The sequence below is a fragment of the Xanthobacter sp. ZOL 2024 genome (assembly GCF_052932325.1).
Map to the genome: position 1 here is coordinate 2,615,509 of NZ_CM128808.1, position 111,771 is coordinate 2,727,279.

General features: G+C 68.9%; 104 protein-coding genes, 1 tRNA gene and 2 pseudogenes (2 of these 107 cut by a window edge). 50 read left to right on the forward strand and 57 right to left on the reverse strand.

Annotation, left to right across the window (positions count from 1 at the left end):
* A protein-coding gene (locus ACU4E7_RS12015; RefSeq protein ID WP_447018991.1) for a class I SAM-dependent methyltransferase crosses the window boundary here: on the forward strand, positions 1–351 show its final stretch. The gene continues 432 nt to the left of window position 1, outside the view; the window shows 351 of its 783 coding nt (coding positions 433–783); its start codon lies off the left edge, out of view; its stop codon occupies positions 349–351.
* A gap of 3 nt (positions 352–354) precedes the next feature.
* Here the strand turns inward: ACU4E7_RS12015 and ACU4E7_RS12020 are convergent, their stop codons facing one another.
* From ACU4E7_RS12020 to rsmI, 5 genes are all read right to left on the reverse strand, one after another.
* Positions 355–666, reverse strand: coding sequence for a polyhydroxyalkanoic acid system family protein (locus ACU4E7_RS12020; protein ID WP_238119867.1), 312 nt, complete (start codon positions 664–666; stop codon positions 355–357).
* Positions 667–690: 24 nt separating this feature from the next.
* Entirely contained in the window at positions 691–1,176 is a 486-nt protein-coding gene (locus ACU4E7_RS12025) for a PepSY domain-containing protein (RefSeq protein ID WP_447018992.1), read from the reverse strand.
* Positions 1,177–1,187: 11 nt separating this feature from the next.
* On the reverse strand, positions 1,188–2,132 hold the full coding sequence (gshB, locus tag ACU4E7_RS12030) for a glutathione synthase (RefSeq protein WP_238119869.1): 945 nt from the start codon (positions 2,130–2,132) through the stop codon (positions 1,188–1,190).
* A gap of 104 nt (positions 2,133–2,236) precedes the next feature.
* The gene (locus tag ACU4E7_RS12035; RefSeq protein WP_447018993.1) at positions 2,237–2,653 is read right to left on the reverse strand and encodes a YraN family protein; all 417 of its coding nucleotides are present in this window, start codon (positions 2,651–2,653) and stop codon (positions 2,237–2,239) included.
* Positions 2,631–3,599: a 16S rRNA (cytidine(1402)-2'-O)-methyltransferase gene (gene rsmI, locus ACU4E7_RS12040; RefSeq protein ID WP_238119871.1), complete on the reverse strand. Its 969-nt coding sequence runs from the start codon at positions 3,597–3,599 to the stop codon at positions 2,631–2,633. Before rsmI ends, ACU4E7_RS12035 begins: the two co-directional genes overlap by 23 nt.
* 139 nt (positions 3,600–3,738) lie before the next feature.
* Between rsmI and ACU4E7_RS12045 the strand changes: the two genes are divergently transcribed.
* From ACU4E7_RS12045 to hypF, 4 genes are read left to right on the forward strand one after another with little or no spacing between them, the layout of a single operon-like run.
* A complete protein-coding gene (locus tag ACU4E7_RS12045; RefSeq protein WP_447018994.1) occupies positions 3,739–5,124 on the forward strand; it encodes a sensor histidine kinase in 1,386 nt (461 codons plus the stop codon).
* Positions 5,121–6,140 (forward strand): NADH-quinone oxidoreductase subunit B family protein, encoded by a 1,020-nt coding sequence (locus tag ACU4E7_RS12050; protein ID WP_447018995.1) that lies wholly within the window; start codon positions 5,121–5,123, stop codon positions 6,138–6,140. The genes ACU4E7_RS12045 and ACU4E7_RS12050 overlap by 4 nt, the downstream gene beginning before the upstream one ends.
* Positions 6,137–7,585 (forward strand): nickel-dependent hydrogenase large subunit, encoded by a 1,449-nt coding sequence (locus ACU4E7_RS12055; protein WP_238119874.1) that lies wholly within the window; start codon positions 6,137–6,139, stop codon positions 7,583–7,585. The genes ACU4E7_RS12050 and ACU4E7_RS12055 overlap by 4 nt, the downstream gene beginning before the upstream one ends.
* A complete protein-coding gene (gene hypF, locus ACU4E7_RS12060) occupies positions 7,585–10,149 on the forward strand; it encodes a carbamoyltransferase HypF (protein WP_447018996.1) in 2,565 nt (854 codons plus the stop codon). The genes ACU4E7_RS12055 and hypF overlap by 1 nt, the downstream gene beginning before the upstream one ends.
* A gap of 36 nt (positions 10,150–10,185) precedes the next feature.
* Here hypF and ACU4E7_RS12065 read toward each other — a convergent pair whose 3' ends face one another.
* The gene (locus ACU4E7_RS12065; RefSeq protein ID WP_238119876.1) at positions 10,186–11,292 is read right to left on the reverse strand and encodes a hypothetical protein; all 1,107 of its coding nucleotides are present in this window, start codon (positions 11,290–11,292) and stop codon (positions 10,186–10,188) included.
* 130 nt (positions 11,293–11,422) lie between these two features.
* Positions 11,423–12,043 (reverse strand): alpha-ketoglutarate-dependent dioxygenase AlkB, encoded by a 621-nt coding sequence (locus tag ACU4E7_RS12070; RefSeq protein ID WP_447018997.1) that lies wholly within the window; start codon positions 12,041–12,043, stop codon positions 11,423–11,425.
* A 134-nt stretch (positions 12,044–12,177) separates the two neighbouring features.
* Here ACU4E7_RS12070 and ACU4E7_RS12075 point away from each other — a divergent pair, with 134 nt between their 5' ends.
* Complete coding sequence (locus ACU4E7_RS12075) at positions 12,178–12,558, forward strand: VOC family protein (RefSeq protein WP_238119878.1); 381 nt, start codon at positions 12,178–12,180, stop codon at positions 12,556–12,558.
* An 18-nt stretch (positions 12,559–12,576) separates the two neighbouring features.
* Here ACU4E7_RS12075 and pncA read toward each other — a convergent pair whose 3' ends face one another.
* The gene (gene pncA / locus ACU4E7_RS12080) at positions 12,577–13,248 is read right to left on the reverse strand and encodes a bifunctional nicotinamidase/pyrazinamidase (RefSeq protein WP_238119879.1); all 672 of its coding nucleotides are present in this window, start codon (positions 13,246–13,248) and stop codon (positions 12,577–12,579) included.
* Positions 13,249–13,463: 215 nt separating this feature from the next.
* Here pncA and dnaK point away from each other — a divergent pair, with 215 nt between their 5' ends.
* Both dnaK and dnaJ read left to right on the forward strand, forming a co-directional pair.
* Positions 13,464–15,359, forward strand: coding sequence for a molecular chaperone DnaK (gene dnaK / locus ACU4E7_RS12085; RefSeq protein ID WP_238119880.1), 1,896 nt, complete (start codon positions 13,464–13,466; stop codon positions 15,357–15,359).
* Between the two features lie 244 nt (positions 15,360–15,603).
* Entirely contained in the window at positions 15,604–16,746 is a 1,143-nt protein-coding gene (gene dnaJ / locus ACU4E7_RS12090) for a molecular chaperone DnaJ (protein WP_238119881.1), read from the forward strand.
* Positions 16,747–16,808: 62 nt separating this feature from the next.
* Here the strand turns inward: dnaJ and ACU4E7_RS12095 are convergent, their stop codons facing one another.
* Positions 16,809–17,792, reverse strand: coding sequence for an NAD-dependent epimerase/dehydratase family protein (locus ACU4E7_RS12095; protein ID WP_447018998.1), 984 nt, complete (start codon positions 17,790–17,792; stop codon positions 16,809–16,811).
* Between the two features lie 79 nt (positions 17,793–17,871).
* Here ACU4E7_RS12095 and ACU4E7_RS12100 point away from each other — a divergent pair, with 79 nt between their 5' ends.
* The 6 genes from ACU4E7_RS12100 (at position 17,872) to ACU4E7_RS12125 (ending at position 22,193) form a co-directional block, all read left to right on the forward strand.
* The gene (locus ACU4E7_RS12100; RefSeq protein WP_447018999.1) at positions 17,872–18,489 is read left to right on the forward strand and encodes a TetR/AcrR family transcriptional regulator; all 618 of its coding nucleotides are present in this window, start codon (positions 17,872–17,874) and stop codon (positions 18,487–18,489) included.
* Between the two features lie 66 nt (positions 18,490–18,555).
* The gene (locus ACU4E7_RS12105; RefSeq protein ID WP_238119884.1) at positions 18,556–19,158 is read left to right on the forward strand and encodes a class I SAM-dependent methyltransferase; all 603 of its coding nucleotides are present in this window, start codon (positions 18,556–18,558) and stop codon (positions 19,156–19,158) included.
* Between the two features lie 136 nt (positions 19,159–19,294).
* The gene (gene pyrF, locus ACU4E7_RS12110) at positions 19,295–20,020 is read left to right on the forward strand and encodes an orotidine-5'-phosphate decarboxylase (RefSeq protein ID WP_447019000.1); all 726 of its coding nucleotides are present in this window, start codon (positions 19,295–19,297) and stop codon (positions 20,018–20,020) included.
* A gap of 20 nt (positions 20,021–20,040) precedes the next feature.
* Entirely contained in the window at positions 20,041–20,682 is a 642-nt protein-coding gene (locus ACU4E7_RS12115; protein WP_447019001.1) for a DUF1330 domain-containing protein, read from the forward strand.
* 52 nt (positions 20,683–20,734) lie between these two features.
* The gene (gene dapB / locus ACU4E7_RS12120; RefSeq protein WP_238119887.1) at positions 20,735–21,550 is read left to right on the forward strand and encodes a 4-hydroxy-tetrahydrodipicolinate reductase; all 816 of its coding nucleotides are present in this window, start codon (positions 20,735–20,737) and stop codon (positions 21,548–21,550) included.
* A 19-nt stretch (positions 21,551–21,569) separates the two neighbouring features.
* Entirely contained in the window at positions 21,570–22,193 is a 624-nt protein-coding gene (locus tag ACU4E7_RS12125; protein ID WP_238119888.1) for a 2,3-bisphosphoglycerate-dependent phosphoglycerate mutase, read from the forward strand.
* 102 nt (positions 22,194–22,295) lie between these two features.
* Here the strand turns inward: ACU4E7_RS12125 and ACU4E7_RS12130 are convergent, their stop codons facing one another.
* From ACU4E7_RS12130 to ACU4E7_RS12145, 4 genes are all read right to left on the reverse strand, one after another.
* Entirely contained in the window at positions 22,296–22,850 is a 555-nt protein-coding gene (locus ACU4E7_RS12130; RefSeq protein WP_447019002.1) for a lysozyme inhibitor LprI family protein, read from the reverse strand.
* Positions 22,851–22,906: 56 nt separating this feature from the next.
* Positions 22,907–24,091, reverse strand: a complete 1,185-nt coding sequence (locus ACU4E7_RS12135; protein WP_447019003.1) for a pyridoxal phosphate-dependent aminotransferase — start codon at positions 24,089–24,091, stop codon at positions 22,907–22,909.
* Between the two features lie 93 nt (positions 24,092–24,184).
* Positions 24,185–24,607: a SufE family protein gene (locus tag ACU4E7_RS12140; protein WP_238119891.1), complete on the reverse strand. Its 423-nt coding sequence runs from the start codon at positions 24,605–24,607 to the stop codon at positions 24,185–24,187.
* Between the two features lie 192 nt (positions 24,608–24,799).
* Positions 24,800–25,231 (reverse strand): DUF5330 domain-containing protein, encoded by a 432-nt coding sequence (locus ACU4E7_RS12145; RefSeq protein WP_238119892.1) that lies wholly within the window; start codon positions 25,229–25,231, stop codon positions 24,800–24,802.
* Positions 25,232–25,458: 227 nt separating this feature from the next.
* On the opposite strand from ACU4E7_RS12145, the gene ACU4E7_RS12150 reads away from it, so the two are divergent.
* From ACU4E7_RS12150 to ACU4E7_RS12165, 4 genes are all read left to right on the forward strand, one after another.
* Positions 25,459–26,940: a sensor histidine kinase gene (locus ACU4E7_RS12150; protein WP_447019004.1), complete on the forward strand. Its 1,482-nt coding sequence runs from the start codon at positions 25,459–25,461 to the stop codon at positions 26,938–26,940.
* Positions 26,937–27,674, forward strand: coding sequence for a peptidoglycan-binding domain-containing protein (locus tag ACU4E7_RS12155; protein ID WP_447019005.1), 738 nt, complete (start codon positions 26,937–26,939; stop codon positions 27,672–27,674). The genes ACU4E7_RS12150 and ACU4E7_RS12155 overlap by 4 nt, the downstream gene beginning before the upstream one ends.
* A gap of 12 nt (positions 27,675–27,686) precedes the next feature.
* A complete protein-coding gene (locus ACU4E7_RS12160) occupies positions 27,687–28,034 on the forward strand; it encodes a DUF1491 family protein (protein ID WP_447019006.1) in 348 nt (115 codons plus the stop codon).
* A gap of 114 nt (positions 28,035–28,148) precedes the next feature.
* Entirely contained in the window at positions 28,149–28,364 is a 216-nt protein-coding gene (locus ACU4E7_RS12165) for a hypothetical protein (RefSeq protein WP_447019007.1), read from the forward strand.
* Positions 28,365–28,399: 35 nt separating this feature from the next.
* Here the strand turns inward: ACU4E7_RS12165 and ACU4E7_RS12170 are convergent, their stop codons facing one another.
* The 4 genes from ACU4E7_RS12170 to purD form a co-directional block, all read right to left on the reverse strand.
* Positions 28,400–29,050, reverse strand: a complete 651-nt coding sequence (locus ACU4E7_RS12170) for a DUF1254 domain-containing protein (protein WP_447019008.1) — start codon at positions 29,048–29,050, stop codon at positions 28,400–28,402.
* The gene (locus ACU4E7_RS12175) at positions 29,047–29,625 is read right to left on the reverse strand and encodes a DUF1214 domain-containing protein (RefSeq protein WP_238119898.1); all 579 of its coding nucleotides are present in this window, start codon (positions 29,623–29,625) and stop codon (positions 29,047–29,049) included. Before ACU4E7_RS12175 ends, ACU4E7_RS12170 begins: the two co-directional genes overlap by 4 nt.
* 87 nt (positions 29,626–29,712) lie before the next feature.
* On the reverse strand, positions 29,713–30,141 hold the full coding sequence (locus ACU4E7_RS12180; protein WP_238119899.1) for an acyl-CoA thioesterase: 429 nt from the start codon (positions 30,139–30,141) through the stop codon (positions 29,713–29,715).
* Positions 30,142–30,150: 9 nt separating this feature from the next.
* Positions 30,151–31,413 (reverse strand): phosphoribosylamine--glycine ligase, encoded by a 1,263-nt coding sequence (gene purD, locus ACU4E7_RS12185; protein WP_238119900.1) that lies wholly within the window; start codon positions 31,411–31,413, stop codon positions 30,151–30,153.
* Positions 31,414–31,594: 181 nt separating this feature from the next.
* Here purD and xseA point away from each other — a divergent pair, with 181 nt between their 5' ends.
* Positions 31,595–33,190 carry an exodeoxyribonuclease VII large subunit gene (gene xseA / locus ACU4E7_RS12190; protein ID WP_238119901.1) on the forward strand — a complete coding sequence of 532 codons (1,596 nt, stop codon included), beginning with the start codon at positions 31,595–31,597 and terminating at the stop codon, positions 33,188–33,190.
* A gap of 95 nt (positions 33,191–33,285) precedes the next feature.
* The gene (locus ACU4E7_RS12195; RefSeq protein WP_238119902.1) at positions 33,286–33,513 is read left to right on the forward strand and encodes a DUF2093 domain-containing protein; all 228 of its coding nucleotides are present in this window, start codon (positions 33,286–33,288) and stop codon (positions 33,511–33,513) included.
* Positions 33,514–33,588: 75 nt separating this feature from the next.
* On the opposite strand, the gene lpxK is transcribed toward ACU4E7_RS12195, so the two are convergent.
* The 7 genes from lpxK to ACU4E7_RS12230 form a co-directional block, all read right to left on the reverse strand.
* On the reverse strand, positions 33,589–34,623 hold the full coding sequence (lpxK, locus tag ACU4E7_RS12200) for a tetraacyldisaccharide 4'-kinase (protein ID WP_447019009.1): 1,035 nt from the start codon (positions 34,621–34,623) through the stop codon (positions 33,589–33,591).
* The gene (locus tag ACU4E7_RS12205; RefSeq protein ID WP_447019010.1) at positions 34,620–35,918 is read right to left on the reverse strand and encodes a 3-deoxy-D-manno-octulosonic acid transferase; all 1,299 of its coding nucleotides are present in this window, start codon (positions 35,916–35,918) and stop codon (positions 34,620–34,622) included. Before ACU4E7_RS12205 ends, lpxK begins: the two co-directional genes overlap by 4 nt.
* Positions 35,915–36,535 (reverse strand): lysophospholipid acyltransferase family protein, encoded by a 621-nt coding sequence (locus ACU4E7_RS12210; RefSeq protein WP_238119905.1) that lies wholly within the window; start codon positions 36,533–36,535, stop codon positions 35,915–35,917. Before ACU4E7_RS12210 ends, ACU4E7_RS12205 begins: the two co-directional genes overlap by 4 nt.
* A 264-nt stretch (positions 36,536–36,799) precedes the next feature.
* Positions 36,800–37,051, reverse strand: coding sequence for a DUF4170 domain-containing protein (locus tag ACU4E7_RS12215; protein ID WP_238119906.1), 252 nt, complete (start codon positions 37,049–37,051; stop codon positions 36,800–36,802).
* A complete protein-coding gene (locus tag ACU4E7_RS12220; RefSeq protein WP_447019011.1) occupies positions 37,048–37,941 on the reverse strand; it encodes a 3'(2'),5'-bisphosphate nucleotidase CysQ in 894 nt (297 codons plus the stop codon). Before ACU4E7_RS12220 ends, ACU4E7_RS12215 begins: the two co-directional genes overlap by 4 nt.
* A gap of 180 nt (positions 37,942–38,121) precedes the next feature.
* Positions 38,122–39,087 (reverse strand): 4-hydroxybenzoate octaprenyltransferase, encoded by a 966-nt coding sequence (gene ubiA, locus ACU4E7_RS12225; RefSeq protein WP_238119908.1) that lies wholly within the window; start codon positions 39,085–39,087, stop codon positions 38,122–38,124.
* A gap of 8 nt (positions 39,088–39,095) precedes the next feature.
* On the reverse strand, positions 39,096–39,572 hold the full coding sequence (locus tag ACU4E7_RS12230; protein WP_238119909.1) for a hypothetical protein: 477 nt from the start codon (positions 39,570–39,572) through the stop codon (positions 39,096–39,098).
* Positions 39,573–40,115: 543 nt separating this feature from the next.
* Between ACU4E7_RS12230 and ACU4E7_RS12235 the strand changes: the two genes are divergently transcribed.
* The 5 genes from ACU4E7_RS12235 (at position 40,116) to ACU4E7_RS12255 (ending at position 45,016) form a co-directional block, all read left to right on the forward strand.
* Entirely contained in the window at positions 40,116–41,903 is a 1,788-nt protein-coding gene (locus ACU4E7_RS12235) for an acetolactate synthase 3 large subunit (RefSeq protein ID WP_447019012.1), read from the forward strand.
* Positions 41,904–41,996: 93 nt separating this feature from the next.
* Positions 41,997–42,512 (forward strand): acetolactate synthase small subunit, encoded by a 516-nt coding sequence (gene ilvN, locus ACU4E7_RS12240; protein ID WP_238119911.1) that lies wholly within the window; start codon positions 41,997–41,999, stop codon positions 42,510–42,512.
* 145 nt (positions 42,513–42,657) lie between these two features.
* Positions 42,658–43,677 carry a ketol-acid reductoisomerase gene (gene ilvC / locus ACU4E7_RS12245; RefSeq protein ID WP_238119912.1) on the forward strand — a complete coding sequence of 340 codons (1,020 nt, stop codon included), beginning with the start codon at positions 42,658–42,660 and terminating at the stop codon, positions 43,675–43,677.
* Between the two features lie 434 nt (positions 43,678–44,111).
* Positions 44,112–44,594 carry a flavodoxin FldA gene (gene fldA, locus ACU4E7_RS12250; RefSeq protein ID WP_238119913.1) on the forward strand — a complete coding sequence of 161 codons (483 nt, stop codon included), beginning with the start codon at positions 44,112–44,114 and terminating at the stop codon, positions 44,592–44,594.
* A gap of 32 nt (positions 44,595–44,626) precedes the next feature.
* A complete protein-coding gene (locus ACU4E7_RS12255) occupies positions 44,627–45,016 on the forward strand; it encodes a DUF2023 family protein (protein WP_238119914.1) in 390 nt (129 codons plus the stop codon).
* Between the two features lie 33 nt (positions 45,017–45,049).
* On the opposite strand, the gene ACU4E7_RS12260 is transcribed toward ACU4E7_RS12255, so the two are convergent.
* Positions 45,050–45,409 carry a hypothetical protein gene (locus ACU4E7_RS12260; RefSeq protein WP_238119915.1) on the reverse strand — a complete coding sequence of 120 codons (360 nt, stop codon included), beginning with the start codon at positions 45,407–45,409 and terminating at the stop codon, positions 45,050–45,052.
* Between the two features lie 141 nt (positions 45,410–45,550).
* Between ACU4E7_RS12260 and ACU4E7_RS12265 the strand changes: the two genes are divergently transcribed.
* The 3 genes from ACU4E7_RS12265 (at position 45,551) to ACU4E7_RS12275 (ending at position 48,515) form a co-directional block, all read left to right on the forward strand.
* Positions 45,551–46,300: a transaldolase family protein gene (locus ACU4E7_RS12265; protein WP_447019013.1), complete on the forward strand. Its 750-nt coding sequence runs from the start codon at positions 45,551–45,553 to the stop codon at positions 46,298–46,300.
* Between the two features lie 155 nt (positions 46,301–46,455).
* Complete coding sequence (locus ACU4E7_RS12270) at positions 46,456–47,796, forward strand: Ppx/GppA phosphatase family protein (protein WP_238119917.1); 1,341 nt, start codon at positions 46,456–46,458, stop codon at positions 47,794–47,796.
* Positions 47,793–48,515, forward strand: a complete 723-nt coding sequence (locus ACU4E7_RS12275) for an RlmE family RNA methyltransferase (protein ID WP_238119918.1) — start codon at positions 47,793–47,795, stop codon at positions 48,513–48,515. The genes ACU4E7_RS12270 and ACU4E7_RS12275 overlap by 4 nt, the downstream gene beginning before the upstream one ends.
* Positions 48,516–48,522: 7 nt before the next feature.
* On the opposite strand, the gene ACU4E7_RS12280 is transcribed toward ACU4E7_RS12275, so the two are convergent.
* From ACU4E7_RS12280 to uvrC, 6 genes and pseudogenes are all read right to left on the reverse strand, one after another.
* Entirely contained in the window at positions 48,523–49,959 is a 1,437-nt protein-coding gene (locus tag ACU4E7_RS12280; protein ID WP_447019014.1) for an MFS transporter, read from the reverse strand.
* A gap of 198 nt (positions 49,960–50,157) precedes the next feature.
* Positions 50,158–50,703: a hypothetical protein gene (locus tag ACU4E7_RS12285; protein ID WP_238119920.1), complete on the reverse strand. Its 546-nt coding sequence runs from the start codon at positions 50,701–50,703 to the stop codon at positions 50,158–50,160.
* 446 nt (positions 50,704–51,149) lie between these two features.
* Positions 51,150–51,629, reverse strand: a pseudogene (locus ACU4E7_RS12290) (molybdenum cofactor biosynthesis protein MoaE); the annotation flags it as partial.
* Positions 51,630–51,632: 3 nt separating this feature from the next.
* Positions 51,633–51,884: a molybdopterin converting factor subunit 1 gene (gene moaD, locus ACU4E7_RS12295; RefSeq protein WP_238119921.1), complete on the reverse strand. Its 252-nt coding sequence runs from the start codon at positions 51,882–51,884 to the stop codon at positions 51,633–51,635.
* Positions 51,881–52,507: a CDP-diacylglycerol--glycerol-3-phosphate 3-phosphatidyltransferase gene (gene pgsA / locus ACU4E7_RS12300; RefSeq protein WP_238119922.1), complete on the reverse strand. Its 627-nt coding sequence runs from the start codon at positions 52,505–52,507 to the stop codon at positions 51,881–51,883. The genes moaD and pgsA overlap by 4 nt, the downstream gene beginning before the upstream one ends.
* A gap of 94 nt (positions 52,508–52,601) precedes the next feature.
* Positions 52,602–54,776, reverse strand: coding sequence for an excinuclease ABC subunit UvrC (gene uvrC / locus ACU4E7_RS12305; RefSeq protein WP_337927084.1), 2,175 nt, complete (start codon positions 54,774–54,776; stop codon positions 52,602–52,604).
* Positions 54,777–55,485: 709 nt separating this feature from the next.
* On the opposite strand from uvrC, the gene ACU4E7_RS12310 reads away from it, so the two are divergent.
* Both ACU4E7_RS12310 and ACU4E7_RS12315 read left to right on the forward strand, forming a co-directional pair.
* A complete protein-coding gene (locus ACU4E7_RS12310; protein ID WP_238119923.1) occupies positions 55,486–56,178 on the forward strand; it encodes an outer membrane protein in 693 nt (230 codons plus the stop codon).
* Positions 56,179–56,377: 199 nt separating this feature from the next.
* On the forward strand, positions 56,378–57,028 hold the full coding sequence (locus ACU4E7_RS12315) for an outer membrane protein (protein WP_447019015.1): 651 nt from the start codon (positions 56,378–56,380) through the stop codon (positions 57,026–57,028).
* A 63-nt stretch (positions 57,029–57,091) separates the two neighbouring features.
* Here the strand turns inward: ACU4E7_RS12315 and panD are convergent, their stop codons facing one another.
* Positions 57,092–57,547 (reverse strand): aspartate 1-decarboxylase, encoded by a 456-nt coding sequence (gene panD, locus ACU4E7_RS12320; protein WP_447019016.1) that lies wholly within the window; start codon positions 57,545–57,547, stop codon positions 57,092–57,094.
* Between the two features lie 292 nt (positions 57,548–57,839).
* Between panD and ACU4E7_RS12325 the strand changes: the two genes are divergently transcribed.
* The 10 genes from ACU4E7_RS12325 (at position 57,840) to ACU4E7_RS12370 (ending at position 70,994) form a co-directional block, all read left to right on the forward strand.
* Positions 57,840–58,823 (forward strand): Gfo/Idh/MocA family protein, encoded by a 984-nt coding sequence (locus ACU4E7_RS12325; RefSeq protein ID WP_238119926.1) that lies wholly within the window; start codon positions 57,840–57,842, stop codon positions 58,821–58,823.
* A 30-nt stretch (positions 58,824–58,853) separates the two neighbouring features.
* On the forward strand, positions 58,854–60,002 hold the full coding sequence (locus ACU4E7_RS12330; RefSeq protein ID WP_447019017.1) for a DegT/DnrJ/EryC1/StrS family aminotransferase: 1,149 nt from the start codon (positions 58,854–58,856) through the stop codon (positions 60,000–60,002).
* Between the two features lie 125 nt (positions 60,003–60,127).
* The gene (locus ACU4E7_RS12335) at positions 60,128–60,748 is read left to right on the forward strand and encodes a Uma2 family endonuclease (protein WP_447019018.1); all 621 of its coding nucleotides are present in this window, start codon (positions 60,128–60,130) and stop codon (positions 60,746–60,748) included.
* Positions 60,749–60,782: 34 nt separating this feature from the next.
* Entirely contained in the window at positions 60,783–62,354 is a 1,572-nt protein-coding gene (gene murJ / locus ACU4E7_RS12340; RefSeq protein WP_447019019.1) for a murein biosynthesis integral membrane protein MurJ, read from the forward strand.
* A 147-nt stretch (positions 62,355–62,501) separates the two neighbouring features.
* Complete coding sequence (locus tag ACU4E7_RS12345) at positions 62,502–63,740, forward strand: efflux RND transporter periplasmic adaptor subunit (RefSeq protein ID WP_447019020.1); 1,239 nt, start codon at positions 62,502–62,504, stop codon at positions 63,738–63,740.
* A gap of 13 nt (positions 63,741–63,753) precedes the next feature.
* On the forward strand, positions 63,754–66,939 hold the full coding sequence (locus tag ACU4E7_RS12350) for an efflux RND transporter permease subunit (protein ID WP_447019021.1): 3,186 nt from the start codon (positions 63,754–63,756) through the stop codon (positions 66,937–66,939).
* Positions 66,940–67,154: 215 nt separating this feature from the next.
* Entirely contained in the window at positions 67,155–67,886 is a 732-nt protein-coding gene (locus tag ACU4E7_RS12355; protein ID WP_447019022.1) for a TetR/AcrR family transcriptional regulator, read from the forward strand.
* Entirely contained in the window at positions 67,886–68,875 is a 990-nt protein-coding gene (locus tag ACU4E7_RS12360; RefSeq protein WP_447019023.1) for an HlyD family secretion protein, read from the forward strand. The genes ACU4E7_RS12355 and ACU4E7_RS12360 overlap by 1 nt, the downstream gene beginning before the upstream one ends.
* A complete protein-coding gene (locus ACU4E7_RS12365) occupies positions 68,872–69,861 on the forward strand; it encodes an ABC transporter ATP-binding protein (protein WP_238119942.1) in 990 nt (329 codons plus the stop codon). The genes ACU4E7_RS12360 and ACU4E7_RS12365 overlap by 4 nt, the downstream gene beginning before the upstream one ends.
* Positions 69,858–70,994 (forward strand): ABC transporter permease, encoded by a 1,137-nt coding sequence (locus ACU4E7_RS12370; protein WP_447019024.1) that lies wholly within the window; start codon positions 69,858–69,860, stop codon positions 70,992–70,994. The genes ACU4E7_RS12365 and ACU4E7_RS12370 overlap by 4 nt, the downstream gene beginning before the upstream one ends.
* A gap of 14 nt (positions 70,995–71,008) precedes the next feature.
* Here ACU4E7_RS12370 and ACU4E7_RS12375 read toward each other — a convergent pair whose 3' ends face one another.
* Complete coding sequence (locus ACU4E7_RS12375) at positions 71,009–71,554, reverse strand: L,D-transpeptidase family protein (RefSeq protein WP_447019025.1); 546 nt, start codon at positions 71,552–71,554, stop codon at positions 71,009–71,011.
* 113 nt (positions 71,555–71,667) lie between these two features.
* Here ACU4E7_RS12375 and ACU4E7_RS12380 point away from each other — a divergent pair, with 113 nt between their 5' ends.
* On the forward strand, positions 71,668–72,354 hold the full coding sequence (locus ACU4E7_RS12380; protein WP_447019026.1) for a response regulator transcription factor: 687 nt from the start codon (positions 71,668–71,670) through the stop codon (positions 72,352–72,354).
* Between the two features lie 56 nt (positions 72,355–72,410).
* A complete protein-coding gene (locus ACU4E7_RS12385) occupies positions 72,411–72,905 on the forward strand; it encodes a Crp/Fnr family transcriptional regulator (RefSeq protein ID WP_238119955.1) in 495 nt (164 codons plus the stop codon).
* Positions 72,906–72,937: 32 nt separating this feature from the next.
* Here ACU4E7_RS12385 and ACU4E7_RS12390 read toward each other — a convergent pair whose 3' ends face one another.
* Entirely contained in the window at positions 72,938–73,759 is an 822-nt protein-coding gene (locus ACU4E7_RS12390; protein ID WP_447019027.1) for an exodeoxyribonuclease III, read from the reverse strand.
* Positions 73,760–73,948: 189 nt separating this feature from the next.
* Between ACU4E7_RS12390 and ACU4E7_RS12395 the strand changes: the two are divergent.
* A pseudogene (locus ACU4E7_RS12395) lies at positions 73,949–75,505 on the forward strand (helicase HerA domain-containing protein); the annotation flags it as partial.
* A 290-nt stretch (positions 75,506–75,795) separates the two neighbouring features.
* Here the strand turns inward: ACU4E7_RS12395 and ybaK are convergent.
* Positions 75,796–76,269: a Cys-tRNA(Pro) deacylase gene (gene ybaK, locus ACU4E7_RS12400; protein ID WP_447019028.1), complete on the reverse strand. Its 474-nt coding sequence runs from the start codon at positions 76,267–76,269 to the stop codon at positions 75,796–75,798.
* A 146-nt stretch (positions 76,270–76,415) separates the two neighbouring features.
* Between ybaK and ACU4E7_RS12405 the strand changes: the two genes are divergently transcribed.
* The gene (locus ACU4E7_RS12405) at positions 76,416–76,907 is read left to right on the forward strand and encodes a J domain-containing protein (protein WP_447019029.1); all 492 of its coding nucleotides are present in this window, start codon (positions 76,416–76,418) and stop codon (positions 76,905–76,907) included.
* Positions 76,908–76,914: 7 nt separating this feature from the next.
* Here the strand turns inward: ACU4E7_RS12405 and ACU4E7_RS12410 are convergent, their stop codons facing one another.
* The 5 genes from ACU4E7_RS12410 to ACU4E7_RS12430 form a co-directional block, all read right to left on the reverse strand.
* Positions 76,915–77,901, reverse strand: a complete 987-nt coding sequence (locus tag ACU4E7_RS12410; protein ID WP_447019030.1) for an outer-membrane lipoprotein carrier protein LolA — start codon at positions 77,899–77,901, stop codon at positions 76,915–76,917.
* Positions 77,902–78,035: 134 nt separating this feature from the next.
* Positions 78,036–80,486 carry a DNA translocase FtsK gene (locus tag ACU4E7_RS12415; RefSeq protein ID WP_447021624.1) on the reverse strand — a complete coding sequence of 817 codons (2,451 nt, stop codon included), beginning with the start codon at positions 80,484–80,486 and terminating at the stop codon, positions 78,036–78,038.
* 56 nt (positions 80,487–80,542) lie between these two features.
* The gene (locus ACU4E7_RS12420; RefSeq protein WP_447019031.1) at positions 80,543–81,772 is read right to left on the reverse strand and encodes an aminotransferase class I/II-fold pyridoxal phosphate-dependent enzyme; all 1,230 of its coding nucleotides are present in this window, start codon (positions 81,770–81,772) and stop codon (positions 80,543–80,545) included.
* A 100-nt stretch (positions 81,773–81,872) separates the two neighbouring features.
* Entirely contained in the window at positions 81,873–82,832 is a 960-nt protein-coding gene (locus tag ACU4E7_RS12425; protein WP_447019032.1) for a bifunctional riboflavin kinase/FAD synthetase, read from the reverse strand.
* Between the two features lie 148 nt (positions 82,833–82,980).
* A complete protein-coding gene (locus ACU4E7_RS12430; RefSeq protein ID WP_238119990.1) occupies positions 82,981–83,877 on the reverse strand; it encodes a TIGR01459 family HAD-type hydrolase in 897 nt (298 codons plus the stop codon).
* A 194-nt stretch (positions 83,878–84,071) separates the two neighbouring features.
* Between ACU4E7_RS12430 and ACU4E7_RS12435 the strand changes: the two genes are divergently transcribed.
* Positions 84,072–84,146 (forward strand) — tRNA-Gly (locus ACU4E7_RS12435).
* A 106-nt stretch (positions 84,147–84,252) separates the two neighbouring features.
* On the opposite strand, the gene ACU4E7_RS12440 is transcribed toward ACU4E7_RS12435, so the two are convergent.
* From ACU4E7_RS12440 to ACU4E7_RS12485, 10 genes are all read right to left on the reverse strand, one after another.
* Positions 84,253–84,957 (reverse strand): ABC transporter ATP-binding protein, encoded by a 705-nt coding sequence (locus ACU4E7_RS12440; RefSeq protein WP_238119993.1) that lies wholly within the window; start codon positions 84,955–84,957, stop codon positions 84,253–84,255.
* On the reverse strand, positions 84,950–85,747 hold the full coding sequence (locus ACU4E7_RS12445; RefSeq protein ID WP_447019033.1) for an ABC transporter ATP-binding protein: 798 nt from the start codon (positions 85,745–85,747) through the stop codon (positions 84,950–84,952). The genes ACU4E7_RS12440 and ACU4E7_RS12445 overlap by 8 nt, the downstream gene beginning before the upstream one ends.
* The gene (locus ACU4E7_RS12450; protein WP_238119999.1) at positions 85,744–86,784 is read right to left on the reverse strand and encodes a branched-chain amino acid ABC transporter permease; all 1,041 of its coding nucleotides are present in this window, start codon (positions 86,782–86,784) and stop codon (positions 85,744–85,746) included. The genes ACU4E7_RS12445 and ACU4E7_RS12450 overlap by 4 nt, the downstream gene beginning before the upstream one ends.
* Positions 86,781–87,653, reverse strand: coding sequence for a branched-chain amino acid ABC transporter permease (locus ACU4E7_RS12455; protein ID WP_238120002.1), 873 nt, complete (start codon positions 87,651–87,653; stop codon positions 86,781–86,783). The genes ACU4E7_RS12450 and ACU4E7_RS12455 overlap by 4 nt, the downstream gene beginning before the upstream one ends.
* Before the next feature lie 192 nt (positions 87,654–87,845).
* On the reverse strand, positions 87,846–89,000 hold the full coding sequence (locus tag ACU4E7_RS12460) for an ABC transporter substrate-binding protein (protein ID WP_447019034.1): 1,155 nt from the start codon (positions 88,998–89,000) through the stop codon (positions 87,846–87,848).
* A gap of 67 nt (positions 89,001–89,067) precedes the next feature.
* Positions 89,068–90,261, reverse strand: a complete 1,194-nt coding sequence (locus ACU4E7_RS12465; protein ID WP_447019035.1) for a xanthine dehydrogenase family Fe-S subunit — start codon at positions 90,259–90,261, stop codon at positions 89,068–89,070.
* Positions 90,258–91,124 (reverse strand): FAD binding domain-containing protein, encoded by an 867-nt coding sequence (locus ACU4E7_RS12470; protein ID WP_447019036.1) that lies wholly within the window; start codon positions 91,122–91,124, stop codon positions 90,258–90,260. The genes ACU4E7_RS12465 and ACU4E7_RS12470 overlap by 4 nt, the downstream gene beginning before the upstream one ends.
* Positions 91,121–93,493, reverse strand: coding sequence for a xanthine dehydrogenase family protein molybdopterin-binding subunit (locus ACU4E7_RS12475; RefSeq protein WP_447019037.1), 2,373 nt, complete (start codon positions 93,491–93,493; stop codon positions 91,121–91,123). The genes ACU4E7_RS12470 and ACU4E7_RS12475 overlap by 4 nt, the downstream gene beginning before the upstream one ends.
* Positions 93,490–94,350: an alpha/beta hydrolase gene (locus tag ACU4E7_RS12480; protein ID WP_447019038.1), complete on the reverse strand. Its 861-nt coding sequence runs from the start codon at positions 94,348–94,350 to the stop codon at positions 93,490–93,492. Before ACU4E7_RS12480 ends, ACU4E7_RS12475 begins: the two co-directional genes overlap by 4 nt.
* On the reverse strand, positions 94,347–95,624 hold the full coding sequence (locus ACU4E7_RS12485; RefSeq protein ID WP_447019039.1) for an amidohydrolase/deacetylase family metallohydrolase: 1,278 nt from the start codon (positions 95,622–95,624) through the stop codon (positions 94,347–94,349). The genes ACU4E7_RS12480 and ACU4E7_RS12485 overlap by 4 nt, the downstream gene beginning before the upstream one ends.
* Positions 95,625–95,883: 259 nt before the next feature.
* On the opposite strand from ACU4E7_RS12485, the gene ACU4E7_RS12490 reads away from it, so the two are divergent.
* Positions 95,884–96,282, forward strand: coding sequence for a MarR family winged helix-turn-helix transcriptional regulator (locus tag ACU4E7_RS12490; protein ID WP_447021625.1), 399 nt, complete (start codon positions 95,884–95,886; stop codon positions 96,280–96,282).
* Positions 96,283–96,452: 170 nt separating this feature from the next.
* Here ACU4E7_RS12490 and ACU4E7_RS12495 read toward each other — a convergent pair whose 3' ends face one another.
* From ACU4E7_RS12495 to ACU4E7_RS12510, 4 genes are all read right to left on the reverse strand, one after another.
* Complete coding sequence (locus ACU4E7_RS12495; RefSeq protein WP_447019040.1) at positions 96,453–97,907, reverse strand: UbiD family decarboxylase; 1,455 nt, start codon at positions 97,905–97,907, stop codon at positions 96,453–96,455.
* 147 nt (positions 97,908–98,054) lie between these two features.
* A complete protein-coding gene (locus tag ACU4E7_RS12500; RefSeq protein WP_447019041.1) occupies positions 98,055–98,531 on the reverse strand; it encodes a MarR family winged helix-turn-helix transcriptional regulator in 477 nt (158 codons plus the stop codon).
* 85 nt (positions 98,532–98,616) lie between these two features.
* Positions 98,617–100,230, reverse strand: a complete 1,614-nt coding sequence (locus ACU4E7_RS12505) for a gamma-glutamyltransferase family protein (RefSeq protein WP_447019042.1) — start codon at positions 100,228–100,230, stop codon at positions 98,617–98,619.
* Between the two features lie 28 nt (positions 100,231–100,258).
* Positions 100,259–100,957 (reverse strand): TetR family transcriptional regulator, encoded by a 699-nt coding sequence (locus ACU4E7_RS12510; protein WP_447019043.1) that lies wholly within the window; start codon positions 100,955–100,957, stop codon positions 100,259–100,261.
* Positions 100,958–101,253: 296 nt separating this feature from the next.
* Here ACU4E7_RS12510 and ACU4E7_RS12515 point away from each other — a divergent pair, with 296 nt between their 5' ends.
* Positions 101,254–102,471 (forward strand): amidase, encoded by a 1,218-nt coding sequence (locus tag ACU4E7_RS12515; RefSeq protein WP_447019044.1) that lies wholly within the window; start codon positions 101,254–101,256, stop codon positions 102,469–102,471.
* 88 nt (positions 102,472–102,559) lie between these two features.
* Here ACU4E7_RS12515 and ACU4E7_RS12520 read toward each other — a convergent pair whose 3' ends face one another.
* A complete protein-coding gene (locus tag ACU4E7_RS12520) occupies positions 102,560–103,117 on the reverse strand; it encodes a glutathione peroxidase (RefSeq protein WP_238120039.1) in 558 nt (185 codons plus the stop codon).
* Positions 103,118–103,324: 207 nt separating this feature from the next.
* The gene (locus ACU4E7_RS12525) at positions 103,325–105,280 is read right to left on the reverse strand and encodes a sigma-54-dependent Fis family transcriptional regulator (RefSeq protein ID WP_447019045.1); all 1,956 of its coding nucleotides are present in this window, start codon (positions 105,278–105,280) and stop codon (positions 103,325–103,327) included.
* A gap of 446 nt (positions 105,281–105,726) precedes the next feature.
* On the opposite strand from ACU4E7_RS12525, the gene ACU4E7_RS12530 reads away from it, so the two are divergent.
* The 3 genes from ACU4E7_RS12530 to ACU4E7_RS12540 all read left to right on the forward strand — a co-directional run bounded on the left by ACU4E7_RS12530 (position 105,727) and on the right by ACU4E7_RS12540 (position 111,174).
* Positions 105,727–107,880 (forward strand): hydantoinase/oxoprolinase family protein, encoded by a 2,154-nt coding sequence (locus ACU4E7_RS12530; RefSeq protein WP_447019046.1) that lies wholly within the window; start codon positions 105,727–105,729, stop codon positions 107,878–107,880.
* Between the two features lie 271 nt (positions 107,881–108,151).
* Positions 108,152–110,482, forward strand: coding sequence for a hydantoinase B/oxoprolinase family protein (locus ACU4E7_RS12535; protein ID WP_447019047.1), 2,331 nt, complete (start codon positions 108,152–108,154; stop codon positions 110,480–110,482).
* Between the two features lie 185 nt (positions 110,483–110,667).
* Positions 110,668–111,174 carry an acetone carboxylase subunit gamma gene (locus tag ACU4E7_RS12540; RefSeq protein WP_447019048.1) on the forward strand — a complete coding sequence of 169 codons (507 nt, stop codon included), beginning with the start codon at positions 110,668–110,670 and terminating at the stop codon, positions 111,172–111,174.
* Here ACU4E7_RS12540 and ACU4E7_RS12545 read toward each other — a convergent pair.
* A protein-coding gene (locus ACU4E7_RS12545) for an Lnb N-terminal periplasmic domain-containing protein (RefSeq protein ID WP_447019049.1) crosses the window boundary here: on the reverse strand, positions 111,126–111,771 show its 3' portion. It continues 470 nt past the right edge of the window; only the last 646 of its 1,116 coding nucleotides appear in the window; its start codon lies off the right edge, out of view; its stop codon occupies positions 111,126–111,128. The genes ACU4E7_RS12540 and ACU4E7_RS12545 overlap by 49 nt on opposite strands.

Genomic DNA, 111,771 nt, shown 5'->3' on the forward strand with positions numbered 1-111,771 from the left:
GGCGGACGGGCGGTGTTCATGGATGTGATGGCGCCGGACTGGCCAGCGGCCGACAGCTTTCTGCAGACCGTCGAATTGCTGCGTGATCCCTCCCACGGCCGGGATTTCTCCCGGGCTGAATGGGAGCAGCGCCTGCGGGCGGCCGGCTTCGCGCTGGAGGCGGTGACGCCGCGGCGGCTCCGGCTGGAGTTTGCCTCCTGGGTGGCGCGCATCCGCACGCCGGAGCTTTATGTGTCGGCCATCCGCGCCCTGCAGCAGGGGGCGAGCGCGGATGTGGCCCGGCATTTCGAGATCGAGCCCGACGGCACCTTCACCTTCGACACGCTGACGGTGGTGGCGCAGGCCGCCTGAGCCCTATTTCTTCTCCAGCAGCAGCTGACCTTCCTTGTGGATCAGGGCTTTGGCCTTCTGCGCCATGAGGTTCAGCAGGAACGGCAGTTCCACCGACAGGTGCACCGCCTCTTCCGCCACATCGAGGGTGCCGGCGGCCTTCTGGCCCAGAACGACGATCTGGAACTCCAGATGGTCGCCGGTCCAGGTCTCCTCCACCAAAGTGACGTGGCGGGCGAAGCGGGTGCGCACGGTGGAGAGCCCCGCCTGCAGGCGGCGGGTCGCCTCGGCGCGGCCGAGGCGGTGGGGCACCGAGGCGGTGAAAGGCTGGGCCATTCAAGTCTCCGCGGAGCTGGTGGGTCAGTCCGGCTTGCTGTGGCGGATGGCGCCGGTCATGGGGTCGATGTCGGCCTCGGTGCGGGCGCCGGCGCGGTCGGTGAGCTCCACCTCATAGCCGGTGGCCTCCGCCTCGATCTTGCGCACCATATAGCCCTGGCCCTCCAGATGGCGGGCGATCTGCGCCACCGTCAGCCACTGGTCGGGCAGGGGGCCGGCGCGGCCGTCCATCTTGGTGGAGAGGAAGGCGGCGCTCACCGGATCGATGCGCGCTTCCACCAGGTTGCCCTGTGGGCTCACCAGCTCGGCTTCATAGACCGTGGCCTCGCGCTCCAGCTTCAGCACGTGAAAGCCATTTTCGGCGATATGGGTGGCGATCGCCGCGGTGGAGCGGCCGGGCGCTGGCGTCTGCGCCCATGCCGGCAGCGTCAGCGGAGCTGTCAGGGCGAGCGCGACGGCGAAGGCGCGCACGGTGGGCGCGCGCCAATAGGCATGTCGATGGCGTGTCATGGGCGGCCTCCTCAGGCGCGGCGCTTGTCCTCGATCTTGTCCCAGATCTGCGCGGCGATATCAGGGCCGCCCAGGCGCTTGATGGCGCGCAGGCCGGTGGGCGAGGTCACGTTGATCTCGGTGAGGTTGCCGTCGATCACGTCGATGCCCACGAAGATGAGGCCCATGGCCTTCAGCGAGGGACCGATGCGGGCGCAGATCTCCAGCTCGCGGTCGGTGAGATCGGTGGGGCGGGCGGCGCCGCCGCGCACCATGTTGGAGCGCAGGTCGCCCTCATTGGGCACCCGGTTCACGGCGCCGGCGGCCTCGCCATCCACCAGGATGATGCGCTTGTCGCCATGCTTCACCGCCGGCAGGAAGCGCTGCACCACCCAGGGCTCGCGGAAGGTGACCGAGAACAGGTCATAGAGCGAGCCGAAATTGAGGTCGTCGGCGGTGAGGCGGAACACGGCGGCGCCGCCATTGCCATAGAGCGGCTTCATCACAACGTCGCCATGCTCGGCGCGGAACGCCTTGATCTCATCGAGGTCGCGGGTGATGAGCGTGGGCGGCATCAATTCGGGGAAGTGGGTGACGAAGATCTTCTCCGGCGCGTTGCGCACATGGGCCGGATCGTTCACCACCAGGGTCTTGGGGTGGATGCGCTCCAGGAAATGGGTGGCGGTGACATAAGCAAGGTCGAACGGGGGATCCTGGCGCATCAGCACCACATCCATCTCGCCGAGGGGCACGCGCCGCTTTTCGCCCAAGGTGAAATGGGCGCCGGCCTCGTCCTTTACCGTCAGCGGCTCCACCGTGGCATAGAGCGTGCTGCCCGCCAGCGCCATGCGGTCCGGCGTGTAGTGGTAGAGGGTGTGGCCGCGCCGCTGGGCTTCCAGCAGAAGGGCGAAGGTGGAATCGCCGGCGATGTTGATGGTGGCGATGTGGTCCATCTGGACCGCGACCTGAAGGGTCATGGGGATCTCCAGCGCCCGGCTCGGGCTTGTGGCCTTATCTATAGCGTGGCGGCCGCCCCCGCCAGTTCACGCAGGATCAAGGGCAAGTGACGGACCCGTTTCGATCATCCCTCCATCTCGAACGCGCCTTCCAGATGCGTGGGCGCGCCGGAGGGGGTGACCAGGATGGCGTCGAAGCGCATGTCGAGGCCGGCACACTCGGGATGGTCGGCGAGATAGGCCTCAGCGGCGGCGGCGATGCGCCGCTGCTGGCGGCGCAGCAGGGATTCGGCCGCCTGCTCCAGCCGCGCCCGCGCCTTCACCTCGCAGAACACCAGCAGCGTGTCGCGCCGGGCGATGAGGTCGATCTCGCCGGCGGGCGTGCGCACCCGGCGGGCGAGGATGGCGAAGCCCTGCGCCTCCAGGAGCCGCGCCGCCCGCGCTTCAGCCACCAAGCCGCGCTCATAGGTGGCCTTGGCGTGGGCCGCCTTGGCGCGGGCGGGCCGGCTGCCGGCGCCCTCAGGCGTCGTCTTCCGGGTCATCGCGGCTGCCGGCGTTGCGGGCTTCCACCAGAGCGAGGGCGCGGGCATAGACCTCGCGCTTCGGCCGGCCGGTCATGCTGGCCACCGCCGCCACCGCATCCTTGAGGGAGGCTTCATCCAGGGCGCGGGCGAGAGCGGAATCCACCGCATCGTCGCCGGCGGCTTCCTCCAGGGGCGGGCCCACCACCAGCACGATCTCGCCCTTGGGCGGATCCAGCGGGGCATAATGGGCGGCAAGGGCCGCCAGATCGCCGCGCCGCACCTCTTCGAAGGTCTTGGTCAGCTCGCGGCACACCGCCGCCGGGCGCGGGCCGAGGGTCGCGGCCAGATCCGCGAGGCTTTCCGCAAGCCGCGGCCCGCTCTCGTAGAACACCAGGGTGGCGGGCACCTGGGCGAGGGCGGTGATGCGGTTCTTGCGCTGCCCGGCCTTGGGCGGCAGGAAGCCGTCGAACAGGAAACAGTCGGTGGGCAGGCCCGCCGCCACCAGCGCCGCCAGCAGCGCCGAGGCACCGGGCAGGGGATGCACGCGATGCCCCTCCTGCGCCGCCTCCACCACCAGCTTGAAGCCGGGATCGGACACCAGCGGCGTGCCGGCATCGGAGATCAGCGCCACCCGATCACCGGCGGCGAGCCGGGCCAGCAGCTTGGGCCGGGCGCTGGCGCCATTGTGGTCGTGATAGGCGACCAGTGGCGTGGAGATGCCGTAGCGCTCCGTGAGCCGGCGCGAGACCCGCGTGTCCTCGCAGGCGATCACGTCCGCCGCCGCCAGGGTTTCCAGGGCGCGAATGGTGATGTCGCCGAGATTGCCGATGGGGGTGGCCACCACGTGCAGCCCGCCGGCGAGGCTCGGGGCGGTCACGGTCGTGCCGCCGAGGAGGAAGGTGCGCGGATGATCGCCGCGGCCGGCGGCCGGCGCGTGGGCGTGAGGACTGATGGAGCTGCTCATGGGCGGACCATAGCGCCGCGCGGGCGCCGACGGAACGGCTTCCGGCGGCGCCGTTGCGCCCGGGGGAGGGGCGGGATTAGCATGCCTCTCTTTGCGCCGGGCCAAAGACGGCGCCGGGATTGAGCGGCAGGATCATGCCATGGCCATGGGGGAGGACATTCATCTGACGCCCCCGCGCGCCGGCGCCGCGCGGGGTGGTCTTGCTGCGCCTGATCTCGCGGCCTCTGAAATGGGAAGCGCGGAGACCGACCAGGCCTGGATCGCGGTGATCCAGAAGATGGACGAGGCCTATGCGGAGCTGGTGAGCCAGCAGGTGGAGCTGGAGGCCAAGAACGTCGCGCTGGAAGAGGCCCAGGGCTTCATCGCCGGTCTGCTCGGCGCCATGACCGATGTGCTGGTGGCCTGCGACCTGTCCGGCCGGGTGGAGCAGGTAAACCTGGCCGCCGAGCGCGCCTTCGGCCAGCGGGCCGAGGCCCTGGTGGGCCGGCCGCTGGCGGAGCTCATCCATGGCGCCTCCCCCACCAGCGCCGCCGACGTGCTCGACACCATGGCGAGCCGCGCCCGCATCGCCGATCGGGAATTCAGCCTCGCCACCCCGGAAGGCCCCCTGCCGGTGGCGGTGAACGGCGCGCTGCGGTTCGATCCGCGCGGGCGCGCGGTGGGCATCGTGCTGGTGGGCCGGCCCATCGGCGAACTGAAGCAGGCCTATTCGGACCTCGCCAGCGCCCATGAACATCTGAAGCGCACCCAGCAGCAATTGGTGCATGCGGAAAAGATGGCCTCCCTCGGCCGGCTGGTGGCCGGGGTGGCCCATGAGCTCAACAACCCCATCTCCTTCGTCTATGGCAACGCCCACGCTTTGAAGCGCTATGTGGATCGCCTGCTGCGCTATCTCGATGCGGTGCCCGCCGAGGGGGCGGCGGCCACCGCCGCGCGGGCGGAATTGCGGGTGGACCGGGCGCTGGCGGATATTCCCTCGGCTCTCGCAGGCATGCTGGAAGGGGCGGAGCGGGTGCGCGACATCGTCGCCGACCTGCGGCGCTTCTCCTCCGACCAGCGCGGCGCCCGCGAGCCGTTCGACCTCGCCGCCGTGGTGCGCTCGGCGGTGGACTGGGTGGCGAAATCCCAGATGCCGGACCTTGAGGTTCAGGTGGCGCTGCCCGACGATTTCGAGACCATCGGCCATCCCGGCCATATCCATCAGGTGGTGATGAATCTGGTGCAGAACGCCGTGGACGCCATGGAAGGCCAGAGCGCGCCACGGCTCGACATTTCCGGCTCGCGCACCGCCGATAGGCTGGTGCTGGAGGTGCGCGACAGCGGCACGGGCATTCCGACGGAGGTGGTGGACCGGGTGTTCGACCCCTTCTTCACCACCAAGCCGGTGGGCAAGGGCACCGGGCTCGGCCTCTCCATCTGCTATCGCATCGTTGCCGAGCATGAAGGCCGGCTGACGGTGGAAAATGCCGCCGGCGGCGGCGCCGTCGCCACCCTCGCCCTGCCCGCCGCTGGAGGACGCCCATGAGCCGCGCCGCTTCTCCCGCCTTCAACGTGCTCTGGCTGCAATCGGGCGGCTGCGGCGGCTGCACCATGTCGCTGCTGTGCGCCGAGGCGCCGGATCTCGCCACCACCCTCGGCAGCGCCGGCATCCACATGCTGTGGCATCCCACCTTGTCGGAGGAGACCGGGGCGGAGGCGGTGGCCCTGTTCGAGGCGGTGCTGGCGGGCGAGATCGTGCTCGATGCCCTGTGCGTGGAGGGGGCGCTGCTGCGCGGGCCCAACGGCACCGGGCGCTTCCACATTCTCGCCGGCACCGGCATCGCGACCCTGGACTGGGTGCGGCGGCTGGCGGCCAGGGCGCGCCACGTGGTGGCGGTGGGCACCTGTGCGGCCTATGGCGGCGTCACCGCCGCCGGGGTCAATCCCGCCGATGCCTGCGGCCTGCAATATGACGGGCGGCAGAAGGGCGGGGCGCTGGGCGCCGATTTCCGCGCCGCCGGTGGCCTGCCGGTGGTCAATGTCGCCGGCTGCCCGACCCATCCCAATTGGGTGACGGAAACCCTGATGCTGCTGGCGGCGGGCCTGATGGGGCCCGACGATCTCGACCTCTATGGCCGGCCGCGCTTTTACGCCGACCACCTGGTGCACCACGGCTGCCCGCGCAACGAATATTATGAATACAAGGCCAGCGCCGAGAAGATGAGCGATCTCGGCTGCATGATGGAGCATCTGGGGTGCCTGGGCACCCAGGCCCATGCGGATTGCAACACCCGCCTGTGGAATGGCGAGGGCTCGTGCACCCGCGGCGGCTATGCCTGCATCAACTGCACCGCGCCGGAGTTCGAGGAGCCGGGCCACGCCTTCCTGGAAACGCCGAAGATCGGCGGCATTCCCGTGGGCCTGCCCACCGACATGCCCAAGGCGTGGTTCATCGCGCTGTCGTCCCTCGCCAAGGCGGCCACCCCGGAGCGGCTGCGCCGCAATGCGACCGCCGACCACGTGCTGACGCCGCCCCAGGTGCGGGATATTCGGAAAAGATGAGCGAGACCCGCCTGATCGTCGGTCCCTTCAACCGGGTGGAGGGGGACCTTGAGGTGCGCCTCGACATCGCCGACGGGGCGGTGCGGGCGGCCTATGTCTCCTCGCCCCTGTTCCGTGGCTTCGAGCGCATCCTGGAGGGGCGCGACCCGCGCGACGCCCTGGTGATCGCCCCGCGCATCTGTGGCATCTGCTCGGTCTCCCAATCCCACGCGGCGGCGCTGGCCCTGGCGGCGCTCGAAGGGGTGGCGCCGACGCCGAACGGGCGCATCGCCACCAACCTCCTGGTGGCCACTGAGAATCTCGCCGACCACCTCACCCATTTCCACGTTTTCTTCATGCCGGATTTCGCCCGCGCCGCTTATGCGGACCGGCCCTGGTTCGGCATGGCGGAACGGCGGTTCAAGGCGGCCAAGGGGGAGAGCGTCACCCGCGCCCTCGCCACCCGCGCCACCCTGCTGCATGTGATGGGCCTTCTGGCCGGCCGCTGGCCCCACACTCTGGCGTTGCAGCCGGGCGGGGTGAGCCGCAGCGCCGATGCCCGCGACCAAATGCGCCTTGTGGCGACGCTGGCCGCCGTGCGTGCGGCGCTGGAGGAGCATCTGTTTGGCGGCGCGCTCGACGAGGTGGCGGCGCTCACCAGCGTTGCCGAGCTCGAGGCGTTCGTGCGCGGGCGGCGCGGCGACCTCGCTTTGTTCCTGGAGATCGCCGAGGACCTCGGGCTCGATCGCCTGGGCCGGGCCTATGACCGCTTCCTGTCCTATGGCGCCTATCCGCAGGCGGAGGGGCGCCTTTACGGGGCGGGCACCTTTGCCGGTGGGCAGGCCGGCGCGGTGGATGTGGCCGCCATCGCCGAGGATCACACCTTCGCCCGTATGGAGGGGCGGGAGGCGCCCCATCCTCCGTTCGAGGGCTCCACCTTTCCCGATGCGGATGATGAGACCGGCTACACCTGGTGCAAGGCGCCGCGCCTTGCCGGCCAGCCGTTCGAGACCGGGGCCCTGGCCCGCCAGGTGGTGGCGGGCCACCCGCTGGCCCGCGACCTGGTGGCGCGGGAGGGGGCGAGCGTGCGGGCCCGGGTGGTGGGCCGCCTCCTGGAACTGGCGCTGACCCTGACCGCCATGAGCCAGTGGGTGCGCGACCTCTCCCCCACGGCTCCCTGGTGCGCCCAGGGGCGCCTGCCCGCCACCGGCCGCGCCTTTGGCCTGACGGAAGCCGCCCGCGGGGCGCTCGGCCATTGGGTTCAGGTGGAAAAGGGGCGCATCGCCCGCTACCAGATCATCGCCCCGACCACCTGGAATTTCTCGCCCCGCGACGGCGCCGGGGTGGCTGGGCCGCTGGAAGCGGCGCTGGTGGGCGCCCCGGTGCGGCCGGGGGAAACGACACCGCTGAGCGTGCAGCATATCGTGCGCTCGTTCGATCCCTGCATGGTCTGCACGGTGCATTGATGGCGGGCGCGGACGCCGGCGCCGAGATCCGCCTCAGCGGCATCGTCCAGGGGGTGGGCTTTCGCCCCTTCGTCTATCGCCTCGCCCTGCGTCTGGGCCTGCGCGGCAGCGTGCGCAATGCCGGCGATGCGGTGGTGGTCGTGGCGGTGGGGCCAGCGGCGGCCCTCGATGCCTTCGTGCAGGGGGTGCGGGACGAGGCGCCGCCATTGGCGCGGATCGAGGCGTTTGCCCGGCGGTCGCTGACGGCGCAGGAACTGGCCCTGTGGCCGGGCGAGGCCGGCTTTTGCATCGCCGAGAGCGGCGCCGGCGCGGTTTCCGTCGGGGTGGTGCCCGATGTGGCCACCTGTCCCGCCTGCCGCGCGGAGATCGCCGATCCCCGGGCGCGACGGTTCCGCTACGCCTTCACCAATTGCACCGATTGCGGCCCGCGCTTCTCCATTGTCACCGGGCTGCCCTACGACCGGCCCGCCACCACCATGGCCGGCTTTCCCTTGTGCCCCGCCTGCGCCGCCGAATATGCCGACCCCGCCGATCGCCGCTTCCACGCCCAGCCCATCGCCTGCCCCACCTGCGGCCCGCGGGTGTGGCTGGAGCGGGTGGATGATCGTGGTGGCGCGGGGGCGATCGTCGATGGCGGTGTTCCCCCTCCCAACCCTCCCCCGCAAGCGGGAGAGGGCCTTTACGGTGGCGCGGGTGCTGGCTCTGGGCGGAGCAGCGAGGCGGTGGTGTCCGCTCCGGCCTCCCCGGGTGGCGCTTCTCCCTCTCCCGCTTGCGGGGGAGGGCCGGGGAGGGGGCTCGCCGGAGATGAGGGCGAGCGCTCCGAAAGCGCTGTGGCGCTGCCGGCGGGAGAAGGCGTTCGCGTCGGGATGGCGGATGCCATCGGTGCGGCCGCCGCGCTGTTGCGGGCGGGGCGGATCGTGGCGGTGAAGGGGATCGGCGGGTTTCACATCGCCTGCGATGCCACCGATGCCGCCGCCGTCGCCAATTTGCGGCAGCGCAAGCGGCGACCCAGCAAGCCGTTGGCGGTGATGGCCGATCGGGCACGGGCTGAGCGGCTGTGTGAGATCGGCCCGGCAGAGGCGGCGGCGCTGGAGGCGCCGTCGGCACCCATCGTGCTGCTGCCCCTCAAGGAAGGCCACGGGCTGGCGCCGGAGATCGCCCCCGGCCAGCGGCAGGTGGGCGTCATGCTGCCCTATACGCCGCTGCACCATCTGCTGATGGAGGCGGTGGGGCGGCCGCTGGTGATGACCTCGGGCAACAGCTCCGGCGTGCCGCAGGTGATCGCCAATGAGGAGGCGCGCGCGGCGCTCGCCCACATCGTCGATGGGTTTCTCATGCATGACCGGCCCATCGCCCGCCGGCTCGACGACAGCGTGGTGCGCCTCGCCGCCGGTGCGCCGCGGGTGATGCGGCGGGGCCGGGGCCTCGCGCCCCTGCCGCTCACCCTGCCGGAGGATTTCGCCGGAGCGCCGCCGGTGCTGGCGCTGGGCGCCGAGCTGAAAAGCGCCATCTGCCTCACCCATGGCGCCAAGGCGCTGCTGTCCCACCATCTGGGCGATCTGGACGAGCCCGGCACGATCGATGCCTTCGAGGCGGCCATCGCCGATTATGCCGCCATGTTCGCCCATGTTCCCGCCCGGGTGGCGGTGGATGCCCACCCCGGCTACCACGCCACCCGCTTCGGCACCGCCTGGGCGGCGCAGCGGGGGGTACCACTGGAGGTGGTGCAGCACCATCACGCCCATATGGCCGCGGCCATGGCGGAGGCCGGCTGGCGACGGGCCGACGGGCCGGTGGTGGCGATCCTGCTGGATGGCTTAGGCCTGGGGGAGGACGGCACCCTCTGGGGCGCGGAGATCTTCATGGGCGATTACCGGTCCGCCCGCCGGACGGCGCGGCTGGCGCCCATTGCGCTGATGGGTGGCGATCAGGCGAGCCGGGAGCCCTGGCGGGTGCTGCTGGCCCATCTCGACCAGGCGCTGGGCCGCACGGCGGTGGATGGTGACCCGCAGCTGGCGGCGCTGTTCGCGGGCAAGCCGCTGGCGACCCTGCGGGCCATGGCGGACAAGGGCCTCAATGCCCCCCACGCCAGCTCCGCCGGGCGGCTGTTCGATGCGGTGGCGGCGCTGCTGGGCCTGGCGCCCGACCGGCTGAGCCATGAGGGCGAAGCGGCCATGGCGCTGGAAGCGGTGGCAGCCAGCGCCGCGCCCTATCCGCTCGCCGTGACCGAACGGGACGGGCTCTGGGCGCTCGACCCGGCCCCCCTGTGGCGCGCGCTCCGGGCCGACCAGGCGGCCGGCCGGCCGCTCTCCGCCATGGCCGGGGCCTTCCATGCCGGGCTCGCGGCCGCCTTCGCCGAGACGGCGATCCTCATCGCCCGGCGCGAAGGCATCGGCGCCGTGGCCGTGGCCGGCGGGGTGTTTCAGAACCGGATGCTTCTGGAGGCGGTGGTCGCCCGGCTGGCCGATGCCGGCCTGCGGCCGCTGGTGCCCGCGAACGTGCCGGCCAATGACGGCGGCCTCGCCCTGGGCCAGGCGGTGGTGGCGGCGGCCCGCCACATTTGAGCGCCCGGCGCCACGATGGGTGCCACGGTCGGCGCCTCAGCGGGCGTCGATGCCGTCGCGAATGGCGCGCAGGCGGGCGTAGACATCGGGGAAGGCGTCGAGCTTGGAAACCGCCACCATGCGCATGTGGCCGGTGGGGCCGAAGCGCAGCCATTGCACGATTTTCACCGGCTCGCCGGTCTTGGCGTCCACCGCCTGGGCCATCACCTCGAAGCCCGGCGTCTGGTTGATGCGCAGGGGCTCGGCGCGCTCCACCTTCATGTCGCGCAGGCCGTTGAGGGTGCTGAGGGCGCGCAGGGCGAACTGCCGCCGCTCGTCCTCGCGGGGGGAGCCGTTGGCCACCGTCACCACCATATAGGGCTGCTCCGGCCCCTCAATGCTGTTCTTGGGGCCCCGGGTGAGGATCACGGTGTTGCCGCCGAAGGTGCGCACCACGTGGAAATCGGACAGTTCGGTGACGGTGAAGGGCAGCGCCGCCACCTGGTCCTGCACGGAGCGGAAGGCGAGGGTGGCCAGCGCCGCCTTCATGTCGGCATCGGGAAACGCGGCGGCGTCGCTCTCCGAAACCTGGGCGGTGATGAGCGCAGTGGTCATGTCGGTGCCGGCCAGGAGGATCCACTTGCGCACCCGGAACGGCCCGGCGGTCTGGGTGCCGGTCACCAGCTCCGCCTTGGCGCCGGGAATGGGGAAGGGCGCGCGGGACTCCACGGTGATGCCCTTGGAGGCGAGGGCGGCATCGGTGAAGCCCTCCACCAGCTGGCCATAGGCCTCCGGCGGCATGTCCACCATCAGGATGGAGGCATTGCGGCCCCGGTCCTCGAAGCCGGCGAACTTGTCGCTCGGCACCATGCCCGGGGGTGGCACAAGGCCGATCACCGCGCCCGGTGGAAACACCACCTCGCGGCTCGGCGCGGCCTGCTGGGCCTGCGGCGCCGGGGCGGATTGGGCAGGGGCGGATTGGGTGGACGGGGCCGGCGCGGAGGCTGGCGCAGTCTGGGCCGGCGCAGTCTGGGCCGGTTCAGCTTGGGCCGTCTGAGCCTGGGCCTGCGGGGCGGCCAGGGGGGCCAGCGTCACGGCGGCCACGGCAAGGGGGGCGAGGGTGGAGCGGGCGTTCACCCGAAGGCGCGCAATTGCGTGGATCATGAACGTCGCTCCTCAGCCTCCAGCGCGCCCGGCCGCTTGGCAAACCCGCCGGGCCGGGGGGTGCCGGACGAATCGCCCGAATGGATCCGGCCCGCACCGTGGCACGAATGCCGCGCCGGCGTCACCGGCTTCACGCAGCGGTGACCCGCCGCAAGGTCAGGTTGAACCGCCCGCCTTCCGCCAACAGGCGCGATGAACCGGGAATGATGCGATCGACCCCGTGGAAGGCGAGCCGGCTCGCCCCCGAGAGCACGAACACGTCGCCGGAGCCGAGGCGGATGGAGCGGGTGGGGCCGGAGCGGACCTCGGTGCCGAGGCGGAACACCGCCGTATCCCCCAGCGAGATGGAGACCACCGGCGCCGTCAGGTCCGCTTCATCCCGGTCCTGGTGCAGGCTCATGCGGGCGTCGGGGCCGTAATAATTGATCAGGCAGGCCTCCGCCGGCACGTCGGCGCGGCCGAACCGGCTCCAGGCATCGGCGATCCGGGGCGGCAGGGGCGGCCAGGGCGCGCGCGTGTCCGGGTGGAAGGCCTGGTAACGGTAACCGGCGGCATCGGAGACCCAGCCGAGTGGCCCGCAATCACTCATGCGCACGGTGAACGGCTTGCCGGAACGCGGCATGGTGGGGGTGAACAGGGGTGCCTGCGCCAGCACGGCGCGCACCTCGGCCAGGAGCGCGGCCTGCGCCTGCGGATCGAAGGCTTCAGGATACCATCGTGCCCCGGGGGCGAGCGTGAGAGACGAGGTCACGGGCAGCCTCCGGTGGGACCGGGCCGGGACGGCCTTGCGGTCACGTCGAACTTAGTCCAAGCCTGTGGGCAGGCACATGCCCCAACATGCAATGAGGCGGTGCGCCCCGTCACCGCCCGGAAGGAAGCAGGCCCATGGCCCAGCACGGCAAATTCTACTGGAACGAGCTTCTGACCGACGACGTGGAAAAGGCCAGGGCGTTTTACGGCGCGACGCTGGGCTGGACCTTCGACGCCATGCCTTCCGGCGACGGCCACGCGTATTACGTGGCGCATCTGGGCGGCGAGCCGGTGGCCGGGATGATGGATAAGACCGACATCCTGCCGCCGGAGGTGCCGCCCCATTGGTTCCCCTACATCAATGTGGACGACATCGACGCCCGGCTGAAGCTGCTGGAGGCCAATGGCGGCCAGGTGCTGCGGTCGGCGTTCGAGGTGCCCGGCATCGGCCGCATCGCCATCGTCGCCGACGCCACCGGCGCGCCCATGGGCTGGATGACCGCCAACGACGCCTGACGACGCGGGCGGCTGGGCTCAGGCCGCGAACTCGTCGAGCGTGACCCGGTGGACACCCGCCGCAGTCATGTCGGCCCAGGCCCGGGCGAGGGAACCATTGAGGTCGAGGCCGCGGCATCCGTCCTCGATCACATGGGTGGCGAAGCCATGCCGCGCCGCATCGACCGCCGACCAGGACACGCAGAAATCGGTGGCGAGCCCCATCACATAAACCGTGTCGATGCTGCGGTCGCGCAGGTAGCCGGCGAGCCCGGTGGGCGTGGCGCGATCGGCCTCGTAGAAGGCGGAATAGCTGTCGATGTTGCTGTGGTGGCCCTTGCGCACGATCAGCTGCGCGTGGGGAATGTCGAGCCGGGATGCCAGCCGCGCCCCGACGCTGTCCTGGATGCAGTGGTCTGGCCACAAAATCTGCTCGCCATAGGGCAGCGATATGGTCTCGTGGGCGACCCGGCCGGGGTGGCTGGAGGCGAACGAGATGTGGCCCGCGGGATGCCAATCCTGGGTCAACACCACATTGTCAAAGCTCTGGGCCAGATAATTGGCGATTGGCACGACTTCGTCGCCGTGGGGCACCGCCAGGGCACCGCCCGGCAGAAAGTCCACCTGCACGTCGATCACAACCAGGGCAGAGCGGGCATTCGGGGCGCGCCCCGACCTCGCAGTTACGGGCGCAACCTGCTGGGCGGGCATTGGGCATCCTCACGGCGCGTGAAAAAGGGCGCGTCGGCCAGTTAGCATGCCTTGCGGCGCCAAATCACCCCCCCTATATCCGCCTCGATCGTCGTTTCGCGACGAACCCCAATTTCAAGTGAAGGGGGCCGGCGGACTGGTCGGGGGAGGGGCCCGCGATCGTTCCCTGCGGGTGCCGAAAGGGCCCGGTCGGTCTGCCGACAAGGAGAAACTATATGGCCAAGATCATCGGTATCGACCTCGGCACCACCAATTCGTGCGTTGCGGTGATGGAGGGTTCCAGCCCGAAAGTCATTGAGAACGCCGAGGGCGCGCGCACCACGCCGTCCATCGTCGCCTTCAGCGAGGATGGCGAGCGTCTGGTCGGCCAGCCCGCCAAGCGGCAGGGCGTGACCAATCCGGAGCGCACGTTCTTCGCGGTCAAGCGCCTCATCGGCCGCCGGTTCGATGATCCCACCGTCACCAAGGACAAGAGCTTGGTGCCCTACCAGATCGTGCGCGCCGACAATGGCGACGCGTGGGTGGAGGCCGACGGCAAGAAATATTCGCCCTCGCAGATCTCCGCCTTCATCCTGCAGAAGATGAAGGAGACCGCCGAGTCCTATCTCGGTGAGAAGGTCGAGAAGGCGGTCATCACCGTTCCCGCTTACTTCAACGACGCCCAGCGCCAGGCCACCAAGGACGCCGGCAAGATCGCCGGTCTCGAGGTGCTGCGCATCATCAACGAGCCGACCGCGGCCGCGCTCGCTTATGGCCTCGACAAGAAGTCGGCCGGCACCATCGTGGTCTATGACCTCGGCGGCGGCACCTTCGACGTGTCGGTGCTGGAGATCGGCGACGGCGTGTTCGAGGTGAAGTCCACCAATGGCGACACCTTCCTGGGTGGCGAAGACTTCGACATGCGGCTCGTCAACTATCTGGCTGACGAGTTCAAGAAGGAGCAGGGCATCGACCTGCGCAACGACAAGCTCGCCCTCCAGCGGCTGAAGGAAGCTGCCGAGAAGGCCAAGATCGAGCTCTCGTCCGCCACGCAGACCGAGATCAACCTGCCGTTCATCACCGCCGATGCCTCCGGCCCGAAGCATCTCACCATGAAGCTCACCCGCGCCAAGTTCGAGGCGCTGGTGGAAGACCTGATCCAGCGCACCATCGAGCCCTGCCGGCTCGCTCTCAAGGATGCCGGGCTCTCCGCCGGGCAGATCGACGAGGTGGTGCTGGTGGGCGGCATGACCCGCATGCCCAAGGTCCAGGAAGTGGTGAAGCAGTTCTTCGGCAAGGAGCCCCACAAGGGCGTCAACCCGGATGAAGTGGTCGCCATCGGCGCCGCCATCCAGGCCGGCGTGCTCCAGGGCGACGTGAAGGACGTGCTGCTGCTCGACGTGACCCCGCTGTCGCTGGGCATCGAGACCCTGGGTGGCGTGTTCACCCGCCTGATCGATCGCAACACCACCATCCCGACCAAGAAGAGCCAGGTGTTCTCCACGGCCGAGGACGGGCAGACCGCGGTGACCATCCGCGTGTTCCAGGGTGAGCGCGAAATGGCGGCGGACAACAAGATCCTCGGCCAGTTCGACCTCGTCGGCATCCCGCCGGCGCCCCGCGGCGTGCCGCAGGTGGAAGTGACCTTCGACATCGACGCCAACGGCATCGTGCAGGTTTCCGCCAAGGACAAGGGCACCGGCAAGGAGCAGCAGATCCGGATCCAGGCGTCCGGCGGTCTCAATGAGTCCGATATCGAGAAGATGGTGAAGGACGCCGAGGCCCACGCGGCCGACGACAAGAAGCGCAAGGCTCTGGCGGAAGCCAAGAACCACGGCGAGGCGCTGGTCCACTCCACGGAGAAGGCCCTCTCCGAGCATGGCTCGAAGATCGGCGACGCCGACAAGGGCGCCATCGAGAGCGCCATCGCCGACCTCAAGGGCGTGCTCTCGGGCGAGGATGTGGAGGCCATCGAGGCCAAGACCCAGACCCTGGCGCAGGTGTCGCTCAAGCTCGGCGAGGCCATGTATGCGGCCCAGCAGGGCGGCGAGGAAGGGGCCTCCAAGCCTCAGGAAGACGTGGTGGACGCCGAGTTCACCGAAGTGGACGACGACAAGAAGAAGTCGGCCTGATCAAAAGCGCCGGTGGGCCCCAGGGCCCGCCGGCGTCCCGCTTCCGGCGGGACGCATGTTGTTTCAATCGTCGCGTCTGGATCCGCTGGGCGTGCCGTGGCGGGAGGTGGGGGCATCGGCCCCCTGCGATGCCGGCGGTAGGCTCCGGACAGGGCGGCGTTTCATAGGAACCGGGGACACTGTCCGGCGTGCCTCAGGCCCGGACGGCGGGGCAGAGGCCCGTTGCGGCGGGTGATGGACGAGCATGGCCAAGCGCGATTTTTATGAAGTTCTCGGCGTGGACCGGGGCGCCGACGAAACGGTGCTGAAGGCTTCCTACCGCAAGCTCGCCATGAAATGGCATCCCGATCGCAACCAGGGCGACGGGGAAGCCGAGATCAAGTTCAAGGAAGTCAACGAAGCCTATGAGGTCCTGAAGGACCCGCAGAAGCGCGCCGCCTACGACCGCTTCGGCCATTCCGCCTTCGAGAATGGCGGCGGCGGCGCCGGCTTCGGCAATGACTTCGCCTCCTCTTTCGCTGATATTTTCGACGATCTATTCGGCGGCGCCATGGGTCGCGGCCGTGGCGGTGGCGGCGGTGGTGGCCGCGGCCGGGGCGCGGACCTGCGCTACAACATGGAAATCACGCTGGAAGAGGCGTTCTCCGGCAAGACCGCGCAGATCAAGATTCCCACCTCGGTCAGCTGCGAAGCCTGCAACGGCACCGGCGCCAAGGCGGGCACCAGCCCGAAGCCCTGCCGCACCTGCGGCGGCGCCGGCAAGATCCGCCACGCCCAGGGCTTCTTCACGCTGGAACGCACCTGCCCGAGCTGCCAGGGCCGCGGCTCGGTGATCGAGGATCCGTGCGGCGCCTGCGGCGGCGCCGGCCGGGTGACCCGCGAGCGCACCTTGTCGGTGCAGATCCCGGCGGGGGTGGAGGATGGCACCCGCATCCGCCTCGGTGGCGAGGGTGAAGCCGGCGTGCGCGGTGGCGCGGCGGGCGATCTCTACATCTTCCTGTCCATCGAGCCGCACCCCTTCTTCCAGCGGGAAGGGGCGGACCTCTATTGCCGCGTGCCCATCTCCATGGTGACGGCGGCCCTGGGCGGCCAGGTGGAGGTGCCGACCATCGATGGCGACCAGTCCAAGGTGAAGGTGCCCGAGGGCACCCAGTCGCAGAAGCGCTTCCGGCTGGCCGGCAAGGGCATGCCCATTCTGCGCACCCGCAATTTCGGCGACATGTATGTGCAGGTGGTGGTGGAAACCCCGCAGAAGCTCACCAAGCGGCAGAAGGAATTGCTGGCCGAGTTCGACAAGGAATGCTCCGGCGAGACCCATCCTGAATCCACCGGCTTCTTCGCCAAGGTGAAGGAATTCTTCCAGGGCGCCGCTGGCGAGAGCGCCTGAGGCGGGATGATGTCGTGAAACGGCCCGGCGACGGGGATGTCGCCGGGCCGTTTTCGTTTGGGTCAGCGGTCGCGGGCAGCCTTGCGCGCGGCATCCATGCCCAGGGCGATGCCCTGGGCATAGGGAGTCTTGGGGATGGGGCCGATGAGGCGGGCGAGGGCGCTGTCGTCGAAGATCACCGGATCGGTCATCAGATAGTGCATCTCCACCAGCTCCCGCATCATCGGATCGAACAGGCCGGCGAGGCGGAGCATGAGCCGGTTCGCCACCAGCAGGCGGGGCTGCCGGCGGGCCAGCGCGAACGCCTGCTCGGCCACCTCCCGCACGGTGATGGTGCCGGCTCCCGCCAGGTTGAAGGTGGTGCCGAAGGCGGCATCCTGCTGTAGCAGCCGCAGCACCACCGGGCCCACATCGGGCACGAACACGAACTCATGGGGCCGGTCGATGGGGCCGATCACCTTGGCCCGGCGCCCGGTGGCGGCGGCAGTGAAGATGTCGGCGAGATAGCTGCGCTCCACGCCCGGACCATAGAAATCGGGCAGGCGCAGGATAGAGGTGGCGATGCGGCCCCGGGCGTGGGCCTCCAGCACCAGGTCTTCCTGGTCCTTGCGCATGCGGCCCTTGAAGGTGTGCGGCACGCGCGGATGGCTCTCGTCCACCCGCGCGGCCTTTGGCCGGCCGAACCCGTAGGCGGTGCCGATCAGGAGCAGGCGCCGCACCCCTTCCGCTTCCGCCGCCGCCAGGGTGCGGGCCATCAGCTCGGGGTGCAGGTGAAAGGCGTCATAGGGCACGCCGACCGTGTAGACGAGGGTGTCGAGCCCGCGCATGGCGGCGCGCATGGAGGCGGTATCGGCCGGGTCCCAGGGGCGGGCCTCGACCGAAGCCGGAAAATGGCTGTGGATGGCGCCGGCGCTGCGGCCGATCACCGCAAAGGGTTCGCCGGTCGCGGCCAAAGCCGCACCGACGCTGGCGCCGATGGCCCCGGTGCCGCCCACCAGGGCGAGGCGCGCGGGAATTGCGGCTTGTGATGCGGGCACATCAGTCATAGAAGAACCCTGAACAGCGTTCACTGAACGATGTTCATAAACTAAACAATGTTCATGTCAATTGCCGAAGGAGACCTCCGTGGAGGGTGCGACCCTGCGCGCCAGACGCAAGGAGGAGGCCCGGCAGCGCATCCTGGCGGCGGCGCGGCGCATTGTGTTGGATGAGGGCTATGATGCCCTGACCATGCGGCGCATCGCCCAGGAGGTGGCCTATTCCCCGGCGGCGCTCTATCTGCATTTCGAGAATCGCGAGGCCATTGCCCGCGAGCTGGGCGGCGCAGGCATGCGCGCCCTTCATGACAGGTTGGCCGAGGCCGCGCAGGTGGCCGCGCCGCTGGCCCGCATCCGCGCCCTGGGGCAGGCCTATATCGCCTTCGCCCGGGCGGAGCCCGAAAGCTACCGGCTCATTTTCATGGAAGCCGGCTTCGCCCAGAGCGCGCTGGGTGGCAAGGACGAGATGGGCGCCACCGCCTTTGCCCTTCTCACCGCGCCTTTCGCCGCGCTGGACGCGGCCGGAAAGCTGCGCGCGGGCAGCGATCCGGCGACCCTCGCCACCACCCTTTGGGTCTGCCTGCACGGCATCGTCAGCCTCAAGATGACGTGCTCGGCTTTCCTTTCGGCACCTGCCGAAGACCTGTTCTCCGCCGCCCTGGATCCGCTGGTCCACGGCATGCTGGAGGCCGGCGCCGAATCTTGACCATCCCTCGTTTCCCGTCTAATCGCCTCGCATCCTTCCGATGACCGGGCGCCAGAGGTGCCGCTGATGCTACATTCCCGAGAGCCGCGCAGATCCAGCCACAAGCCGGGCCTCAACGACGAAGTGCGCTTCCTGCAGTCGTGGTTCCGCAATCCGCTCAAGACCGGCGCAGTCTCTCCCTCCAGTCCGGGCCTCGCCAAGATGATGGCGAGCTATCTCGATCCGCGCCAGGATGGCCCGGTGATCGAGCTCGGGCCGGGCACCGGCCCGGTGACCAAGGCGCTGCTCGCCCGCGGCTTCGCGCCCGAGCGGCTGTTCCTCATCGAGTACAATCCGGAATTCTGCGCGCTGCTGCGCCGCCGCTATCCGGGCGTGACGGTGATTCACGGCGACGCCTACGCCATGCGCAAGACCCTGGGCGACAAGCTGCCGGGCAAGGCGGTGGGCACCATCTCGTCGCTGCCGCTGTTCACCATGCCCCAGCCCGAGCGCCATCGCATGGTCAACGAGGCGTTCGACATGTCGATCCCCGGCGCGCCGTTCGTTCAGTTCACCTATGCGGTGGTCTCGCCGGTGCCGCTCTTGCCGGGCAAGATCGAGGGCAAGGTGTCGCCGCGGGTATGGATGAACCTGCCGCCGGCCCGGGTGTGGGTCTATCACCGGCCGTGAGGGGGCGGAACGGGAGCGCGACAGGCTTTTCGCGTTCTCCACCTTGCCTCGGTCCACCTCGGCGGGCTAGGCCATCCGGTGGTTGAAGACGCGCCAGGCTGCGTTTCGGGCGCGGTGGCGTGAGACAGGAGGGGTTATGTCCGGGGCGTATCTGGGCGGGGAGCATGGGTTGGAGGCGGCGCGCGATCGCCTCATCGTCGCTCTGGATTACCCCACGGTGGCCGCCGCCGAAGCGCTGGTCTGGCAGCTCGGCGACGACGTCACATTCTATAAGATCGGCCTCGAGCTCACCATCGCCGGCGGCCTTGATCTGGCGGCCGACCTCATCAGCGCCGGCAAGCGGGTGTTTCTCGATCTCAAGCTGCACGACATCGGCAACACCGTGGAGCGGGCCACCGCCGCGGCCGCCGCGCGCGGCGTCAGCCTGCTGACGGTCCACGCCTATCCCCAGACGCTTGCCGCCGCCGCCCGTGGCGCCGCGGGCAGCGGGCTGAAGGTGCTCGGTGTCACCGTGCTCACCTCCTATGACGATGCCGACCTCGCGGCCGCCGGCTATGCCGCCGGCGTGACGCAGACCGTGCGCCGCCGGGCCGGCGACGCGCGCGCCGCCGGTGTTGCCGGGGTGATCTGCGCGCCGACCGATGCCGCCATGGTGCGCGGCGTGCTCGGGCCGGATGGCCTGGTGGTGACGCCGGGCGTGCGGCCCGCCGGGGCCGCCGTGGGTGATCAGAAGCGGGTGGCGACGCCCGCGGAAGCCATCGCCGCCGGCGCCAACATGGTGGTGGTGGGCCGGCCCATCACGGCTGCGGCCGACCCGCATGCGGCGGCCCTTCAGATCCTGTCGGAGCTTGCCGGCGCCTGAGGCGCGAGAGGGGGGTGGTCATGGCGAAGGGCTATTGGTTCGTCAATGTCGACGTGGTCGACCCGGTTGAGTTCATCACCTATGCGGAGGCCAATATCCGCTTCCTGCGCGAGCAGGGTGCCCATTTCCTGGTGGCCGGAGGCGATTTCGACCATCACGAAGGCATCAAGCGCCATCGCAACGTGCTGGTGGAATGGCCTTCCTATGAGGCGGCCCTCGCCGCCTATCAGCTGCCGGAATATCAGAAGGTGGTGCGGCTGCGCCGGGACAGCGCCATCACTGATCTCGCGGTAGTGGAAGGCTATGACGGCCCGCAGGCCAGCGCCGCGCCGCCGCAGGCGGTCGGCCCGGAATTCCCCCTGGCCTACTGGATGGTGCGGATGGATGTGACCGATCCGCAGCGCTACGAGGCCTACAAGGCGGCCGACGCCCAGGCGCTCAGCGCCTACAAGGGCTGGTTCCTGGTGCGCGGCGGCCGCGCCCAGGTGATGGAGGGCAAGGGGCGCTCCCGTTACGTGGTGGTGGCCTTCGCCGACCTCGCCACGGCGCGGGCCTGCTACCAGTCGTTCGAGTATCAGCAGGCGCTCGCCCATCGCAAGCTGGCCGCAGAGGGCGACCTCATCATCATTTCCGGCTATGCCGGCAAGCCGGCCGCCAGCTGAGCCGGCCTCCGGCCGGCGCACGCGCGGGCCGGCAATCTCAAGGAGAGACCCTGTGTCGGAGCTGCGTATCGTCATTGCCGGAGCCGGCGGCCGCATGGGCCGTGCCCTCATCAAGGCCGTCGCTGAGCAGCCGGGGCTGGTGCTGGCCGGCGCCCTGGAGCACGCCGGCAGCAGCCATCTGGGCGAGGATGCGGGGGTGATGGCGGGGCTGCCGGCCTGCGGCATCACGGTGGAGAGCGACGCGGCGGCCAGCGTCTCGGGCGCCGATGTGGTGATCGATTTCTCCTCGCCCGCCGCCAGCGTGCGGCTGGCCGAGCGGCTGGCCGAGGCGGGCATCGCCCATGTGATCGGCACCACCGGTTTCTCGCCCCAGGACAATGCCGCCGTCGCCGCCGCCGCGCGGCGCACGGCGGTGGTGAAGTCCGGCAACATGAGCCTCGGCGTCAACCTGCTGGCCGCGCTGACCCGGCGGGTGGCGGCCACCCTGGACGAGAGCTTCGACATCGAAATTCTCGAGATGCATCACAACCGCAAGGTGGATGCCCCCTCGGGCACCGCTTTGCTGCTGGGCGAGGCGGCGGCCGATGGCCGGGGCCGACCGCTCGATGAATGGTCCGAGCGCGGCCGCGATGGCCTGACCGGTCCGCGCAAGCCGGGAGCCATCGGTTTCGCCTCCCTGCGCGGCGGCTCGGTGGTGGGCGAGCACGCGGTGATCTTCGCCGGTCCCGCCGAGCGGATCGAACTGGTGCACAAGGCGGAGGATCGCATGATCTTCGCCCATGGCGCCCTGGTGGCGGCACGCTGGGTCAAGGGGCGCGAGCCGGGCCTCTACTCCATGACCGACGTGCTGGGCCTGTCCAATTTCTAAAGATGTTGCGGAGCCTTTGATGTCCGATCGTATCCTCGTGCTCGTGCGCCACGGCCAAAGCGAGTGGAATCTCAAGAACCTGTTCACCGGCTGGCGCGATCCCGCCCTCACCGAGCAGGGTGTGGCCGAGGCCAAGCGGGCTGGTGCGCGGCTGAAGGCGGAAGGGCTCACCTTCGACACCGCCTTCACCTCCGGCCTCACCCGCGCCCAGAACACGTGCGCGCTGATCCTTTCGGAGATGGGCCAGGCCGATCTCAAGCCGGTGACCAACCTCGCCCTCAACGAGCGCGATTACGGTGACCTCTCCGGCCTGAACAAGGACGACGCCCGCGCCAAGTGGGGCGAGGAGCAGGTCCTGGTGTGGCGCCGCTCCTATGACGTGCCGCCGCCCGCCGGCGAGAGCCTGAAGGACACGGTGGCCCGCACGCTGCCCTATTATGTGCAGGAGATCCTGCCCTGCGTGCTGCGCGGCCAGCGCACGCTGGTGGCCGCCCACGGCAATTCCCTGCGGGCGCTCATCATGGTGCTGGAGAAGCACACGCCGGAAACCATCGTGAAGCGCGAGCTCGCCACCGGCGCGCCCATCATCTATCGCCTGGCCGCCGATTCCACGGTGGCGGAGAAGCGCGAACTCATCGGTTGAGGCCGCGCCGCGCGCATCTTCGGGCGAAACGGATCCCGGCTCGCGTCAGGACGGTGCGTGACGTCAATGGATCAGAGCCTTTCATTGAAACGATGAAGGGCTCTAGTCGAGCGTCGGCGGCACCGCATAGATCCAGACGCTGCGGCGGGGCTGCGGACCCTGGGGGGCCGCCGCCGCACTGTCGGCAGAGGCGGCAGCGCTGCCGCGCTGTGGCGGGCTCTGCGGCCCGGAGGCGACCGCAAGCGGCGCATCCGTGTAGCGGGCGTGCAGGTCCTCGGCCCGGCGGCTGTTGGCGCCGATGAGACATAGGGCACGCTGCTCGAAATTGCCGATGCCGCGGGGGCCTTCAAACGGCGCCACGCTCTGGCAGTCGAAATTGCGATACAGAAGGAAACGGCTCTGCGCCTCCTCCAGCAGGGTCTTCCAGCGGCCCCGCTGGGCCGGCGAGAGGTCGGCGCGCGTGGCGATCACCAGCACGGCATTGGCCAGTTCCGCTTCCAGCGCCTGCTCGCTGGTGCGGATGGTGGCAGCGAGGCACTGGGCATAGTCCCGCGGGGCGCCGGTGCCGCGCGGGCAGATCTCCACCGGCTGCCAGAAGCCGCCGTCCGGGTCGACGGGCGCGGCTTGGGCCCCGCCGGCGAGCGCCAGCGCCGCCAAGCCTGGCGCTATCAAGCCCAACGCCACCCGGCGCAGGCCGGTTCCGGGAGCAGACCTCAAGCCGCTGCCCGCCGGGCCAGAAAGGCGCCGATCCGCTCCATGGCGGTGGCGATGCTGTCCCGCGAGGCGGCATAGGAGAGGCGCAGATAGCCTTCCCCGTGGACGCCGAAATCCGGGCCGCCGATCAGGGCGACGCCCGCCTCCTCCAGCAGCGCCGATGCCAGCGCCTTGGCCGAGGTCCAGCCGGTGCCGGTGATGTTGGGGAAGGCGTAGAACGCCCCCTTGGGGGTGGTGCAGGAGATGCCGGGCAGGGCATTCAGCGCCTCCACCACCAGCCGGCGGCGGGCGTCGAATTCGGCCACCATGGCGGCGACGGCATCCTGTGGACCCTCCAGCGCGGCGATGCCGGCATATTGGGTGGGGGCATTGACGCAGGACCACGCATTCACCGCCAGCTTGCGCACTTGGTCGAACAGCGGCCGGGGCCACACTGAATAGCCGAGCCGCCAGCCGGTCATGGCATAGGTCTTGGACCAGCCGTTGAGCAGGATCAGCCGGTCGCGGATGTCCGGATAGGCCAGCAGGGTGCGGTGGGTGGCGCCATCGAACAGGAAGTGGTCATAGATCTCGTCGGAGAGCAGCGCCACCTGCGGATGCGCGGCAAGGCCGGCCACCAGGGCGTCGATCTCCTGGGGCGGGGTGACGCCGCCGGTGGGATTGGCCGGGGAATTGATGATCAGCAGCCGGGTGCGCGGGGTGATGCGCGCCAGGGTTTCCGCCGCCGAGAAGGCGAACCCGTCCGCTTCGCGGATGGGGACCGGCACCGCCGTGGCACCGGTGTGCTCGATCATGGAACGGTAGATGGGGAAGCCCGGGTCCGGATAGAGGATCTCCGCCCCCGGCTCGCCAAACAGGCGGATGGCCGCATACATGGTCATCTTTCCGCCGGGCATGATCATCACCAGGTCGGGGTCGACCTCCACCTGGTAGCGGTGAAGCAGGTCGCGCGCCACCGCCTCGCGCAGGGGCAGGATGCCGGTGGAGGGGGTGTAGCCATGAGCGCCGTCCCGCAGCGCCTTCACCGCCGCGTCGACGATGTGCTCGGGGGTGCGGAAATCCGGCTGGCCGATGCCGAGATTGATGATGTCGCGGCCGCTGGCGGCCAAGGCGGTGGCCCGGGCCAGCACCGCAAAGGCATTTTCTTCGCCGATCCGGTCGAAGGCGGCGACGGTGGTGAGCATAAGGCGTCTCCCGCGCGGGGCCGCCTGGGATCGCGGCTGTGGGATGATGAGATAGCATCATCCCACCAGCCGCGGCGACCCCCGCGGGCGGGATCAGGCGGCGGCCAGGGCCGCGCGGGCGTGGGTGCGGATGCGCTCCACCATGGACCGCAGGCCGTTGGAGCGCTGCGGCGTCAGGTGCCCCTCCAGGCCGATCTGCCGGAAGATGCCGAGAATATCGGTCTCCAGGATCTCCTTGGGGCTGTGGCCGGACACCAGCGTCAGCAGCACCGCCACCAAGCCCTTGACGATATGGGCGTCAGAATCGCCCTGGAATTCGAGAACGGTGCCCTTCGGCGTGCTCTTCTGCTCGCAGATGAGCCACACCTGGCTCGCGCAGCCCTGCACCTTGTTGTGCTCGTTGCGCTCGGCTTCCGGGAACGGGGGAAGCGCCTTGCCGAGCTCGATGACGTGCCGGTAGCGGTCTTCCCAATTGTCCAGGAACTCGAAATCCTCGATCAGCGTGTCCTTGTTCATGAAACCGGTCCCTTCGCGGAAAGCCGCTTGCTATCCATGATGCGCAATAGGGTGCCGCAATGTGGCGGCAGGCTGTGCAATGCACCATGAGCATACCGCGAGAGCGCTGCGGCGGCAAAAGGAACCTTGCCGCGCCACCTGTCCCTGACCGCTTGGCGGCAAGGGGTGGATCCGGCGCGCGAACGGCGTGGGTCAGCCGGAATGCTTGCCGCTGGTGGCGGGGGCGGCGGGCTGCACCTTGTCGCCCTTGCCCCAGGCGGGGGCGAGGTCCTGCGGCGTGAGGCCGAGGGCGCCGGTGGCTTCGGGCGCGCCGCCGCTCGCCACGGTGGCGTCGGCGGGGGCTGTGGGCGCGGCCGGCGTCGGCGCGTTCTGCGTGCCGATGGCGTCGGCCACCCACTTGGCGCCGGCCTGGGCCTTCTGGGTGAGGTGCGTGACCATCTGGCCGCCCACGGCGCAGGCCTCCGGCTGGCGGCTGCAGAAGCCCCGCACATCGGCCACCACCGCCTGCGCCGCGCCGAAGGCGTCGAACACGCTGACGTTCGTGCCGTCGTTGCCCTTCAGGCCAAGCGGCAGCAGCAGCAGCACCAGTCCGATCCAGAACATCACGCGCAGCAGGAAGAACATCGCTCCCTCTCACCCCATCTCGCACCGGTCGCTGGGTGTGCGACACGTCGAACAGGGCCATCATACCAGAGCGGGGGCCCCGGGGGGTGTGAGCGGGGGGCGGGGGCGCAGGACTTTTCAAGGCATCGTTAACGCTGGAGCGGCCCCGTGGCCGGCTTAGCGTTCGTTTAAAGCCTTCATGGCACAGTGGCGCCACTGCACGGAACGGAACTACGACAAGACCTTCAATGCCGGTGACACAACGCAACATGGCGCCGCCCAGCGGCCGTGACGGCTTCGGTGGCCTGGCGCGGGCCTCCATGTCCCGCGTGGCGGGCGCCGCCGATGACGGGCTGCCGCGCCTCGCGGTGCTGGGGCGCATCGTCGCCGCGGTGCTGGGAGCATTGGGCGTCGTCGCTCTGGTCAGCGCCGGATCGGTGCTGGTGGGGCAGGCCTCGGGCCTGCTGGTGGGCGAGCCGCTGGATGCGCTGTTCCTGTTCGCCGCCGGCCTGCTGTGCGGCGCGCTGGCCGCCATCGCCGCCCGCCTCAGCCGCGCCGCCCGTGGGGTGTCCGATGCCGGGCTGTGCGCCGGCGCCGTATTGGTGACCGTGCACGGTCCCATGGGCGAGGTGCGCGCCGTGGAACATGCGGATGGTGCGTTCACCGGCGCCGCGCGCGAGGCCCTGCTGGGCCAGGCCCTGTTCAACCGCGTGCAGGTGGCCGACCGGCCGGCGTTCCTGGCGGCGGTTCGGGTGGCGGCGCATGGCCGCAATGCGGTGAGCTGCGACCTGCGGCTGCGCGGCGGCGCCGACGACAGTTCGTTTCAGGCCTTCGAGGTGCGGGGCCTGCCGGCTCGCCAGGGCGGCGCCCGGCTGGTGTGGCGCGAACCCTCGGTGCCCAAGCAGCAGGCCGACGAGGAGGCCCGCGCCCGCGCTGATGCCGAGCAGGCCAACGCCGCCAAGAGCCGCTTCCTGGCCGCCATGAGCCACGAGCTGCGCACCCCGCTCAACGCCATTCTGGGCTTTTCCGAGCTGCTGGCCACCGAGACCGGTGCCCAGATGGACGATGCCCGCAAGGCGGACTACGCCCGCATCATCCACGAAAGCGGCCAGCATCTGCTCGGCCTCGTCAACGATATCCTGGACCTGTCGCGGGTGGAGGCCGGCGCCTATGCGCTGGAGCCGGAGACCGTGGACACCGCCGAGCTGGTGGCGGGCTGCGCCGAGATGGTGGCGCTGGAGGCGGCGCGCAGCGGTGTGGAGGTGCGCAAGGTCATCGCCTCCGGCCTGCCGCGCCTCGATGCCGACAAGCGCGCCCTGCGGCAGATCGTGCTCAATCTCCTGTCCAACGCCGTGAAGTTCACGCCCGCCGGCGGGCGGGTGCAGATCACCGTGCGCCGGCAGGCCGACCGGCTGGTGCTGCGGGTGCGTGATACCGGCCCCGGCATGCGGCCGGAGGATGTGGCGCGGATGGGCGAACCCTTCTTCCAGGCGGGCGACCGCACGCAGAAGGCGCGGGGCAGCGGCCTCGGGCTGGCGGTGGTGAAGGGGCTCGTGACCCTGCACGAGGGTAATTTTAGCGTGGAAAGCGCCATTGGTCGCGGCACCACCGTGACCGTGAGCCTGCCCCTGAAGGCCGCGGCCAGTGCCGCGCGCGAGGGTGGGGCCGAGGTGGTGGCGGCCTTTCCCCAGCGGCGCGGGGCCGCAGCGCCGGCACGGAGGATGGCATGAGTCTCGATCAGGCGGCACTCGACCACGCACCGGAGCTGGTGGCCCCGGATCTGGGCCTGGACGGCGCGCCGGGTCCCGGCCCGCGCGGCGGGCGCCGGTTGAAGGTGCTGGATTTTTTGATGACCGCGGTGGTGGCGGCGGCGGGGCTCGGCATTCTGGCCAATGCCCTGGCTCTGCAGGGCCGTCATCCGGTGGCCCAACTGCCGGCGCCGGCGGTGGCCGGCGCGGCCGACGGGCTGGGCGACAAGGGCAAGGCCACGGTGCGGAGCACCTCCATCCCGCTACCGCCGGTCAACCCGAGCCATCACGGTGGAACCAGCGTGCAACTGGGCGAGCCCAACGGAACCCTCGGCTATCTCGCCTCCAAGACCTCGGTCACGGGCCTGTCCACGCCGCTCAAGCCGGTGAGCGCGGAAGAGGCGGCGGCCGGCGCCATCGCCGCGCCGCGCCCGGTGGCCGGCCAGCGCCCGCCGCTGGCCATGGGGGCCGTGACGGGAGATCTGGGCGGCATGCGCCCGCCCGCCAACATTCCCGCCTCGCCCCGGGTGCTTTCGGTGCAGCGGGCCCTGGCCAAGCTGGGCTATGGGCCGCTGAAGGTGGATGGCACCTTCGGCACCGAGACCCGGCTCGCCATCCAGCGCTTCGAGCGCGATCGCAAGCTGCCGGTGGATGGCGAGATCTCCGATCGGCTGGTGCGTGAGCTTGGGGCGGTTTCCGGCCTCGCGGTCAACTGAGCGGAGCGCGCGGTGGCCCGTCTGAGAAGCGATATCTTCGTGTCGGCGGTGATTCGCCAGGCCCAGGTGGAGGGCGCCTTCGCGGTGGTGGCGCGGCGCGGCTCCGAGGAGGCCGGCGCGGTGTTCGTGAAGGTGGCGGCGCTCGATGGCACCGCCGCCCTCTATGGGCCGGCGCCGCAGAGCGTGTTCGAAGCCGACGACACCGGCGCCCGGCGCTTCAGCGTGCTGGTGCCCCCCGGCCGTCCCGAGGCGGAGAGCGACCAGCGCCTCGCCAAGGAAATCCGTTTCGATCCCGATCTTTACGTGGTGGAGATCGAAGACCGCCAGGGGCGCTGCTTCCTCGATCTGGTGGAGCCATGAGGGCACGGGCCGGAAGGGCTGCCCCACCGGCATCGTTAACGACGTGTTAAGCCCCGCGAAACCATAAGAAGGCAATGGACGTTGTGGTCATGGTCGCACTGGAGGACCAGAGGCATGAACACGGTCATTGCATTCCCGACCAAACACGAGCGCGCCACCCGGGCGACGTCGGCCGCGCGCCGGCCCAAGGCGGATGGGGCCAGGCCTGATCTCGCGGGGCCCAGGATCGTGATCCTGCCGGTAGTGCGCATCGAGCGTCACGCGGATCCGGTCTCCACCCTGGCGCAGGAACAGGTCACGGCCCAGCGCGGCACGGGTTGCCGGCACTGAGGCGCAATCGTCGGGATTGAGTGTTCGTCCGGTCGCTATTCGGCGCGGGCGCAGGTGGCCGCCGCCAGCTCGCGACGCACCTTGGCCCTGAGGCTGCGGTCGCGCACGAAGGCGCGCACCAGCACGATGCCTTCCTGCGAGGGCGCCTCGATCACCAGCCGGTCGGCTGCGGTGATCTCTTCATCCTCCGGCAACGCCGCCTTCTGGTCGGCATTCATGAGATCGAGCTCGATCACCTTGCCCGCCGCCTGATCGGACAGCGCGTAGAAGGGCAGGATCTCATCCGTATAAAAGGACACCGACGTGTAGTCGGCGGTGGCGGGCACGCGCACCTTGAGCGGATGCTCGGTGAGGTCGAACAGGCACACCGCCGAGACGAAGGCCGGGTCCATCATCGGCAACGCCGCCTGCTGCGGCGTCGGTTCCGGCAGCAGCGTCATCACATTGGCATCGGTGATCTCGGACAGGCGGGCGAAGGCATTGCGCTCCGCCAGCGCCGGCATGGCGAGGATCGACACGATATGGGCGATGGCCGCCAGCACCAGCACCATGGCCAGCGGCACCATGAGCCGCAGCGGCCACAGCCAGGGAATGCGGCCCAGCAGTGCGCCGAAGCGGTGGCCCAGCCCGCTGCGCGGCGCGTTTGGGTGGGACGGACGCAGGGTGAAGGTGTCGAAGAGGCTCACGGGCAAGCCTCCTGGGTGATGTGCGGCAGCACGGTGGAGGCGTCGCCGGCCCCGGAGGCGAAGGAGAAGGGGGCATCATAGAGCCGGAGCGCCACCTTGAGGCGGCTGCGGGCCCCGGTGGGGATCCAGTTGCCCGGCCGTGCCCGCGGCGCCAGGCGCACATCGATGCCGCCGGTGGCCGCATAGACCGCCTCGGCGCTGGTGAGACCATAGCGTTCCGCGTCATTGGGAATGAAGCGGCCATCTTCATCCATCACCGCGAGAGTCCAGAGCCGGGCCTGGGGCAGGGTTCCGGTGATGCGGGTTTCGCAGCGTCCGTCGATGGGGCGGCCGGCATCGTCGGTGGTGGCGAGGAACAGCAGCCCGTCCGCCAGCTCCAGCGGCAGCTCGCCGGAACGCGCCACCGCCGCTCGCGCATAGGGATCGGCCTTAATGGTGCCGGAGCGGGGCCAGCCTTCCCAGGCGCCGGCCCGCACGGTGTCGAGCCCGCGCGAATGGGTCACCGCATAAAGCGTCACCCCGAGCCCCAGGGCGATGGCGACCAGGAAGGAAAAGGCGAGAGTGAGCAGGCGCACGGGTCGATCCGGGCTCGGCCCCCCAGCGGGCGGCGACGTCCTTAAGTAGAACACAAGGGGGGCGAGGCCAAGCCTGCCGCCGGGTGGCTACATGTAGCGTTCCAGCAGGGCGCGGCTCTCGGGCGGCAGCGGCGTGGCGGCGCGGGCGCGGGTGTCGAACAGCACCAGCACGGTCTGGGCAGTGGCCGCGCACACGCCGTTCTGGAACAGCGCCTGCGACAGGCCGATGGAGCTGCGGCCCACGGTGGCGATCCGCGTGCCGATCTCCACCTCGCCGGGCCACATGAGTTCGGCGCGAAAATCCAGCTCCAGCCGCACGATCACGAACGAGGTGCCGGCCGGCGCCACCTCCACCCCCGGGCCGAGCAGCATGGAGGCGCGGCCGGTCTCCAGGAAGGTGGAGAAGACCGCGTTGTTGACGTGCCCGAGCTTGTCCGTGTCGGCGAAGCGCACCGTGTCGCGGGTGCGCACCGGGAACGCATCGAGGCGCGGCAGCGGCGGCTTCTCGGTGCTCATGACAGGGCCTCAGCCGTTCGGGCCGAGGGCCCGCCAGCCGATGTCGGTGCGGTAGAAGCCATCCGGCCAGTCGATCGCGCCGATGGCGGCATAGGCCCGGTCCCGCGCCTCGGCGAGGCTGGGGCCGGTGGCGGTGACGTTCAGCACGCGCCCGCCGTTGGAGACGAGGTCGCCGCCCTTGCGCCGGGTGCCGGCCTGGAACACCAGGGCGCCGGCCTGGGCGGCGGCATCGAGGCCGGTGATGACGGTGCCGGTCTGGTGCGGACCGGGATAGCCGCGGCTGGCATAGACCACGGTCATGGCGCTGTCGGCGGACCAAATGGGCTCGATCTCGGCCAGGTGGCCGGTGGCGGTGGCATGAAGGGTCTTCACCAGGTCACCGGTGAAGCGCGGCATCAGCACCTGGCATTCGGGATCGCCGAAGCGGCAGTTGTATTCCACCAGCTTGGGGCCGTCCTTGGTGAGCATGAGTCCGGCATAGAGCACGCCGCGATAGGGCGTGCCGGCGGCCACCATGGCGCGGGCGGTGGGGCGGATGATCTCGTCGAGGGCGCGGCGCTCCAGCTCGGCGGTGAGCACCGGGGCCGGCGAATAGGCGCCCATGCCGCCGGTGTTGGGGCCGAGATCACCGTCGAAGGCGCGCTTATGGTCCTGGGCGCTGCCGAACGGCACCACGGTCTCGCCGTCCACCAAAGCGAACAGGCTCGCTTCCTCGCCCTCCATGAATTCTTCGATGAGCACTTCGGTCCCGCCGCTGGCGAACACCTGCTCCACCGCCTCCACCGCGTCATCCACGGTGAGGGCGACGACCACGCCCTTGCCGGCCATCAGGCCATCGGCCTTGATGACGATGGGGGCGCCTTCCGCCTTCACATAGGCGGCGGCCTCGGCGGCGGTGTCGAAGCGGGCGAAGGCGGCGGTGGGAATGCCGTTGGCCCGGCACAATTCCTTGGTGAAGAGCTTGGAGCCTTCCAGCCGCGCGGCGGCGGCGGTGGGGCCGAACGCCGGAATGCCGGCGGCTTCCAGCCGGTCCACCAGCCCGGCCACCAGCGGCGCCTCCGGGCCGACCACCACGAACTCGATGCCGTGATCCTGGCACCAGGTCACCAGCGTGTCGTGGGCCGAGAGGGGGATGCCTTCCACGAGATCCGCATGCTCGGCGATGCCGGGATTCCCAGGCAGCGCGTAGAATTGGCCGAGCTCAGGGCTCTGCGCCAGCTTCCAGGCGAGGGCATGCTCGCGGCCCCCCGAACCGAGCAGCAGAATGTTCATCCGCCCTCCACTCCATGCTTGTTGTTGGATCGGCCGTGCGGTGCGGCCGGTCTGATGTCAGGTTGTCGGCTCTTCGCTATCGGCTCACGCCGGAGCAAACAAGAGCTTCGGCTCTGCGCTCGCCGCATAGGGGAGCACCGCGTTATGCTCAAGACCTTTCGTGATCCTGTAGACTGATTCGATGGTCGAGACTGCCGAGCCGCGCGCCAATGCGCCCGAATGGAGTGTTTCCGAGCTCTCCGCCGCCCTCAAGCGGACGGTGGAGGAGGCGTTCGGCTATGTGCGGGTGCGCGGCGAAATCTCCGGCTATCGCGGGCCCCATTCCTCGGGCCACGCTTATTTCAGCCTCAAGGACGTCGGCGCCCGGCTCGACGCGGTGGTGTGGAAGGGCAGCTTCTCCCGCCTTCGGGTGCGGCCGGAGGAGGGGCTGGAGGTGGTGGCCATCGGCCGCCTCACCACCTATCCGGGCAAGTCGGGCTACCAGATCGTCATCGAGCAGATGGAGTTCGCCGGCGCCGGCGCCATCATGGCCATGCTGGAGGAGCGCAAGCGCCGGCTCGCCGCCGAAGGCCTGTTCGATGCCGCCCGCAAGCAGGAGCTGCCCTATCTGCCGCGGGTGATCGGCGTCGTCACCTCGCCCACCGGGGCGGTGATCCGCGACATTCTCCACCGTCTGGCCGATCGCTTTCCGCGCCGGGTCCTGGTGTGGCCGGTGCGGGTACAGGGCGACACCTCCGGCGCCGAGGTGGCCGCCGCCATCCGCGGCTTCAACGCGCTGCCGGAGCACGGCCCGGTGCCGCGCCCCGACGTGATCGTGGTGGCGCGCGGCGGCGGCTCGCTGGAGGACCTTCTGGGCTTCTCCGAGGAAGCGGTGGTGCGCGCGGCAGCCGACAGCCGCATTCCCCTGGTTTCGGCCGTCGGCCATGAGACCGATGTCACCCTCATCGATTTCGCCGCCGACGTGCGCGCGCCCACCCCCACCGCCGCGGCGGAGATGGTGGTGCCGGTGCGGTCCGATCTGATCGCGGCGGTGGAAGGACTGGGCGCACGCCTGGCGGCAAGCCCGATCCGCCTTCTGGAGCGCCGGCGCGCGGATCTGCGGGCCCTGGCGCGGCTGCTGCCGACGGCGGAGGATCTGTTCGCCATTCCCCGTCAGCGGCTGGACGGGGTGGGCGATCGCCTGCCGCGGGCGCTCAAGGCCAATGCCGACGCCCACCGGCTGCGATTGACCGCGGCGTCCGCCCGCCTGTCGCCAGCGACCCTGCGCCAGCGCTGCCGCCAGGCGGGAATGGGGCTGCGCGATCTGGAGGGGCGGCTGGCGCGGGCCTCGGCGATCGGCCTGCGTCGCGCGCGCGACCGGCTCGACAGCGCCATGGGCCGTCTGCAGGCCGTGGGCGCGGTGCAGCGCGATGCCCTGTCCCGGCATGATCGGCGGCTCGACGAATTGATCGGCCGGGCGCGCTTTCTGGTTTCTGCGGGGGTGCGCGAGCGGCGTCGCCACCTGGGCAGCCTCGCCCAGCTCTTGTCGGCGCTGTCCTACCACGGGGTGCTGGATCGCGGCTTCGCGCTGGTGCGCGATGGGGAGGGCCGGCCGGTGCGCCGGGCGGCGGCGCTGGCGCCGGGCGCCCGCATCGACCTTCAGTTCGCCGATGGTCATGTGGCGGCGGACACCCTCACCGCCGACGGCACGCCGGCGGTGGCCCCGGTGCCGGCCCGCAAGGCGCCGGCGCGACGGGCCCGCAAGCCCGATCCCGGGCCGACCTTGTTCGACCGCTGAGACAACTCTGGCGGGCGAGACATTTGCCGGGCCTCTTTCGCCCGCGTGGGCAAAGCACTATGTTAAATATCCTCTTCAGGATCTTGCGTGACGTGATGAACCGATTTGAACGCTTCCCCGATCCCAACGGCGAGGCGGAGCTGCGCTATCTCGATGGTGAATTCCGCATCGTGCGTCCCGGCAGCTTCGTGCGCTGCGCGGTGACCGGGCAGATCATCCCCCTCGACGACCTGCGCTATTGGAGCGTCGATCTGCAGGAGGCCTATTCCGGCCCCGAGGCGGTGCTCGCCCGCATGCGCGAGGCCGGCCGGCCCGAGGCCTGAAATCCAGCGGCCGGCCCGAGGCTTGAGGTCTTCGGCCGGCCTGGAGCGCAAAAGCGCGGGGCTGTCGGCGGCGGGTCAGTCTTCGGCGCCGGGTAGCGCGATCCGGGCCTCGAAGCGGCGGGCGGCGAGGCGCAACAGCGCATCGAAGGCGGCGGGCTGGTCCAGTTCCAGGGTCACCGGCACGGCGGTGAAGTGCGCCCGCATATCCCGCAGTTCCGGTGTCGCCAGCCGGGCCATATCCTTGGTTGTGGTTACGAGCCGGGCGCCTTGGGCGCCAGCGATCAGCGCTTCGATCTCCGCCCGCGTGAAGCGGTGGTGATCGGCGAAGGCGGTGCGCGCCACCACGTTCAATCCGGCCCGCTCCAGGGTGGCAAAGAATTTGTCCGGCCGGCCGATGCCGGCGACCGCATGGAGCGGCATGCCCCGCAACGCGTCGATGCTGTCCGGCGCCGGCGCCAACCGCCCGCGCAGCACCGTCTTGCCGAGGCCGAGGGCACAGTCCGCGACCGCCTCTCCCGCCGCGCCGCCGCCGATCAGCAGCACCGCGTCAGCCCGCGCGATCTGCGGGGCGAGGGGCGCCCTGAGGGGGCCGGCGGGCAGCACGTAACCGTTGCCGACACCTACTTCCCCATCCACCACCAGCACGCTCACGTCCTTGGCGAGGCTGGGATTCTGAAAGCCGTCGTCCATCACCACATGGGTGGCGCCGCGGGCGGCGGCCAGTTGGGCGCCGCCGAGCCGATCGCCGCCGGCGACGATGGTCGGCGCATGGGTGGCCAGCAGCAGCGCCTCGTCGCCCACTGCGTTGGCATCGTGGTGGGCGGGATCCACCTCGGTGGGCGTGGTGATGGCGCCGCCATGGCCGCGCAGCAGGGCGAACGGCCGGGCGCCCGCGGTGGTGAGGCGCTCGAGGCACCACAGAGCGGTGGGCGTCTTGCCGGCGCCGCCGACGGTGGGGTTGCCGATGCAGATGACCGGCAGCGGCGCCGCGCCGCCCGGTCGGGCCATGCGGCGCAGGGTGAAGGCGCCGATCACCGCGCCGATGGGCGCCAGCAGGTGCGCCGCCCAGCCCGGCGCGCGCCACCAGAAGGCTGGCGCCCGCGCGGTCATCGGTGCTGCAGGCGGATCTGGATGAGATAGGGCTCGATGGCGTGCAGCGTGTGCTCCAGCGCGCCGCCGAGGGCTTCGAGCGTCTTCTGGCCCTGGCTCGCCGCCTGGGCACGCAGTTCGGGATCATGCATCAGGGCAAAGGCCGTGCGTGCCAGGGAATCCGCGTCGCTGACCGGCAGGGCGCCGTATTGGGCGTCCAGCTGGCCATAGGTGTCGGCGAAATTGCCCACGTGGGGGCCGTGCAACACCACGCTGCCGAGCTTGATGGCCTCGATGGGGTTCTGGCCGCCGCGCGGCACCAGCGAACCACCGACGAACGACACCGGTGCCAGACGGTAGAACAGACCGAGCTCGCCGAGGGTATCGGCCACATAAAGGTCGGCGTCGGTGGCGGGCAGTTCGTCACGGCTGCGCTGCGCGGCGGCCCAGCCGGCGGCGTCGGCCAGGCCGACGATGGAATCGCCCCGCTCGGGATGGCGCGGTACGATCACCGTGAGCAGATCCGGCATCTGCTGGCGCAGCAGGCCGTGCGCGGCCATCACCAGCTCATCCTCGCCCGGATGGGTGGAGGCCGCCAGCAGCAGGGGCCGGGGGCCGAGGGCGCGGGCGAATTCGTCGAAATCGGCGCCGTCCACCGCCGGCGGTGGGACATCGAACTTGAGGTTGCCGCACACTTCCACCCGCTCGGCGCCGAGCGCGCGGAAGCGCCCGCCGTCCTCCTCGCTCTGGGCGAGGCACAGGTCGACCCGGCGGAGCAGGGCGCGGGCGCTGCCCTTCAGGCGGCTCCAGCGGCGGGCCGAGCGCGGCGACAGCCGGCCGTTGACGAGCACCGTGGGGGTGTCACGGCGGCTGAGTTCCGACAACAGGTTCGGCCACAATTCGGATTCCGCCAGCAGCACCAGGTCGGGCTGCCAGTGGTCGAGAAAGCGGCGCACGAAGCCGGCCGCATCCAGTGGCACGAACTGGTGGATGACGCCGTCCGGCGCCCGATGGGCGGCCACCCGGCTGGAGGTGAGGGTGCCCGAGGTCAGCAGCACCTCGAATCCCCGCTGCCGCAGGCGCTCGATCAGCGGCAGCACGCAATTGACTTCGCCGACGCTGGCGCCGTGCACCCAGATCAGCGGGCCTTCGGGTCGTTCGGCGCTGGGATAGCCCCGGCGCTCGGACAGCCGCTCGGGATCTTCCTTGCCCTTGCGCACGCGGTAGCTCAGCCAGGCCGGGGTCAGCAGCGCGGCGGCCGAGCTGGCGCCGCGGTAGAGGCGGAGGGGGACGGGCAGCGCGCGGGATCGCTTCATACGCGCGGAGCCCCCTCCGGCTTCGCGGTGCCCCGGGCCAGCGCCTCGGCCCGCGCGGTGATGGCCTCGAGCCGCGACTGCAGCAGATCGCGCGCCGCGGCGAGCGCCGCATCATCCGCATCGCGGGCGACGAACACAGGCTCGCCCACCACCGCCGCACCCCGGCTGAACGGCAGGTTGAGGCTGGCCCGATCCCAGCTTTTCAAGGTGATGCGGTTTCCGGTGGCCATGGCGAGCGGGATGATAGGCCGTCCTGAATACCGTGCAATAGTAACGACACCCATCCCCACCTTGCGAGCAATCTTGGGGACATCGGCGGTCATCGCCACATTGATGCCGGCTTCCAGCGTCGCCAGGATCTCATAGGTGGCGGACACGCCACCCTTGCGGTGGAAGTCGCGCCTGGAGGTGGCGCCGGAGCCGCGGATGGTGCCTACGCCCAGCTTTTCGGCGGCGATGGCATTGATCTGCGCATCGGCATGGCGGGAGATGAGCACCTTCGCCTGGTGATGCGGCTTCATGGCGAAGGGCGTGAGGAAATGCTGTCCATGCCAGAAGGTCATGATGACCGGCATGCGCTCGTCGATGGTCTCGAAGATGTCGGGCGGCTCGATCACGAACCGCGTCGTGTGCGCCACAAACTTGAAATATTGCGCAAAGGTAGTCCCAGCCGCGACCTGGAACGCGCGGTTGGTCCTCAATCGCCGCCACATTGTTCTTTTTGCTCGCTGTCGTGAGACGCACACCGCCAGGGAGGGCGATGCACCGCGCCATCCATAGCCGCTTGTGCGCGGCAGTCAAAGCACAACAGCACGGGCGGGGCTTTCACCACCCGTGCTGTGGAGATCACGCGGGCCGGAGGGGCGCGTCGCGGCGCCCGATCACTCGCCGTGCGCCTTGCCGGTCTCGGGATCGAGCAGGCGATGCAGGTGGACGACGAAATACCGCATCATGGCATTGTCCACGGTCTGCTGCGACTTCGCCTTCCAGGCCGCCGCGGCGCTGGCGTAGTCCGGGAAGATGCCGACGATGTCGATCTTCGACAGGTCCTTGAAGTCGGTGCCGTGAATGTCCGTCAGCTCGCCGCCGAACACGAGGTGGGGCAGCTGTTTCGAGGGTGTTGAGGTGGTCATGGCGTGTCCGAATGGGTGGTCACGGGAGAGAGGGGTGGCACGGCGTCGGGCGCCGTGCCGCTGCGGGCCGCGGCCATGGCAGGGCCGTGAAGCCGGATACCCGCGCATACCAAGGCGGCGTGACGCGGAGTGGCCCGGTTATAGACGAGGGGCGCATCGTCCAGGGTGGTGAGGCGGCCGCGGGCCTCCTCCACCACCAGATCGGCGGCCGCCAGGTCCCAGTCGTGGCTGTCGGCGCGCGAGACCGCCACGTCCACCTCGTCGGTGGCCACCCGGGCGAGGCGCAGGGCCAGGGAATGGCCGCGCGGCATGCGGGTGATGGCGGCCGCGGCGGCCAGCCGGTCGAGGGCCTCGCTGGGGCCAGCGGCCCGCGCGCCCGCCAGATCGGCGCGCTGGCCGGCGGTGAGCGCCGAGCCGTTGCGATGAGCGCCGGCGCCGCGACGGGCGGTGAACATTTCTTCGAGCATGGGGGCGAACAGCGCCGCCAGCAGCGGCCGGCCATCCTCCACCAGCGCCACCGACACCGCCCAATCGGGCGCGCCGTTCATGAAGCCGCGGGTGCCGTCGATGGGGTCCACCACCCAGACCCGGCGGCGCGTCAGCCGGGCCGCCGCGTCGGCGGTCTCCTCGGACAGCCAGCCGTAATCGGGGGCGAGGGCGGTGAGGCGCTGATGCAGATAACGGTCGACCGCGAGATCCGCCTCGGTCACCGGCGAGCGATCGTCCTTGCTCCAGGCCTTCACGCCCGAGCGGAACATGGAGAGCGCCAGCGCGCCAGCCTCGGCCACCGCATCGCTCAGCTGGCGGGCCAAAAGGGCATCGTCGCGGTGGTCGTCGGCCGGTCCGGGCGAGCCGTGGCCAGGCGCGGCTTTGTCGGGGTCTGCGCTCATGGCTTCGCCACATAGGAGGAGGCGGCCGCGATGGCAATGCGCCTTGCGTCGCGCCGGCCGGTGAAATGTCTCCAAAATGCGATGCAAATCCCTCGCGAAATCGCATAGCACATTGATTTTAAAGAATGAAATTTTTTTGCCGCAGGGCGCTGGGTGGCCTGCCCAACTATAGTGCAATGCCTAGGGGAGCAGCAGGCGGAGCACGGTCGGCGCCAGCGTGTCGAGGCAGAGGCCGGCGAACAGGATCAGCCCGGCGTCGCGGTTCGACTTGAAAATGCGCAGGCACAGGGCCGGATTGTCGATGTCGAGCTTGGCTACCTGCCAACGCAGATGCAGCGCGAAGCCGACCAGCCCCAGCATGGAGAACAGGCCGGTGGGCACGGACAGGAAGGCGAGCGCGAACAGGATCACCACCAGCGTGTAGCACAGGGCCACCGCAAGGCCGGTTCCGCGGCCGAACAGCAGGGCGGTGGAGCGCACGCCGACGATGGCGTCGTCCTCACGATCCTGATGGGCATAGATGGTGTCGTAGGCGAACACCCACACCACAGCGCCGGCGAACAGCAGCAGCGCCGGGTCGGCAATGGTGCTGAACACCGCCGCCCAGCCCATCAGCGCGCCCCAGGAAAAGGCGATGCCGAGGGTGAGCTGGGGCACGGAGGTGATGCGCTTCATGAGCGGATAGACCGCCACCACGCCGAGGGAGGCGATGCCGGTGATGACCGCGAAGCGCGGCAGGCTGAGCAGCACGGCGAGGCCCACCAGCGCCTGAAACAGCAGGAACGCGAAGGCGGCGGGCACGCTCACCGCGCCACTGGCGATGGGCCGGCTGCGGGTGCGCGCCACCGCGCGGTCGATCTTGCGGTCGAGGATGTCGTTCCAGGTGCAGCCGGCGCCGCGCATGGCCACCGCGCCGATGGCGAACAGGATCAGCAGCACCGGGTCGGGGTAGGGCGCATCGGCGGCCACCGCGGCCAGCGCCGTCGACCACCAGCACGGCAGCAGCAGCAGCCAGGAGCCGATGGGGCGGTCGAGTCGCGCCAGGTGCAGATAGGGCCTCACCCCCACCGGGGCGTACCGATCAACCCAATTGTTCGGCGGGGCGTCGGCGACGGTCGGGCCGAGGGAGCCTTCCTGAGATGTCAATGCAGCGCCTATTTCTGAAGCGCGTTGCCGCTGAGTGTGTCGAACACCCCGCTGCGGCCGTTGGGCGTCTTGCTGATGCTGTAGCCGGTGGTGATGCCCAGGGCGCTGGACATGGAGCCCTGCGGCGGCGGCGTGGCCGGACCGCCCGGCGCCATGCCGGTGGCGGCCACCTTGCAGACCTGGTCACGCACCTGATTGGTCTTCTTGTTGCTGGCGATGGCCTGCTTGATGGCCTCGTCCGGGATCTGGCACCAATCCTTGTTGGATTGCAGGAACTTCACCCAATTGGCCTCGGCCGTCGCGAACGAGCGGAACAGCGGGCACAGGGTCTGCGGGTCCGCCTTCTTCTTGCCCGCCGCCTGCAAGGCCGCGCCCTTGGCTTCCAGCTCCGAGCGCAGGGAGGTCACATCGCTCTGGCAGTCCGCCCACGCGGCGGAAGCCGAAACGGCGCTCACGACGACGGCCGCCGCAATCTTGAGCGTCATTGTCCGCATCTGGCTGCCCTTCTCTTATCCGCCCCCAGCGGGCTTCTTGATATACACAGCATCCACATGGGGCAATATCGCGGCGAACCTTGCGGAACTGTTGCCAAGGGGTCGCATGGGTGCCCTGCGATCGGCACCGCCGCCGATTACCGGCGGCCGGGCCGGCGCCTCGGTCACCCGGCATGGCCACGGCAGGTATCTGGTGTGAAAGGTCTTTTCAAGGCGCGCGGCGGGTGCGCGCCGCGCCGGCCCGGCTGGCGGGCGAGGGCGCTGCGATCGGTGCTTGACGGGCTCCCGCGCGGTCGGTACTTTCGCGCAACTTTTGGAAGGGACTGCGTGACCATGCGCAATTTCGTTATTCTTCTCGTATGCGGGGGCGCCACGATCGGCTCAGCCTGAGCGGCTGTGCGAAGAGACGTGGCGCGTGACGATGGGGCCCTTGGGGCCCCTTCGTCGTTTCTGAACCGCCGCGTCCGATCCTGTTCGCGGCTTGAAGCGATCAGTTGAAGGTTCGGCGCCGCGGCGCCGCGGGAGTTCCAGGCCATGACGAATGCAACGAGCGGCAACACGACCGGCGCCCGGATGACCGGCGCCGAGATGGTGATCCAGGCCTTCGCCGACCAGGGGGTCGCGCACATTTTCGGCTATCCGGGTGGCGCGGTCCTGCCCATCTATGATGCCCTGTTCCACACCAACGCCATCGAGCACATCCTGGTGCGGCACGAGCAGGCGGCGGTGCATGCCGCCGAGGGCTATGCCCGCTCTTCCGGCAAGGTGGGCGTGGTGCTCGTCACCTCCGGCCCCGGCGCCACCAACGCGGTCACCGGCCTCGCCGACGCCATGATGGATTCGATCCCGGTCGTCTGCATCTCCGGCCAGGTGGCGAGCCACCTCATCGGCAACGACGCCTTCCAGGAATGCGACACGGTGGGCATCACCCGCCCGTGCACCAAGCACAATTACCTGGTGCGCGACGTGAACGATCTCGCCCGCGTGCTGCACGAGGCCTTCTACGTGGCGCAGAACGGCCGTCCCGGCCCGGTGGTGGTGGACATTCCCAAGGATGTCCAGTTCGCCACCGGCACCTATATCGGCCGCGACAACATCCAGCATAAGACCTACCGCCCGAAGCTCGTCGCCGAGGATGCGCAGATCAATGCCGCGGTGGAGCTGCTTGCTTCCGCCAAGAAGCCGATCTTCTACACCGGCGGCGGCGTCATCAATTCCGGCCCGGAGGCGAGCCGGCTGCTGCGCGAGTTCGCCCACACCACCGGCGTTCCGGTCACCTCCACCCTGATGGGGCTGGGCGCCTTCCCGGCAAGCGACCCGCAGTGGCTGGGCATGCTGGGCATGCACGGCACCTATGAAGCCAATCTCGCCATGCACGATTGCGACGTCATGGTGTGCATCGGCGCGCGCTTCGACGACCGCATCACCGGCCGGCTGGACGCCTTTTCGCCCGGCTCCAAGAAGATCCACATCGACATCGACCCCTCGTCCATCAACAAGAACGTCAAGGTGGACCTGCCCATCGTCGGCGATGTGGCCAAGGTGCTGGGCGCCATGGCCATCGCCTGGGCCGGCAAGGGCCTGAAGCTCGACAAGGAGGCCCTGGCCGCCTGGTGGACGCAGATCGACCGCTGGCGGGCCCGCCAGTGCCTCGCCTATCGCGCCTCCGACGAGATCATCAAGCCGCAGTACGCCATCGAGCGGCTGATGGCGGCGGTGAAGGGCAAGGATGTCTACATCACCACCGAGGTCGGCCAGCACCAGATGTGGGCGGCCCAGTTCTGCCATTTCGATGAGCCGAACCGCTGGCTCACCTCCGGCGGTCTCGGCACCATGGGCTATGGCCTGCCGGCCGCCATCGGCGCCCAGAAGGCGCACCCGGATGCGCTGGTGGTGGACATCGCCGGCGAAGCCTCGATCCAGATGAACATGCAGGAAATGTCCACCGCCATGCAGTTCAACCTGCCGGTCAAGGTGTTCATCCTGAACAACAAATACATGGGCATGGTGCGCCAGTGGCAGGAGTTGCTGCACGGCGGGCGTTACTCTCACTCCTATTCGGAGGCGCTGCCCGATTTCGTGAAGCTGGCGGAAGCCTATGGCGGCGTCGGCATCCGCTGCGACAAGCCGGCGGATCTCGATGCCGCCATTGCGGAGATGATCTCCATCAAGCGGCCGGTGATCTTCGATTGCGTCGTCGACCAGCAGGAAAACTGCTTCCCCATGATCCCCTCGGGCCGCGCCCACAACGAGATGATCCTGGGCGATATGGCCGTGGATCTCGATGCCGCCATCACCGACGAGGGCAAGATGCTGGTGTGAGGCGGCCCGCGCCGCCTTGTGCACCCCTTTGCCGTCCAGTTCCCTCCCCAGCCGGGGGAGGGCCCCGTCGATCGTCATGCCCAGAGCTTTTCCATGACTTCTTCCCCTGAGCCCATCGAGCGCCACACCCTCTCTGTCCTGGTGGACAATGAGCCCGGCGTTCTCGCCCGCGTCATCGGCCTGTTCTCCGGCCGCGGCTACAATATCGACAGCCTCACCGTGTCCGAGGTGAGCCAGGAGAGCCATCTCTCCCGCATCACCATCGTCACCACCGGCACCCCCATGGTGATTGTGCAGATCCGCAACCAGCTCGACCGGCTGGTGCCGGTGCACCGGGTGGAGGATCTCACCACCGAGGGCATCGGGCTGGAGCGCGAGCTGGCCATGGTGAAGGTGCGCGGCACCGGCGAAGCGCGCTCGGAGGCGCTGCGCCTGGCCGAGGCGTTCCGCGCCCGGGTCATCGACGCCACCCGCGAGAGCTTCGTGTTCGAGATCACCGGCAAGACCGACAAGATCGACCAGTTCGCCTATCTGATGGAGCCCCTCGGTCTCGTCGAGGTGGCGCGCACCGGCGTGGTGGCCATTTCGCGCGGGCCTCAGGCCCTGTGATCCGGCCGTTCAGCGCCGCCAGCTGAAAAGTCCCTGTTTCCATCGCTCCCGTTCCGGTGCAAACAGCGCCCGCGGGAGCGGTGGCGGTTCAAGACCCCGCCTCATCGAGGCACCGCCAATTCAAGACGCCCACAAGGAGACACTGATGCGCGTTTATTACGATCGCGACGCCGACCTGAACCTGATCAAGGGCAAGAAGGTCGCTGTCATCGGCTATGGCAGCCAGGGCCATGCCCACGCGCTCAACATGCGCGACAGCGGCGTGAAGGATGTCGTGATCGCCCTGCGTCCCGGCTCCGCGACCGCCAAGAAGGCCGAGGCCGAGGGCTTCAAGGTGCTCTCCCCCGCCGAGGCCGCCAAGTGGGCCGACGTGGTGATGATGCTCACCCCCGACGAGCTGCAGGGCGACATCTATCGCGAGAGCCTCGCCGACAACATGAAGGAAGGCGCGGCGCTGTTCTTCGCCCACGGCCTCAACATCCACTTCAACCTGATCGAGGCCCGCAAGGATCTCGATGTGCTGATGGCCGCCCCCAAGGGCCCGGGCCACACCGTGCGCGGCGAGTATCTCAAGGGCGGCGGTGTGCCGACCCTCATTGCCATCGCCCAGGACGCCACCGGCAACGCCCATGACCTGGCCCTCTCCTATGCTTCCGCCATCGGCGGCGGCCGCGCCGGCATCATCGAGACCACCTTCAAGGAAGAGTGCGAGACCGACCTGTTTGGCGAGCAGGCGGTGCTGTGCGGCGGCACGGTGGAGCTGATCCGCGCCGGCTTCGAGACCCTGGTGGAGGCCGGCTACGCCCCCGAGATGGCGTATTTCGAATGTCTGCACGAGATGAAGCTGATCGTCGACCTCATCTATGAGGGCGGCATCGCCAACATGAACTACTCCATCTCCAACACCGCGGAATACGGCGAATACGTCACCGGCCCGCGCATCATCACCCCCGAGACCAAGGCGGAGATGAAGCGGGTGCTCACCGACATCCAGTCCGGCAAGTTCACCCGCGACTGGATGCTGGAGAACAAGGTGAACCAGACCTCGTTCAAGGCCACCCGCGCCCGCGTGAACGCCCATCCCATCGAGGAAGTGGGCGAGAAGCTGCGCGGCATGATGCCCTGGATCAAGGCCAAGGCCCTGGTGGACAAGAGCAAGAACTGAGGCGTCTATCGCGCCGGGCTCTCTTCGGTGCGGCTCCTGCATCTTTGCTCGGGAGCCGCACCGGATGGATGAAAAAGAAAGGCAGGCCGCGATCCCGCGACCTGCCTTTCTTGCTTTCTAGCTCCGGCTCATGGGCTTTCGCGCGTCTCACGACCCGCTCTCAAGAATCGCTTTGCTGTATGCGCGGGGCTTGCGGTCTCCACACTAAAATTAGAAAAACAACAAAGAACCTAAAGCTCGAAAATCGTTCCGAGAAACGTCTGTTTCCGGATGCTTCATCTGTTATATCAACTTCTTCTTTCTTGCAATTCGGTGTTGCGCTATATTGTCAGTTCATCAGGTGTTTTTTAGCCTGAGCGTGCTGAGTGTTCAGGCCTCGCTTCTCTGCGAGGCCGTTTATTTGATTTTGAAGAATTCAATAAAGAGATCGAGCTATGAATGTGACCGTGATCTTCGGATCGGACGGCGGCGCGACCAAGGGTGTCGCCTCCAAGATTTCCAAGAAGTGCCAGGGCCGCAGCGTCGACATCAAGAGTGCGAGCCCGGCGGATTTCGAGAATTGCGATCTTTTGATCCTCGGCTCGCCCACCTATGGGGATGGCACCCTGCAGACCGATTGGGAAGAGCATATCGACAAGCTGCGCGCGGCCAAGCTGCAGGGCAAGAAGGTGGCCCTGTTCGGCACCGGCGACCAGGCCACCTATCCCGACAGCTTCGTGGATGCCATGGGCATCCTTTATGACGAAGTGACGGAGCTGGGCGCCGTGGTGGTCGGCTTCACCGCCACCGAAGGCTACGACTATCTCAACTCCACCGCCGAACGGGATGGCCAGTTCGTGGGCCTTGCCCTCGATCAGGACGGCCAGTCGGGCATGACCGAGAAGCGGGTGACGGCATGGCTCAGCAAGCTGCTCTGAGGCCCGCTTCCGCCAGCTGGGGGTTGGTTCGCATGGACCGCGCGCAAGCTCTTGCCGATCGCGCCGCCGATGCGGCGGTGCTGAAGCTGTTCCATCACCACCTCTATGAATATGGGCGGGGCGTGCGCGGCCTGTTCCTGATGACCGTCAGCCTGCAGCAGTCGTTCCCCGTCGTCGCGAAACTTCGCGGCGATGGGATCGATCATTTCGTGCAGCAGGTCAGCGCCAACAAGGTCAATGTCTTCTTCGGGCGCGAGGCGTTCGTGGCGGTGGTGCGCAGCTTCGTCACCAAGCCGCTCAACCTCCTCTCGCCGGAGGAGGATTTCATGCTCGGCACCCTGCTCGGCTACGACAAGGAGCAGCAGTGCCGGCGCTTTCTCGGCAAGGTCGCCGTCGGCTGCTGCCCGCTGGCGGCGGAATAGGGCGCCGCGCCGGCCAGCCTCATGTGCCGCCGCTCAGGTGGCGGCGTCGGAATAGCGCGTCGCCAGCGGCAGCGAGGCGGTGGCGAGGAAGGAGCGATAGCGCCGCCGGGCATCCATGGCGGTGCCGTTGTCGGAAATGGCGGCTTCCTGGAGTTCCGCCAGCGCCCACGGGCCGGGCTCCACCGGCAGCGCGACGATTTCCGGCGCGTTGTGGGAGGTGATCTCGATGATGTCGTGGGCGGTGAGCGCCTGCAGGGCGTGGGCGGCCAATTGGCGCTGATAGGCGCGGCGCTCCGGCGACAGGTCTTCCCATGCCTCCAGCAGCGGGTATCGATTGCGGGAAAAGGCGTGCATCGCGCGCGCCATACGCTCCACCATGTCCGCCGCGATCATCCGAGCCTCGCTACGCCTTCACTACTCGTTCGCCCAATGTGGCGGGAAGCGGTTTCGCGATGGTTGCCGCACGGGACATCCTTGTTCCATGGTGTATGAAACATTAAGCAACCCATGGCTGCCGCTGCAGGAGGAATTCCCATGTCCGTCACCCTCGCCGATCTCAAGGTGAAGCTGTTCACCGATGGCGCGGACAAGGCTCAGATCGTCGAGATGGCCCGCCATGGCCACATCGCCGGCTTCACCACCAATCCGTCGCTGCTGCGCAAGGCCGGCGTGACCCATTACGAGGCGTTCGCCCGGGATCTGGTGGCGGCGGTGCCCGACCGGCACATTTCCTTCGAGGTGTTCTCCGACGAGATCGCCGAGATGCGGGCGCAGGCGCGGCTGATCGCCGGCTGGGGCCCCAATGTCTATGTGAAGATCCCCGTCTCCACCACGCGCGACGAGCCGCTCTACGATCTGGCGCGCGATCTCGCCCATGATGGGGTGAAGGTGAATTTCACCGCCGTGTTCGACCTGCCGCAGGTGGAAGCCGGCGTGGCGGCGCTGGCCGGTGGCGCACCCGCCTGCATCTCGGTGTTCGCCGGCCGCCTCGCCGACACCGGCATTGATTATGCGCCGGCGGTGTCGCGGGCGGTGGAGTTGGCCCGCGCCACCGCCAATGTGGAAGTCATCTGGGCGTCCACCCGCGAGGTGTGGAACGTGGTGGAGGCCGATCGCATGGGCTGCCACATCATCACCGCGCCGGCGGATGTGCTGAAGAAGCTGCCGGCGCTTGGCAGCCGCACCGCCGCCGAGCTGGCGCTGGAGGCGGTGAAGGCGTTCCGCGTGGACGCTCTGGCGGCGGGCCTCACCCTGGATCTCGACGGTCGCACCGCCGCGGAGTAGGGGCGGCGCCCAAAACTCGGGCAAGATCAAGAGAAGGGCGGCGGATGCCATTGCGCCGCCCGGATGCGCTGTTACATTGATTCCAAGGCGCAACCGGGGTGTGACGCGCACCCCCGGTTCGAGCGCATGTTCCGCCTTGCGGCGAGGGAATCGATATGAGGGACGAGACGCACGGGTCCGCGTCGGGCTCGGGGCTGTCTTCCCCTTCCAGGGGCGAGAAATCCCGCGACAGGGACCACGCGGCGCTGGCGACGCCGGAGCGGGAGCAGGGCGCCGCGCCCGCCGATCCGGTCTATGCCGCCATCGATCTCGGTACCAACAATTGCCGCCTGCTGGTGGCGCGCCCCACCTCCCGTGGCTTTCGCGTCGTCGACGCGTTCTCGCGAATCGTCCGCCTGGGCGAAGGGCTCACCGCCTCCGGGCGCCTGGGTGAGCCGGCCATGGAGCGCGCCGCCGCGGCGCTCGAGGTCTGCGCCGCCAAGATGGCCGCCCGCGGGGTGTCCCGCGCCCGGGTGATCGCCACCGAGGCCTGCCGCGCCGCCGCCAACGGCAGTGATTTCTGCGCCGATGTGCGGGCGCGCACCGGCCTGCAGCTCGAGGTGGTGGACCGCCGCACCGAGGCCGGCTTGGCCGCCGCCGGCTGTGCGCCGCTGGTGGATCCCAATTGCGATGGCGCCATTCTGTTCGACATCGGCGGCGGCTCCACCGAGGTGGTGTGGCTGGGCCGCCGCTCGGCCGGCGATGACGGCCCGCCGCGGGCCCGCATCCGCTCCTGGATCTCGCTGCCGGTCGGCGTGGTTTCCCTGTCCGAGCGCCATGGCGGCGTGCGGGTCTCGCCGCAGGTGTTCCGCGAGATGGTGGCCGAGGTCCGCGCCATGCTGGAAGGCGTGCGGGAGAGCTGGGGCCTCAAGCCGCCGCTGCGCATGCACCTGCTCGGCACTTCCGGCACGGTCACCACCGTCGCCGGCATTCATCTCGGCCTGAAGCGCTATGATCGCACGCGGGTCGACGGCACCTGGCTCCATGCCCAGAGCATTTCCGGCGTGGTGGACCGTCTCGCCACCATGTCGTTCGAGGAGCGGGTGGCCAATCCCTGCATCGGCGCCCAGCGGGCCGATCTGGTGCTGGCCGGCTGCGCCATCATGGAAGCGGTGCGCGAGGTGTTCCCGGCCGACCGCCTGCGGGTGGCGGATCGTGGCCTGAGGGAGGGGATGCTGGTGCAGCTCATGCGCTCGGACGGCGTCTGGCGCCGGGCGCGGCCGCAGGAGCCTGCTCCAGGCCTGGAGCCGCCGGTGGGTGGTGGCGCGGCCAACGGCATGGTCAAAACGTGCGGCGTGGTCAAGACGTGCAGCGTCGACGGCGGGCCGCGGCCGCCGGAGGCACCCCGGGGCGAGTTCGCGCCCCGGCTTGGATATTCAGCGGGCATGAAGAGTGGTGACATGAAGGGTTTCAAGGCGGGCGGGCGGCGCAAGTCGAAGAAGGGCGGGCGCCCATGACCGCGCCGACTCACGGTCCCGACGGTCGGCCGCTGAAGGTGCGGGTGAAGACCTCCCGCAATCGCACCACCTCGTCCCAGCGCTGGCTGCAGCGCCAGCTCAACGATCCCTATGTGGCCCGCGCCAGGCGCGAGGGCTGGCGCTCCCGCGCCGCCTTCAAGCTGATCGAGATGGACGAGAAGGCGAAGCTGCTGCGCAAGGGCATGCGCATCGTCGATCTCGGCGCCGCCCCCGGCGGCTGGAGCCAGGTGGCGGCGCAGAAGATCGGGCTCGAGGGCGGCCACGGCAAGATCGTGGGCATCGACCTTCTGGAGATGGAGCCCATTCCTGGCGTCATCTTCGCGCAGATGGACTTCCTGGCCCCCGACGCGCCGGAAAAGCTGCTCGCGTTGCTGGATGGCCCGGCGGATCTGGTGATGTCGGACATGGCGGCCAACGCCACCGGCCACAAGAAGACCGATCATCTCAAGATCGTGGCGCTGGTGGAGCTGGCGGTGGATTTCGCCCGCCAGGTGCTGGCGCCGGGTGGTGCCTTCCTCGCCAAGGTGCTGCAGGGCGGCACGGAAGGCACGCTGCTGGCGGACCTGAAGCGCGATTTCGCCCAGGTGAAGCATGTGAAGCCGGCGGCGAGCCGCGCCGATTCCGCCGAGCTCTACGTTCTGGCCACCGGTTTTCGCGGCCAGTCGCGCGATCAGATGGACGACGCCGAGGCCGAGTGAGCCGCCCTCAGGGGTGCTCCACCTCGCCGCGCGGATCGGCCAGCTCGGGCTTGGAGCCGGAGAGCTGGGCGCCGGCATTCTTCGGCAGGCGGATGAAGTAGAAGAAGGAGAGGGCGCTCACCAGCGCCACCGCCACGAAGGCCACCGTGAAGTCGTTCTGGGTGACGTGGGTTTCGCCCCGCTCGCCCCGCATGAACTCCAGCACGAACCCTGCCAGCGCCACCCCCATGGACAGGGACACCTGCTGCGCGACGCTGGCGAAGGAGGTGGCGCGGCTCATTTCCTCCGCCTCCACCTCGGCATAGCTCAGCGCATTGAGGGCGGTGAACTGCAGCGAGCGCAGGAAGCCGCCCGCCAGCAGCAGCATGGTGATGATCCAGTGCGGGGTGAAGGGCGTGAACAGGGCGTTGATGGCCACGAAGCCGGCCGACACCAGAGCGTTGATCACCAGCACTCGCTTGTAGCCGAGCCGGCGCAGCAGTGGCGCTGCGGTGAACTTCATGATCATGGCGCCGGCGGAGGCGGCGAAGGTGAGCAGGCCCGAGGCGAAGGCCGACAGGCCGAAGGAGAGCTGCAGCATCAGCGGCAGCAGGAAGGGCAGGGCGCCGATGCCCACCCGGAACAGCGAGCCGCCCACCACGCCGGCACGGAAGGTGGGATAGCGCAGGAGCCGGAGGTCGATGACCGCGTGCGGCGTGTGGTGGGCATGGTGCACATAGGCGGCGAGCGCGATGAGGCCGATGCCGCCCACCAGCAGCGCCACCCACAGGGGCACCAGCTCCTGGCCCAGCACCGCGAAGCCGAACACCACGCCGGCCAGGCCGAGGCCCGAGAGCACCAGCCCCTTGAGATCCAGCGGCGGCACGTCCTCTTCCCGCACATTCTCGATGAAGCGGGTGGCGAGGAACACGCCCAGGATGCCCATGGGCACGTTGATGAAGAAGATGAGCCGCCAGTTGAAATAGGTGGTGATGAAGCCACCCAGGGGCGGCCCGAACACCGGCCCCAGCAGGGCCGGAATGGTCAGCCAGGCGAGCGCCGAGACCAGCTCGGTCTTGGGCACTGAGCGCAGGATGACCAGCCGGCCCACCGGCACCATCATGGCCCCGCCCAGCCCCTGGATGATGCGATAGAGCACGAAGTCGCCAAGCGACGTGGACAGACCGCAGAGCACCGAGCCAATGGTGAAGATGACGATGGCGGAGCGGAAGACCGTGCGCGCGCCATAGCGATCGGCCGCCCAGCCGCTGGCGGGAATGAACACCGCCAGGGACAGCAGATAGGAGGTCAACGCCAGCTTGAGCGCCACCGGATCCTCGTGGAGGTCGGCGGCGATGGCGGGCAGGGAGGTGGCGATGACCGTGGCGTCCACCTGCTCCATGAACAGGGCGCACGCGACGATGAGGGGAATGAGGACCTGCGGAGGCAGAGCAAGGCGGGACACGGGGCAATCCTGACGGCGGATCGCCTCTTTAGGTCAGTTTCGCCGCAGGATGAAGGGGGCGGGCGCCACATCGTCGTGAGCGTCGGGTGCTCTTCCCTTGGGCGGGGAGATGCCGGCAGGCCGTGCCAGCAAACAAAAAGGCCGGCGAGCAGGGCTCACCGGCCATCTCTTGCGGAAGGCGGCAGGGCCGCCCCCGGCTCAGAAGAAGCGACGTCCCGCTTCTTCTTCCTGACCCGGCTCGCGGGTCAGGCGCGCCGCCTCATCGCGGCGCACGAAATCCGAAAAAGGGTCGCGGGCGTCCTCCCGGGCGCTGGCCGGAGCCACTTCCAGGGGTTGCGGCCGGCTGGTGGCCGGGGCGGGACGGGCGTCCGACACCGGAACGGCGCGGCTCGAATCCGTGGTGCGCGAGGCCTTGGCATCAAGCCAGGGCAGCGGGAAGGGAGAGGCGATGAAGGCGATGCCGTCCTCCTGCTCCCAGGCCACCATATAGACCTCCTCGTCCACCGGCATGCCCGGCAGGGAGAACATCTGCGGCGCCTCGCGGGCGGTGCCGGTCCAGCCCAGCGAATGGGCCAACTGGAACGCCTCGTCCAGGAAGCTGGTCAGAGCGGCGAGCCGGTCAGCACGCAGGTTCTGAATGAAGTCCACATCCAGCAGGCGACGGAGATAGGTCTCCACGCTGTCACCCGCGGCCCATTGGGCGCCGGTGGCGAACTGGTACACATAAACGCGGGGGCTCTCCATCGCTCAGCTCCACCCATCAGGACATTATCAACCCGAGCGTGTCCACTTGATCCCGGGGGCACGGGAAACGACTGGGTCTCATCACATTTCTTTTAGCCAGTTCTCGCCGGTTTTCAAAGAGAACCTCCCGGCGGCCCACCGGCGGGGGGTGCCCGATCCTGTCGCCGCAGGGCTTGGCGGCCTGTCCACAAGTGCTTGTGAGAAAAGCGGATCTGACGCACGCAGAGGGAATCAGTCGCGCTGTGGCTCGCATTACGGCCGGCGGCGCTGCGTCCCACGGTAGAAAAATCACAGGCGATACGGCCGCCGCGAGGCCCGCCCCGGGGGGCTTGCGGGGGGAGGGGTGATTCCGTGTATGGTTAACGGCTACCGTCCTTCGATTCGCTTTCGGGCGCCGCCTTCGGCCCATCTTCGGGCCCATCCTTCTGCCCTTGTTGGGCGGGCGGGCTCCAGCGGGCGGCGGCCTGATCATCGGCGGCCTTGGCCGCGACCCAGCCTCCGTGATGGGCGGCCCGCTCCTCTTTCTTCCAGAAGGGGGCGCTGGTCTTCAGCCAATCCATCAGGAATTCCGCCGCCGCGAAGGCTGCCGCCCGATGGGCGGAGGCGGTGACCACCAGGACGATGGGCTCGCCCGGCACGATCCGCCCGTGGCGGTGGATGATGATCGCGCCCTGCAGTGGCCAGCGGGCGCGGGCGGTGTCCAGGTGACGGGTGATCTCTTCCTCCGCCATGCCCGGATAATGCTCCAGCACCAGGGCGGTGAGCGGCGCGTCGCCGGCGTCGGCCCGGCACAGGCCGGTGAAGGTCACCACCGCGCCCATGTCGGTGCGACCCCGGGCGAGGCGCGCGATCTCCGTCGCCGCGTCGAACGGAGCCGCCTGAACGGCGACATGAAAGATCGCTTCCGGGGCGGCCGCGGGCGTCATCCCTCAGCCCCCGGTCATGGGTGGGAAGAAGGCCACCTCGCGGGCCGCGCCCAAGGGGGTGTCGGGCTTCACATGGCGCCGGTCGAGGGCGGCACGCACCACGGCGGGGTCGGTGAAGGCGTGGGCGTGGGCGTCGTCGCGCGCCGCCAGCCAGCGGGCCAGATCCGCCACGGTGACCACCGTGGCCGGCGGGCTCACCTCTTCCTCGCCCAGGCCCACCCGTTCGCGCAGCCAGGCGAAATAGAGCACCCTCATGCCTCGTCCTCCACCAGGTGGCGGGCGCCGGCGCGGAAGTAGTCGTAGCCGGTATAGAGGGTCAGCACGGCGGCGATCCACAGCAGGCTCAGGCCGGCGAGGGTCACCCCCGGCAGCACCCGCTCGCCGGCCTGGCCGGTGATGAGCACGCCGACTGCCACCAGTTGCACGGTAGTTTTCCACTTGGCGAGACGGGACACCGGCACCGAGACCCGCAGCTCCGCCAGGAACTCCCGCAGGCCCGAGACCAGGATCTCGCGGCACAGGATGACGATGGCCGCCCACAGGGACCAGCCGCGAATGGTACCGTCGGAGGCCAGCATCAGCAGCGAGGTGGAGACCAGCAGCTTGTCGGCGATGGGGTCGAGCATGCGGCCGATGGCCGATTGCTGCTGCCAGGCGCGGGCGAGGTAGCCGTCGAAGAAGTCGGTCACCGCAGCGGCGATGTAGATGGCCAGCGCCACCCAGCGCAGCCACAGGCCGCCGTGCAGGATGTCCGACCAGAACAGGCAGGCGGCCACCAGCGGCACCGCGATGCAGCGCGCATAGGTCAGGAGATTGGGCACGGAGAGGGCGTGGCCCCGGCCGGGTGAAGGTGTGGTGCGCGTTGCGGCCTCAGCCATGCTCGTCACTTCGCGGATGCAGATCAGGTAGCTTGCGATCCCCTGTTTAATGCGCGACGCGGACCGGGGAAACCCGCGCCGGGGGGAGGGCGCCTCACGAAGCCGGGCGCTCGTGGAAATAATCATAGACCGCTTTCGCGGTTGTGGCATTGATTCCAGATACTTGTTCAAGATCGGCGAGCGCTGCGCGTTCGATGGCCTTGAGGGTGCCGAAGTGACGCAGCAGCGCCCGCTTCCGGGTGGGGCCGACGCCGGGAATGGCCTGCAGCCCCGCCTCGGTGATGTCCTTCTTGCGCCGCGCCCGGTGGGAGCCGATGGCGAAGCGGTGGGCTTCATCGCGCAGGCGCTGGATGAAATAGAGCACCGGGTCGCGCGGCTCCATGCGGAACGGCTTCTGGCCGGGAATGAAGAATTGCTCGCGCCCGGCCTCGCGGTCGAGCCCCTTGGCGATGCCCACCAGGGGCACAGTGGTGATGCCGAGCTCGGACAGCACCTCCCGCGCCACATTGAGCTGGCCGAGGCCGCCGTCGATGAGCACCAGATCAGGCCAGGGCGAGGCGGCATCCGCATCGGGCAGCGGGCCATCCTGCTCGTCGGCCTCCGTCTCGCCGTCGGTGGCCTCGGGCAGATCGGTGTCCCGTGGCGCCTGCGGAGCATTCTCCAGGGTGGGTGCGTCCGCCTGTTCCTCCGGCGGTGGGGCTTCCGCCTCCTCTTCCCCCAGCGGGGCTTCCTTCAGCAGTCGGGAGAATCTGCGGCGCAGCACCTCGCGCATCATGCCGAAGTCGTCGCCGGGCACGAGGTCAGCCGACTTGATGTTGAACTTGCGATATTGCGATTTGCGGAAGCCTTCCGGCCCGGCCACGATCATGCCGCCCACCGCATTGGTGCCCATGATGTGGGAATTGTCATAGACCTCGATGCGCTGGGGCGGGTGCGGCAGGTGGAAGGCCTGGGCGACGCCCTCCAGCAGCCGCGCCTGGGTGGCGGTTTCCGCCAGGGTGCGGCCGAGCGCCTCGCGGGCGTTCTGCAGGGCGTGGTTGACGAGATCGCGCTTCTCGCCCCGCTGGGGCGCGGCGATCTCCACCTTGAAGCCCGCCTTCTCCGAGAGGGCCTCAGCCAGCAGCGCCTGCTCCTCCACCTTGTGGGACAGGAGGATGAGGTGGGGCGCCGGCTTGTCCTCGTAGAATTGCGAGAGGAAGGCGCCCAGCACCTCGGCTTCATCCAGCGAGCGGTCGGCGCGCGGGTAATAGGCGCGGTTGCCCCAGTTCTGGCCGGTGCGGAAGAAGAACACCTCGATGCAGGTGGCCCCGCCCTCCTGGTGGCAGGCGAACACATCCGCCTCCTCCACCGAATGGGGATTGATGCCCTGGGTGCCCTGCACGGCGGAGAGGGCCGCCAGACGATCGCGCAGCCGCGCCGCGCGCTCGAACTCCAGCGCCTCGGCGGCCTGCTCCATCTCCTGGGCCAGCTCTTCCTTGATGGCGCGGGAGCGGCCGGAGAGGAAGGCTTTCGCCTCGCGCACCAGCTGAGCGTAATCCCGCTCCTCGATCTCGCCCGTGCAGGGGCCGGCGCAGCGCTTGATCTGGTAGAGCAGGCAGGGCCGGGAGCGGTTCTCGAAATAGCTGTCCGAGCAGGAGCGCAGCAGGAACGCCCGCTCCAGGGCGTTGATGGTGCGATCCACCGCCCAGACGCTGGCGAACGGCCCGTAATAATCCCCCGGCCGGTTGCGGGCACCGCGATGCTTGAGGATCTGCGGCGCCGCGTGGTCGGCGGTGATGAGGATGTAGGGAAAGGACTTGTCGTCGCGCAGCAGCACGTTGAAGCGCGGCTTCAGCTGCTTGATGAGGTTGGCTTCCAGCAGCAGCGCTTCCGGCTCGGTGCGGGTGGAGACGAACTCCATGCGCGCGGTGGCCGCGATCATGCGGGCGATGCGGTTGGTGTGGCCCACCGGGCGGGTATAGCTCAGCACCCGCTTCTTGATGCTCTTGGCCTTGCCCACATAGAGCACCGTGCCATCCACCGACAGCATGCGGTAGACGCCGGGGCCGGTGGGCGCGTGCTTCACCGCATGGATGATGGCGGCGCGGCCGATGGCGAGTTCGGAGGCTTCCGGCACGTCCTCCGGCGTTTCGCGCAAGAGCGGGGAGGCGCCCGCCTCGGGCAGGGCGGCGCCGGTCTCCGGGGCCGTGGCTTCGGCTGCGGCGAAGGGGGCCGCCAGCGGCGCTTCCGGTGGTGCGCGGTGGGACTCATTGGGGCGTTTGCCGTTCATGCCGGCAACTTAGGCAGTGGGACCGGGAAGAGCCAGAGGGCGCTTGGCAACCTTTCCTCAACCACGATCGCGCGCGGTGGGGGATGTGGCGGCGGCCTCATCCGCGTCGGTGTCAAAATCACAAATACTTTTCAATGTGTTGTCTGATTTACCTGGCGTTCAGCACGTCGCTAGGAGATGCGGTGAGGTCAGAGCCGGGCAAGCTTCGGCTGTGATAGTGCGGCACAGGCTCGAAGCGCGGTGACCGGGTGCCCCGCCGCGGCGCGTGGGGCCGAGGATGCCGACGCCGCCAAGCCTTCTGGGTCCAGGTGTTGAGGAGGTTGTGGCGCGCGAAGACGCATCGCAAAAATCGAGTGTCCGTACGTAAAGCTTCTTCGTCCGAACGCTCGTGTTGATATGGAATGTGATTGTTGAATCGGAGAAGAAATATTCACTTTCTGCGGTTCAACTATCGATGCAGTTTTCGGAGCCATGTTGGCTCTTGGAGAATAAGGCGCAACTGTGGTCAATCCCGATCTCGCCTTGTTTGACGTTGAGTCGGCCTGGATGTGTTAGGAAGTTGGAAACGATTTGCCACATCCCTGCCGCTTTTGATTTTTCTGGTGTGGCGGGTTCGCTACAGACGTTCGCGGCGCCAGTCGGTATGAAGTCATCCATCGTCGGTCGCGGCCCCTAGGGCGGACCGAGAGTTACGAAGAAGGTATCCATCATGTTGAAGCGTGCCCTCCTGGGCGTCTCTGCCCTCGCTCTCCTGGCTGGTTCGGCCTCCGCCGCCGATCTGTCGACCCGCTATCCTGTGAAGGCTGCGGTGGTGCCCGTGCAGATGTTCTCCTGGACCGGCTTCTACATCGGCGGCAACGTCGGTTATGGCTGGGGGTCGAACTCGTTCGACTATGCCACCGGCGGCATCAACTACAGCTACAACGTCGGCGATGCCAACGGCATGTTCGGCGGTCTGCAGGGCGGCTATAACTTCCAGTTCGCCAACAACGTCGTGGTGGGCCTTGAGGCCGACCTCGAGTTCGCCGACATGGGCAAGGACAACGTGCTGATCGGCGGGCCCATGGCTGGCCGCTTCACCTCGCAGAGCCTTGACTACTTCGGCACCATCCGCGGCCGTCTCGGCTATGCCATGGACCGCTTCCTGCCGTACTTCACCGGCGGCGCGGCCTGGGCCAACACCAACTTCACCGGCCCGCTCGGCGCCTCCGCCGACAGCACCAGCTGGGGCTGGACCATCGGTGGTGGCCTCGAATACGCCGTCACCAACAACTGGACCGTCAAGGCCGAGTATCTGTACGCCGACTTCGACGGCCAGAAGATCGTGTATCCCGGCGGCGACGTGGCCTCTTCGGGCTTCAGCATGAACACCGTCAAGGCCGGCGTGAACTACAAGTTCTGATCGACCGCATCGGATGCGTCTTGGGGCTCCCCGGCCATGGTCGGGGAGCTCTTTTTCGTTGCGGCACATGACTTTCCGGCAGCTCACGCGCTCGTGCGCCGGGCCCAATTATGGTCACGCCGGCGCTGTCGCGGCGCCACGAGGCGGCCGCCGCCGGCGCCGAGGCTTTTCCCGCTCACAGTGAGCGGAAGGAGCTTCCATGACGCGCGGATCTTTCGCGGGGGCGATTGTCGCAATGGTGGCGCTGGGAGGCGCGGCAGCGCCGGCGCTTGCCGCCGACCTGTCCCGACCGGCAACGGTGGCCAAGGCCCCGGTGGCGATGCCGGCGCCGGCCTTTTCCTGGACCGGTTTTTATATCGGCGCCAACGCCGGCTACGGCTGGGGCAGCGGCACCGGCCTCGCCGATGCCTATGGGCTCTCGCCCAAGGGCTGGTTCGGCGGCGGCCAGCTGGGCGTGAACTACCAGTTCCAGAACAATGTCGTCGCCGGCCTCGAAGCCGATGTGGATGGTGGCGACATCTCCGACAGCGGCCTCGGCGTGTCCAGCAAGCTCAACGCCTTCGGAACGGTGCGGGCGCGGTTGGGCTATGCCTTCGGCCGGGTGCTGCCCTATGTCACCGGCGGCTTCGCCTGGGGTAACAATACCCTGGATTACGGCGCGCTGAGCCAATCCCAGACTCACACCGGCTGGACCGCTGGCGCCGGGCTCGAATATGCCCTCACCGATCATTGGACCGCCAAGACCGAGTATCTCTATACCGATCTCAGCTCCAAATATTACGATATCGCCGGCGCCGATTCGGGGGTTAACAACCAGGCCGTGCGGGTCGGTGTGAACTACAAGTTCTGATCGCGCCCCGCCGGCGCACGGCTGCCCTGCGCCAACCGCGCGGCTGTCCGGCCGCGCGGGGGCTCATCCGCGGGGTTTGGCCTTCAGCGGAATGGGCTGGGCGGCGCCGGTCTCGTCGCGGATGGAGAAGCGGTAGCCGCCTTCCGCGTCCCGCTCCACCTCATAGACCAGCTTGCCGGTGACCTTGTTGTCCTTGTCGAAGGTGAGAACGCGCGGGCGCAGCGCCGGGATCTCCGCCTCCTCCACATAGACCGAGTTGCAGATGATGACTTCGTCGCCCGGCTGGCAGGTGCGGGCGGCGGCGCCATTCAGGATGCAGCAACGCGAGCCGCGCTCGCCCAGGATCACGTAAGTGGAGATGCGGGCACCGGAATTGCGGTTCCAGATCTCCACGAACTCCAGCGGCAGAATGCCCGCCTGCTCGCAGTGGTCGGGGTCGAGGGTGATGGAGCCGTGATAGTTGAGATCGGCTCCTGTCACGGTGATGCCGTGCAGCTTGCCGGCGACGATCTTGCGCATGAGGCTCTGGCCCAATCGTGGTGGTGGCTTGAGGGTAGCCCGGGTTTGGTTGGGGTGGTCCCTTAATCGCCTCGACCGCCGGAGGGAAGACTTTCCCTGTTCCGGCGCCGACCCCGGAGAACGATTTCAGGACGCCGATGTCGCTGCGTCAGGCCTGCCGCGGGGGCGTGCATTGGTAACATGGGGACGCAATTCTTGAACGTCGCCGCCGGGTCTGTTCGGCCCGCCGCCTCGCTTCTTCCTTCATTGTCGTGCTAGGAGCCGCACTCGTGAACAAGGAGTGAGGGCTCTCATGGCTCATGTGGCAGCGCCGGATGCGCGCGCCCTTCGCGTCGGTGTCACGGGCATCGGCATCATGGGATCCAACCACGCCCGCGTGCTGTCGGAACTGCCCGGCGCCGAGCTGGTGGCGGTGGCGGATCCCGACCAGGCCCAGGCGGAGCGGGTCGCCAATTTCCTCGGCTGCAAGGCGGTCGGTGATCATCGCGCGCTGCTGGATCTCGGGCTCGACGCGGTGGTGGTGGCCGCGCCCACCCATCTGCATCACCAGGTCGCCCTCGACGTCATCGGCGCCGGCTGCTCGGTGCTGGTGGAAAAGCCCATCGCCTCCACCGCCGAGGAAGGCCGCGAGATCGTCGCCGCCGCCCGCGACAAGGGCGTGACCCTCATGGTCGGCCATGTGGAGCGCTTCAATCCCGCGGTCCGCGCGGTGAAGGAAGCGATCCGCGGTGAGCACATCCTCTCGGTGGCGTTCACCCGGGTGGGGCCGTTCCCGCCGCGCATGTCCAATGTGGGCGTGGTGATCGACCTTGCGGTGCACGACATCGACCTGATCCGCTGGCTGACCGATTCCGAGATCATCGAGGTGCAGCCGCAGACTGCGGCGGCGCTGGCGGCGCGCGAGGATATCGCGCTGCTGCAGTTCCGCACCGCTTCCGGTGTGCTCGCCCACATCAACACCAACTGGCTCACGCCCTTTAAGGCGCGCACGGTGCATGTGGCCACCGCCAAGAAATACGTGATCGGCGATCTGCTCACCCGCCAGGTGACTGAGCATTTCGACTATCGGCCGGACGGGTCCTATTCCACCCGCCACCTGCCGGTGGCCTATGCGGAGCCGCTGCGCAGCGAGCTTGAGAACTTCCTCACCGCCGTGCGCACCGGCCGCCCGCCGGAGGTGACCGGCGAGCAGGGGGTGGCGAGCCTCGATATCGCCATCTCGTGCCTTGCCGAGCATGGTCCGGCCACCGCCACCAAGCGGCGCGCCGTCGGCTGATCCTTCTTCGTTCTTTCGCAGGACCTTTTCATGACGTCTCCCGTGACGGCCGCCCCCATCGCTTTCATTGATCTCGCCGCCCAGCGGGCGCGGATCGGCCAGAAGATCGATGATGCGGTGCTTTCCGTGCTCGCCTCCTGCCGCTTCGTGAATGGACCGCAGGTGACCGAGCTGGAACAGAAGCTCGCCGCCTTCGCCGGCAGCAAATATGCGGTCACCTGCTCCTCGGGCACCGATGCCCTGGCGCTCATCCTCATGGCCTGGGGCCTGAAGGCGGGCGATGCGGTGTTCTGCCCGGCCTTCACCTTCTGCGCCACCGCCGAGGTGGTGCCGTGGGTGGGCGCGACCCCGGTGTTCGTGGATGTGAAGGCCGACACCTTCAACATGGATCCCGAGAGCCTGGAGGCCGCCATTGCGGTGGCCATCGAGCAGGGGCTGACCCCCAAGGCGGTGATTCCGGTGGATCTGTTCGGCCAGCCGGCCGATTACGACGCCATCCTGCCTATCGCTGAGAAGCATGGCCTGAAGGTGCTGTGCGACACCGCCCAGGGCTTCGGCGGCACCTGGAACAACCGGCGCACCGGTTCCATCGGTGACGCCACCGCCACCTCCTTTTTCCCCGCCAAGCCCCTCGGCGCCTATGGCGACGGCGGCGCCATCTTCACCGACAGCGAGGAATTGGTGACCATCCTCAAGAGCCTGCGCGAGCATGGCCAGGGGGTGGACAAGTACCAGAACGTGCGCATCGGCATGACCGCGCGCCTCGACACGGTGCAGGCGGCGGTGCTGCTGGAAAAGCTCGCCATTTTCGAGGACGAGATCGCCGCCCGCGAGAAGGTGGCCCGCCGTTATAATGAGCTGCTGAAGGACGTGGCCATTGTGCCGAGCGTGGACCCCCGCGCCACCTCGGTGTGGGCCCAGTACACCCTGCGCCTGCAGCCCGGCGTGCGCGACGAACTGGCGGAGAAGCTGAAGGCGGAGGGCGTGCCCACCGCCGTTTATTACCGTCTGCCCATGCACCTGCAGCCGGCCTATCAGCAGTATCCGGCGGCGGGGGCCATTCTGCCGGTGTGCGAGACCCTGGCGGAAGAGGTCATCTCCCTGCCCATGCACGCCTATCTCGACGAGGCGACGCAGGATCGCATCGTCGCCGCCGTGCGCCGCGGCCTCGGCCACTGAACGTTTTCGGGGCGTCGCCGGTGGCGGCGCTCCGACCGCGGTTCTTCGCTGCGTGATCGGCACCCGTGCTATGCTTCCGTCCCAGGCGTCTCCAGGAGACCGCCGCCGAGGGAGAGGACGGACCGATGGGCAACACCGCGCGCAGTCTGCCCCGCATGACCATCGCCGCCTTCTTCGCCCTCAAGGGCGAGGAAGGCGTGCGCTACGAGCTGATCGACGGCGTGCCCGTGCGTGCCATGACCGGTGCCAGCCGGCGGCATGATCGGATCGTAGTGAACGCCATCGCCAGCCTGCGCCAGGCGCTCAAGGGCCGGCCCTGTGAGCCATCCACCTCCGACATCGCCATCGTCGTCCCCAATGGCAACGTGCGCCGTCCTGATCTCATGATCGATTGCGCCGCTGCCGATGATCGTGACATGACCGCGGTGGATCCCCGCCTCGTCATGGAGGTGCTCTCGCCCTCCACCCGCGGCCTCGATCTCGTGCGCAAGCTCGAGGAATACAAGTCGGTGCCCGGGCTCGCTTATATCCTTATCGTCGAACCGGAGGCGCCGCGGGCGCTGCTGTGGCGGCGGGAGGGAGGAGCGGCGGGTCCCTGGGTGCTGGAGGAGGCCGCCGGTCTCGATGGCGCCTTCGATCTGCCGGCCATCGCGGCGCGCCTCACCCTGGCCGAGCTTTACGAGCGGGTCACCTTCGAGCCGCAAGCCGGCGGCGCGGGGATGGCGCCGGAGGCGCCGACAGGCTAGCTTCCGCGCCGCATTCCTCACGGCGCGACCCCTGATGTTCCGTTCCATTCTTTCCGTTGGCGGCTTCACGCTGCTCTCGCGCCTTGCCGGCTTCATCCGCGATGTGGTGATGGCGGCCGTGCTCGGCGCCGGGCCGGTGGCCGATGCCTTCCTGGTGGCGTTCCGCCTGCCCAATCATTTCCGCGCCATCTTCGCGGAAGGGGCGTTCAATGCCGCCTTCGTGCCCACCTATGCCCGGCTGCGGGAGCAGGATGGGGTGCCGGCGGCGCGCCATTTTGCCGATGAGATTCTGGCCGGCATGGTGGTGGTGCATGCGGTGCTGCTGGTGCTGGCGCTGGGCTTCACGCGGGAATTCGTCTCGCTGCTGGCGCCGGGCCTCGCCGCCGATGGAACGCGCTTCGACCTCGCCGTGACGCTGACCCGCATCACCTTCCCCTATCTCGCCCTGATCTCGCTGGCGACGCTGGTCTCCGGCGCGCTCAATGCCTCCGAGCGGTTCGCGGTGGCGGCGGCGGCGCCCATTCTGCTCAACATCTGCATGGTCAGCACCCTGCTCGGGGCAGCGCTGTTTCCCACCGCCGGGGATGCGGCAGCCTGGGGCGTGCTGATTTCCGGCGTGCTGCAATTGTTCGTGGTGGGGCTCGATGCGGAGCGCCACGGCATCGGCCTTCGGTTCGCGCGGCCCCGGCTCGATCCCGGCACCCGCCAATTCCTGCGGGCGCTGGGGCCGGCCATCATCGGCTCGGCGGGGGTGCAGATCGCCCTATTCGCCGACACCATCATCGCCACCTTCCTGCCCATCGGCGCGCTGTCGGCTCTCTATTATGCCGACCGCATCAATCAGCTGCCCATCGGCGTGGTGGGCATCGCGGTGGGCACGGTGCTGCTGCCGGAGATGGCCCGCCGGCTGGCGGCCGGCGACGACGCCGGCGCCGCCCATGCCCAGGCCCGCTGCGTGGAGCTCGCCGCCCTGCTCGGCATCCCCTTCATGGCGGCGGCGCTCATGGTGCCGGATCTCACCATGCGGGCGCTGTTCGCGCGCGGGGCGTTCACGGTGGCCGATGCGGCCGATGCGGCGGCGACCCTGCGGGCCTACAGCTTCGGCCTCATCGCCTTCCTGGTGGTGCGGGCCTTCATCGCCCCGTTCCATGCGCGCGGCGACACCCGCACGCCAATGATCGCCTCGCTGTCGGCGGTGGCGCTGAACGTGGCGCTCAAGTTCGCGCTGATGGGCACGTTCGCCCAGGTGGGGCTTGCCTTCGCCACGGCGGTGGGCGGCTGGATCAATGTGGGCCTGCTGATCCTGTTTGCCCGCCAGCGCGGCTATCCCCTGGGAGATGCGGCGCTGGGCGGGCATCTGGTGCGTCTGGCGGCGGTGCTGGTGGTGGTGAGCTCCGCCCTGTTCGGGGCCGAGCGGGCGGCGGCGCTGCTGCTGCCCGCCGGCTTCACGGGTCGCGAGGAAGTGATGCTGGCCTTGGTCGCGGCGGGCGGGGCGCTGGTCTATGCCCTGGCAGTGTTCGGGCTGTTGGGCCGCGCCTTCCTGGCTGGGGTGATGGGGCGCCGCTTGGGGCCGCCTGCGGGGGGCGTGCCGCAGGGAAATCCGTGATTTTCTCGATTCAGGCGTTTTGCATTGCAGCGTCCTGTGCTATCCGAACGCGCTATTTCCGGTTTCGGCTCGTCGGTTGCGGGAGGCGCCGAACCTTCGCCCCAGGTTATTTCGCGGATGCCAGCCATCCGCCAGGAGCCGGATTTGATGACCCTCGTCACCACGGGCTATCGCCCGCTCGTTCTGTCCTCGCTTGCGCTCGCCCTTCTGGTTTCCGCCTGCGATCAGCAACCCGCCCAGCAGGCCGGGCCTCCCCCGGCGCCGCAGGTGACCGTGGCGCATCCCGCCACGCGCACCGTCACCGATCAGGATGAATATGTCGGCCGCTTCGTCGCCATCGACGAAGTGAACGTGCGTGCCCGCGTGTCCGGCTATCTCGATGCCATCCACTTCACCGATGGCCAGTTGGTGAAGCAGGGCGACCTGCTGTTCACCATCGATCAGCGGCCGTTCAAGATCGCCTTGGCGCAGGCGCAGGCGAACCTCGCCCAGGCCCAGGCCAATCTCGACTTCACCAAGGCCGACCTGGAGCGCGCTCGCTCGCTGCTGGAGGATCGCAACTCCACCGCCATCTCCAAGCAGACCTTCGACCAGCGCACCCAGGCCGAGCGCACCGCGGCGGCCACCGTGCAGTCGCAGGAAGCGGCCGTGCGCTCGGCGCAGCTCGATCTCGACTTCACCGAGGTGAAGGCGCCGGTGTCCGGCCAGATCGGCGATCGGCGGGTGTCGGTGGGCAATTACGTGACCGGCGGTACTGCCGGCTCGCCGACGCTGCTGGCGGTGATCGTCTCCACCAACCCGATCCGCTTCGAGTTCACCATCGACGAGGCCTCGCTGCTGCGCATTCAGCGCCGCAAGGCAGGGGCCGACATCAAGGGTGATCCGGTGGAACTGAAGCTCATCGACGACAAGGGCTTCGTGCACAAGGGGGAGATGGACTTCCTCAACAATGTGATCGACCGCGAGACCGGCACCATCCGTGGCCGCGCGGTGTTCGACAACCCCAACGGCCTGTTCCGGCCGGGCATGTTCGCCCGCATTCGCCTGAACTCCACCGATCCCTATCAGGCGCTGGTGGTGCCCGATGCGGCCATTGGCACCGAGCAGGTGAAGAAGTTCGTCTATGTGGTGGGCCCCGACAACAAGGTGGCGCAGCGCTTCGTCACCCTTGGTCAGCTGGTGGGTGACCAGCGGGTGATCACGGAGGGCCTCAAGCCCGACGACACCCTGGTGGTGAACGGCCTGATGCGGGTGCGCCCCGGCGTCGTGGTCAATCCGCAGATGGCGGATGCGGCCAAGGCCGAGCCGGGCAAGGCCGAGGCACCGAAGGCGGACGCACCAAAGAGCGAGACTGGCAAGCCCGCCACCGACTCCGCGTCGAAGTGAGGGAGGCGCACCCATGCGATTCTCCCACTTCTTCATCGACCGGCCGATCTTCGCGTCGGTGGTCTCCACCATTGTCATCATCCTCGGTGCCGTCACCTATCTGCGGCTGCCCGTGGCCCAGTATCCGGAGATCGCGCCGCCGGTGATCACCGTCACCGGCCAGTATCCCGGCGCCTCCGCCGAGGTGGTGGCTGACACGGTGGTCTCCCCCATCGAGCAGCAGATCAACGGTGTGGAGCACATGCTCTACATCTCGTCCAACTCCACGGCGGATGGCCGCTTCTCGATCCAGGTGACGTTCGACCTCGGTACCGATCTGGATACTGCCCAGGTGCAGGTGCAGAACCGCGTCGCCATCGCCACGCCGCGCCTGCCCTCCGAGGTGCAGCAGGTGGGCGTGGTGACGGCCAAGTCGTCGCCCGACATCCTGCTGGTGGTGAACCTGTTCTCGCCGGACGGTTCACGTGATCCGCTGTTCATGTCGAACTTCGCCAACATCCAGATCAAGGATGTGTTGTCGCGGATCGACGGCGTCGGCTCCATCACCGTGTTCGGCCAGCGCGATTACGCCATGCAGCTGTGGCTCGATCCCGACCGGCTGTCCCAGCTGAATCTCACCTCCAACGACGTGCTGACGGCGCTCAGGGCGCAGAACGTGCAGGTGGCTTCGGGCATCCTGAACGCGCCGCCCACGCCGCAGCAGAACCCCTTCCAGATCGCCGTGCGCACCCTCGGGCGCCTGTCGAGCCCGGAAGAGTTCGGTAATATCGTCGTCAAGCAGAGTGACCAGGCCCTGGTGCGGGTGAAGGACGTGGGCCGGGTGGAGATCACCGCCCAGGACTATGCCTCCACCTCGTTCCTGGACCGCGACCCCTCGGTGGCGCTCGGCATCTTCCAGCGGCCGGGCTCCAACGCGCTCGCCACCGGCAACGCGCTGGTGGAGGAGATGAAGCGCATTCGCAAGACCTTCCCTGAGGGTCTCGAATACGGCATCTACTACAACCCCACCGAGTTCATTCAGCAGTCGGTGGATGCGGTGGTGCACACCATCGGCGAAGCCATCGTGCTGGTGGTGCTGGTGGTGGTGCTGTTCCTGCAGACCTGGCGGGCGGCCATCATCCCCATCCTGGCCATCCCGATCTCTCTCGTCGGCACCTTCTTCGTCATGGGGCTGTTCGGCTTCTCGCTGAACAACCTGTCCCTGTTCGGCCTGGTGCTCGCCATCGGCATCGTGGTGGATGACGCCATCGTGGTGGTGGAGAATGTGGAGCGCAACATCGCGGCGGGTCTCTCGCCACGGGATGCGGCCTACAAGACCATGGACGAGGTGGGTGGCGCGCTGATCGCCATCTCGCTGGTGCTGTCGGCGGTGTTCGTGCCCACCGCCTTCATCACCGGCATCTCGGGGGCCTTCTACCAGCAGTTCGCGCTCACCATCGCGGGGTCGACCCTGATCTCGCTCCTGGTGTCGCTGACCCTGTCGCCGGCCATGTGCGCGCTGCTGTTGAAGCCGCACCGGGGCGAGCATGCGCACCATGCCTGGTATGCCCGGCCGGTGGTCGGCTTCTTCCGCCTCTTCAACCGCGGCTTCGAGGGGCTGGGCAACGGCTATGCCTGGCTCACCTCGCGCCTGGTGCGGGTGGTGGCGCTGGTGCTGATCGTTTATGTGGCCATCGTCGCCTATGGCGGCCACCTGTTCACCAGCACGCCGCAGGGCTTCATTCCCCAGCAGGATCGCGGCTACCTCATCGTCGTCGCCCAGCTGCCGCCCGGCGCCGCCATGCAGCGTACCGAGCAGGTGATGAAGCGGGCTGGCGATCTGGTGCTCGGCACGCCGGGTGTGGCCAAGGTGGTGAACATCGTCGGCTTCTCCGGCGCCACCTTCACCAACGCCCCGAACGCCGGCGCCATGTTCGTGATCCTGGAGCCGTTCTCGCAGCGCGGTGGCGATCCCACCCGCTCGGCCGCCGCCGTGCAGCGCACGCTGTTCGGCAAGATGGCGTCAATCCAGGAAGCGCAGATGATCGTGGTGCAGCCGCCGCCGGTGAACGGCATCGGCAACGCCGGCGGCTTCCGCATGATGGTGGAGGATCGCGATGGCGCGTCGCTGACGGCGCTGCGCAACGCCACCTACGCCATGATGGGCGCCGCCGCGCAGACGCCGGGGCTGCAGCAGGTCTATTCCCTGTTCGAGACCTCGACGCCGCAGCTCTATCTCGACATCGACCGTGAGAAGGCCCAGCTGCTGCGGGTCAACGTGAACGACGTGTTCGCCGCGTTGCAGACCTTCATCGGCTCGACCTATGTGAACGACTTCAACATGTTCGGCCGCACCTTCCGGGTGCAGGCCCAGGCCGATGCCAAGTTCCGTATGGAAGCCAAGGACGTGCTCGCCATCCGCGTGCGCACGGCCAATGGCGATACGGTGCCGCTGGGCTCGTTCACCACGGTGCGCGACATCTCCGGTCCCTACCGCGTGCCGCGCTACAACCTCTATCCGGCGGCGGAGCTCGATGGCTCGCCGGCGCCGGGCTACTCGCAAGGCCAGGCCATGCAGATCATGGAAGGTCTGGCGCAGAAGATCCTGCCCCAGGGCTTCGCCTACGAGTGGACGGGCATCGCCTTCCAGCAGGAGCGGGCGGGCAACACCGCCATCTTCGCCTTCGCGCTGGGCGTGCTGTTCGTGTTCCTGGTGCTGGCGGCCCAGTATGAGAGCCTGACGCTGCCTCTCGCGGTCATTCTCATCGTGCCCATGTGCCTGGTGGCGGCGCTGACCGGCGTCAACATGCGGGGCATGGACAACAACATCCTGACCCAGGTGGGCTTCATCGTCCTCATCGGTCTCGCCGCCAAGAACGCCATCCTCATCGTCGAGTTCGCCAAGCAGCTCGAAGACGAGGGCCATGGCCGGCGGGAGGCTTCGGTGGAGGCGGCGCGGCTGCGTCTGCGGCCCATCATCATGACCTCGCTCGCCTTCATCCTCGGTGTGGTGCCGCTGGTGTGGGCCGAGGGGGCCGGCGCCGAGCTGCGGCAGGCGCTGGGCACGGCGGTGTTCGCCGGCATGATCGGCGTGACCTTGTTCGGCCTCGTCTTCACCCCGGTGTTCTACGTGTTCGCACGCTGGCTCGCCGGGCTGGGCAAGGGGCGGGCGAAGAACTCGGGCGGCACGCCGCCCAATCATGCCGCCCCCGCGGAGTGATCCGCAGCGGTTCGAGCATTCATCCCCGCGCGGCGTGAGCCGCGCGGGGATTTTCTTTTGTGGGGCCGGGCGCAGGAGCGCGCCCTGGCCGTGGCCATCCCCGCCTTGGGGGCAGAATTCGACAGGGTGCCACCCGTAAATACACTGGCTCCGGCGGTGTCTCATGGTCTATGACTGACGGGTCAGTCATTTGAATTGAGCTGTTGAAGCGGGCCATGGCCGAAACCAAGTCCTCCGCCGGTCGCCCGGCCGCCGCCCCTTCGCGGCGCGGCGCGGCCCCCAAGCTTGCCGGTGTCGAGCGTGCGCCGGCGGAGCGGCGCGCGCGGGCCACCGCCGCAGACCGGGCGGCGCGCCGGCGCGCGATCCTCGATGCGGCGCTGGCGGAATTCTCCGCCCATGGCTTCGCCACCGCGAAGCTGGATGCAGTGGCGCGGCGGGCCGGCATCGCCAAGGGCACGCTCTATCTCTATTTCACCGACAAGGAGGCCCTGTTCCGGGGGCTGGTGGAAGAGAACATCACGCCGATCTTCGCCGATGCGGATACGCTGGTGGCGGATGCGCCCGGCGATACCCGCACGCTGCTGGACGTGCTTATTGCCCTCATGATCGACCGGGTGCTGGATCAGCCGGCGGCGGCGCTGGTGCGGCTGATGATCGGTGAGGGCGGCCGCTTTCCGGGGCTTGCGGCCTTCTACCATCGCGAGGTGGTGGCCCGGGGCATCGCCTTGATCCGCCAGGTGGCGCAACGGGGGGTCGATCGCGGCGAGCTTGCCAGCGACGCGGCGGTGCGCTTTCCCCAGCTGGTGGTGGCGCCCGCCATTCTCGCCATCGTCTGGAATGGTCTGTTCGCCGACATCGAACCGCTCGACCCGCGCGCGCTGCTCGCCGCCCATCGCGATGTTCTGCTCAAGGGTCTGGGCGCGGAGCCAAGAGGGAAGGACGCCTGATGCTCGCACGTTTCTGGTCCATCGGCCTCGCCTGCGCCGCTGCCCTCACCCTCGCCGCCTGCGATCGGGGACCGACGAATTCTTTCTCCGGTTATGTGGAAGGCGACCTTCTATTCATCGGCCCCACCGAGGCGGGCCGGGTGCGCGAGCTGCTGGTGAAGGAGGGCGACAGCGTCACCCCCGGCCAGCTGCTGGCGCGGGTGGAGGACGACCTGCAGGTTGCCGACCTCAATGGCGCCAAGGCCCAGCTGCGCGAGGCGGAAGCGCAGTTGGAGAACGCCCGCGCGCCGCTGCAGCGCCCGGAGGAGATCGCCATCCTGGAGGCGGCCGAGCAGCGCGCCTCCGCCGCCCTCGACCTCTCGCGCATCGAGCTGAAGCGGCAGAAGGACCTGGTGCCCAAGGGGGCCTCGTCCCAGGCCAATCTCGATTCCGCCCAGCACACGTTCGACCAGAACCAGGCCGCCTTCGACGAGGCGCGCCGGCGCATCACCGCCGCCCGCATCGCCTCGCGCAGCCAGCAGATCGCCGCCGCCGAGCAGGCGGTGGACGCGGCCCGCGCGGCGGTGGAGGCCGCCACCGTGCGGCTCGAGCGGCGCACCCTGAAGGCGCCTGAGGCCGGCGCCATCCAGACCATCTATTTCCGGGTGGGCGAGATGGTGCCGGAAGGCCGGCCGGTGGTGTCGCTGCTGCCGCCGGGGCTGATCAAGGTTCGCTTCTTCGTGCCCGAGGCGGTGCTGCCGAAGGTGGCCGTGGGGCAGAAGGTGAGCGTCTCGTGCGACGGCTGCCCGCCGCTCACGGCAACGGTGAGCTTCATTTCAGCCTCGGCGGAATATACGCCGCCGGTGATCTACAGCCGTGAGGAGAGGGCCAAGCTCGTCTATCTCATCGAGGCCCTGCCCGATACGCCGAGCGCGGCCCGGCCCGGCCAGCCGGTCACCGTCAGCCTCGGGGCGATGCCCGGCGCCCCAGTTGGGGAGGGCGCGACGTGAGCGCCGAGGCGGCCGCGCTCCGCCCTTCGGCCGGCGGCGGCGACGTTGCCATCGCGGTGGAGGGGCTCACCAAGAGCTTCGGTGGCCACAAGGTGGTGGATCACCTCACCATGCGGGTGATGCGGGGCCAGATCTATGGCTTCCTCGGCCCCAACGGCTCCGGCAAGACCACCACCATCCGCATGCTGTGCGGGCTCATCACCCCGGATTCGGGAACCGGCACCTGCCTGGGGTTCGATATTCTGACCGAGGCGCGCAAGATCCGTGAGCGGGTGGGCTACATGACCCAGCGCTTTTCCCTCTACCAGGACCTGTCGGTGCGGGAAAACCTGGAGTTCGTGGCGCGGCTCTATGGGGTGCCGCAGCCCGAGCGGGCGGCGGGCGCGGCGCTGGAGCGGCTGGGCCTTGCCGGGCGCGGCAAGCAGCTCGCCGGCTCCCTCTCCGGCGGCTGGAAGCAGCGGCTGGCGCTCGGTGCCTGCATCCTGCCGAGCCCGGACCTCTTGCTGCTGGACGAGCCCACCGCCGGCGTTGATCCCAAGGCGCGGCGCGAGTTCTGGGCGCAGATCCATGACCTGGCCGCCGAGGGCCTCACGGTGCTGGTCTCCACCCATTACATGGACGAGGCCGAGCGCTGCCACGAGATTGCTTACATCGCCTATGGCCAGCTGCTGGCCCAGGGCACGGTGGCGCAGGTGATCGCCGGCGCCCACCTGTCCACCTGGACCGTGGAGGTGAGAGGGGCCGAGGGCCATGCGGCGGCCCAGATCGTCACCGGCCTTGCCCGCGCGCTTACCGATCGCCCGGGGGTGGACATGGTGGCGCCGTTCGGCACCGCGCTGCACATTTCCGGCCGTGACGCGGCGGCGCTGGAGGCGGCGCTCGCGCCGTTCCGCGACGACCCCAAGCTGAGCTGGCGGCAGGATGCGCCGACCCTGGAAGACGTGTTCATCGACCTCATGGGCCGCAGCCGGGATGATCTGCGATGAGCGCGCTGACGGAGAGCCTCGGCGCCCTGCGGCGCATCCGGGCGATGATCGTCAAGGAATTCATCCAGCTCAAGCGGGATCGGGTGACCTTCGCCACCATGATCATGATCCCGCTGCTGCAGCTGATCCTGTTCGGCTACGCCATCAACACCACGCCGCGCCACCTGCCCACCGCGGTGTTCGCCCATGAGAACAACGATGTCTCCCGCGCCATTCTGGCGGCGCTGCGCAACACCGCCTTCTTCGCCTTCATCAAGGAGGTGAAGAGCGCCGACGAGGCCGAGCATCTCATCCGCTCCGGCGAGGTGCTGTTCTTCGTTGAGATTCCCGCCGGCTTCGAGCGGGACCTGCGGCGCGGCGACACTCCCCAATTGCTGGTGGCGGCCGATGCCACCGATCCCGTGGGCTCGGCCAATGCGCTGGCGGCTTTGTCCGGGGTGGTGAGCACGGCGCTCACCCGCGAGCGGTTCGTGGATGATCCGGGCACGGCGGCGTTCGAGATCGTCCAGCACCGGCGCTACAATCCCGCCGGCACCAGCCAGCTCAATATCGTGCCCGGCCTGCTCGGCACCATCCTCACCATGACCATGCTGATCTTCACCGCCCTGTCGGTGACGCGGGAGATCGAGCGGGGCACCATGGAAAGCCTGCTCTCCATGCCCATCCACCCGGTGGAGATCATGCTGGGCAAGATCGTGCCCTATGTGCTGGTGGGCATTTTGCAGGCGGTGCTCATCCTCGGCGCCGGCATGATCCTGTTCGGCGTGCCGGTGGAAGGCCCGGTGCTGCTGCTGGTGGTGGCGACGCTGCTGTTCATCACCGTCAACCTGTCCATCGGCTACACCTTCTCCACCCTGGCGCAGAACCAGCTCCAGGCGGTGCAGATGTCGTTCATGTTCTTTCTGCCCTCCATCCTGTTGTCGGGCTTCATGTTCCCGTTCTCGGGCATGCCCCTGTGGGCGCAATGGGTGGGCGAAGTGCTGCCGCTCACCCATTTCCTGCGCATGGTGCGCGGCATTCTGCTGAAGGGATCGAGCTTTGCCGACCTGCAGGTGGACGGGGCGGCGCTGCTGGGCCTAATGCTGGTGGCCATGACCATCGCCGTCGCCCGCTTCCGCCAGACCCTGGACTGAGGATGGCGGGCGCGTCAGCCGCCGCGCACCACCAGCCGGGCGCCGGGCCGCAGCCGGGCGAGCAGGCGTTTCAGGTCCGCCCGGCGCAGCGCGACGCAGCCCTCGGTGGCCGCAAAGCCGGGCCGGGCGATGTGCATGAACACCGCCGAGCCGCGCCGGGCGATGCGGGGGCGGGTGTTGTGGTCGAGCACCAGCACCAGGTCATAGAGCCCGTCGTCCCGCCACATGCGCTCGTGGGAGGAGGCGAAGGGCAGCCTCACCGGGCGGTTGTAGCGCCGGTGCTCCGGCGCGTCGCACCAGCCATCATCGCGGCGGATGGGGCGGGCGGGCAGAGCGCTCATCGGCCGGGGGCCGGCATCGGCGCGATAGAGCAGCCGTTCGATGCGCCAGCTGCCGGCTGGGGTGCGGCCGTCGCCCTCGCGCTTGTCAGCCCTGATTCCCGAGCGCCCCAAGGCGACGGGAAGGGTGAGGTTTCCCGCCCGCAAAATCCCCTCGTGGCGGCGCCCGGGACGGCGCTGGACCACCAAACGGGAGATGCCCACAGGATGTTCATGGCTCATAACTTAATATAATACCCCTATCGTCGCATTTGGCCTTCGGGGAAATTTGCACTGGGCCAGAGGCATGCTGTACTTGCGCGAATCGCGCGCCCGCAAGGGTGCAGGAGGACTTGATGGCCAATGCGTGGAAAATCCTGGTGGTGGAAGACGACCCGGAGCTTCGCGACGCGCTGATCGAGCAGCTGCAGCTCCAGGAGGAGTTCGAGCCGGTCCCCGCCGATACCGCCGGCGCGGCCATCGCCGCCGCCAAGAATGGCGCGGTGGATCTGGTGATCATGGATGTGGGCCTGCCCGACATGGACGGGCGCGACGCGGTGCGGCAGATCCGCCGCAACGGCTTCAAGGCCCCCATCATCATGCTCACCGGCCATGACAGTGACAATGACACCATCATGGGGCTGGAGGCGGGCGCCAACGATTATGTGGTGAAGCCGTTCCGCTTCTCGGTGCTGTTGGCGCGGCTGCGGGCGCAGATGCGCTCCCACGAGGCGAGCGAGGATGCGGTGTTCGCCATCGGCCCGTATTCGTTCCGCCCCGGCGCCAAGCTGCTGCTCACCCCGCAGGGCTCCAAGATCCGCCTGACGGAGAAGGAAACCGCCATCCTGCGCTATCTCTACCGGGCCGGAAAGGCGCCGGTGCCGCGGGAGACGCTGCTGCAGGAAGTGTGGGGCTACAATTCCGGCGTCACCACCCACACGCTGGAAACCCATATCTACCGCCTGCGGCAGAAGATCGAGCCGGATCCGGCCAACCCCACCCTGCTCGCCACCCAGGCGGGCGGCTACAAGCTGGTGCCTTAAGGCCGTTTCGGCCGGGAAAAGTGGAAGGCCGTCTCGGCCGTGAGAAGGAAGCGTTCGTGGATTTCGAGAAGGAGTTGGAGACCGAGATCGCGCTCTTGCGGGAGATCGCCACCTTCGACGTGCTCGACGCCGAGGCGCTGCGCATTCTCGCCATCAGCGCCGAGGAGAAGACCCTCGCCGCGCAGGACGTGCTGTTCCGCGCCGGTGAGACCGCCGATTGCGGCTATATCCTCGCCTCCGGCCGCCTGGCCCTGGTGGATCCCCAACGCCCCGAGGGCCAGCAGGTGGTGCAGGAGGTCCACGCGGTGGCGCTGGTCGGCGAGACGGCGCTGATCGCGGCGGGGCCGCGCCCGGCCACTGCCGTCGCCATGGAGCCTTCGGTGGTGCTGCGGCTGTCCCGGGCGGCCTTTCTCAAGGTGCTGGAAGCCAATCCCGCCAGCGCCGCCAAGCTGCGCCGCGCCTTCGCCAAGCGCCTGGAACGGATGATGAAGGCCCTCGACAGCGTGCGGGTGGAGCTGGAGGCCCCGCGCCCCGCGCCGCGCCGGCGCTGAAGGCGCTGGCCTCCGAAAACCCCAGATCGCTCTCAGCCGAAGGTGACCGCCACGGGCACGTGGTCGGAGGGCTTCTCCCAGCCGCGGGCATCGGTGAGCACGGTCATGGCCTTGGCGTGGGGCGCAAGGGTGGGGTTGGCCCACACATGGTCGAGCCGGCGGCCGCGATTGTTGGCGGTGTAGTCGGGCGAGCGGTAGCTCCACCAGGTGAACAGCTTGTCCTGCGGCGGCACGAAGCCGCGCATGGTGTCCACCCATTGGCCCGCCGCCTGCCAGCGGGCGAGCTTCTCCACTTCCACCGGGGTGTGGCTGACCACGCTGAGCAGCTGCTTGTGGTTCCACACATCGGTTTCCAACGGCGCGATGTTGAGGTCGCCCACCACCACCGCATGGCGATCGGGCGCCGCCGCATCGGCCAGAAGGTCGGGCCAGGCGGTGACTTCGTCGAGGAAGGCGAGCTTGTGGGCGAACTTGGGGTTCAGCTCCACATCCGGCACGTCGCCGCCGGCGGGCACGTAGAAATTATGGATGGTGACGGGCTTGCCGACGCCATGGGCGCCGTCCAGCGTCACCGCCACGTGGCGGGCATCGCCCTTGCCGCAGAATTCCTGCCGGCTCACCGCGCTGAACGGATGGCGCGAGAAGGTGGCGACCCCGTGCCAGCCCTTCTGGCCATGCAGCGCGATATGGGGAAAGCCCATGTCGCGGATGGCCGCCAGGGGGAATTTGTCATCCTGGCACTTGGTTTCCTGAAGGCACAGCACATCGGGCCGCAGCTGCTCCACGGCGGCGCGGACGATGTCGAGGCGGATGCGGACGGAATTGATGTTCCAGGTGCAGACAGTGAGGGCCAAGGCAGCAACGATATGAAAAATGGAAGGAGGCCTTCACGGTTATCCCCGTGCGGCCCGGCGCGCAAGGGTGGCCCTGTGGGCTGCGGGGGCGGGGGGCAGCTTCCCGCTGCGCGGAGTTGAACCTGCCGCCCGAATCGATATGAGTCCGGCCATGACCTTCCGCCCTCTCCGTATAGGGTGGGCGCCGCGATGACGACGTCCGCCAAGGTGTCCATTGATCTCGGCATCCGCAGTGGTGGCGGGACGGCCGTGCTGGATCTGGAGGAATTGCTCGCCACCCGCCTGCTGGTGCAGGGCAATTCCGGCTCGGGCAAATCCCATCTGCTGCGGCGCCTGCTGGAGCAGAGCGCGCCCTGGGTGCAGCAGGCGGTGATCGATCCGGAAGGGGATTTCGTCACCCTGGCCGAGCGCTTCGGCCATGTGGTGGTGGATGCGGAGCGGGGCGAGGCGGACCTGCAGCGCATCGCCGCCCGGGTGCGGCAGCACCGGGTGTCCGTGGTGCTCAATCTCGAAGGGCTCGACATCGAGCACCAGATGCGCGCCGCCGCCGCCTTCCTCGGCGGCCTGTTCGATGCCGATCGCGAGGTGTGGTATCCACTTCTGGTGGTGGTGGACGAGGCGCAGATGTTCGCCCCCATGGCCGCCGGCGAGGTGTCGGACGAGGCGCGCAAGGTGTCGCTCGGGGCCATGACCAACCTCATGTGCCGGGGCCGCAAGCGGGGCCTTGCCGGGGTCATCGCCACCCAGCGCTTGGCCAAGCTCGCCAAGAACGTGGCGGCGGAAGCCTCCAACTTCCTCATGGGCCGCACCTTCCTCGACATCGACATGGCCCGCGCCGCCGACCTTCTGGGCATGGAGCGGCGGCAGGCGGAAATGTTCCGCGATCTGGAGAGCGGCAATTTCGTCGCCCTCGGCCCGGCACTGGCCCGGCGCCCGCTGCCGGTGCGCATCGGCGCGGTGGAAACCTCGGCCCGCTCCACCAGCCCCAAGCTACTGCCTTTGCCGGAGCCCGCCGCCGCCGAGGACGCCCACGACCTCATCTTCACCCCCGGTGAGGATGAGACGCGGCTCCTGGTGCCGCGCCGCCCGCCGGCAGTGGCGCCCACCGCCGATGTGCTGGCCCAGCTCGCCCGTGGCGCGCCGCCCGCCTTGCCGGCCGCGCCGGCAATGGCCCATGCCGCCCCCGCACCGAGCGTGCCGCCGCCGCCGAGCCTGACGCCGGAGCAGCGCCAAGCGGCCATCGACAGTGCCTTGCGCGAGATCCTGGCGGAGAGCGACGCCGGCTTCCGCACCATTCCCGTGCTCTACCAGGATTTCCTGGTGCGCTGCCGCATCCGCCGGCTGGGCGGCGAGCCGCTGAGCCTGTCGGCGTTCCGCCGTCGGCTGGCGGTGGCCCATGCGGGCATCGACCTCGCCGAGGCCGAGGCGGAGGATTCCCCCTGGGGCGAGGTGCTCGGCATGGCCGCGGCGCTGCCGGAGGACATGCAGGGGGTGTTCCTCTCCCTCGCCCGGGCGGCTTTCGATCAGCGGCCGTGCCCGTCCGATGCGGATGTGGCGCGGGCCTATGGCAGCCGCTCGCCGGGCCGGGCCCGCCGGCTGCTGGCCTATATGGAAGAGCGCCAGGTCATCGTCTGCCGGCTCGATCCGCGCGGCCGGCGCATCGTCGCCATCCCGGGCTTGGCCTGGGAGACCGAGCCCGGCGATCCCGCCGCCCCGGCGGGCGCCGCCGCCGCTGCGGCCCGCCCGAAGCCGGCGGCAGCCGCGCAGCCGAGCCTATTTGCCGAGCCGCCTGCCCCGGAGAATGGGGCGCCAGGGGCTGACCTTCAGGAGGTGCGCGAGACCGTGGAGCCGTCCCCGGGGACCGCCGGCGCGGACGCGACCACGTCCGTTCCGGACGGGGGAACGGGCAGCCTCGCGCCCGCCACCGAGACCGCCCTGCCGGACGACGGCGCGGCGGTGGCCGAGGTGGAGCGCACGGACGATGCGCCGATGCTGCCGAGCCCGGTGGTGCCGTCACTCACCTGACAGACGCGGCCTCAGGCCACCACCGACGCGACGATGGCGTTCAGCGCCTTTGCCGCGTCGTGGGGATCGAGCCGCACCTGCAGCCCGCGCTGGCCGCCATTGAGGAAGACGTGGGAATGGGCGAGGGCCTGCTCCTCCATCACCACCCGGGGCGGGCGGGACTGGCCGAACGGGCTGATGCCGCCCACCTTGAAGCCGGAGATGCGCTCGGCGTCGGCCGGCTTCATCATCTGCGCCGATTTGGCGCCGAACGCCGCCGTCAGCTTCTTCATGGACACTTCCCGGTCGGACGGCACCACCACGCAGCCGGGCTTGCCATCCACCAGCACCATCAGGGTCTTCAGCACCTTCTCGGGCGGCTCGCCGATGGCCTCGGCGGCCTGCAGGCCGATGCGGTCGGCATCGGGGTCGTAATCATAGGTGTGCACGGTGAAGGCGATTTTCGCCTGCTCCAGTGCCTTGGTGGCGCGGGTCGCTTTGGACATGCCTTGTCCTAACGCCTCCCGCCGGGCACCGACAAGGGGCGCCGGGCCGCCAGATGGCGCCGAACCTGCATGCCGCCTTCCGGAACGGCTGGGCGTGTGCCTTTTGCGACAAGGCATGGTGCCGGCTCCGGCAAAAGGGCGCAGGGATGGCGGATCTCGAAGCGACGATAGAGATCGAGGAGTGGGTGATCTGGAACGGCTCCATGGGCATCCTCGACATGGTGACCATTGGCCGGGTGGAGCACCGCGACGGGGGCCGCCATGGCTTCCTGGCCGCGCCCTACGACATCGTCGGGCCGTTCAGCATGGAGGAACTGGAGAATTTGGGGCGGATCGCCTTCGGCGCCTGCCTCGTCATGTCCCGCCTGCGCTGGCAGGAAGACCAGGTGGAGCTGCGCGCCGAGGCGATGAAGGCCCGCCGCGCCTTGATGATGCAAGCCGACCCCGAAGAGGATCGGGCCCATCGCGAAACCCTCGACCTGCCGCTTTCCGGTGTGCTGGAGGTGAGCGAGATCAACGCCGCCTTCCGCCGCAAGGCCAAGACCGCCCATCCCGACGCCGGCGGCAGCGACACCCTCTATCGCCGTATCGCCGAAGCGCGCGATGCGCTGCTGGAATTGCTGGCGCGGCTCTCGTAACCGACGCCTACTGCAGCATGCGCTCGAAATTGATCACGAACAGGCTGGGGTCGGGGCGCTTGTTCACCTGGGCGTTGGCCAGGGTCACCTGGGTGTCGTAGCCCTGGGGATCGGTCACCACCCACTGCTTCAGCGCCGACGTCTTGGTGTCGAACTGGATCAACAGGCGGTAGGTGCCGAGCATGGGCACCTGCTCCTGCATGGTCACGGTGACGAAGCGGTCGTCCTGGAAAATACCGGTCACGTGCGGATCGTTGGCGAGGTCCACATGCTCCGCCAGCAGGAAGCGCAGGGGCGTCTGGCCGAGCGGGGTGATGTCCTGGGTGTTGAGCTTGCGGTCGCGCACCGCCACCGACTGGCCGTTGGCGATCAGCTCCACCGGGCTCGGCGGGTCATATTGGAAGCGCACGCGGCCGGGCTTCTGCATGTAGAAATCGCCGGTGCGGCGGGAGCCGTCCGGGTCGATCTGGGTGAAGGTGCCGGTCATGGACTGCACCGAATTGTAATAGTCCATGATGCGCTGAACCATGGCCGGCGAGGCACGGCCATCGGGCGCCGCCGCGGGCATGGCCGCCGCGCCCTGCTGGGCCACCTGCTGCGGCCGCGGCGCCGCGGCGGCGCTCGCCGGGCTGGCGGCGCCAGGGCCGAGAAGGTTGCGGGGTTTCGGCGGCGGCAGCGGCACCACGCCGAGGGCCGCCACCTGCGGGCTTGTCACTTGCGCACTGCCCGCCACCGGGGCGCCCCCTTGCGGTCCGGCCGGCCCGGAGGCGGTGGAGGGCGGCGCGCCATAAAGGGTGCCGGTGGCCACGGTGCCGGTCACCTCGCCGCCGCCCTGCTCCGGTGCGGCCGCCTGCGGCTGCTGCTGGTTGAACAGCTTGTTGAGGGTGGCCGAGAGGAAATCCTCCGCCGCTGCGGGGGCGACGAGACCCGCCGTCAGGGCGATGATCAGTGCCCCGGTCAAGGCGCGCGGCGCGCGGAAGCGGTACGGCATCATCTTGAAATCTCTGGCACGAGTGCGTGGCGCGGCGTCGATCGGGGGAGGGGGCGAACCGGCATGCCCTTCTCTAACGCCACCCTATGGCGATCCTGTGGTGTGTGGCGGCCCGGTCACGCGCATGTGGCCGGGGCCTATTCGGCGGCCTCCTCGGGCAGCAGGATCTCCCGCTTGCCCGCGTGGTTGGGGGCGCTGACGAGACCTTCGTTCTCCATCCGCTCCACCAGCGAGGCGGCCTTGTTGTAGCCCACCTGGAGCCGGCGCTGAATGTAGGAGGTGGAGCATTTGCGATCCCGCATCACCACCGCCACCGCCTGGGTATAAAGGTCGCCGCCCTCGCCGAAGCCGCCTTTGTCGAACACGGCGCCATCCTCGTCTTCCTCGTCCACGTCGGCGGTCACCGCATCCACATAGGCCGGAACGCCCTGGGCCTTGAGGTGCTTGACCACCTCTTCCACCTCATCGTCGGAGACGAACGGCCCGTGCACGCGGGAGATGCGGCCGCCACCGGCCATATAGAGCATGTCGCCCTGGCCCAGCAGCTGCTCGGCGCCCTGCTCTCCGAGAATGGTGCGGCTGTCGATCTTGGAGGTCACCTGGAACGAGATGCGGGTGGGGAAATTGGCCTTGATGGTGCCGGTGATGACATCCACGGACGGCCGCTGGGTGGCCATGACGAGGTGGATGCCGGCGGCCCGGGCCATCTGGGCCAGGCGCTGGATGGCGCCTTCGATGTCCTTGCCCGCCACCAGCATCAGATCGGCCATCTCGTCGACGATGACGACGATATAGGGCAGCGCCTCGAGGTTGAGCTCCTCGCGCTCATAGATGGCCTCGCCAGTCTCCTGGTCGAAGCCGGTCTGCACCGTGCGGGCGACGGTCTCGCCCTTTTCGGCCGCGTCGCGCACCCGGGCGTTGAAGCCGTCGATGTTGCGCACGCCGAGCTTGGACATCTTCTTGTAGCGGTCCTCCATCTCCCGCACTGCCCATTTCAGGGCCACCACCGCCTTCTTGGGATCGGTGACCACCGGGCAGAGCAGGTGGGGGATGCCGTCATAGACGGAGAGTTCCAGCATCTTCGGATCCACCATGATCAGCCGGCACTGCTCCGGCTTCAGCCGGTAGAGCAGGGAGAGGATCATGGTGTTGATGGCCACGGACTTGCCGGAGCCGGTGGTGCCGGCGACCAGCAGATGGGGCATGCGGGCGAGGTCGACGATCACCGGATCGCCGCCAATGGTCTTGCCCAGCGCGATGGCCAGCTTGTGGCCGCTGTCGCCGAAATCCTTGGTGGCGAGAAGATCGCGCAGCAGCACCTTGTCGCGGCTGGCGTTGGGCAGCTCGATGCCGATGGCGTTGCGTCCGGGCACCACCGCCACGCGCGCCGACACCGCGCTCATGGAGCGGGCGATGTCGTCGGCAAGGCCGATGACGCGGGACGATTTGATGCCAGGGGCCGGCTCCAGCTCGTAGAGGGTCACCACCGGGCCGGGCTTCACCTCGATGATCTCGCCGCGCACGCCGAAATCCTGCAGGGTGGATTCCAGCAGCGCCGCGTTCTCCTTGAGCGCGTCCGGGCTCATGGCCGGGGCCTTCTTGGCCGCCGGCGCGCTCAGCAGATCCAGGGCGGGGAACTGGTAATGGCCCTTGCGGCCGGCCGGCCGCCGGTTGCCGCGGCGGCGGGGCGAGGCGGTGCTCTCCGCCACCAGTTCGGCATTCTCTTCCGCTTCCACCTGTTCGGCAGTCAGATGCGGCCCGGCGCCACCCAGCCGCGGCTCCACACGTCCGTTCAGGCCACGTCCGGTGAGATCGTCGGCATCCCGCGCGAAGGCGCCCCGGCCCGGCGCCTTGAGCGGGGGCAGGTGACGCCCGCCGAGCACCCGGGCCTTGAGGGAGAGCAGGGTGTGGGTGAGGGCGCCGAGGGACACCGCGGTGCCATCATCGTCGTCGTCGTCATCCACGTCCGCATCGTCATCGTCATCGGCGGCGGTCAGCGGCCGCAGCGGCGTGCGGCGCCCGCCGGCGAAGGCGAGGAAGAGGCCCATCGCCGCCACCACCGCGCCGCTGCCGCCCACCACCAGGCGGTCGAGGGGGGCGGCGGCACCGAGGCCGACCAGATCGGCGATGCGCAGGAACAGGTCGCCCATCACCCCGCCGAGGCCGGTGGTGGTGGGCCAGGTGCCGAGCCGGGGCAGGGCGCTGAGCGCCGCGCAGGCCCCCACCACGCCCACCGCCCAGGCGGTGAGGCGCAGCTTCGGCCGGCCGAACGGGCGATGGGTGAGCAGGCGCCAGCCCCATACCAGCAGCGGCAGCACCACCGCCAGGCTCGCCAGCCCCACGACCTGCATGAGCAGATCGGCCAGCACGGCGCCGGGCCGTCCCAGCAGGTTGTGCACCTGCGAATCCGTGGCGTTGGAAAAGCTCGGATCGGCGGCCGACCAGGTGACGAGCGCCGTCGTCGCCACCACCCCCGCGGCCATCAAGCCGATGCCGACGATCTCACGGCTGCGGCGCTTCACCCCCTGGCGGACCGCCTCGGGAATGAAATCGAAGCGCGGCGCCTGCGGGTGCATGCGGGTGTGCATGACCGCGTCGGCGGAGCGGCGCGCAGTGGAGGTCGCGGGCATGACGCAGCTCTCCTTCAGGCCAGACCGGTGACGAGGCGCGTGAGCACCTCCTTGGAGGTGGGAAGATCGTGCACCAGGGCCACCCGCAGCCAGTTCTCGCACGGGTTGGTGCCGCCGATGTCGCGGCGCGCCAGATAGCCGCCGGGCACGGTGCGCAAGCCCTGCTCGCGCCACAGCTTCAACGCCGCCGCCTCGCCGCCGGTGAGGTCGTCGCCCGCCAGATGCGAGACGTCGAGCCACAGGAAGAAGCCGCCGCCGGGCCGCTCATAGCCGAAGCGGGCGCCGATCATCTCATCGGCCATATCGAACTTGGCGCGGTAGAGATCGCGCGAGGCGGTGACATGGGCCTCATCGCCCAGCGCCGCCACCGCCACCGCCTGCAGGGGCTCGGGCACCTGGGGTGCGGCCACCCAGCGGAAGGCCAGGAATTCCTTCAGGAAGGCCGGATCACCGGCCACGAAGCCGCAGCGCAGGCCGGGCAAGGACGAGCGCTTGGACAAGGAGTTGAACGCCAGCGCATGGCTGAGGTCGGCGCCCGCCACTTCCAGGATGCCCGGCGGCTTTTGTGCGCCCAGATAGATCTCCGAATAGCATTCGTCGGAGAACAGATAGGCCCCGTGCCGGCGGGCGAGCTCCAGCGCCCGGCCGAGGTAATCGGCGGAGGCGATGGCGCCCTGCGGATTGGCGGGGGAGGCGATGTAGATGGCCACCGTGCGGGCGAGCAGAGCCGGATCGAGGGCGTCGAGGTCCGGCAGCCAGTTGCTGTCCTTGCGGGTGGGCACGATCACGGCTTCGCAGCCCGCGGCTTCGGCTCCGGCCGCATAAGCGGCGTAGAACGGGTTCGGCAGCAGCATGGCCGGCCGCTCGGCCTTGCCGAGGGTGCGCGGGGCCACCAGCCGGCGGGCGACGATCGCGGCGGAGAACAGGCCTTCGCGGGAGCCGTTGAGGGCCAGCACCTCGCGGTCAGCATCCACCGGGCGGGCGAGGCTGTAGCGCTGGTCCAGCCAGCGGGCGGCGGCGGCGCGGAAGGTGGGGGTGCCCTCGGCGCGCGGGTAGCGGCCGAAGCCGGGCAGGGCCTCCTGCAGCACCGGGCCGACGAAATCGGGCATGGCATGCTGCGGCTCGCCCACGGCGGCGCTGAGCGCCGGGCGGCCGGGCTCCACGCCGGCGATGAGCTCCGCGAGGCGGATGAAGGGAGAGCGGCGATCCTCGACGGGCGCCGGCGCGGCAACGGGGGCGGGCAAGATGGGACGGCCTCGACACACGATATCTGTCAATCGGTGCGAGTGTGCCCCCTTTAGGGTTAAGGGGCGGCTAACCGGCAAGGCCTGCTGTTAGGAGAATTCACGTTTCCGCCAGCACCGCCCGGGCGCGGCGGGCGTCGTCGGCGATCTGCGCCACCAGCGCGTCGATGCCGGAGAATTTCAGCTCCGGCCGCAGATAGGCGTGGAACTCGACGCCGATGGTCTGGCCGTAGAGGTCGCCCTCGAAATCGAAGATGTGCACTTCGAGCAAGGGCGCGCCATTGTCGAAGGTGGGGCGGCGGCCGTAATTGGCCACCCCGTCGAACCGTCCCCTGGCGGTGATGACCCGCACCGCATAGATGCCGAAGGCGAGCTCGATGCCGCCGGGCACCACCAGATTGGCGGTGGGAAAGCCAATGGTGCGGCCGCGCTTGTCGCCGTGCCGCACCTCCGCCGACAGGAAAAAGGGCCGCCCGAGCATGTGGGCGGCATGGCCCACCTGGCCCGAGGCCAGCGCCTTGCGGATGGCGGTGGAGGAGATGGGATCATCCTCGTCGCGCAGCGGATCCACCACCTGGACGGCAAAGCCATGCCGGCGGCCGGCGCCTTCCAGGAAGGCGGGCGAGCCCGCGCGGGCGCGGCCGAAATGGAAATCGAAGCCCACCGCCACCCCGCTCACCCCATAGCGCTTCACCAGGATGTCGCGCACGAAGGCTTCCGGCTCCATGGTGGCGAGGGACGCATCGAACGGCAGCACAATGGCGCCGGCAAGGCCGCTGGCGGCGACCTGCTCCAGCTTGCTCGCCTCCGGCGTCAGGCGGAAAGGGGCGCTCTGCGGGTTGAAGAAGGTGCGCGGATGGGGCTCGAAGGTGAGGGCGAGGGCCGGCACGCCCGCCGCCGCCGCCATGCTCCGGGCGGTCGCGAATACCGCCTGATGGCCGCGATGGACCCCATCGAAATTGCCGATGGCGAGCACCGGCCGGGCCAGCGCCGCCGGCAGCGGATCCGATCCGCGCAGGATCACGAAGGGGGAGGCGGGGGTGGCGGGGGTGGCGGACATCGGCGGCTTTGAACCTGCCTTGGAAGACGAAAGGGGCGGCGGCCTCGGGTGGGCGCGCCCCGGTTGCCTGTGGCTCTAGGCGCTGCCCGCCGGCCGCGTCAAGTCGGGCTCTTCACGGGGGTGGGGGCGCCCGGCGCGGTCGCGGGCGTCACCATGCAAGGCGCGGCATCACCCCGCGCGGGTGGGCGTGGCCGGAGAACAGGGCGGCGAGAGAGGCGCTGTCGGGCACCGCGCCGTCATGGGCCTTGAGCTCCTGGGCGTGGATGCCCCCGGCGATGAACAGGCTGTCGAAGCCGGCCCCGTTGGCGCCGGCGATGTCGGTGCGCAGGGCATCGCCGATGCCCAGCACCCGCGCCGAGGCGACCGGTCCGCCACGCAGGGCGGTAGCGACAGCCAGGGCGGTGTCATAGATGGGCCGGTGCGGCTTGCCGCAATAAGTGGTGCGGCCGCCCAGCGCCTCATAGGCCTCGGCGATGGCGCCGGCGCAATAGACCAGCCGGTCGCCGCGCTCCACCACCAGATCGGGATTGGCGCAGATGAAGGGCAGGTCACGGGCCTTCATGGCCGCGAGCATGTCGGCGTAGTCGGCCGGGGTTTCCACATTGTCGTCGAACAGGCCGGTGCAGACCACGAGGTCTGCCGCCTCGGCCGGGCTCAGGGTGAGGTCGAGCCCGTCATAGGTGGACAGGTCCCGGTCCGGGCCGAGGTGGAACACCCGCGCGCCCGGGTGGGCGGCGAGCTGGGCGCGGGTGACATCGCCGGAGGTGACGATGGCGTCATAAGCGCTGCGCGGCGCGCCGAGCCCGTCCAGCATGGTGACGATGGCGCTGTTGGGCCGCGGCGCGTTGGAGACGAGGACCACGGTGCGGCCGCCCTCGCGCGCCTGGGTGAGCGCGGCGCAGGCGGCGGGGAAGGCGGCAACGCCGTTATGGATCACGCCCCAGACGTCGCACAGGATGAGGTCATAGTCGCCGATGATGGCGGACAGGCCGGAGATGAGGGGGGGCGCGCCCACCTGGGTCGTGGTCCGGGGTCCGTCAGCCATCGGGTCCTCTCCTTGTGTTGCGGCGCACAGGTGCCACGGGGGGCCGCGAACCACAAGAGCGGAGCGCGCATCGGGGAGGGGCGCGGCCGGCGGTTGCCGGGGGCTTTCCGCCTGTAAGCGATGGCGCGGCGGTGGGTAAGTCGGCGTTTCCCCCTTGCTGAGGAGGCGGCGCCTTGTCTATGGTGCCGCCACGTGCGGGCGTAGTTCAGTGGTAGAACGACAGCTTCCCAAGCTGTATGTCGTGGGTTCGATTCCCATCGCCCGCTCCAACGCTCCCCTCACATCACCGATCTCGCACCGCATGGCGCCGGCCGTGGGCTCACCTGCGCCTGGCGTGAAAAAGCCGCCGGGAGGGCGGCTTTTGTGGGGCATCCGTCAGCCGCCGAGATAGGCGGCGCGGATGTGGGGGTCGTCGATCAATTCGGCGCCGGTGCCGGACATGACGATGCGCCCCGCTTCCAGAAGATAGGCGTAGTCGCACAGTTCCAGCGCCGCGAAGGCGTTCTGCTCCACCAGGAGAACAGTGGTGCCGGCATCGCGGATGGCGCCGATGATGGCGAACATCTGCTCGACGATGTTGGGGGCCAGGCCCAGGGAGGGCTCGTCGAACAGGACGAGGCGCGGCCGGCACATCAGCGCGCGGCCGATGGCCAGCATCTGCTGCTCGCCGCCGGAGAGGGTGCCGGCCATCTGCGCCCGCCGCTCCGCAAGGCGCGGAAACTGGCCGTAGATGCGTTCCAGGTCGGCGCGCATCTCCGCATCATTGGGGCGCAGATAGGCGCCCATCGCGAGGTTGTCGGCCACGCTCATGTGCGGGAACACCCGCCGGCCTTCCGGACAATGGGAGACGCCGAGCCGCAGCATGCGCTGGGGGCCGGCCCCGGTCACATCCTCGCCTTCCAGGCGAATGGCGCCGGAGCGGGCGGGGACGAGGCCGGAGATGGTGCGCAGGGTGGTGGACTTGCCGGCGCCGTTGGCGCCCACCAGGGCCACCAATTGCCCCTGGCCCACCGAGAGCGAGATGCCCTTCAGCGCCGCCACCTGGCCATAGCCGCACACGAGATCGGAAATCTCAAGCATCGGCGGCCTCCTTCAGCTCCAGCTTGGCGGCGCTCTTGCCGAGATAGGCCTCGATCACCGCCGCATCGTTGCGGATCTCGGCCGGGGTGCCTTCGGCGATCAGCCGGCCATAGTTGAGGCAGACGATGCGGTCTGAAACCTCCATCACCATGGGCATGTCGTGTTCCACCAGGAGGATGGTGACGCCCGCGTCGCGCACCTTGCGCACCAGGCCGACGAAGCTCTGGGTTTCCGAGGCGTTCATGCCGGACACCGGCTCGTCGAGCAGCAGCATGCGCGGCTCGATGGCGAGCGCCAAAGCGAAGCCCACCAGCCGCTGCTCGCCATAGGAGAGGGAACCGGCCTTCTCATGGGCGCGGGCGCTGAGGCCCACCATGTCGATGATCGCCTCGGCCCGGGCGCGGGTCTCTTTCTCCAGCGCCAAGGCGCTCGGGGTGGGCAGCAGCCGCTCCAGCAGGCTCGGCTCGCCAAAGCGCTGAAGGCCGATCAGCACATTGTCGAGCACCGTGTCGTCGGCGAACACGCTGGTGCGCTGGAAGGTGCGGGCGAGGCCCAGGCGCGCGATCTCGTTGGGCTTGGTCTTGGCGAGATCGCGGCCCTCGAACAGCACCCGGCCGGTGGTGGGCTTCAGGAAGCCGGTCATGATGTTGAAGGCGGTGGTCTTGCCGGCGCCGTTGGGGCCGATCAGGCTCAGGATTTCGCCCGGTTTCACGTCAAAATGCAGGTCGGCGATGGCGGTGAGCCCGCCGAACCGCATGCCCACGTGCTCCACGCTCAAAATGGCGCTCATGATTGGGCTCCCGCTTCCGCCGGGGTTTCGGGCGTCTTGGTGAGGGATGCCGGCCGGCGGCGCGCCGTGAGGTTGGCGAGCGCCGGCACGATGCCGTTTGGCATCACGAACAGGATGGCGATGAGGATGCCGCCATAGACGATCCACTGCGCCTCCGGCGCCATCACCGGCCGCAGAGCCACCGGCAAGAGCCCGAAGATGAGGCCGCCCACCAGCGGACCGGCAAGGCTGCCCTTGCCGCCCGCCACCACCATGATGACCATGGTGACGGTGTAGGAGAACAGGAACACGTCCGGATCGATGATGCGGATGTAATGGGCGTAGAGGCTGCCCGCCGCGCCCGCCATGGCCGCCGAGACGGTGGCGGCGATGGTGAGGGTGCGGGTGGCGTTGACGCCCAGCGACAGGGCGAGGGACTCGTTCTCCTTGAGGCCCCGCATGGCGCGGCCGAAGCGCGAGGCGACGAGGCGCGCCACCACCAGATAGCTCAGCACCGCCACCCCCAGCACCAGATAGTAATTCTGCATCTTGGTGCGCAGGGTGAGGTCGCCGAGGCCCGGCAGGGGCAGTGTCATGTTGGGAATGGAGGTGAGGGCGAGGGGCCCCTGGGTCAGCTCCACCCAATTCAGGGCGACGAGCCGCACCACTTCGGCGAACGAGATGGTGACGATGACGAAATAGGCGCCGCGCACCCGGAACGACAGCCGGCCGATGAGATAGCCGGTGACGCCGGTGATGAGGATGGCGAGCACGAAGCCCAGCAGCGGCGAGCCCCCTTCATGGGTGATGCGGAGGCCGAACGGCAGGCTCACGTCGAAGCCGAGCGCCGTCAGCGCGCTCACATAGGCGCCGATGCCGAAGAAGGCCACATGGCCGAGGCTGAGCTGCCCGGTATAGCCGAGCAGCAGGTTCAGGCTCATGGCGCAGATGGTGAAGATGCCCGTGATGATGAGGGCATTCATGAGATAGGGGTCGTTCAGCCACAGGGGCACCAGGGCGAAGACCACCAGGAACAAGGGCGCGATAAGCCGTGTCATCCGATGCGCTCCGCGCGGGCGAACAGGCCGGTCGGCTTCACCAGCAGCACCGCGATAATGATGAGAAAGCCCATGGCATCGCGATAGCCGGACGAGATGTAGCCCGCCCCCAGCTCTTCCGCGAATGCCAGGATGAAGCCGCCGATGGTGGCCCCCGAGATGGAGCCGAGCCCGCCCAGGATGACGATGGCGAACGCCTTCACCGCGGCAAGGTCGCCCATCTGCGGGAACACCACATAGACCGGGCCCAGCAGCGCCCCGGCCGCCGAGGCCAGCGCCGAGCCGATGGCGAAGGTGGCGGTGTAGATGAGCGAGACGTTGACGCCCATGAGGGCGGCGGTGTCGTGGTCCTGGAAGGTGGCGCGCATGGCGCGGCCGAGCTTGGTGCCGTTGATGGTGACATAGGTGAGCGCGATCAGCGCCAGTGCCGCCGCCAGCACGAACAGCCGCACATAGGACACCGACACCGGCCCGATCACCAGCGGTTCGGCCGGGAACGGGGTGGGCACCGCCTTGGCGACGCCGCCGAAAATCCACAAGGTGCCCGACTGCAGGATGATGCCGGCGCCGATCATCACCAGCATGGTGGTGTCGATGTCGGAGCGGCGCAGCGGCCGCAGCAGCACGAATTCGAGCAGGGCGCCGAGCGCCAGGCCCGCCACCAGGGCCACCGGCAGGGCCACGAAGAAATTGAGGCCGAGGGCGACGGCCGCCAGATACATGGCATAGGCGCCGAAGGTGTAGAGCGCGCCGTGGGTGAAGTTCACCACGTTCATGATGCCGAAGATCAGGGTGAGGCCGATGCCCAGGAGCGCATAGGTGCCGCCGAGCACCAGCGCGTTGACGACGTGTTGCAGGAGTTGGTCCATCTGGCCTGTCCGTTGGGTCGCATTCGGGGCAAGGGCGCGGCCCGCGAGGGTCGCGCCGGGTCGGGAGGCTCCGGCGGGCGGTGGTCCGGAGGTCCCGCGAGGGGGCCGGGCGGCCGCGGCGGGGGCAGTCCCGCCGCAGCCATGGGAGGAGGGGCTGTGCGTCCCTCATCCACACCCGTTGCTGCGCGCTGCTCAGGGGTTGGCGGGCTTGATCTTTCCGTCGGCGATCTCGATCAGGTACACCTCCGGCTTGCTCTGGCCGCTTTCCTTGCCGGCCGGGCCTTCCTTCTCGAACTTGATCGGGCCGTTGAGGCCGACGATGTTCACCTTCCAGAAGCCCTTCTGGATGGAGGCCGGGTCGGCGGCGCCGCCGGCCTCGATAGCGGCCGCGATGGTGCGGATGCCGTCATAGCCGCGGAAGCTCTCGGTGGTGCCGGCGAAGTCGTAGCCGCGCTTCTTCCACTCGGTGATGAAGGCGGTGGCCTCCTCAGGGTTCGGGCTCTTCTCCGGCCACCAGGGGGCGAACGCCACCAGGTGCAGGGTGCCGTTGGCGGTGGAGCCGGCCTGGGCCACCAGCTGGTCGGGGTTCTGCGAACCGCCGGTGGTGATGACCTTCTTCTTGATGCCGAGCGCGGCCATCTGCTTGAACAGCAGGGTCAGCTGGTCCACCGCCGCGGTGATCATCAGGGTGTCCGCGTCGGAGGCCTTCAGCTTGGCGAGCTGGGCGGTCATGTCCTGGGAGGACTGGTCCATGGTCTCCACCAGGCCCACCTCGATGCCGTTATCCTTCAGCACCTTGGAGAATTCGACGGCGGCGCCGCGGCCCCAGTCATTGTTGATGACCAGGAAATCGGCCTTCTTGATGCCGAGCTTCTTGGCGATGGGCTCGAACGCCTCGGCTTCCACCGAGGACGGCGGGGAGATGCGGAAGACGTAAGGGTTGCCGGACTTGGTGATCTTGCCCGAGGAGGAGGTCTCCACCAGCATCGGCACGGAGTATTCCTCCAGCTTCGGCATGGCGGCGAGGGTCAGGCTGGAGCCCCAGGCGCCCAGCAGCACCGGCACCTTGTCGGAGGTGATCAGCTTCTCGGTGACGGCGGCGGCCTCGGTGGGGTTGCTCTTGTTGTCCTCGACCACCAGCTCGATCTTCTTGCCGAGCACGCCGCCCTTGGCGTTGATCTCGTCGGCGGCGATCTTGGCGCCGTTGGTCACATAGGTGCCGGAAGCGGCGAACGGGCCGGTCAGCGGCTGGTTGATGCCGATCTTGATGGTGTCCTGCGCAAACGCGGTGCTCGACATGAGGGCCAGCGCCATGGCGGCGAGGGTGGTCCGGCGGGTCAGCTGCATTTTGGTCTCCAGTTCCTTCAGGGCACTCTGGTTCGGTTGGTTTTTCGGGGCACTCAGGGTCTTGAGATCAGGGCTCGGCCCGCCCCAGCAGCGCCCTGAGACGGGCGCCGATGAGGGAGAGCACGAGCCGGATGGGGTTGACGCCGCCGCTGGCGGCAGCGGGCGCCGGGGCGCCCTTGAGGTGGGCGTCGAGGTTGGCGGAGAAATCGGCGATCAGCCGGCCCGCCACCTCGCGCACCAGGCCGGGGCGGCTGAACTGGGCAAGCGGCCCCTTCAGCGTGTAGCCCACGGTGAGCGCCACCCGGCTGGTGCCGGGGGCGGCGCCCTCGGTGACCCGATAGCGGATCTCGCCCTGGGTGCTGGAGCGGCCATCGCCGCCGGCGCCGAGGATGACGCCGCTGCGGGTTTCCGCGTCGCGGCTGATGCGGGCGGTGCCGCGGAAGGTGGTGGCGATGGGGCCGAGCTTGAGGCGCATGCCGCCCTCCACCCGGTCCGGCGCCGGCATCGCCTCCACCACCGCGCCGGGCAGGCAGGCCGCCACCTCGCGGATGGCGCCGAACACCGCGAACACCTGGTCCGGCGGGAATGGCAGATCGAAGCTCTGGTCGAAGCTGTGGGCCGGGGTGAAGTCCTCCGCCAGCATGGTGGGCAGGGCCGCCGGGCGGGCGGCGTCCGCCGTGGCGAGCGGTGCCACAATGGTGTCAGTGCCGGCGTGCGCGCCCACCGGGCCCAGCGGCCGCTCGGCGGTGCGCGGGCCGATGCCACGGGCACGGCGATCGGCGATCACCGAAGCCACCGCCTTGACGATGCCCGCATAGCCCGTGCAGCGGCACAGGTTGCCGGCAAGGCCCATGCGGATGCGGTGCTCGTCCGGCTCTGGCAGGCGCAGCACCAGATCGCGCGACGACACCAGCATGCCGGGGGTGCAGAAGCCGCACTGCAGGGCATGCTCGCGATTGAAGGCGGCGCGCAGCTCGGCGGCGATGGCGTCGTCGTCGAGCCCCTCGATGGTGGTCACCGCGGCGCCGGAGCAGGCGCTGGCGAAAGTGAGGCAGGAGCGGGCCGGCTCCCCATCCACCAGCACCGTGCAGGCGCCGCACACGCCATGCTCGCAGCCGATGTGGGTGCCGGTGACGTCCAGCGTGTCGCGGACGAAATCCACGAGATTGGTGCGGGCCTCCACCTCGGCGGCGACGGGCCGGCCATTGAGGGTGAGGCGCACGGTCTCGGTGGGGTTCGGCGTCGTGACGGGCGCGTTCATGCGGCGCTCCGGGTTTCGGGAGAGAACAGGCCGGCGGCCTGGCGGACCGCCCGACGCAGCACTTCCACATGGATGTGGCGGTCGACCGCATCGGCGAGGCCGGCGGCGGCGAGGGCAGCGCCGGCGGCCTCGGCATCGAAACGGGCGGCGAAATCGCCATCGATGGCGCCGCCGAACAGGGCGCGGGCGTCGGCCAGCACCAAAGGCGGGGCGTCGATGGCGCCCATCAGGGCACGGGCGGTGCCGGCGGTGGGGTCCACCACGAGCGCGCCCACCGCATGGGCGAACTCGCCCACCTTGCGGCAGTGCTTGGCATAGCCGAAGCGGGCCGAGGCGGGCAGCTTCGGCACCCGCACCGCCACAACGAACTCACCCTCGCCAAGGGCCGTGCTGAGGGCGCCGGTGAGGAAGGCCGACAGAGCGAGGGTGCGCCGGCCGGCGGGACCTTCGATCTCCACCGCCGCATCGAGGGCGGACAGGGCGTTCACCCAGTCGGCGGCGGGGTCGGCGTGGGAGAGGCTGCCGCCCATGGTGCCGCGATTGCGCACCGCCCGATAGGCGATGCCGGCGGCCACCCGGCGCAGCACATGTTCGCCCACGTCGGGCACGCGGCCGTCTTCCACGTCGGCATGGGTGACGAGGGCGCCATAGACCACGTGGCCCGGCTCCTCGCGCACGCTCTTCAGCGCGGCGATGCCGGAAATGTCCACCACCACGTCGGGGGTGGCGAGGCGCAGGTTGAGCATGGGGCCGAGGGACTGGCCGCCGGCCATCACCTTGGCGCCATCGCCCAGCTGGCGCAGCTGCGCCACGGCGCCGGCGATGTCGTGGGGGCGGGCGATGCGGAACGGCGCGGGCTTCATGCCACCCTCCTCGTCGCGCGGGCGTCGAGCACCTTTTCGACGATGCGGCGCGGGGTGATGGGCGAGTGCAGCATTTCCACGCCCAGCGGCCGTAGCGCGTCATTGACGGCGTTGGCGATGGCGGCGGGCGGGGCGATGGCGCCGCCTTCGCCGATGCCCTTCACGCCGAAGCGGGTATAGGGCGAGGGGGTTTCCATATGGCCGATGAAGGGGGCGGGAACCTCCGGCGCGCCGGGCAGCAGATAGTCCGCCAGAGTGGAGGCGAGCGGCTGGCCGGAGCGGTCGAACGGCATCTCCTCATAAAGGGCGGTGCCGATGCCCTGGGCGAGGCCGCCGATGATCTGGCCATCCACCACCATGGGGTTCACCAGCACGCCGCCATCCTCGACGATGACGTAATCCAGCAGCTCCACGTCCCCCACCTCGGGGTCGACGGCCACCACCACCGCATGGGCGGCGTAGCTGAAGGTGCCGGTGTCGCGCACCGGCTTGTAGCCGGCGGTGACCTCCAGCCCGCCGCCGTCCACATTGGCGGGCAGGTCCTGCGGGCGGCGATACCAGGTGCGGGCGATCTCATCGATGCCGATGTCGCCGGAGGGGCCCACCACGCGGCCGTGCTCGAAACGCACGTCGCCGGGATCGGCCTGCAGCATGTGCGCGCCGATGCGGCGGATGCGCTCCGAAAGCTCGGTGCAGGCGGTGGCGACGGCGCCGCCGGCCATCACCATCACCCGCGAGCCCCAGCTGCCGGTGGAATAGGGGGTCATAGCGGTGTCGCCATAGACGAGGCGGGTGCGGGCCACCGGAATGCCCAGCACCTCATAGGCCACCTGGGCCAAAGTGGTTTCGAGACTCTGGCCGTGGGAGTGCACGCCCACCCGCAGCTCCAGGCCGCCGTCGGGAGTGAGGCGGGCGCCGGCCTGTTCGTGGCCGGGCACCATGGGAATGCCCCAGCCGGAATAGACCGAGGTGCCGTGGGCGCCCTGCTCGCAATAGATGGAGAGGCCGAAGCCGAGGCGCCGCCCGTCCGGCAGGCCGGCGGCCTTGCGGGCGCGCACCTTCTCCGGCTCGATGGCCTCGAGGGCGCGCTTCAGCGCCTCGGGATAATCGCCGCCGTCGAAATGCTTCTTGGTGATGTTGTCGAACGGCATCTGCTCGGGGCGCACCAGATTCTTCAGGCGCACCACCTCGGGCGGGAGGTTGAGCTCGGCGGCGAGGCAGTCGAGCGCCACTTCCAGGGCGAAGCACACGCCGGTGCGGGCCACGCCGCGATAGGGCAGGATCGGGCACTTGTTGGTGGCCACCGACCAGGTGCGGCAGCGATAGGCGGGAAAGTCGTAGGGGCCGGGCAGGATGCTCGCCACCTGCGCCGCTTCCAGGCAGGCGGAGAAGGGGTAGGCGGAATAGGCGCCGCTATCCACCGTCGCCTCGCAATCGACCCCGCGCAGGGTGCCGTCGCGATCGGCATAAAGGGTGATCTCGTAATGGTGCTCACGGCAATTGGCGTTGGCGGTGAGGTGCTCGCGCCGATCCTCCAGCCAGCGCACCGGCTGCCTGATCTTCCGGGCGAGCCAGCCGAGGCACACCTCTTCCGCCAGCAAAATGGCCTTGTAGCCGAAGCCGCCGCCCACGTCGGGGGAGATGATGCGGATCTGCCCCTCTTCCAGGCCCAGGCATTCGGAGAGGCCCGAGCGGACGATGTGCGGCATCTGGCTGGCGGTGTAGACCACCAATTGTTCCATGCGGTGGTCGAGATGCACCACCGTGCCGCGGCCCTCGATGGGGGCCATGCACTGGCGGGCGGTGGAGATGGTGCGGGAGATCTTCACCGGCGCGTCGAAGGCCGCCTCGATCCCCACATTCACCTGGGATTCCAGATAGATGTTGTCGCCCCAGTGCTCGTGCACCAGGGCCGCGCCGGGCTTGCGCGCTTCCAGCATGTCGTAAAGGGCGGGCAGTTCTTCCAGATCCAGCTCCACGCGGGCGGCGATGTCTTCCGCCTCGGCGCGGGTGGGGGCGACGCACATGGCGATGAGCTCGCCCACCTGCCGCACCTTCTCGAAGGCGAGCACCGGCTGTTCCGACACCTTGAAGCCGGGCAGGCCGGAGACGGCGCGGATGGGAGAGACGCCGTCGAGATCGGCAGCCAGAAACACCTTGTCGCGAATATCGGCGGGCACATGGATGCCGCGGATGCGGGCATGGGCCAGGGGGCTGCGTACGAACGCCACGTCCAGCATGCCGGGCAGGCGGATGTCGGCGATATACTGGCCCCGGCCGCGCATCAGCCGGTCGTCTTCCTTGCGGGGCAGGCGCGCGCCGACGCCCTCGCCCTGGATGCTGATTGCGCCGGTTTCAACTCCGCTCATGCCGCACCTCTCGCCATGAGGTCGCACACGGCGCGGGTCAACTGGCCCTGCGGCGCGCGCAGTTCGTCGAGGATGGAGAAATGGTCGGCGCCGAGGATGGGCAGCAGCGCGCCCGGCGCGCCGGCCGCCACCCGGCGCCCGGACAAGGCGCGGGAATCGTGCGCCAGCGCCGGCACCTCATGGGTGCCATAGGCGATGATCAGCGGCTTGTGCGAGGGCACGTGGCGCAGCGGCGAGCAGGTGGCGATCTCGGTGTCGGTGAGCTGCAGCGCCGCGTTCAGGAAGGTGTCGCGGATGGGGCCGAGCTCATAGACGCCGGAGATGGCGAGGCCCGCCGTCACCGCCGGATGATCGAGCTGCATCACCGCCAGCTGCGCGCCGGCCGACCAGCCGGAGATCACCAGCGGGCCGGCGATGCCGTGGGCCGGGCCGTCCTTGGCGAGGGTGTCGAGGGCAAGGCCGATCTCATCGACGATGGCGCCGATCCGCGCCTCGGGGGCCAGGGTGTAGCCGACGAGGGCCACCGACCAGCCCTGGGCGAGCAGGCCCTCGGCATAATGGGCGAAGGTCTCGCGGGTGTTGCGCTGCCAATAGCCGCCGTGGATGAACACGAGGCAGGGCGCCTGGGGATCGGCGCCGGGGTAGAGGTCGAGCTTCTGCCGCGCGCCGGGGCCATAGGGAACATCCAGGTGCTCCCCGTGGGCGGCGCGGAAGGCGGCCGCCGCGATGTCGCGGGCGGCCACCCACGCCGCGCTGTTCGGCACGGCGGCGTTGTTGTTGTAGGCGGCGTCCCGCTCGGTCTGGGACAGGGTGTCCCAGACCTCTTGCGGCGCCGTCTTCTCGCCCGGGGCGCTCACGCCGCCACCACGTCGGGCAGGATCGGCGCATCGGCATTGAAGCGCTCGCCCGCGCGGAGGCAGAAGGCGGGGGTGAGCAGCCGGTCGATCTCGACCGTGGTGTCCTCATTGTCCCGCAGCACGAAGGAGCCGCGGTTGTCGTCGAGCACCGAGACGTCGGCCACATAGCCCACCTTCAGGGCGCCGATGCGATCGGCAAGGCCCATCATGGCGGCGGGATTGGAGGTGACCATGGGCACCACCTTTTCCAGCGGAATGCCCAGCGCCATCATGGAGGTCATGGCCTGGGTGAGGCTGAAGCGGGCGTGACCCTTGAACGGATGGTTGTCGTCGTCGGGGTGCTCGGCCGGGGTGCCGGCGGGGGCGGGCACATAGGTGTTGTAGCCGTGCATGTCGGCGCCCAGGGTGGTGGGGATGACGCCGGCGGCCACCGCCTTCCTGGCGATGCGGTAGGAGAAGTGGCTGCCATGGCCCACGTCGATGGTCAGGCCCCGGTCGAGGGCGGCCTGGATCACGTCATGCACCTTGCCGTCGCGGTTCACGAAGCCGCCGGGGTTGCGGGTGAAGGGATGGGCGAGAATGTCGCCTTCCTTCAGCAGCGGGATGACGCGGTCGAGGATGGTGTCGGCGTCCTCGCCGTTGGTGCCGCTCTCGGGCAGGCCCCACAGGGCGCCGAAGTGCACATAGAGCGGGATCTCGGCGCGCCGGGCGATCTCGGCGGCCATCTCCATCACGGTGATGCCCCAGCGGGCGAAGCCGCCGATTTCCGCATGGCCCTTGATGCCGCGCACCAGGTCGCGGTTGGCGATGGCGGCGCGCACGGTGGCGTCCACGTCCACGCATTCGGGGCTATAGAGGTTCGGGTAGTAATGGCCTTCCAGGCCGCCCACCAGATAGGCGGACATGAAGGAATAGACGCGGGTCTTGGAGGGCTTCACCATGAATTCGCGGAAGCCGGGGAAGGTCATGCACGAGGCGCCGCCCTGGTCCACCACGCTGGTGACGCCCGAATGCACGCCCACCATGTCCGGGTTCAGGCCGAACCGGCCGGTGACATACTGGTAGCAGTGGCCATGGGTGTCGATCATGCCCGGCAGCACCAGCTTGCCAGAGACGTTGATCACCTCGGTGGCGGTGGCGGGCGAGATGTCCTTCTCGACAGCGGCGATATTGCCATCGCGCACCGCCACGTCATAGGTGCCGTCGAGGCCCGACGCGGGGCAGATCACGTGCCCACCCTTCAGGAGGATATCGTAGCCCAGGGGTTCAGCCATCTCGGTCTCCGTACAGACAATGCGCAGCTCCGATTGCGCTCAAAAAACGCGAAGCATGCTTCGTATCCCACTATGCAGCTTGCATGCCAAGATTTGATTTGGATCAATATAAGACTGCCGCCGGCCGTGTCGCGCAGAGGGGAGTGTTATGAAAAGTGAAGCAGTATCAGATGCTTGCTCGGTGACCGCCAAGGCGATGCGGGACGATGAGTGGCCCCTGTTCGACCGCCCGGGTTTCCTCGCGCGTCGCATGCATCAGATGCATGTCAGCCTATTTTCTGAGCTTTGCGCACCTTTTGGTGTGACGCCGGTGCAATACAGCCTCTTATCGGCCCTCAGCGACCGGGAGGAGGCCGACCAGACCACCTTGTCGCGCATCGTCGCGCTGGATCGCACCACCACCACCGGCGCCCTCAAGCGCCTGGAGGCACGGGGACTTGTGCAGCGGGGCACCTCGGCCACGGACCGCCGTTCGCAGAGCTGCCGGCTAACCGACGAGGGGCGCGCGACTCTTGCCGCCATGGAGGCGGCGGCCCGCCAGGCCCATGCCGCCACGGTGGCCGCCCTCACCCCGGTGGAGCAGAGACAACTCATTGATCTCATGAAAAAAATTGTAACGTCCCATGCCGACCGCGAGAGCGATTTCGATCTGCTCTAAATTTGCGCAGCGTGCTGCGTATTCATCGGGCAGCGACAGATCCGCGCAATCGCCAGTGGTGTCATCTCACCGGCGTTGCCCGTTGTGGGGCCCGATGCGGGCGCATGTGTGCACGGGGTGCGGATTGCCCGCGGCGGCGTCAGGGCGCCGGCAGGCGGGGCAGGCCGGTGTTAGAGGGGGATGCCGGCGCGCTCCAGCAGCGCCCGGGCCCGCGCCCGTTCGTCCTCGTCGATGACGAGGCGCTGGGCGAAATCGCGGCCGGTGGGGCGGGTGGCGTCGATGCCCATCTTGGTGACGGTGAAGCTCTGCGGGTCGGAGCTGGGATCGAGAATGGCGCCCTTGGCGCCGGGCACGAAGAAGATGTCCTGTTCGGCCCGCACCCGGGTGGCGATGGCCCAGAACACGTCGTTGAGGTCGAAGATGTCGACGTCGTCGTCCACCACGATCACGTGCTTGGTGTAGAGCTCGGTGCCCAGCGCCGCCATGACCGCCATCTGCGGCTCGCCCTCGGCGGTCTTGCGCATGGCGATGATGGCGGTGAAGGCGCCGCAGGTGGAATGCGGCACGTGCACGCCGGTGACGTTCGGCAGGTTGCGCTTCAGCGCGTTGAGGATCTCCCCCTCGCGGGTAATGCAGGACACCAGGATGTGGTCCTTGGCCATGCCGGAGACCACGGAATGGAATAGCGCATCGCGGCGCATGCGCAGCCGGTGGGCGACGAACACGTTCTGGGTGGAGCGGAACGAGGCGTAGCCGGTGAATTCGCCGAACGGGCCCTCCGGCTCATGGACGTCCGCCAGGATCTCGCCCTCGATGATGATCTCGGCCCCCGCCGGCACTTCAAGATCGGCGACGCCGCAGCGGGCGAGCTGATAGGGCGCGCCGAACAGGCCGCCGATGATCTCGAATTTGCGCACGTCTGGCGGATAGGCATAGACCATCGAGCCCATATAATGCAGCGGGTGCACGCCCAGGGTGATGGCCACCGGCAGGTTCTGGCCGCGGGCGGCGGCGCGACGATGAAACTCATACATGCGCCGGCGCGAATGCAGCGACACCCCCAGCCGGTTGCGCCCCTTCAGCATCAGCCGGTGAAAGCCGGTGGTGTCGACCCCGGTCTCCGGGTCGCGCGCGGTGAGCTGCCCGGCGGTGATGTAGGGGGCGGCGTCCACGCTGAACTGCAGGGGGATGGGCAGGCGCGTCAGGTCGAGGTCATCCCCTTCGATGACCACATCCTCCCAGGCGCCGCGCGGCACCACCGCGCAGGGCAGATAGGAGCGGCAGCGCTCCCGGAATGCCGTCGGCAGCGCCTCTTCGCTCACGTCGAGGCAGGCGGCGAGCAGGGCGCGATTGGCGGCGATGTTGGTGACCAGCGGCATGGGCCGCGCCGCCGGCGCCGCGCCGGCCGCCTGCGCCTGGCCGCTGAGATCGCCCAGCCCCCCCAGATCCTCGAACACCATCACCGGGCTGCGGCCCGCCCGCTCCAGCTCGAACACCGCGGCGGTGGAGGCGAAGCGCGGGTCGACCCGCTCGCGGATGCGCAGCAGCTCATCGGGGAAGCGGCGTTCCACCATGGTGAGAAAGCCGCGCAGGCTCTGGCTATCGAGGTCCGTCGTCTCGCTCACGGTGGGTCCTTTCAGGCGGGGTCGCTCAATCATCAGTTCACTGACGGTCTGGGCGCTCTTTATCGCGTCGGGCTCGCTGTTTGCGCGAGGTCGTCAGCGTGCTGAATATGTGGCGCCGGGTCAACGCCATTGTTTGCGCAGCGCTGCCTAAAGGTTCCGCAGCTCGGTGCGGCCCTCGTCATTGTTGGATTCCACCAGCCGGGTCAGCTTGCGGATGAAGTCGGCGCGCTCGGCGGCGGGCAGCGGCGCCACCAGCCGGGCGTGGGCGGCTTCCAGCGCGCTCTGCATCTCCTCCACCATGGCCTCGCCCTGGGGGGTGAGGAAGGCCCGGCGCACCCGGCGATCCTCATCGGTGGCCTCGCGGCGGACCAGGCCGCGCTTTTCCAGCCGGGCGAGGACGGTGGATGCGGTGGTGCGATCAATGCCGATGGTGACGCCCAGGGTCGCCTGGTCGATGCCCGGCTCCAGCAGCAGCACCTGCAGCACGCTGGACTGCACCGGCGTGGTGCCGAACCGCTCGCACTCTTGCAGGTAGATGGCCACATAGATCTGGTGCAGCCTGCGCAGCAGAAAGCCGGGTCGCTTGAACAGGCCTCTCGCCCGGGCCTTCGCACGCTCGCTCACCACCGCCGCCTTTCCCCGCGCGGCCAAGGATCTGCCGCCGCCGGCGATGGAACCATGTTCGCGGCGGCAAATCCAGGCGTGCGCTTCAGCCGACGGCGGCCTGCCCGTCGCGGCGCGGATCGCTGGCGGCGGTGTAGCCCTCCACCGCCGGATCGCCCATGCGCCAGATGAACTGGCCGGCGCCGAAATCCTGGTAGGGGTCGTCTTCCACATTGAGCTGGTGGCCGCGCTCCGCCAGCGCGGCGATGGTGGCGGCGGGCATGGACGATTCCATGTCGAGGGCGAGGCCGGCGTTGAAGCGCCAGCGGGGGGCGTCGCAGGCGGCCTGCGGGTTGAGCCCATAGTCCAGCATGCGCACCAGGGTCTGCACCTGGCCCTGGGGCTGCATGTTGGCCCCCACCACGCCGAAGCTCATCAGCGGCGCGCCATCCTGGGTAAGGAAGCCGGGGATGATGGTGTGGAACGGCCGCTTGCGCGGGGCGACGAGGTTCGGGCTCGCCGGATCGAGGCTGAAGCCATGGCCGCGGTTCTGCAGCGAGAGGCCCCATTCGGGCAGCACCACGCCGGAGCCGAAGCCGTTGAAATTGCTCTGGATGAAACTCACCATCATGCCCGAGGCGTCGGCGGTGGTGAGGTAGATGGTGCCGCCCTTCACCGGATTGCCGGGGGCGAAGGGCTGGGCCGTCTTCATGTCGATGAGGGCGGCCCGGCGGGCGAGATAGGCCTCGTCCAGCAGGGCCTCGGCGGTCACCTCCATGGCGCTGGGGTCGGCCACGTAGCGATAGACATCGGCGAAGGCGAGCTTGATGGCCTCGATCATCAGATGCTGTGCGTCGGGCCCGTCCATCTCATGGGCGGCGATGTCGAACCTCTTGAGGATGCCCAGCGCGATCAAAGCGGTGAGGCCCTGGCCGCTGGGCGGAATCTCGTTGAGGGTGTAGCCGCGATAGTCCTGGGTGATGGGGGTGACCCATTGGGGCGTATAGGCGGCCATGTCGGCGGCGGTGAGCGCGCCGCCCTCGGCCTTGGCGTGGCGCTCCAGCGCCTCGGCGATCTCACCGCGATAATAGGCCTCGCCCTTGGTTTCGGCGATGCGGCTGAGCGTGCGCGCCGCCGCCGGCATGGCGAAGTGCTCGCCCACCCGCGGCGCCCGGCCCCGGGGCAGGAAGGTCTCGGCGAAGCCGGGCTGGGCGGCGAGGTTCTCCGCCGCCACCCATTTGGTCTGGTTCACCGGGGTGACGAGGGAGCCGCGCGCGGCGATCTCGATGGCCGGTTCCATGAGATCGGCGAAGGGCAGCTTGCCGAACCGTTCGGAGAGGGCGACCCAGCCGCCCACCGCGCCGGGCACCGTCACCGCATCCCAGCCGCGCTGGGGCGGGCGCTTGGCGTCGGCGCCGTAGCGGGCGTGGAAATAGGCCGGCGTCCAGGCCGCCGGGGCGCGGCCGGAGGCGTTGAGGCCGTGCAGTTCCTTGCCGTCCCACAAAATGCAGAAGGCATCCGAGCCCAGCCCGTTGTTGTTGGGCTCCAGAATGGTCATGGCGGCGGCGGTGGCGATGGCTGCATCCACCGCATTGCCACCCTTCCACAGCATATTGAGGCCGGCCTGGCTGGCCAGGGGATGGGAGGTGGAGACCACGTTGTTGCCGAACACCGGCAGGCGGCGGGAGGGGTAGCCGGCGCTCCAGTCGAAGTCAGTCATGTCGAGGTTCCGGATCAGCGGGCGGGCCTCAGGCCCGGGGCGCGCAGGGGGATGGGGCGGTGAGGACGGTCAGCACGATCGCCACCACCTGGGCCCGTCGCCGGGCCAGCCAGGCGGGATCGCCGAAATCGCGGGAGAACAGCACGGAGAGGGTTTCGCGCTGGGAGACGTGGGTGATGCAGAGCGACAGGATGGTGACGTAGAGGTCCACCGCATCCATGTCGGTGTCCCTGTCCTTGGTGAACACGCCGGCGGCGCGGCCGCGGGCGAGAAGGTCGTCGATGGCCGCCACCAGCGGGTGCGCGCTCTCGTGGATCTGCGGCATCTGCCGGGCGAAAGAGGCTCCCGCCATGTTTTCGTTGCGGATGATGGCGACGAATTCTGGCGTATCGCGCAAATAGTCGAAAGTGAATTCCACCAGCCGGCGCAGGCCGTCCACCGGGCCGAGGGCGGTGAGGTCGAGCCCCTGTTCCAGGCTGCGCAGATGCCGGTAGGTGGCCTCCAGGACGGCCCGGTACAGCCCCTCCTTGTCGCCGAAATAGCGATAGATCATCTGCACGTTGGTGGCGGCACCGCGGGCGATCTGCTCCACTCGAGCCCCGGCGAACCCCTCGCGGGCGAAGGCGGCGCGGGCGGCCTCCAGAATGCGGGCGCGGGTGGCCGCTGCATCGCGCTTGCGGGGCGCGGGCCGCTCTGGGGCATCCTGAGGGGCGGCGATGGGTTTCAAACGTGTCTCCGCGCGCGTGGAGAGGCGGTGAGAGGCCGTCGCACGGGGGCCTGCCGGGTCGCTCTCAACGCCATTCTGTCGGCGTTTTCGCTTATATGCAAAATTTTACTTACATGCTATCCCCTGTGATGACCTTCAACGTTTCGCACCGTTCACAGCAAGGGGGCTTCGTGTCGTCCGGCGGTCCCGGGGCAGGCCAGGGCGTGCCGTCCGCAGATCTGCCGTCCGGCTCCGTCTCCAGACGGGCCGCAAGTCCCCGCCGTCTTCAAAGTCGCGTTGCTCCAGTCGAGGCCGTCATGTCCGCTCCGCACACTTCGTCTTCCTCCCCCACTGTTGATGATCTCGGCGCCTATGTGCCGGGTCCCCGCGTCCATGTGGCCGGCCGTCCCGGCGGTCCGCTGTCGGGCCTGCGCTTCGCGGTGAAGGATGTTCTGGACGTGAAGGGGGTGGTGACCGGCAATGGCCATCCAGAATGGGCGCGCACCCACGCGCCCGCCCTCAACCACGCCTGGGCAGTGGCGCGGCTTCTGGAGGCCGGAGCCGATGTGGAGGGCAAGACCATTTCCGATGAGCTGGCCTATTCGCTCACCGGCGAGAATTTTCACTATGGCACGCCGCTCAACAGCGCCGCGCCGGATCGGGTGCCCGGCGGCTCCTCCTCTGGCTCGGCGTCGGTGGTGGCGGCGGGCCGGGTGGATTTCGCCCTCGGCTCCGATTGCGGCGGCTCGGTGCGGGTGCCCTCCAGCTATTGCGGCCTCCTCGGCCTGCGCCCCACCCACGATCGCATTTCGCCCGATGGCATCGCCCCGTTCGCGCCGAGCTTCGATTGCGTGGGCTTCATGGCCCGCGATCCGCAGGTGTTCGTGAAGGTGGCGCGGGTGCTGCTGCAGGACAATGGTCCGGCGCCGCGCCCCACCCGGCTGGTGTTTCCGGCCGATGCCTTCGCCCTGCTCGGGGATGACGTGCGCGCCGCGCTGATGCCGGCTGTCGCCAAGGTGGAAGCGCGGGTGGGGCCGGCGCAGGAGACCGTGCTGGCGCAGGATGGCCTCGCCCGCTGGTCGGCGGCGTTCCGCGCGCTGCAGGCGGCGGAGATCTGGCAGAGCGTCGGCGCCTGGGTGGAAGCGGTGCAGCCCACCTTCGGGCCCGGGGTGGCCGATCGCTTCGCCGCGGCCGCCCGCCAGGACCCGGCCGAGGTGGAAGCGGCGCAGGTGATGCGCCAGGCGGTGGTGGAGCGCACCCGCGCGCTGCTGCCCCCCGGCACGGTGATGGTGCTGCCCTCCACCCCGCGGGTGGCGCCCCTGCGCGGCTCGGCGGCGGCGGATACGGAGGTGACCTATCGCCACCTCGCCATGAACCTCTTGTGCACCGCCGGCCTTGCCGGCCTGCCGCAGGTGTCCATGCCACTGGCCGAGGTGGATGGCGTGCCCATCGGCCTGTCTTTGGTGGGCCGGCGCGGCAGCGATCTGGAACTGGTGGAACTGGCCGCCGCTTTGTGCGCGCCCGAAGGCGCGTGAGCGCGGCGCCAGTGTCCATGGCTGATCTGGCCAGACCCGGCGCGCGCGTTGCGCCGCCGGGCGGGCTCGTCTGGCCCGGCCGTCTGATTCAGGCGGCGAGGGCGCTGTCGAGCACCTGGGTCAGGCGCGGATCATCCGGCGTCACGTCGGGGGAGAAGCGGGCGATGACGGTGCCGTCGCGCCCCACCACGAACTTCTCGAAATTCCACAGAACGTCGCTCGGCGCCGCATTCACCCCATGCTTGGCAAGGCGCGCACGCATGCCGTCAGCGCCCACCGCCTCCGGCTGGGCGGCCACCAGCGCGTCATAAAGCGGGTGGCGATCGGCGCCCTTCACCGAGATCTTGGCGAACATGGGGAAGGTGACGCCATAGGTGGTGGAGCAGAAGCTGGAGATCTCGGCCTCGGTACCCGGTTCCTGGGCGCCGAAATTGTTGGCGGGAAAGCCGAGAATCTCCAGCCCATCGCCGTGGCGCGCGGCATAAAGGGCCTGCAGCGCCTCATATTGCGGGGTGAGGCCGCATTTGGACGCGACATTCACCACCAGGCGCACGGTGCCGTGGAAATCACCGAGGGTGGCGGGCGTGCCGTCGATGCGGGTCACGGGGATCTGTTCCAGCGCGGGGGTGGCGGAAGGCTGAGACATTTGGGGCATCCTTGCTCGGGTCCGGTCTTTGGCCGCGAGCCTAGATCAATCGCCCCATCACGCAACCGCGGAAAGCGTGCTGTCCCGCCGCACGCCCTCGCGGCCAGCCCGATCTACGTTCAGCTGGTGGAAACGCTCCCTCTCCCGCTTGCGCGACGGGTGACGGCGCCCGCCCTTCGCGCGCGGCCATGCTGCCGAAGGGTCGTTTCATGGACGCGGTCCGGCGCCGCGCTCCAGGGCGGCCAGCCGCAGATAGAGGGTGGAGCGGGCGATGCCGAGGGCCTTGGCGGCCTTGGAGAGGTTGCCGCCCGCCGCTTCCACTGCCGCCAGGATGGCGGAGCGCTCCAGCGACTTGAGGTCGCCGCCGCCGTCCGCCACCGGGGCGGCGCCCGCGCGGATGTCGGCGGGCAGGTCCTCCACAGTGATGGCCGCGCCGGGGGGCATGAGGGCCACCAGCATGTCGGCCACGTTGCGCAGCTCGCGCACATTGCCCGGCCAGGCGTGGGCCTTCAGGGCATCCAAGGCGGCGGGGGTGAAGCGCGGGGTGGCGCGGCCGGCCTGCACGGCGGCGGCGCGGGCGTAATGCTCCATCAGCAGCAGGATGTCGTCGCCCCGCTCCCGCAACGGCGGAATGGCGAGGCGCAGGGCGGCGATGCGGTAATAGAGATCGCGCCGGAACCGCCCTGCGGCCACTTCGGCGGACAGATCGCGGTTGGTCATGGACACGAGGCGCAGGTTCACCCGCCGTGCCCCGTGGCCGCCGACCCGATAGACCACCCCGTCTTCCAGCACCCGTAGCAGATAGGATTGCAGCTCCAGCGGCATCTCGCCGATCTCGTCGAGGCAGAGCACGCCGCCATCGGCCGCCTCCACCTTGCCGGCGCGCCCGCCGGCATCGGCGCCGGTGAAGGCACCCTTCTCATAGCCGAACAATTCGGAGGCGATGAGATCGCGCGGCAGGCCGCCGCAATTGACCGGCACGAACGGCCCGGCGGGCTCGCGTCCGCCGTGGATGGCGCGGGCGAACACCTCCTTGCCGACCCCGGTCTCCCCCTCCAGCAGCACCGGAACGCCGCTTTCGGACATGCGCCGGGCCTGATCGCGCGCCGCCCGCAGGGCCGGGCTTTCGCCGATGATGGCTTCGAAGCTGAGCGGCGCCTCGCCGCCAAGCGCCGGCCCCTGGCCGCCGCCACGGGCGCGGCGCGGTGCATGCAGCACCAGCACGCCGCCGATCTCCTCGCCGTCCTCCTTCACCACCTCCAGGCTGGCGCCGGGCAGAAGCTCGGCGATCTTGTGAGCCCAGGCCTCCGGCTCGGTCTCCCGCACCGGCATCAGCCGGCCGTCGGCCAGCACTGCATCATTGCGGCGCACCAGCTCCTTCAGGGCCCGGTCGGTGGAGAAGATGAGGGCGCCGGAGCGGCTGAAGGCGATGATCTCCTCGCTCAGCCACAGCGCGCGCTTGCCCAGGAAATGGCGCAGCACCCGGTCGTGCTCGCCGGCGATGCGGCGGCCGAGGATGGCCTCGATCTGGTGGGCGAGGGCCACCGCATGGGCCAGATTCTGCGGGTTGAAGGTGTCGGTGAAGCCGGAGATGTCGACCGCGCCCAGCACCGTGCCTTCCGTGGGGTGCAGCACCGGCGCTGCGGCGCAGGTCCAGCGCTGCACGGCGGCGCAGAAATGCTCGTCCGCATGGATCTGCACCGGGCGGCGGCCGGCGAGCGCCGTGCCGATGGCATTGGTGCCGATTTCCGCCTCGCGCCAGATGCCGCCGCGCTGCAGCTTCACCTCGTGGCCCGTATCCACCGCCCGGGCGTCCCCCTCGGTCTCCAAGATGGTGCCGGCGGGATCGGCCAGCACCAGCATGGAATGGGCATCGGCGAGCAGGGCGCGCGCCTCCTCCATGGCTGGGCGGGCGGCGTGGATGAGGCGCAGGTTCTGCTGGCGGCGGCAATGCAGCTCCGCCTCGCTCACCAGCGGCGCTTCGGCGCGGGCGGCGGTGATGCGGTGGGCGCGGGAGCGCTGCCAGGAGGCCACCACCGCCGGCCGCACGAACGGCGGGGCAATGCCATCCTGGTGGAAGGCTTCCCAGGCGCGCTTGATGTCGGCGCCGGCGACGAGGCGTGTGGCCGTCGCCGCAGGGCTGCCCACAGCCATGTTGTCCATAGCCATCTCGACACGTGTCACCGGCAATGTCCTCCCGGCCGGCGGCGCGTTGTCCCGGGCGCGTCGCCTCAAGGCCGTTGGCCATCGTGGGGGCAGCTGGTGTGCTGGCGTGGCGCCGCCCGAACGATGGCGGTTTCTCCCTTCACTGTCGCATTCTGTCCGCGTGCTGCGGCGATCGACTTGCCATGAAGGATAGGCCCATGGACCCACTGAGCACAAGTGCAGCCGCAGGGGCCGGCAAGAGTTGGTGTCCGGTGCGCGGTGTTCGGACGACACTTGTCCGAAACTCGGACAGTCGTCACCGGGAATGATTGCTGACCTGTCGAATTAACAGCTTGAAATGACGGGATTTCGATCAGAATTACAGAAGTGGCACGATCCTCGCGACCTTTTCTTGCGGAACCGGACCCAGCTTGAGGCCGGCCTGACAAAGGGAGGATCAACACGTGAACGTGCCCGTGGGAACCCTGCGTAACGTCCAGGTGCTCGGCATCGATGCCGGCGGCACCATGACGGACACCTTCTTCGTGGATGCCGAGGGCGACTTCGTCGTCGGCAAGGCGCAATCGACGCCGCAGAACGAATCCATCGGCCTCATCGCCTCCTCCGAGGACGGGCTCGCCAATTGGGGCATGTCGCTCCACGACGCCCTCGGCCAGTTGCAGACCGGCGTCTATTCCGGCACCGCCATGCTCAACCGCGTGGTGCAGCGCAAGGGGCTGAAGTGCGGCCTCATCGTCAACCAGGGCATGGAGGATTTCCACCGCATGGGCCGCGCGGTGCAGAGCCACCTCGGCTATGCCTATGAGGACCGCATCCACCTCAACACCCACCGCTACGATCCCCCGCTGGTGCCGCGCCAGCTCACCCGCGGCGTCACCGAGCGCACCGACATGATGGGCACGCAGGTGATCCCGCTGCGCGAGGACACCGCCCGCACCGCCGCCCGCGAGCTGATCGCCGCCGATGTGGAAGGCATCGTCATCTCGCTGCTCCATTCCTACAAGAACCCCACCCATGAACGCCGGGTGCGCGACATCGTGCTGGAGGAAGTGGCGAAGAGCGGCAAGTCCATCCCGGTGTTCGCTTCGGCCGATTACTATCCGGTGCGCAAGGAGACCCACCGCACCAACACCACCATTCTGGAAGGCTATGCGGCCGAGCCCTCGCGGCAGACGCTGAACAAGATCTCCACCGCCTTCAAGGAGCGCGGCACCAAGTTCGACTTCCGCGTGATGGCGACCCATGGCGGCACCATCTCCTGGAAGGCGAAGGAGCTGGCGCGCACCATCGTGTCCGGCCCCATCGGCGGGGTGATCGGCGCGAAATATCTGGGCGAGGTGCTGGGCTACAAAAACATCGCCTGCTCGGACATCGGCGGCACCTCGTTCGACGTGGCCCTCATCACCCAGGGCGAGATGACCATCAAGAACGACCCGGACATGGCCCGTCTGGTGCTCTCCTTGCCGCTGGTGGCGATGGATTCCGTGGGTGCGGGCGCCGGCTCCTTCATCCGGCTCGATCCCTACACCAAGGCCATCAAGCTCGGCCCGGACAGTGCCGGCTACCGGGTGGGGGTGTGCTGGAAGGATAGCGGCATCGAGACGGTGTCGGTGTCCGACTGCCACGTGGTGCTCGGCTATCTCAACCCCGACAACTTCCTGGGCGGGGCCATCAAGCTCGATCGCCAGCGGGCGGTGGATGCCATCAAGACGCAGATCGCCGATCCGCTGGGCCTGACGGTGGAAGATGCCGCCGCCGGCGTCATCGAGCTGCTCGACAGTGACCTGCGCGATTACTTGCGCTCGATGATCTCCGGCAAGGGCTATTCGCCGGCGAGCTTCGTCTGCTTCTCCTATGGCGGCGCCGGCCCGGTGCACACTTATGGCTATACGGAGGGCCTCGGCTTCGAGGATGTGATCGTGCCGGCCTGGGCGGCGGGCTTCTCCGCCTTCGGCTGCGCGGCGGCGGACTTCGAATATCGCTACGATAAGTCCCTCGACATCAACATGCCCACCGATGCGCCCGAGGCGGACAAGGTGAAGGCGGCCGAAACGCTTCAGGCGGCGTGGGAAGAATTGACCCACAACGTGCTGGAAGAGTTCAAGCTCAACGGCTATGCGCCCGAGCAGGTGACCCTTCAGCCCGGCTACCGCATGCAGTATCGCGGCCAGCTCAACGATCTGGAGATCGAGAGCCCGCTGAAGCAGGCCGGCTCGGCGAGCGACTGGGACCAATTGACGGACGCCTTCAACGCCACCTATGGCCGGGTCTATGCGGCGTCCGCCCGCTCGCCGGAGCTCGGCTATTCGGTCACCGGCGCCATCATGCGTGGCATGGTGCCGATCCCCAAGCCGAAAATTCCGAAGGAGCCGGAGGAAGGCGAGACCCCGCCGGAGAACGCCAAGATCGGCACCCGCAAGTTCTATCGCAAGAAGAAGTGGGTGGATGCGCAGCTCTACAAGATGGAGAGCCTGCGCCCCGGCAACCGGGTGACGGGTCCCGCCATCATCGAATCCGACGCCACCACCTTTGTGGTGCCCGACGGCTTCGAAACCTGGCTCGACGGCCACCGCCTGTTCCACCTGAAGGAGGTGTGAGGCGCGGCGGGTTTCCGCCTCGCCGTCGATGGTGCCGCGCCCGCCCCCTCTCCCGCTTGCGGGGGAGGGCCGGGGAGGGGGCCGCGCCGCCAGGGCCGGGCACTCCCCGCCGGATGGAGTTCCCGGAAAAGGCCGCCCTTTCCCCCTCCCAACCCTCCCCCGCACCCGGGAGAGGGCTTTTGCGAGGAGGCCGGAGGCTCCGGAGACGTAAAGGCCAGGGACAAAGACATCAGGACTGCAAAACCTAAAGAATTGAAGAGGAAACGCACCCATGAACGTCAATGTGAAGCAGACCAGCCTGCAGAGCGCCACCCGCGGCCTCGTGCGCGGGGGCGAGACGCTGAAGGAGCACCGCGATCGCCTCATGGCGGCCACCAAGTCCACCGGTCGCTATGCCGGTTTGACGAAGCTGGATCTGCGGGAAGCCGAGCCCATTCTCTACAACAAGCTGTTCTCACGCCTGCGCGCCGGCGTGGTGGATGCGCGCGAGACGGCGAAGAAAATCGCCGCTTCCCCCATCGTGGAGCAGGAGGGCGAACTGTGCTTCACCCTCTATAACGCGGCGGGCGACAGCATTCTGACCTCAACGGGCATCATCATCCATGTGGGAACCATGGGTGCAGCCATCAAATACATGATCGAGAATAATTGGGAGGCCAATCCCGGCATCGCCGACAAGGATATTTTCTGCAACAACGACAGCCTCATCGGCAACGTCCACCCGTGCGACATCCACACCATCGTGCCCATCTTCTGGGAAGGGGAACTGATCGGCTGGGTGGGCGGCGTCACCCACGTCATCGACACCGGCTCGGTGGGCCCGGGCTCCATGTCCACCGGCCAGGTGCAGCGCTTCGGCGATGGCTATTCCATCACCTGCCGCAAGATCGGCGCCAATGACGAACTGTTCCGCGACTGGCTGCACGAGAGCCAGCGCATGGTGCGCACCACCCGCTATTGGATGCTGGACGAGCGCACCCGCGTCGCTGGCTGCCACATGATCCGCAAACTGGTGGAAGAGGTGATCGCCGAAGAAGGCATCGAGGCCTATTGGAAGTTCGCCTATGAGGCGGTGGAGCATGGCCGCCTGGGCCTGCAGGCTCGCATCAAGGCCATGACCATTCCCGGCACTTATCGCCAGGTGGGCTTCGTCGACGTGCCCTACAATCATGACGATGTGCGGGTGCCCTCGGACTTCGCCAAGATCGACACCATCATGCACGCGCCGTGCGAGATGACCATTCGCAAGGATGGCACCTGGCGGCTCGATTTCGAGGGCGCGAGCCGCTGGGGCTGGCACACCTACAATGCCCATCAGGTGAGCTTCACCTCGGGCATCTGGGTGATGATGACCCAGACCCTCATTCCCTCCGAAATGATCAATGACGGCGCCGCCTATGGCACCGAGTTCCGCCTGCCCAAGGGCACCTGGATGAACCCGGACGACCGGCGCGTCGCTTTCTCCTATTCCTGGCACTTCCTGGTTTCGGCCTGGACGGCCCTGTGGCGCGGCCTGTCGCGCTCCTATTTCGGCCGTGGATATTTGGAAGAGGTGAACGCCGGCAACGCCAATACGTCGAACTGGCTGCAGGGCGGCGGCTTCAATCAGTATGACGAGATCCATGCCGTGAACTCGTTCGAGTGCGCCGCCAACGGCACCGGCGCCACCGCCGTGCAGGACGGCCTTTCCCACGCCGCCGCCATCTGGAACCCGGAAGGCGACATGGGCGATATGGAGATCTGGGAGCTGGCCGAGCCGCTCATCTATCTCGGCCGGCAGATCAAGGCCTCGTCCGGCGGCTCCGGCAAGTATCGCGGCGGCTGCGGCTTCGAAAGCCTGCGTCTGGTCTGGAATGCCAAGGACTGGACCATGTTCTTCATGGGCAACGGCCACATCTCCTCCGATTGGGGGCTGATGGGCGGTTATCCGGCCGCTTCCGGCTATCGCTTCGCCGCCCATGATACGGGGCTCAAGGAGCTGATCGCCTCCGGCGCGCCGATCCCGCTGGGCGGCGATGTCGATCCGGAAAACCCCACCTGGGACGCCATGCTGCCCAAGGCCCGCATCAAGCGCGACAAGCAGGCCATCACCACCGAGGAGATGTTCTCCGACTACGACCTCTATCTCAACACCATGCGCGGTGGCCCGGGCTTTGGCGATCCTCTGGACCGCGAGCCGGCCAGGGTCGCCGAGGATCTCAACGGCGGTTACATCCTGGAGCGTTTCGCCGGCGATGTGTATGGCGTGGTGGTGAAGAAGGGGGCCGATGGCCTCTATGTGGCGGACCTGCCGGCCACCGAGGCGGCCCGGGCGCAGATGCGCAAGGCCCGCATCGCCAAGTCGGTGCCCACCACCGAATGGATGAAGGGCGAGCGCGAGAAGATCCTCGCCAAGGACGCCTCCACCCAGGTGCGGCAGATGTTTGCCGCCTCCTTCAAGCTGGGGCCGAAGTTCGAGCGTGATTTCCGCAGCTTCTGGAACCTGCCCGAGAGCTGGATCCTGACGGAAGAGGAAATCGGCGTGCCGACCTATGGCTCGCGCTACTCCATGGACCTGTCCGAACTGCCGGACGTCCACACCGTCCAGCTCGTGGAGGAGTGAGCCCGGCCGGGGGCAGCCCGCTCCCTTAAAGCCCTCTCCCGCCTGCGGGGGAGGGTTGGGAGGGGGCGGCCGCCCTCACCCCTTGCCCAACGCACCCCCTCTCCCGCCAGGGGAGAGGGGAGAAACCGAAGCGCCCACCGCACTGGCGGCAGGGGCACAAACAAACCCAATCAGGAGGACACCCCATGGCCTACACCCGCTCGAAGATCGAGGATCTGGTCGAAGGCAAGATCGACGCCGATACCCTGCATCAGATGCTCTCCACTCCGAAAGATCCGGAGCGGTTCGAGACCTATGTGGAGATTTTGCAGGAGCGCGTGCCGTGGGATGACAAGATCATCTTGCCGCTGGGTCCCAAGCTCTATATCGTGCAGCAGAAGGTCTCCAAGACATGGACCGTGCGCTGCGAATGCGGTCACGATTTCTGCGGTTGGCAGGACAATTGGAAGCTGCACGCCCGCGTTCACGTGCGCGATACCCCCGAGAAGATGGAGGAAATCTATCCGCGCCTGATGGCGCCCACGCCGACCTGGCAGGTGATCCGCGAATACTTCTGCGGGGAATGCGGCACCCTTCACGATGTGGAGGCGCCCACCCCCTGGTATCCGGTGATCCGCGACTTCGAGCCCGATATCGACGCCTTCTATTCGGAATGGCTCGGGCTGAAGGTGCCGGAGCGGGCGGACGGCTGAGCGGGGGGGCTCGGCGACTGGTCCGCTGAAGGGCGCCCCAGGGGCGCGGTCACTGGCCCCGGCGGAGAACCCGCCGCCGGGGTCTTTTCACGCCAAGGCGTCGCGCCCGGCGCCAGCACCGCGGCCTGTTCCACCTCGGCCAGCGGCCGATCGGTGGCGATCATGCGGTGCTCATAGAGATAGCCGGGCAGGTAGCCGGACAACAGGATGCGCCAGTCGAACGGCATGCCCGGTTCCACCAGCCGCGCCAGCTGGAACACCACCGTGGTGCAATTGGTGGTGAGGGTCTGGTAGAAGCGCGGGCGGGCGGCCAGATCATTGCCCTTGTGGGCGAAGATGAGGAAGGCCGCGCGCATCTGCGCCGGCGTCAGCTTCAGCGCATAGCGCGAGACCCGCTCGCCCCGCGCATCGGTGCGCAGGTGGATGATGTCGGCCGGGTCGGCGGCCACCAGCACCAGCTCGAAATCCTTGAAGAAGCCGCCGATTTCCGAGAATGTCTCGCCCTTCTCCCGGCGGATCTCGGCCGAGAACACCACATATTGCCCATCGGAAAAGCCGAAACCCACCAGGGTATGGGCAATGGCGGGGCTGGCCCAC

Bases quoted from the DNA above. Each gene is read 5' to 3' on its own strand.
- dnaK (WP_238119880.1), top strand. From the start codon at position 13,464: ATGGCCAAGATCATCGGTATCGACCTCGGCACCACCAATTCGTGCGTT.
- ACU4E7_RS12020 (WP_238119867.1), bottom strand. From the start codon at position 666: ATGGCCCAGCCTTTCACCGCCTCGGTGCCCCACCGCCTCGGCCGCGCC.
- ACU4E7_RS12165 (WP_447019007.1), top strand. From the start codon at position 28,149: ATGAACACGGTCATTGCATTCCCGACCAAACACGAGCGCGCCACCCGG.
- ACU4E7_RS12465 (WP_447019035.1), bottom strand. From the start codon at position 90,261: ATGAACGCGCCCGTCACGACGCCGAACCCCACCGAGACCGTGCGCCTC.
- ACU4E7_RS12025 (WP_447018992.1), bottom strand. From the start codon at position 1,176: ATGACACGCCATCGACATGCCTATTGGCGCGCGCCCACCGTGCGCGCC.
- ACU4E7_RS12535 (WP_447019047.1), top strand. From the start codon at position 108,152: ATGAACGTCAATGTGAAGCAGACCAGCCTGCAGAGCGCCACCCGCGGC.
- ACU4E7_RS12415 (WP_447021624.1), bottom strand. From the start codon at position 80,486: ATGCACACCCGCATGCACCCGCAGGCGCCGCGCTTCGATTTCATTCCC.
- ACU4E7_RS12285 (WP_238119920.1), bottom strand. From the start codon at position 50,703: ATGGAGAGCCCCCGCGTTTATGTGTACCAGTTCGCCACCGGCGCCCAA.
- ACU4E7_RS12325 (WP_238119926.1), top strand. From the start codon at position 57,840: ATGGCTCATGTGGCAGCGCCGGATGCGCGCGCCCTTCGCGTCGGTGTC.
- ACU4E7_RS12105 (WP_238119884.1), top strand. From the start codon at position 18,556: ATGCTACATTCCCGAGAGCCGCGCAGATCCAGCCACAAGCCGGGCCTC.
- ilvC (WP_238119912.1), top strand. From the start codon at position 42,658: ATGCGCGTTTATTACGATCGCGACGCCGACCTGAACCTGATCAAGGGC.
- ACU4E7_RS12375 (WP_447019025.1), bottom strand. From the start codon at position 71,554: ATGAGCCATGAACATCCTGTGGGCATCTCCCGTTTGGTGGTCCAGCGC.
- ACU4E7_RS12440 (WP_238119993.1), bottom strand. From the start codon at position 84,957: ATGCTTGAGATTTCCGATCTCGTGTGCGGCTATGGCCAGGTGGCGGCG.
- ACU4E7_RS12430 (WP_238119990.1), bottom strand. From the start codon at position 83,877: ATGGCTGACGGACCCCGGACCACGACCCAGGTGGGCGCGCCCCCCCTC.
- ACU4E7_RS12525 (WP_447019045.1), bottom strand. From the start codon at position 105,280: ATGGACAACATGGCTGTGGGCAGCCCTGCGGCGACGGCCACACGCCTC.
- ilvN (WP_238119911.1), top strand. From the start codon at position 41,997: ATGACTTCTTCCCCTGAGCCCATCGAGCGCCACACCCTCTCTGTCCTG.
- fldA (WP_238119913.1), top strand. From the start codon at position 44,112: ATGAATGTGACCGTGATCTTCGGATCGGACGGCGGCGCGACCAAGGGT.
- ACU4E7_RS12075 (WP_238119878.1), top strand. From the start codon at position 12,178: ATGGCCCAGCACGGCAAATTCTACTGGAACGAGCTTCTGACCGACGAC.
- ACU4E7_RS12475 (WP_447019037.1), bottom strand. From the start codon at position 93,493: ATGAGCGGAGTTGAAACCGGCGCAATCAGCATCCAGGGCGAGGGCGTC.
- ACU4E7_RS12315 (WP_447019015.1), top strand. From the start codon at position 56,378: ATGACGCGCGGATCTTTCGCGGGGGCGATTGTCGCAATGGTGGCGCTG.
- ACU4E7_RS12140 (WP_238119891.1), bottom strand. From the start codon at position 24,607: ATGAACAAGGACACGCTGATCGAGGATTTCGAGTTCCTGGACAATTGG.
- ACU4E7_RS12485 (WP_447019039.1), bottom strand. From the start codon at position 95,624: ATGGCTGAACCCCTGGGCTACGATATCCTCCTGAAGGGTGGGCACGTG.
- ACU4E7_RS12335 (WP_447019018.1), top strand. From the start codon at position 60,128: ATGGGCAACACCGCGCGCAGTCTGCCCCGCATGACCATCGCCGCCTTC.
- ACU4E7_RS12145 (WP_238119892.1), bottom strand. From the start codon at position 25,231: ATGTTCTTCCTGCTGCGCGTGATGTTCTGGATCGGACTGGTGCTGCTG.
- ACU4E7_RS12255 (WP_238119914.1), top strand. From the start codon at position 44,627: ATGGACCGCGCGCAAGCTCTTGCCGATCGCGCCGCCGATGCGGCGGTG.
- ACU4E7_RS12355 (WP_447019022.1), top strand. From the start codon at position 67,155: ATGGCCGAAACCAAGTCCTCCGCCGGTCGCCCGGCCGCCGCCCCTTCG.
- ACU4E7_RS12235 (WP_447019012.1), top strand. From the start codon at position 40,116: ATGACGAATGCAACGAGCGGCAACACGACCGGCGCCCGGATGACCGGC.
- hypF (WP_447018996.1), top strand. From the start codon at position 7,585: ATGGCGGGCGCGGACGCCGGCGCCGAGATCCGCCTCAGCGGCATCGTC.
- ACU4E7_RS12360 (WP_447019023.1), top strand. From the start codon at position 67,886: ATGCTCGCACGTTTCTGGTCCATCGGCCTCGCCTGCGCCGCTGCCCTC.
- ACU4E7_RS12195 (WP_238119902.1), top strand. From the start codon at position 33,286: ATGAACCGATTTGAACGCTTCCCCGATCCCAACGGCGAGGCGGAGCTG.
- panD (WP_447019016.1), bottom strand. From the start codon at position 57,547: ATGCGCAAGATCGTCGCCGGCAAGCTGCACGGCATCACCGTGACAGGA.
- ACU4E7_RS12155 (WP_447019005.1), top strand. From the start codon at position 26,937: ATGAGTCTCGATCAGGCGGCACTCGACCACGCACCGGAGCTGGTGGCC.
- ACU4E7_RS12045 (WP_447018994.1), top strand. From the start codon at position 3,739: ATGGCCATGGGGGAGGACATTCATCTGACGCCCCCGCGCGCCGGCGCC.
- dnaJ (WP_238119881.1), top strand. From the start codon at position 15,604: ATGGCCAAGCGCGATTTTTATGAAGTTCTCGGCGTGGACCGGGGCGCC.
- pyrF (WP_447019000.1), top strand. From the start codon at position 19,295: ATGTCCGGGGCGTATCTGGGCGGGGAGCATGGGTTGGAGGCGGCGCGC.
- ACU4E7_RS12455 (WP_238120002.1), bottom strand. From the start codon at position 87,653: ATGGACCAACTCCTGCAACACGTCGTCAACGCGCTGGTGCTCGGCGGC.
- ACU4E7_RS12035 (WP_447018993.1), bottom strand. From the start codon at position 2,653: ATGACCCGGAAGACGACGCCTGAGGGCGCCGGCAGCCGGCCCGCCCGC.
- ACU4E7_RS12505 (WP_447019042.1), bottom strand. From the start codon at position 100,230: ATGACTGACTTCGACTGGAGCGCCGGCTACCCCTCCCGCCGCCTGCCG.
- ACU4E7_RS12405 (WP_447019029.1), top strand. From the start codon at position 76,416: ATGGCGGATCTCGAAGCGACGATAGAGATCGAGGAGTGGGTGATCTGG.
- ACU4E7_RS12265 (WP_447019013.1), top strand. From the start codon at position 45,551: ATGTCCGTCACCCTCGCCGATCTCAAGGTGAAGCTGTTCACCGATGGC.
- ACU4E7_RS12260 (WP_238119915.1), bottom strand. From the start codon at position 45,409: ATGATCGCGGCGGACATGGTGGAGCGTATGGCGCGCGCGATGCACGCC.
- ACU4E7_RS12275 (WP_238119918.1), top strand. From the start codon at position 47,793: ATGACCGCGCCGACTCACGGTCCCGACGGTCGGCCGCTGAAGGTGCGG.
- ACU4E7_RS12345 (WP_447019020.1), top strand. From the start codon at position 62,502: ATGACCCTCGTCACCACGGGCTATCGCCCGCTCGTTCTGTCCTCGCTT.
- ACU4E7_RS12445 (WP_447019033.1), bottom strand. From the start codon at position 85,747: ATGAGCGCCATTTTGAGCGTGGAGCACGTGGGCATGCGGTTCGGCGGG.
- ACU4E7_RS12515 (WP_447019044.1), top strand. From the start codon at position 101,254: ATGTCCGCTCCGCACACTTCGTCTTCCTCCCCCACTGTTGATGATCTC.
- ACU4E7_RS12330 (WP_447019017.1), top strand. From the start codon at position 58,854: ATGACGTCTCCCGTGACGGCCGCCCCCATCGCTTTCATTGATCTCGCC.
- ACU4E7_RS12540 (WP_447019048.1), top strand. From the start codon at position 110,668: ATGGCCTACACCCGCTCGAAGATCGAGGATCTGGTCGAAGGCAAGATC.
- lpxK (WP_447019009.1), bottom strand. From the start codon at position 34,623: ATGACCGCGCGGGCGCCAGCCTTCTGGTGGCGCGCGCCGGGCTGGGCG.
- ACU4E7_RS12125 (WP_238119888.1), top strand. From the start codon at position 21,570: ATGTCCGATCGTATCCTCGTGCTCGTGCGCCACGGCCAAAGCGAGTGG.
- ACU4E7_RS12380 (WP_447019026.1), top strand. From the start codon at position 71,668: ATGGCCAATGCGTGGAAAATCCTGGTGGTGGAAGACGACCCGGAGCTT.
- ACU4E7_RS12050 (WP_447018995.1), top strand. From the start codon at position 5,121: ATGAGCCGCGCCGCTTCTCCCGCCTTCAACGTGCTCTGGCTGCAATCG.
- ACU4E7_RS12350 (WP_447019021.1), top strand. From the start codon at position 63,754: ATGCGATTCTCCCACTTCTTCATCGACCGGCCGATCTTCGCGTCGGTG.
- ACU4E7_RS12410 (WP_447019030.1), bottom strand. From the start codon at position 77,901: ATGATGCCGTACCGCTTCCGCGCGCCGCGCGCCTTGACCGGGGCACTG.
- ACU4E7_RS12520 (WP_238120039.1), bottom strand. From the start codon at position 103,117: ATGTCTCAGCCTTCCGCCACCCCCGCGCTGGAACAGATCCCCGTGACC.
- ACU4E7_RS12115 (WP_447019001.1), top strand. From the start codon at position 20,041: ATGGCGAAGGGCTATTGGTTCGTCAATGTCGACGTGGTCGACCCGGTT.
- xseA (WP_238119901.1), top strand. From the start codon at position 31,595: ATGGTCGAGACTGCCGAGCCGCGCGCCAATGCGCCCGAATGGAGTGTT.
- ACU4E7_RS12150 (WP_447019004.1), top strand. From the start codon at position 25,459: ATGCCGGTGACACAACGCAACATGGCGCCGCCCAGCGGCCGTGACGGC.
- ACU4E7_RS12065 (WP_238119876.1), bottom strand. From the start codon at position 11,292: ATGATCCACGCAATTGCGCGCCTTCGGGTGAACGCCCGCTCCACCCTC.
- ACU4E7_RS12180 (WP_238119899.1), bottom strand. From the start codon at position 30,141: ATGAGCACCGAGAAGCCGCCGCTGCCGCGCCTCGATGCGTTCCCGGTG.
- ACU4E7_RS12270 (WP_238119917.1), top strand. From the start codon at position 46,456: ATGAGGGACGAGACGCACGGGTCCGCGTCGGGCTCGGGGCTGTCTTCC.
- ACU4E7_RS12425 (WP_447019032.1), bottom strand. From the start codon at position 82,832: ATGTCCGCCACCCCCGCCACCCCCGCCTCCCCCTTCGTGATCCTGCGC.
- ACU4E7_RS12215 (WP_238119906.1), bottom strand. From the start codon at position 37,051: ATGACCACCTCAACACCCTCGAAACAGCTGCCCCACCTCGTGTTCGGC.
- ACU4E7_RS12460 (WP_447019034.1), bottom strand. From the start codon at position 89,000: ATGCAGCTGACCCGCCGGACCACCCTCGCCGCCATGGCGCTGGCCCTC.
- gshB (WP_238119869.1), bottom strand. From the start codon at position 2,132: ATGACCCTTCAGGTCGCGGTCCAGATGGACCACATCGCCACCATCAAC.
- uvrC (WP_337927084.1), bottom strand. From the start codon at position 54,776: ATGAACGGCAAACGCCCCAATGAGTCCCACCGCGCACCACCGGAAGCG.
- ACU4E7_RS12450 (WP_238119999.1), bottom strand. From the start codon at position 86,784: ATGACACGGCTTATCGCGCCCTTGTTCCTGGTGGTCTTCGCCCTGGTG.
- ACU4E7_RS12220 (WP_447019011.1), bottom strand. From the start codon at position 37,941: ATGAGCGCAGACCCCGACAAAGCCGCGCCTGGCCACGGCTCGCCCGGA.
- ACU4E7_RS12205 (WP_447019010.1), bottom strand. From the start codon at position 35,918: ATGAAGCGATCCCGCGCGCTGCCCGTCCCCCTCCGCCTCTACCGCGGC.
- ACU4E7_RS12230 (WP_238119909.1), bottom strand. From the start codon at position 39,572: ATGACGCTCAAGATTGCGGCGGCCGTCGTCGTGAGCGCCGTTTCGGCT.
- purD (WP_238119900.1), bottom strand. From the start codon at position 31,413: ATGAACATTCTGCTGCTCGGTTCGGGGGGCCGCGAGCATGCCCTCGCC.
- moaD (WP_238119921.1), bottom strand. From the start codon at position 51,884: ATGAGGGTGCTCTATTTCGCCTGGCTGCGCGAACGGGTGGGCCTGGGC.
- ACU4E7_RS12310 (WP_238119923.1), top strand. From the start codon at position 55,486: ATGTTGAAGCGTGCCCTCCTGGGCGTCTCTGCCCTCGCTCTCCTGGCT.
- pgsA (WP_238119922.1), bottom strand. From the start codon at position 52,507: ATGGCTGAGGCCGCAACGCGCACCACACCTTCACCCGGCCGGGGCCAC.
- ACU4E7_RS12490 (WP_447021625.1), top strand. From the start codon at position 95,884: ATGCATGTCAGCCTATTTTCTGAGCTTTGCGCACCTTTTGGTGTGACG.
- murJ (WP_447019019.1), top strand. From the start codon at position 60,783: ATGTTCCGTTCCATTCTTTCCGTTGGCGGCTTCACGCTGCTCTCGCGC.
- rsmI (WP_238119871.1), bottom strand. From the start codon at position 3,599: ATGAGCAGCTCCATCAGTCCTCACGCCCACGCGCCGGCCGCCGGCCGC.
- pncA (WP_238119879.1), bottom strand. From the start codon at position 13,248: ATGCCCGCCCAGCAGGTTGCGCCCGTAACTGCGAGGTCGGGGCGCGCC.
- ACU4E7_RS12370 (WP_447019024.1), top strand. From the start codon at position 69,858: ATGAGCGCGCTGACGGAGAGCCTCGGCGCCCTGCGGCGCATCCGGGCG.
- ACU4E7_RS12095 (WP_447018998.1), bottom strand. From the start codon at position 17,792: ATGACTGATGTGCCCGCATCACAAGCCGCAATTCCCGCGCGCCTCGCC.
- ACU4E7_RS12055 (WP_238119874.1), top strand. From the start codon at position 6,137: ATGAGCGAGACCCGCCTGATCGTCGGTCCCTTCAACCGGGTGGAGGGG.
- ACU4E7_RS12135 (WP_447019003.1), bottom strand. From the start codon at position 24,091: ATGCTCACCACCGTCGCCGCCTTCGACCGGATCGGCGAAGAAAATGCC.
- ybaK (WP_447019028.1), bottom strand. From the start codon at position 76,269: ATGTCCAAAGCGACCCGCGCCACCAAGGCACTGGAGCAGGCGAAAATC.
- ACU4E7_RS12470 (WP_447019036.1), bottom strand. From the start codon at position 91,124: ATGAAGCCCGCGCCGTTCCGCATCGCCCGCCCCCACGACATCGCCGGC.